Source organism: Ruegeria sp. HKCCSP351 (genome assembly GCF_017872535.1).
Lineage (GTDB): Bacteria > Pseudomonadota > Alphaproteobacteria > Rhodobacterales > Rhodobacteraceae > Ruegeria.
Genome location: NZ_JAEDOV010000007.1, coordinates 53,644 through 164,935 on the forward strand (window position 1 = coordinate 53,644; position 111,292 = coordinate 164,935).

Genomic DNA, 111,292 nt, shown 5'->3' on the forward strand with positions numbered 1-111,292 from the left:
ACGCGTTTCGGCTGGCCCCGTCGGTGGGGTTAAGCGAACCCTGGCGCGTGATCCGCGTCGAAAGCGCAGCGGCCCGGGCTGCGGCGCTAAGGAATTTCCAAACCGCCAACGATGACGCCCTGGCGGGCTATTCCGGCGACAGGGCGCAGCTTTACAGCCGCCTGAAACTGTCGGGGATGCAGGAAGCGCCGGTGCAACTGGCCGTCTTCTGCGACGACAGCACCGACAAGGGATTGGGTCTTGGCGCGGGCTCGATGCCCGAGATGCGGCGCTATTCCGTGGTCTCTGCGATCACCCTGTTCTGGCTGGCCCTACGGGCCGAGGGGCTGGGGATGGGCTGGGTATCCATTCTGGACCCCGAGCAGATGGCGCGCGATCTGGATGTGCCGGACAACTGGCGTCTGATCGGGTATTTCTGTGTCGGGTGGCCAGAACAGGTGTCCGACACCCCCGAACTTGAGCAGGTTGGCTGGGAAAACCGGGCCGACAGCCTGAAGATCGAAACAAGGTAGGGCCGCATGTTCGGATTGATACGCCTTCCCATTCTACTGCTGATCGCCTTTATTGTGGGCGTGTTCTTTGAGCGCAACAATCAGCGCGAAGCCTGCGAAGGGCTAGGCGAATGGAGAAACGGGATCTGTTTGACGAAGGGGGCTGCCAATGAATGATCTGATCTGCGTCGGCAGCGTCGCGGGGTCTTATGGTGTACGTGGTGAAGTGCGCCTGAAAAGCTTCTGCGCCGTTCCCGAAGATATCGAGGCGTATTCGCCACTGACGGATGAAACCGGCAAGGAACGCTATCCGGTGGTTCTGACGCGTACGATCAAGAACGGTTTTGCCGCCCGTCTCGGCGGGGTTGAAACCAAGGAACAGGCGGATGCCCTGAACGGTTTGCGCCTGTTTGCGCGGCGCGATCAGTTGCCCTCGTTGCCCGATGACGAGTTCTACCACACAGACCTGATCGGGCTTGAGGTCTATGACACCGGCGGCACCCTGCTGGGCAAGGTCAAATCCGTGCAGAACCACGGGGCCACGGACCTGTTGGAACTACACGGGCCGGGCCTGAAAGCGACGGTTCTGCTGCCGTTCACGATGCAGGTGGTGCCAACCGTCGATCTGGAACAGGGCCGCATTGTGGCCGACCCGCCCGAAGGCCTGATCTGATGCGACGTGTTCTGCTGCATCTGGGTTTTCACAAGACCGGCATGACGGCAGCACAGTCCTTTCTGCATGAAAACCGCGAGCTGATCTGGCCTCATTTCGCTCTGGTCCTTCCGTATAAGACCCGCAAGGCCGGTTTGAGCGAAGCGGCCACGCGCCATTCGATCTATCGACTGGATGACACGCTGGCAGGGTTTGGCGGTCAGCTGCACGCGTTTTTCGACGGTCTGGATTTCGGAGCACGCCGGGGATTGATCCTGAGCGAAGAGAATTTTCTGGGCCTGCGCCCCAGCAGGAACAAAATCGAAGGATACGGGGCCGCACCCGAACTGGCGGAAACGGTCGTCAGCGTGCTGCGCCGCCGTCTGGTGGGCGAAGAAACCGACATCACCGTCTACCTGTCGTTACGCAATCGCGATGTGTGGTTGCGCAGCCTTTGGGCCCACGATCTGCACCTGTCGCGCATGGTTCAGGACCTGGACGGCTTTTGCGCTGATCTTGCGCATCTGCCATCGCTACAGGACACGGCAGACCGGATCAGGGACCGGTTGCCAACTGTCACGGTACGGACCGCGTGGATGGAAGCGCTGAAAGGCCACCACCTTGGACTGGGCGCACCATTTGCCGAATTTCTCGACCTGCCACCCGGGAAATCTGCGCAGCTTGTGAAGCCCGCGCATGAAAGCCCTCAGCTTTCCGACGACGTCCTGAGAGAACTGCTGGCTCTGAATCGATCATCGCTGGACGAAGCGGCATTGATCACTCAGAAAAAGGCCCTGATTCGAACCGCCCAACATGAACTGGCCCGCCAGAAATGACTGACAAACCCGGCAAATCCCATGGTCGCAAGGCGATCCGGGCCACGCTGAAACCGCGTGAGCTGATGACACCCACCCCGGACCTGCACGGCGTCTGGAAGGCGAAGATCATCACCCTGTTTCCAACCGCCTTTCCGGGCGTTCTGGGAGAAAGCCTGACCGGCAAGGCGCTGCAGGAAGGGTTGTGGCAGCTGGAAACCGTGGACTTGCGGCAATTCGGCGTCGGCAGGCATCGCAACGTGGATGACACGCCTGCCGGGGGCGGCGCGGGTATGGTTTTGCGGCCCGATGTGTTGGGCGAAGCCATTGAGCACACCATGGCGGGCATTCAGGGCAACTGGCCACTGATTTACCTCAGCCCGCGCGGGCGGCGCATGGACCAGCGCATGATGCAGACCCTTGCGCGCTGCGATGGCATGACCCTGTTGTGTGGCCGGTTCGAAGGCGTGGATGAGCGCGTGCTGGAGCATTACGGTGTGCAGGAGGTCTCGTTAGGGGATTTCGTGATGACCGGAGGTGAGATTGCGGCACAGGCCCTGATCGATGCCACGGTGCGCCTGATCCCCGGCGTTCTGGGCAATCAGGCCTCGACCGAAGAGGAAAGCTTTTCCTCGGGCCTGCTGGAACATCCGCAATACACTCGCCCGGCAGATTGGAAAGGCCGCCCGATACCCGAGGTTCTGATGTCGGGCCACCATGGCCGCATCGCCGAATGGCGCCACAAGATGGCCGAGGACATTACCCGCAAGCGCCGCCCGGATATCTGGGCCGACTATGAAAAATCCCGGTCGGATTCGTCTGAGTGATAGGCCGGATTGTTGCGCACTTGCCGCAGGTTCCGTGTATGCAACGCCTTTGGGAAGCAGCGTGAACGCCGGTTGGACCATCTGGTTGGCGGCGATACAAGGGAAACCTATGGTACTCCTAAGACCTAACCCCCGGCCTTCCATCTGGCCCAGACGTCTGGCGTGCCGTTGAAAGTGTTGATGTCTACCCGGCCCTGAACGCCCGGCACCAGACCGGTGCCGGTATATTGCCAGAACCGCCAGACTGTGCGGGGATAGACTTTGCGGGGGTGGCCTGCAACCGACCTCAGCCAGAACTCGGTCTTGGGCAGGCGCCCGATATCGGTGTCTTCAAAGAAATCCACCGTGGTATAGACGATCGGGCGGCGGCCATAGTGTCGTTCGAGAATGTCCAGAAAACGCTGCGCCTCGGCCCGGACGGTTCTGCCATCGGGGCGCAGCGTGCAGGTCTTGGAATGCGGTGTCCATTCCATATCCAGCACATGCGGCAGGTCTGCCCCTTTGGGCACGTTCTGGATGAACCAGCGGGCCTGTTCCCGGGCCGAACGGCAGAAATAATAATAGTGATAGGCGCCCCAAGGCACACCCGCCGACTGCGCGCCGCGGCGATGATCGTCGAACAGGGGATCGGCCACGTCACCGCCTTCGGTCGCTTTCAGAAACACAAAGCTGACACCTGATGCCCGGGCCGTGCGCCAGTCAATCGGCCCCTGCCAGCGTGACACGTCAAGGCCATGGATCGGGTATTGTCCGGGGTGGCTCCCTTCCCAGTCATGGGGATCCGCGTCGCCGAAATCGGGGTAGATCACAAGCGGTGCTGTCCTGTCCACACCCGGAACGGGTTCAACGGCCTGAGGTTTTGGGCCGCCGCGCCCGCAAGACATCAGCGCAACGGCCGTTATGGCCAGCATGAATGCCAATCGCATTATAGGGTCCTGTCTGAAATATCTGCTCATGTTATTTGCCTCAGAATGCCTGATCTGGGCCGCTTGGCAACGCCTTAGTTTAAGGCTGGCGGATTCCTACCGGCCCGTTGGGCAAGACAGGGCGTTTTTCCCTTGATCCCTGCCTGCAATACCCTTAAACGACCGCAATCCGGTGCCGCGTTCTGCGACTCCGGTATTTTGGTTTGCACCATGGCGTGACGTCCCGTTTTCTTCGGCAGGGATGCGCCGGGTCAGGCCAGACCAAAGGAACATTCGATCTGACCTCTGGCGGGCTGTACGCAGGACCCGGTGAAGACCAAGAGCTCTCAGGCCGTGCCCAACTTCGTGGACCAACCACGAGCAGATAGGAGAAACTGCGATGGACCTGATCGCACAGCTTGAGGCGGAACAGATTGCCGCCCTGGGGAAAGACATCCCCGATTTCAAAGCCGGTGACACTATCCGTGTCGGCTATAAGGTGACCGAAGGGTCGCGCACCCGTGTGCAGAACTACGAAGGCGTCTGCATCGCGCGCAACAACGGCAATGGCATTGCCGGTTCGTTCACCGTTCGCAAGATTTCGTTCGGCGAAGGCGTGGAGCGTGTGTTCCCGTTGTACTCGACCAATATCGACAGCATCACCGTTGTCCGCCGCGGCCGCGTTCGTCGCGCCAAACTGTACTATCTGCGCACACGTCGCGGTAAATCCGCACGTATCGCAGAGGTTTCCAACTACAAGCCCAAAGCTGGCGCCGAAGCGTAAGGAGCGGAAAGATGAAAAAAGACATCCATCCCGATTATCACGTCATCGACGTCAAGATGACCGATGGCACCGTGGTTCAGATGAAATCCACCTGGGGCAGCGAAGGCGACCAGCTGGCACTGGAAATCGACCCCTCGGTACACCCTGCATGGACCGGTGGTTCGTCGCGCCTGATGGACGCTGGCGGCCGTGTGTCGAAGTTCAAGAAGAAATACGAAGGCCTGGGCTTCTAAACCTTTGCCAAAGTCTTTCAAAGGAAGGTCGCCAACGGGCGGCCTTCTTTCGTTTCAGGCCCCTGTTTTCTCCGGTTTCTGATCCTTGGGTTTTGTAAGTTCAGCCGCGTCGTGCAATGGCGGAACCGGACCGCGCAGCAGCAGCAGCGCGATCACCAGCCCGATACACGCCGCAATAGCGGCCATGAGCATCGCCGCATCAAAGGCATTGTCCCGCAGGTCCCGCAACGCCCCGGCCAGTGCCGAACCTGTTGACGGGTCAAGCCCGGCAATCAGCTGTTCCACCTGTGTTGCCGTGCCATGTGTCAGGGCGCGCGCAAGGTCGTCGCGCTGCGTCGACCCGGCGGGCAGTGCGGTGATGACTTCTGACAGGCCCGAGCGGATGGTCAGAGCTTCGGCCAGACCGCCGACAACCGATCCCATCGTGGCCCCGAAATACAGGAATGCGTTGATCACCCCGGACCCTTGCCCGACATGTTCGTCGGGCAGCAACCGAAGCCCAAGACGGGGCAGCAACGAAAAACAGATGCCGATGCCAACCCCAACAATGATCAGCTTCCACCAGATTTCAGCATAGCTGTCGATATTCGAGGTTGTTGTCAAAAGCAGGAAGCCGCAGGCCATCAACCCCATTGCAGCGCTCACCGGCCATTGGAAACTGTAAGGTGCAAGCAAGCGCGGCGCGGTGACGGAAATGACAAACATGCTCAGGCTCAGCGGCAGAATTGCCACGCCCGCCTCAACCGGTGAATAGCCGAACGCGTCCGGGGATTGGACGAACACGTTGAAGTAGACAAAGAAGCAGAACAACGCGAACCCGGCAAAGAACATCCCCGTTGCCGCCATAAGATAGCGCGGGTGCCGGAAGTACCGGAACTCGACCAGCGGATCGTCGCTGCGCCGCGAGGTATAGACCAGACCGACAGCCGCCAAAGCGGCGACACCCAAAGGCACGATGGTCAGGGCGTTGCCCCATCCGTGTGCCTCACCGTTGCTGAGTGCGAAAGACAATGGGCCCAGCAGCAAGACAATGGCAATCGCACCTGCGGTATCGAATTTCGCACCCTGAAGGCGCGTATCCGGGACATAGTTCTTCCTGCTGACCTGCAGGCCGATCGCAAACGCAATGGCAAGCAACACAAGGTCTGTGGCGAATACCCCGCGCCAGCTTAGGAAATTGGCAAAGCTTCCTCCGACTATGGGCCCGACGCCTATCGCAAGGCCCACGATCGCGCCCCACACACCGGTCACGCTGGCCCGTTCTTCCTCGGGTGTTGCGGCGGTCAGCAGGGATAATGAGGTGCCGAACAGGGCCGCAGCCCCTGCCCCCTGCGCGCCACGCCCGATCAGCAGCATCGACGCGTTCTGTGAAAACAGCACAGAAGCCGAGCCACAAGCAAACACGATCATGCCAAAGAAAAAGACACCCATCTTGCCCGTGATATCCCCAAGCCGACTTACAATCGTCACAAGGGCCGCACTGGCCACCGTATAGATCGCCATCACCCATTGCAGACCCGAAGGCGTCAGATCGAACTCGGCCTTCAAATACGGAAGGATGGTCGCAACAGCGGTTGTGTTGAAGCCAACAACCATCATGCAAATGGCCGTCATTGCAAGAACGACGCGTGAACCGCCTGAATTGTCCGCAGCAGTGTCCGGCATGCCTATGCCCCTTTCACCTGCTTTGAAGATGAACCGAAGAAGACCCGTGCAGAACCTACAAGGCTACCCGGTGTAAATCTGTTTGGTATTTAACCAAATTTTCCGCCCCCCGCATAGTTTTCACGATCCGGCCCAACCGGCGCCACCGCGTAAGGACCCATTGGGCGGGCGATCTGTGCGTGTATGAATCAGGCTAAAGGCGCGATTGATTCCGACGCGGATCGTTGCAGGCAGCGGTTGGTGTATGCGTTCGGAAACAGGCACTGACGCGGCGATTTCGCCGCCAAAACCGCGATCAGATGGCAGATCATGGCAGATCACCAGACAGGCACCTTCGCGTAACCCGCGCACGGCGCTGTGTTTTCCAAAATAGAGTCCGATAATGCCAAAAAGCGCCGCTTGAGGTTCTTTTCATCGCAGGCGACACAACATATAGTGGGTGCCAACAACGTGTAGTCAAACACGGCAAGACTTGGGAATACAAGCATGGCACATATCATTGTGGTCGGGAACGAAAAAGGCGGCGCTGGCAAATCGACCGTGTCGATGCATGTGGCAACCGCACTGGCCCGATTGGGGCACAAGGTCAGCACGCTTGATCTGGACCTGCGGCAACGCAGCCTTGGACGGTATTTCGAGAACCGGAACAACTTTCTGAAAAGCGCGGACCTGACACTGCCCAGCCCACGCCATCACGACCTGCCCGAGATCGATGCCAGCACGTTGAAACCGGGCGAAAACATCTATGACCACCGCCTGTCTGCTGCCGTGTCGCAACTGGAAAGCGACAGCGACTTTATCCTGATCGACTGCCCCGGCTCTCATACCCGGCTGAGCCAGGTGGCCCATTCGCTGGCCGACACGCTGATCACGCCTTTGAACGACAGTTTCATCGATTTTGACCTGCTGGCGCGGATTGATTCAAAGGGTGAGAAAATCCTCGGCCCGTCCGTCTATTCCGAGATGGTCTGGAACGCCCGGCAATTGCGGGCACAGGCCGGGCTTAAGCCCATCGACTGGGTCGTTGTGCGCAACCGCGTCGGTACCCAGCGCATGGTCAACAAGGAAAAGATGCAGCGCGCGATCGAAATGCTGTCTCAGCGTATCGGCTTCCGCGTCGCCGCGGGCTTTTCCGAACGGGTGATCTTTCGCGAACTGTTTCCGCGCGGCCTGACCCTGCTGGACCTCAAGGATATTGGCGTCAAACAGCTGAACATCTCGAACATCGCGGCACGGCAGGAACTGCGCGACATGATGCGAGAGCTGAACCTGCCGGGTGTCGAAGTCGATTTCTGATCAGTTGTATTGGAGGCTGGGACGCGGGGCAACTGGGCCATTCAAAACGCGAAACTCTCGGCCCCAAGGCCAGTCAGTGCTGGGTAATGTCGGGGCCATAACTGACTGATTGATCCGAAAAGACGACGTGACCACGTCTTTTCAACTCATCAACCAGCCTTTCCAGCTCTTCCTGCTCCAAGGTCTTTAGAAAAAGGGCGTTCATCGTTCCCTTAAGGGTTTTGATCTTCCTAGGACGTGAAGTTCCTCTAGACTTCAAGCTGTCAACAATCGCATCAATTTTTTGATCCAGCGAGCTTGCATTCGAGATTTTGACGAATGGGATCTCGGATAGGTCTGCATGACGGAAAGCTGGGAGCTTCCTTTGTCGCAGATGTGCAATCAATGGGTCGAAGCCTTTGTCACGAGAAATAACATGAAAACACGCATTGGCGTCTTTGGTAGCGAGTTCGCCTAAGTAGAACGCGATATGAAAGTCCAAGGCGTTCGAACCATTCCCTGCTATCTTCTGATAAACAGCGTTTTCTCCCAAGCTTTGCAGTGCTTGTGCAAAGTCATAGGGTATGCTTTTTTGATTGGCTCCTACGAAAACAATCAAGGTGCAAATATGTCCCCGAAGGAGTTCGAGGTTCTTGGGTTGAACATTTTCAAAGTCGATTAGTATGTAGTTGTTTTTCAAAGGCCGCACTCCAATTCGAGCTCAATGCAAATACAGGACGCCGGATCAGGTCAATACGAAGGTTTCCCTGATTACCCTGCGTAAAACCGCATTGTCGGCAATGGCCTCTAAACCAGCCATTCGTTCAAACCCTCACTGCCCTCGAACATCCGCTCCAACCCGCCGCTCGCACCCAGCTAAACAAAGGTGCTCCCTCGCGGCTTTCAGCTTTGGAACCGCTGAATGGAACAGCCTCGGTTTCACCCGGTAACTGATGGCCCGCCGGGACTGTATACTGTGAACAGCTCTTTGGGTTCGTTCACCCCGCGCAGCATGTAGCGCCCGACCGAGATGAGGTCTTGTGCGCAGGGGCGCGCCGCGACCGCGACGTCGTCCGAGATCAGGATTCTCTGACCCAGCGACCGGTGCATTCCCGCGATTCGGGCGGCCTGATTGACGGCGGGGCCGATCACTGTGAAATCCAGCCGTGTTTCGGACCCGATATTGCCATACAGAATTTCGCCGGAATGCAGGGCTAGCGTGAAATTCGCAACCGGCAGCCCCTGCGCCTGACGTCGGGCGTTCAATTCATCCATACGGGCTTGCAGCAAGGGCACCGCGCTGAGCGCGGCACGGGCGTCCTCGTCGATTTCGCCGACATCGAACATGGCCATCAGCCCATCGCCCATGAATTTCAGAATATTCCCACCCTTGTCGTGCACAACGCCCACGGCGACGGCCAGGTAATCATTGAGCATGTCGATGATCTCGTGACCCGGCAGGTCTTCCGACAGGTTGGTGAACCCTTCCAGATCGAAATTCCAGATCACCGCATCGATTTGCTGCAATGATCCGCGACGAATCTCACCCGACAGGACGCGGCGCCCGGCATCACGACCCAGATAGACCCGCATCAGATCTTCGGTCAGGTTCTGGTTCTTGGCGGATTTGAGCGCCAGCCCAAGATGCGGCAACACCGCGTGAATGTTCCTGAGATCGCTGTCATCAAACCCGGACGGTGCATCGCTGGCCCAAGACATCAGAACGCCATCACTGACCTTTTTGGTACCGTCGGGGCGCATCTTTCCCGACCCCTCATACGAGATGCCGGTGGCATAATAATCGGTCGCCCCAACCTCTCTCAGGTCGTTCAGCAACGGAAATCGACTGGGTTCGTTTTGGTCGACCAGTTTGACCCGGATTTCATCCAGATCCTCGTTCAGCAGCGCATAAAGCGGGCTTTGTTGCCACATCTCGCTGGGCGTATCCGTGTTTTCAAACTTCTCGGATTCACCGCCGGTGCTTTTGTACCAGCTATATCCGGTTCCACCATAAACCGGGTGCAAGGCCGACTGCGCCGCATGAAACCGCATCAGCGGAATGCCCATATCGACCAGACTTGTGCAGAACCCTTCCAGCAACTCTTCCTGCCCGGCACCCTCAAGCCCCTTTTGGACCAACCAGTCGATCAGGGTGTGTGTGGATACCTTGGCAGGTTCGAATGACGTCATTTCAAATTCCGTATCAAGCATGACACACATCTGGGGGCGGCAGGCGGCAATTACCAGTGGTCAGTCCACACCAGCCAACCGTCGCAACATCCGGCGCAGCAAGGCGGCCTCTTTTTCACTGAACAGACCCGACAGTCTGGCGTCATAGCTTGCGGCCACCCCGTACAAGTCGCGATACACGGCTTGCCCGGCGGGTGTCAGTGTCAGCCATTCCGCCCGCCGATCAGCCTCGTCCCGTGTGCGTTTCAGGTACCGTCGCTCCTCAAGCTTGGCAACTGCACGGCTGATCTTGGTCTTGTGCATTCTGGCCCGTTCACCAATTTCCTTGGCGGTCATTTCGCCAAACAGCCCCAGATGGAACAGCACTCGCCATTCGGTTCTGAGCATTCCGTACCGCCCCTTGTAGACAGCCTGAAATTCCAACGAGGCGCGCTCGGCCGCCTGGTTCAGCAGGAACGGCAGAAAATTTTGCAGGAAAAAGTCATCATTTTTTTCAGATTCGTCATGTGTCATGCTTGTTAGTTACAAAATCAACTATTAACCGACAAGCAGTAAACGGAGGAATACGTAATGAACCGTCCGACGGATCCGCATTCATTGACGCAAGCAGCAACGCCTGTTGGTACCCATGCCGGCTACATGCCCGGCTTTGGCAACGACTTTGAAACCGAAGCGCTGCCCGATGCGCTGCCGCAGGGGATGAACAGCCCGCAAAGGTGCAACTACGGACTTTACGGTGAACAGCTGAGCGGCACGGCCTTTACCGCCAACCCGCCTGAACGCACCTGGTGCTATCGTATTCGCCCGTCGGTAAAGCATTCGCACCGTTACGAAAAAATCGACCTGCCCTATTGGAAATCGGCCCCCTGCATCGACCCGGATGTGATCAGCCTGGGCCAGTATCGCTGGGACCCGGTGCCGCATTCCGATGAAGGTCTGAACTGGATGACCGGGATGCGGACCATGACTACTGCGGGGGATGTGAACACCCAGGTTGGCATGGCCTGCCACATCTATCTGGTCACCGAATCCATGGTCGACGACTATTTCTTCTCGGCTGATTCCGAGTTGCTGGTGGTGCCACAGGAAGGGCGCCTGCGCTTTGCGACTGAACTGGGAATCATTGACCTTGAGCCCAAAGAAATCGCGATCATCCCGCGTGGACTGCTGTACCGGGTTGAAGTTCTCGAAGGCCCTGCACGTGGCTTTGTGTGCGAGAATTACGGCCAGAAATTCGAACTGCCGGGTCGTGGTCCGATCGGGGCCAACTGCATGGCCAACCCGCGCGATTTCAAGGCTCCGGTCGCTGCCTATGAGGATCGTGAAACCCCGTCGACCGTGACGATCAAATGGTGTGGGCAGTTCCACACCACCAAGATCGGACACAGCCCGCTGGATGTGGTGGCGTGGCATGGCAATTATGCGCCCTACAAATACGACCTGCGCAACTATTGCCCGGTTGGCGCGATCCTGTTTGACCATCCAGACCCGTCGATCTTTACCGTTCTGACGGCGCCCTCGGGCCAGCCCGGCACCGCAAATATCGACTTTGTCCTGTTCCGCGAACGCTGGATGGTGATGGAGGATACGTTCCGCCCGCCCTGGTATCACAAGAACATCATGTCGGAACTGATGGGCAACATCTATGGCCAATACGATGCGAAACCGCAGGGCTTCGTTCCCGGTGGCACCAGCCTGCACAACATGATGATTCCGCATGGTCCCGACAGGGAAGCCTTTGACAAGGCATCCTATTCCAATCTGGGGCCGGAAAAGCTGGACAAGACGATGTCGTTCATGTTCGAAACCCGGTTCCCCCAGCACCTGACGCCGTTTGCCGCCAATGAGGCACCGTTGCAGGACGACTATATCGACTGCTGGACATCGCTTGAGAAGAAGTTCGACGGCACACCGGGCAAGAAATGACCCTCAGACTGGGTTACCCAGACGGCACTCGTCCTGATGGCGAGGAACATTCCCATTCCGGTTGCAGGCGTACTGCCGCCGCAACCGGAAAACAAAGACGGGGCCTTAGCAGCCAACCTGCTGCAACCGCGCCTGCTCTGGGCTTTGGCGCCTGTCTATTCGGGGTTATGATCGTTTCGAACCACGCACCAAATACAACAAAATAGGGGCAAAATATGCCTTTGATGAAATCCTGGGTGGCCTCGGCCAATGACGCGGCGCATCCGTTTCCGCTGAACAACTTGCCTTACGGTGTCTTTTCGACCGAAGGCAATGATCCGCGCTGCGGCGTAGCCATCGGCGACATGATCCTCGACGTCACCACCGCCGAAGCCGAAGGGTTGATCACCCTGAGCGATGAGCCGCTGTTCGATCTGCCGTTCTGGAACCCTTTGATGGAAGAAGGCCCCGCCGTCTGGGCAGCCCTGCGTGAGCGGCTGATCAGCCTTCTGGCCGATGGCTCTGACGAGCAAAGCAAGGTCGAACCGCTGCTTGTACCACAGGCCGAAGCCGAGATGCACTTGCCTTTCGCAGTCAGCGAATACACCGATTTCTATGCCGGGCGGAACCATGCCTTCAACGTTGGCACTATGTTCCGTGGTCCGGAAAACGCGCTGCCGCCGAACTGGTTGCACATTCCGATTGGCTATAACGGACGGGCGTCCTCGGTCGTGGTGTCCGGCACGGATATCCGCCGCCCTTGGGGACAGCTGAAATCCCCCGATCAGGACCTGCCCGCCTTCCTGCCCAGCCGCCGCTTTGATATCGAGTTGGAGATGGGTGCGATTGTCGGCACGCCCTCGTATGGCCCGATCACGGTACAGGAAGCTGACGACCACATCTTCGGCTACGTTCTGCTGAACGACTGGTCGGCACGTGATATTCAAGCCTGGGAATACCAGCCGCTGGGCCCGTTTCAGGCCAAGGCAACCGCAACCTCGATCAGCCCCTGGATTGTGACCAAGGCAGCCCTCGAGCCGTTCCGCTGTGACACGCCAGCTCGCGAGTTCGCGCTGCTGGACCACCTCAAGGATTGCGGCCCGATGTTGTATGACATCGATCTGGCCGTCACCATGGCACCCGAAGGCAAAGACGCCACGACCATCGCGCGGACCAACTACAACCAGATGTACTATTCCGCCGCGCAACAACTGGCCCACCACACCACATCTGGATGCCCGATGAACACGGGAGACCTGCTGGGATCGGGCACGATTTCCGGGCCAACCAAGCCCGAACGCGGATCATTGCTGGAACTCAGCTGGGGCGGGAAAGAGCCGCTGAAGCTGGACACAGGTGAAACCCGCAGCTTCATCGAAGACGGCGACACGATGACCCTGACCGGCGCTGCCAGGGGCGATGGCTATACGATCGGGTTCGGCGACTGCACCGGCACCGTTCTGCCTGCACTCAATTCCCCATTCGGGCGATGACGCACTGAGCTTCATCTTTTTCCAAATACTCCCGCCGGAGGCATCCAACCTCTGCCTTCCGCGCAACCGCAAAAGGACAAAACCAAGATGGCCAAAGCATTCGCGTCCCAGGGGGACATGTCGGAAAAGAAAATCTCGTTCACTGAAGTGGGCGAAGGGCTTTATGCTTTTACCGCCGAGGGCGACCCGAACTCGGGCGTGATCATCGGCGATGACAGCGTGATGATCGTCGAGGCGCAGGCGACCCCGCGCCTGGCCAACAAGGTGATCGAATGCGTCCGGTCTGTGACCGACAAGCCGATCACCCACGTGGCGCTGACCCATTACCACGCTGTGCGGGTTTTGGGTGCCAGCGCTTTTGGCGCGCAACAGATTCTGATGTCCGACATGGCCCGCGCCATGGTGGTTGAACGCGGTCAGGAAGACTGGGACAGCGAGTTCCAGCGCTTCCCGCGCCTGTTCGAAGGGCATGAAAGCATTCCTGGCCTGACCTGGCCCACCACCACCTTCAGCGACACGATGACCGTTTATCTGGGCAATCGCCGGATCGACCTGATGCATCTGGGGCGCGCCCATACCGCCGGTGACATCGTCATCCACGTGCCAGACCAGAACGTGATGTTCACCGGCGACATCGTCGAATATCACTCGGCCTGCTATTGCGGCGACGGGCATTTCAGCGACTGGGGCGACACACTGGACGAGATCAAGTGGTTCGATGTCGACGCCATCGCACCGGGTCGCGGCGATGCGCTGGTTGGCAAGGACATGGTCAATGCCGCCATCGAAAACACCCGCGATTTCGTCGAAAGCACCTACCGCCCGGCAGCCAAGGTTGCGGCGCGCGGTGGCAGCCTGAAAGAGGCATGGGATGCAGTCCGCGCCGAATGTGACCCGAAATTCGCCAGTTACGCGATCTACGAACACTGCCTGCCGTTCAACGTCGCCCGCGCCTATGACGAAGCCCGCGGTATCGACACGCCTCGCATCTGGACCGCCCAACGCGATCTTGAGATGTGGGAGGCCCTGCAAGGGTAAGGAAAAACGGCCCAGTTTGATCCAGATCGTTTTAGGCGGCGGGATTCAGTGAAACCATATGCCAAAGGCTTCGGCACGCGCTGCCGGGGCACAGGACACGCAGCACTTTGGCGCATCTGCTTGGGGGGAAGCCCATGAACAAGATCTTTGAAACTCCGCTTTACGGCTATGAACGCAGCCCCGATCAGGACAGCCCGACGCCGGTTCGGCACAAGGTTATCGTGATCGGCGCGGGCCCGGTTGGTCTTGCCGCCGCGATTGATCTGGCACAACAAGGGGTCGACGTCTTGGTTCTGGACGAGAACGACAAGGTCAGTTTCGGCAGCCGCGCCATCTGTTTCTCGCAACGCACGCTGGAAATTGCCGACCGGCTGGGATGCGGGCGCCGACTGGTCGACAAGGGCGTCCTGTGGGATCGGGGCAAGGTGTTCTTCGATGATCGACAGGTCTATGATTTCAACCTGCAACCGGATGAAGGTTATGCCAACCCTGCCTTCATCAACCTGCAGCAATACCATTTCGAGAACTACTTTGTTGAACGGGTCCGCGAGTTGCAGGCAGAAGGCGCACCGATTGAGATACGCGGGCGCAACAAGGTCGAGGCGATTGGAACGCATGAAGATCACGTGCGGCTGGAGGTCGAGACGCCCGAAGGACCTTACACAATCGAAGCCGATTGGCTGATTGCCTGTGATGGCGCGACATCCCCTGCCCGGCGGATGTTGGGCATTGATTTCGAAGGACGGATTTTCGAAGACAACTTCCTGATTGCAGACGTGATCATGGATGCGGATTTTCCGTCTGAACGCTGGTTCTGGTTCGATCCGCCGTTCAATCGCGGGCAATCCGCGTTGTTGCACAAACAGCCCGACAATGTGTGGCGCATCGACTTGCAGCTGGGTTGGGATATCGACAAGGAACGCGAAAAGCGCCCAGAGAACGTGATCCCCCGCCTCAAGGCGATGCTGGGCGATGATGTCGAGTTTCAGCTTGAATGGGTCTCGATCTATACGTTCCAGTGCCGTCGCATGGAAAGCTTCCGCAAGGGCCGTGTTCTGTTTGCGGGTGACAGCGCGCATCAGGTCAGCCCCTTTGGCGCGCGCGGGGCCAATTCCGGCCTTCAGGACACCGACAACCTGTGCTGGAAACTGAAGCTGGTTCTGGATGGGAAAGCACCTGAAACTCTGCTGGACAGCTACAACGCCGAACGCGTGTACGGGGCGGACGAGAACATCCTGAATTCCAGCCGGTCGACCGATTTCATCACCCCGAAATCCGAGATGTCGCGGATCCTGCGTGATGCGGTACTGGATCTGAGCGAACATTACGACTTCGCCCGCCCACTGGTGAATTCGGGTCGCCTGAGCCAGCCCTGCACCTATGACGGGTCTTCGCTGAATTCTGCGGACGCGCTGAACGGCCCCACCGGAACGCGACCGGGTTCGGCCTGCCCCGACGCTCCGCTTGGTGACGAATTTCTGCTGCCCAAGCTTGCAGGCAAGTTCACGCTTCTGACCATCGATGCAGACGCCCCTGATACCCTGGAAGAAGATGGGATCGAAGTCACGCGACTGGCGCTGTCGGTCAAGGATGATATGACGCTGGCCCTCAAACGCCGCTATCTGGGTGACGCGACCAGCGCTGTCTACCTGATCCGGCCGGACCAACATGTGGCGGCCCGCCGAGACAGTTACGAAGAAAACACCTTCCGGCACGCGATCCGCAGAGCCTGCGGTAAGGAGTAAGCCCCATGTCAGACCTGATCCTAACCCCGAACATCAAAAACGCCGATGACTTCTATGCCGAACTTCTGGCCGCGCATGAGGGCCTGGAAAAAGCAGACAGCGACGCGCTGAATGCGCGGCTGGTACTGGTGCTGGCCAACCACATCGGTGACAGTACGGTGCTGACGGACGCCCTTCGCGCTGCCGCTTTGACCGACAGTTGACAGGCCCGGACGTGAGCGACGTCGTCCTTTATGACTATTGGCGGTCCTCGGCCAGTTACCGGGTGCGGATCACCCTGAATCTGGCCGGAATCGCGTATCGCCCGGTTGTTGTCGATCTGGTGGGCGGCGCACAAAAGAGCGATGAACATATCGCTCGGAACCCGCAGGGCTTTGTGCCGGTTCTGGATATAGACGGGCTGCGGTTGACGCAATCGCTGGCCATCCTCGACTATCTGGACCGGACCCGGCAGTTGAACCTTCTGCCTGATGATCCGGCGGAACGCGCGCGTGTTCAGGCGCTGGCTTATGCGATTGCGGTCGACATCCATCCGGTCTGCAACCTGTCGGTTGCGCGCTTTGCCACCACCCTGAGCCAAAACGCCCCGGACATGCCTGGCGACTGGATGCGGCATTTCATCAAACCCGGATTGCAGGCGTTTGAAGCCATGCTGGGGGATTTTGAACAAGCCCCCTACTGTGTTGGGTCAAAGCCCGGTCTCGCCGACCTCTGCCTGATCCCGCAAATCTATAACGCGCGCCGGTGGCAGGTTGATCTGTCGGATATGCCCCGTCTGCTGCGGGTTGAAGAGGCCTGCGCAGATCACCCGGCCTTTGTCGCGGCGCATCCCGACGCACATGCGCCGGGTTAACATTGCACAGACCCTGTGTGCATGCGCAGCTAGGTTTTCTTCCTTTTAGGCTTTAGCTTTGAGCCGACAAAGCAGATGAGGTTCCTATGCCCGAGATCACCGGCTATCACGCCCATGTCTATTTCGATGCCGACACGCAGGACACCGCGCGACAGGTCTGTGAAGAGGCGGCCCGCCTGTTCCCTGTTCAAATGGGCCGGTTGCACGCCCGAAACGTCGGCCCGCATCCCCGCTGGAGCTGCCAGCTGGGCTTTGCTGCCAGCGCATTTGATCAGGTCATCCCATGGCTGATGCTGAACCGGCAAGGCCTGACGGTCTTCACGCACCCGGAAACCGGTGAACACCTGGAGGATCACCGCGACCGCGCGATCTGGATGGGTAAGATGCTGGCGTTGGACCTGTCGATCTTCGACAATCTTTAACCCAGCGCCCGCGCCTGATCCCGCAGAACGAATTTCTGTACCTTGCCGGTTGATGTCTTGGGCAGAGTGCCGAACACAACCGTTTTGGGTGCCTTGAAATGGGCCATCCGGTCGCGACAGAAGGCGATAAGCTCTGCCTCAGTTACGGCCGCGCCGGGTTTCAACTCGACAAAGGCGCAGGGCGTTTCGCCCCATTTCTCATCGGGACGGGCCACCACGGCAGCCTCCATCACCGCCGGATGCTTGTAGAGGATGCCTTCGACCTCGACAGATGAAATATTCTCGCCGCCCGAGATGATGATGTCCTTTGAACGATCCTTGAGCGCGATATAGCCATCGGGGTGCATGACACCCAGATCACCGGACGCGAACCAGCCACCGTGAAAGGCTTTGTTGGTGGCCTCGGGATTCTTGAGGTATCCTTTCATCACCACGTTGCCCTGCATGAATATCTCACCCATGGTTTCGCCATCCGCCGGAACCGGTTCCAGAGTTTCCGGGTCGGCCACCATAAGGCCGGACAACGCGGTATAGCGCACGCCTTGCCGCACCTTAAGCGCGGCGCGGTCTTCAGGTCCTTTGCTGTTCCATTCGTCTTTCCATGCGCAGACAACCGAAGGCCCATAGGTTTCGGTCAGGCCATAGACATGCGTGACCTCGACACCCATCGCCTCCATCGCTTCTATCACAGCCGCAGGCGGCGGGGCACCTGCCGTCATCACCTTGATCTGGTGGTCAAAGTCCTTCAGCTCATCCGGCGCATGGGCCAGCATATTCAGAACGATCGGCGCACCGCAGAAGTGTGTCACTTTCTCGTCCCGGAAGGCGGCATAGATCGGTTCGGCCCGCACCGCGCGCAGACAAACGGAAACACCTGCATTGGCTGCCATGGCCCAAGGGAAGCACCAGCCGTTGCAGTGGAACATCGGCAGGGTCCACAGATAGACCGAATGCTTGGGCATATCCCAGTCCAGCAAATCCGACTGTGCGTTCAGGGTCGCGCCGCGATGGTGGTAGACCACACCCTTGGGGTTGCCCGTGGTGCCCGAGGTATAATTCAACGTGATCGCGTCCCATTCGTCCGCTGGCAGTGACCAGTTAAACGCGGGGTCACCTTCGGCCAGCAGGGCATCATAGGTCTGGTGGCCCAGCTTTTCGCCATCGTCGAAGGTGGGGTCTTCGATATCGATGACCAGAATGTCATGATCGACCTGTTGCAGCGCATCTTTCACCACATCCGAAAACTCGGGGTCAACTAGCAGCGCCTTGGCTTCGGCATGGTTCAGGATGAATGCGACAATCGGCGCATCCAGCCGCGTGTTGATTGCGTTCAGAACAGCGCCCGTCATGGGTACGCCAAAATGCGCCTCGTACATTTCCGGGATGTTGGCCGCGATAATCGACACGGTGTCACCCCGTCCAATACCGCGCGCAGTCAGTGCGCTGGCCAGACGCCGGCAGCGGGCATAGGTTTCGGCCCAGGTATACCGGCGATCTCCATAAACCACGGATGGGTAATCCGGGTAGACCTGCGCCGTCCGTTCAATGAACGTAAGAGGCGACAGAGGTGTGTAATTTGCCCGGCATTTGTCCAAATGACGCTCGTAGATATGTGTCGCTGCCATCCGCTGTCCTCCCGAAACGCAGTTTGGGCGAATTGAGCACAAAGTTCGCGTTCTGACAAACCCGTAGAAATACGGCGGCAAAATCGACTGGCAATACGGGATGATACGATCTGGCCCTATCTACAGCAGGGCTTTCGCGGTGATCTGAAGCATCTTAAACACATGCTGGGATGTGGTATTCCCATATCCCGCGCACCGCTTCCTCACTGAAAGGACATGTCATGGACGGCACGTTCAACGAAAACGATCTTTCCCGCGTAGTCGAGGCTGACCGCGCCCATATCTGGCACCATCTGATCCAGCATAAACCCTTTGAAACCAATGACCCACGCATCATTGTCGAGGGCAAGGGCATGCGTGTCTGGGACCAGAAAGGCAAAGAGCATCTGGATGCGGTTTCCGGCGGCGTCTGGACCGTCAATGTCGGCTATGGCCGCGAATCGATCTGCAAGGCGGTTTACGACCAGTTGATGAAGCTGTGCTACTTCGCCAATTCGGCGGGTTCGATCCCGGGTGCGCTGTTTGCCGAACAACTGATCGACAAGATGCCGGGCATGAGCCGCGTCTATTACACCAATTCAGGTTCCGAAGCGAACGAGAAGGCGTTCAAGATGGTGCGCCAGATCGCGCACAAGAAATATGGCGGCAAGAAAACCAAGATCCTGTACCGCGACCGGGACTATCACGGCTCGACGCTGGCGACCATGTCGGCAGGCGGTCAGGACGAGCGCACAGCGCAATACGGCCCCTTCGCACCTGATTTCGTCCGCGTGCCGCATTGCATGGAATATCGCAAGCACGAGCTGGACGGCGCACCCGAAGAGAATTTCGGCGAATGGGCCGCAGATCAGATTGAAGCCGTCATCCTGCGTGAAGGCCCCGACACCGTTGGCGCCCTGTGCCTTGAGCCGGTGACAGCGGGCGGCGGTGTGATCGAAGCGCCTGAAGGATACTGGCAGCGCGTGCAGGAGATCTGCAAGAAATACGACGTGCTGCTGCATATCGACGAGGTTGTCTGTGGCGTGGGCCGCACTGGCACGTGGTTCGGGTACCAGCAATACGGTATCAAGCCCGATTTCGTGACCATGGCCAAGGGCGTTGCGTCAGGCTATGCCGCGATTGCCTGCATGGTCACCACCGAGGAAGTCTTTGACATGTTCAAAGACGATGCCGCGGACCCGATGAACTATTTCCGCGATATCTCGACCTTTGGTGGGTGCACCGCTGGTCCGGCAGCGGCCATCGAGAACATGCGCATCATTCAGGATGAAAACCTGTTGCAGAACTGCACGGATATGGGCGCGCGTATGACGAACAACCTTCTGGCGCTGATGGACAAGCACAAGGTCATCGGCGATGTGCGCGGCAAGGGCCTGTTCCTGGGGGCCGAACTGGTTGTGGATCGCGGCACCAAAGAGCCGGTGGACGAGAAACTGGCGCAGGCCGTTACTGCCGACTGTATGGCACAGGGCGTGATCATCGGCGTGACCAACCGCTCGATCCCCGGTCGCAACAACACGCTGTGCTTCTCGCCTGCGCTGATTGCTACGGCCGATGACATCGACCAGATCACCGACGCGGTTGACGGCGCGCTGGGGCGTGTGTTCGGGTAAGATCAACGATATCGGTAAAAAAGAAACCGGCGCGTGTTGCGCCGGTTTTTTTGTCGGGATGCTGGTCGTGAATGTGTACGTTCAGCCGTGATTATTCGGCCGCAACACCAACCTTTTCGCCGGTTGCGATCAGGCTGTCCGGAAGAACGAAAGCAACCAGAACAAAGACGGCACCCAGTGCGATACCGAGAATATCGCCGGACATTAACAAAACACCCTCGTAAGCGGATCCCGGAACTGTACCCAGGGTGACTTTGCCGCCAGCAATTCCATCGAGCAGACCCGTGGCCTTCCAGGCCGGATATGTCGCCATGTAGGCCGCAGCACCCAACAAACCACCGACGATGAAGAACAAGGCGTCACGGCGACCGGACGCAGCGGCGCAGACCCCTGTTCCCGGACAGTAGCCCGATGCAGCCCAGCCCGCACCCAGTAACAATCCGCCAATGAAGACACCGACATAGGCCGATTTTACCGACATATGGCCGACATCCACAAACCCCAGCATCTGCCCGCCAAACATGAGGATCGAACCGGTTCCGATTGCCAGGAGGATCGTTTTCATCAGGTGGAGTCGACGCAGTGTCAACATGCCCACAATCCAATTTGGATTCGCCGCGCCAATCCGGTCAAGTACGGCTCCGAAAGCGGCGCCAATGATGATCGCAAGAATGATTTCCATCGCCTTATCCTTTCCGGTAGATCAGCATTGCTGTAGGAATTGCCGCTGCAAATGCTCCGGCTGCAAAGATATAGCCTGACAGGGCTGTCTGCATCATACCGGACATCATGTGACCGGATGTGCACCCACCCGCCAACCTGGCCCCATAGAGGACGACAAAGCCGCCCAGTAGCGCGACCAGGTTTCGGGCCCAGGGCGTGTCGCCATAGTTTTCGCGCCAGATCATGGGCAGCTTGCCCTCGCCGCGTTCCAGACTGCCGCGCGCCTTGACCGACAAGAACGCCCCTGCGGCCATAGCCAAAACGAAGACAAAGCTGTAATTCAACGGATTGGATACGTATTTGGCGTATTTGCCATTGGATTTCGCCATGTATGCGTTGCTTGAACTGTAACCGTCATCCGTCTGTGTTACGAATTCTGAATTGACGGTGTCCGCAATAATTCCGTCAAGGATGACGAATTGGGTCGAAACACCGATCGGCTTCACCAGAAGAACTGCCCCGAAGAACACGAGCCCTAGCAGAACACCTCCAACTTTCCAGTTTAGTGTCATGATTTCACCCTTCTCACTTATATTCATAAAATCATATATAATATGATCCGAGGGCTGTTACATGATCTAGATCAAACCGGTCATGCCTGAAACAGGTTGGCGTCATCCCAATGCAGAAGGGGTGGATGTCCTGATCCAAGAAGCGCTTGGAATGCGCCGCATGTTGCAACAAAAAAGACCGCCCCAAGGGGACGGCCTTTCTTTCACTGTCTCTTTTCAGAGGTTCAGGCAGCCAGAGCAGCCTGAGCTTTGGCGACGATCGCGCCGAACGCTTCCGGTTCGTGCACGGCCAGGTCGGCCAGAACTTTGCGGTCCACTTCGATACCGGCCAGGTTCAGACCGTTGATGAAGCGGGAATATGTCAGAGCCTCGTCATGGCTGCGCACAGCAGCGTTGATCCGCTGGATCCACAGCGCGCGGAAGTTGCGCTTGCGGTTCTTGCGGTCGCGAGTCGCGTACTGGTTGGCCTTGTCGACGGCCTGAGTTGCGACTTTGAAGTTGCTCTTGCGACGACCATAATAGCCTTTTGCGGCCTTGATGATCTTCTTGTGACGGGCGTGAGTTACGGTTCCACCTTTAACGCGGGACATCTCTTACATCTCCTCTTAGCGGTCGTAGGGCATGTAGCCCTTGACGATCTTTGCGTCGGGGGCGGACAGGGTGGTGTTGCCACGGGCATCGCGGATGAATTTCTTGGTCCGCTTGATCATGCCGTGCCGTTTGCCGGCCTGGCCAGCAAGGACCTTACCGGTCGCAGTCACCTTGAAGCGCTTCTTGGCGCTTGATTTAGTCTTCATCTTAGGCATTTCCGTCTCCTTTTTCGGGTTCGGTTTCAGACGCGACTCGGCATGCCATCTCGGCCGGTCACGCGATCAGAAGCGCCGTTTACGCAAGTTCGGTCATACTGGCAAGGGGGTTTGGACCAGAATCTACGCTTTTTGCAGGCTGGTCAGGCACCGGGGCGACACAGGCCGCCCCGGTGATTGGATTTAGTGTTCGAATTTGCGGATTTCACCGCTTTTCAGCCTTGCGGAGTAGGACGCCAGTTCCTGCCGCACCACTTTCATCAGGAAGTAGAGGGCAAAGACGTTCACAACCGCCATCGCAAAGATCGCCGCATCCGAGAAGTCGATAACCGGGCCGAGGTTGGCCGCAGCGCCGATCACCACGAAGACGCAGAAGATGACCTTGAAGATCAGCTCTTTTGTGTGTCCTTCTCCGAACAGGTAGGTCCAGGCCTTGAGGCCATAATAGGACCAGCTGATCATGGTCGAGAAGGCAAACAGGATCACCGCGATCGCAAGGATGTACGGGAACCAGCTGAACGCGCTGCCAAACGCGGCAGAGGTCAGGCTGACGCCGGAATTGCCATCCACCGTTGCGATGGCGGAACCCGCCTCGTTCAGCATGTAGTTTCCGGTTTCGGGATCGATGATCAGCTGTTGCGTGATGATGATCACCAGTGCCGTCATGGTACAGATCACGACGGTATCGATGAACGGTTCAAGCAGCGATACAAACCCCTCGGTGATCGGTTCCTTGGTCCGAACCGCCGAGTGCGCAATCGCCGCCGAACCCACGCCCGCCTCGTTCGAGAATGCCGCGCGCTTGAAGCCTTGGATCAGCGCGCCGACCATGCCCCCAGCAACACCCAGCCCCGTGAAGGCACCGGCAAAGATTTGACCAAAGGCCCAGCCGATCATGTCCGCATTCATCGCGATGATGACCAGTGCGGTTGCGACATACAGCACACCCATGAACGGCACGACCTTTTCAGTCACCCGAGCGATGGATTTCAGACCGCCAACAATGACCATGAACACGACCGCAGCAAAAACAATGCCAGTAATCCAGCCCGGATAGTCGCCAACGATACCCGCGATTTGCTGATGTGCCTGGTTGGCCTGGAACATGTTCCCGCCGCCCAACGCGCCCAGAATACAGAAGATCGAGAACAGCACCGCCAGGATCTTGCCGCCCGGCAGGCCCAACTCGTCAAAGCCCTTGGACATGTAATACATCGGGCCACCTGAAACGGTGCCATCTTCGTATTCGTTGCGGTATTTCACGCCCAGCGTACATTCGGTGAACTTTGATGCCATGCCCAGAAGACCCGCAAGGATCATCCAGAAGGTTGCGCCCGGGCCGCCGATGCCAACGGCAACGGCCACGCCCGCGATATTCCCCAGACCGACAGTTCCGGACAGCGCCGTGGCCAGAGCCTGAAAGTGGCTGACCTCGCCCGCATCGTTGGGATCGGAGTAATCACCTTTGACAAGGCTGATCGCGTGGCTGAAGAACCGCATCTGCACAAAGGCAAAATACAGCGTGAAAACCGTTGCCGCGATCACCAGCCACATAACGATCCACGGAAAGCTGGTTCCGGGCAGCGGCGCAAAGATGAAGCTGACAAACGGTCCGGTCAGGTTCGCAAAGGCCTGATTGATTTTCTCATCCAGTCCCGGCGCCTCTTGTGCAAGGGCAGGGCTGGCGGCAATGGTGGCGGCCGTTACGGCGCCAAGTGTTTTTAGCGTTCTCATTTTTGGCCCTCCCTTCAGTTCACGACCGTAACCGGAACGTCGGCATGCATTACCAGGTATTGCGTCGAACTTCCGAACAGACGTTTCTTGATCCCGTCCGCGGACGCCCGGCCCACGACGATTTGCGAACCTCCGTTTTCGACCGTGATGGCGTTCAGCGTTTCCGCTACATCGCCATGGCGCACAATGCCCTGCGCCTCGAAACCCGCAGCCCTGAGGGCCTCAACAGCAGGTGTCACGACACGCGACATCGCCAGATCAACCTCTTCTTCGCGGCGCTTGTGGCGCTGGGCGTTTTCTTCAGGTGTCTGGAATGTGTAAGGTGACCATTCGATCACATAAGCGACCAGCAAATCGCACGTTCCGATCAGCTTTGCCAAATCCTTGGCAAAGGCAATCGCACGCTCGCCGGTCTCAGTCCCGTCGAGTCCTATGACAATCTTTGTTGTCATTTCGTTCCTCCGTTTTTTGTTGTTAAGGCCGGGGCCCACGCCCCCGGCAGGGCGGCCGGAACTTGGAACTTTTCAACAAGACCGCCCTTTGATAAGTATTAGGAAATTTCACTAGGAATTGGAGATTTTTTTGGGCCAATTTCAGTGTAATTTGTCGTACTACGCCAAAAATACAGGGAATTTTACTGATTAGCAGAGATTTAGACAATATCGACCAACGCATCCTGCACGAGCTGGAGGCCAATGGACGGCTCTCGATAGTTGAGTTGGCAGCGCGCGTGAACCTGACCAATACGCCCTGTTCCGAGCGTGTAAAACGACTTGAGAAGAATGGCTATATCAAAGGGTACAGAGCCGTCGTCGACAAGGAAAGGATGGGGCTGGCGCTGTTGACCGTGGTGCAGGTATCCCTGGTCGCGACGGCGGAACAATCCCTGGTAAGGTTCAACGACGCTGTTCGGAATGTGTCGGAAATCGAAAGCTGCCTGATGGTGGCGGGCTCGTTTGATTATCTTTTGACTGTTCGAACGCGCGATATTGCGCATTTCAGGCTGGTACTGGGCGAGAAGATCAACAAGCTGCCGGGAATACACCAGACCAGCTCTTTTACAGTTATGGAAATTGTAAAAGAGCCGGTTGGCTGACATGACACTCGGGCCCGAGTGTCAGGGCGCGGTTATTCCGGATCCGTGCTGTAGATCAGCCGTTCATCACAAGGGGCCACCCGCAGAATGTTGGTAGTACCGGGAACGTTGAAGGGGACACCGGCCGTAACCACGATCTGATCGGTTTCGGTTGCGAACCCCCCTGCCCGCGCCGCGCGGGCCGCGTTGACAACGGCGCTTTTGAACCGCTGAAGTTCGGGCGTCATGACGCAATTGCATCCCCAGCTCAGGCAAAGCCTGCGCGCAGTCCCCATCAACGATGTCATCGCGATGATCGGAACACCGGGACGTTCGCGGGCTGTCAATGAGGCGGTCGTTCCGCTTTGCGTAAAGCAGCAGATGGCTTTGATATCGGTCTTTTCAGCAATCTCTCGGGCGGCTGCGACGATGGCATCGGCCACAGTGCTTCCTTTTGCCGTCCGGGACGCGGCGATGATCTGGGAATAGGTCGGGTCGGCCTCGACCTCGATGGCGACCTTATTCATGGTCTGCACGGCCTCAACCGGATAAGCACCTGCCGCCGATTCCGCGCTGAGCATAATGGCGTCCGTGCCCTCATAGATCGCGGTGGCCACATCCGACACTTCGGCGCGGGTGGGCATCGGGCTTTCGATCATGCTTTCCAGCATCTGGGTGGCGACAATAACCGGCTTGGCGGCACTACGGCACTTGCGAACCAGCCTCTTCTGAATGGGCGGCACCGCAGATACCGGCAGCTCCACCCCCAGATCGCCCCGCGCCACCATGATACCGTCCGAGGCATCGAGGATGTCGTCGAACGCCTCGACCGCCGCCGGCTTTTCGATCTTCGACAGGATCGCGGCGCGTCCATCAGCCAGCGCGCGGGCCTCGAACACATCCTTGGCGCGTTGCACGAAACTCAGCGCCAGCCAGTCAACGCCCAACTGGCAGACGAACTCCAGATCACCACGGTCCTTTTCCGACAAGGCCGCCAGCGGCAGCACCACATCCGGGACGTTCACACCTTTGCGGTTCGAGATCGTACCGCCGACCTCAACTGTGCAATTGGCAAAGTCCTGACCACAATCCTCAACGATCAGACGGATCTTGCCGTCATTGACCAGAAGGCGCGCGCCCGGTTCAAGGGCCGCGAAAATCTCGGGGTGCGGCAGGCACACGCGGGTGGTGTCGCCGGGGGCTGGATCAAGGTCCAGACGGAACGCCGCGCCCTCTTCCAGTTCCTCAGCATCATTTGCAAAAACACCAACCCGCAGCTTGGGGCCCTGAAGATCAGCCAGAATGGCAATCGGGCTGTCCAGATCCTTTTCAATCTGCCGAATGATCTTGTGGCGTTCGCGAATCTCATCATGGCTGCCGTGGCTCATGTTCAGACGGAACACATCTGCCCCGGCCTCGTGCAGGGCGCGAATGGTGTCATAATCACTGGACGCCGGTCCCAGCGTCGCCACGATTTTTACATTTCTCAGGCGTCGCATTGGTCTTGACCTCCTCATGCCGGCTCAGATTGCACAGATCAGCTTTTGCAAAATGTTACCGCAAACACTGCTATGGCGCTTATTGCGCAATTCCCTTTTTAAAGCAACTGCCCTACACCTGCGACAAACTAGATGACAGGCTTATGACTTACACCCCGTTTTTCGTTCACGGCGCGGATCGCCCGTCCCGATGGCTGATCACATGCGACCACGCAACCAACACTGTCCCCCCCGAGGTCAATGACGGCGACCTTGGCCTGCCGCGCGAGGACATGGAGCGCCATATCGCCTATGATGTCGGCGCGTATGAGGTATCAAAACATCTGGGCGAGATTCTGAACGCGCCGGTGATTGCCGCCAATTTCTCGCGCCTCGTAATCGACCCGAACCGAGGGGAAGATGACCCCACGCTGTTGATGAAACTGTATGACGGGTCGATCATTCCCGGCAACCGCAATGCCGATGCCGCCGAACGCGAACGCCGCCTGAACATGTGCTATCGCCCCTACCACACAGCGTTGGCCGAGTTGGCGGCACTGCCACATGCGGTAATTGTGTCGATGCATTCCTTCACGCGCCAGTTGCGTGGACGTGACCCCCGACCATGGCACATTGGCGTTTTGCACACCCCGGACGAGCGGTTTTCGCACCCTTTGATCGACCGGCTGCAACAGGAAGATGACCTGTGCGTTGGTGTCAATGAACCCTATACCGGCGTTTTGCCTGGTGATGCGATTGACAAGCACTGCACCGCTTTTGGCCGTCCCAATGCATTGATCGAGCTGCGCAACGACCTGATCGCCGACCATGCCGGGCAACGGCATTGGGCCGAGCGGCTGGCGATAATCCTGCAAGATGCGTTGGGCGCCAGCGACCTTTGACCGCAAGGTTTGCTGGGGCGTTCCTTCCCTCACGCCATTGTGAGCAAAGTCCCTGATCCCCATATAATGCGGGAAAGGGGATCGTCATGACACTTGAGTTTCTGACAACGTTTTTCGGCTGGATGGCCGCGCTTAATATCGCGGTTTTGCTGTTCACCACAGTCATGATTCTTCTTTTTCAGGACTGGATCGCTGGCATTCACGGCAGGATGTTTCAGATGGATCGCGCCGACGTGAAACGCGCCTATTTCAGATACCTTGCCAACTACAAGATCCTGACACTGATCTTTTGCATCATGCCCTGGCTGGCTTTGAAGCTGATGTAGATGGCACCGACCACAAGCGCCGTTGTTGTAACGACACGGCAGGATTGTTAGGTCAGACGCAACACACACTGCCTTTCGGAGCCACACTATGGACAAGCAAACCGAAATCGAACTTCAGGCTGCGGCCTTCCGCCGGCTGCAAAAGCACCTGATGGAAGACCGCACCGATGTGCAGAATATCGACATGATGAACCTTGCTGGATTCTGCCGAAACTGCCTGTCGCGCTGGTATCAGGAAGCGGCCAATGAAAAAGGCATCGAGATGGGCAAGGAAGAAGCCCGCGAAGTTTTTTACGGCATGACCATGGATGAGTGGAAGACCAACTACCAGACCGAAGCCAGCCCCGAGAAACAAGCCGCCTTCAAGGTTGCCTTCGAAGAAAATGTCACCAAAAAAGGCTGACGCCTGAGAAAAGGCCCGCCGCTGCAGCGGGCCTTTTTCTTCAAATCGCCGCCTTGCGGCTTTCGTCCAGATAAATCTCGCGCAAACGCTTGGCAATCGGACCCGGTATTCCGTCGCCCAGCGCCACACCGTCGATCTCGACCACCGGCATCACAAAGGCACTGGCCGAGGTTGTGAATGCCTCGTCCGCCTCTTTGGCCTCGTCGATGGTGAACAGTCGCTCTTCCACCACCATCTGCGCCTCAGCCGCCATCCGCAGCACGGCCTTTCGGGTAATACCGTGCAGGATATCGTTGGACAGAGGGCGGGTAACAATCTTGCCGTTCTTGACGAAATAGGCGTTGTTGCTGGTGCCCTCGGTCACAAAGCCGTCCTCGACCAGCCATGCGTCGTCGCACCCCGCTTTCTTGGCCATCATCTTGCCCATCGACGGGTAAAGCAATTGCACCGTTTTGATGTCACGGCGGCCCCAGCGGATGTCTTCGATCGAGATGATCTTGGCACCTTTCCTTGCCGCCGGGCTGTCAGCCAGCCCGGGCTTGTTCTGCGTGAACAGAACGAGGCTGGGCTTGGTATCTGCCGACGGAAACACGAAATCCCGGTCGCCATCGCTGCCGCGCGAGACCTGCAAATAGACCAGACCTTCCTCGATGCCGTTCAGCTCGATCAGCTTGCGGTGGATTTCCAGCAGTTCATCCTTGGTGCAGGGCTCGGCCATCTCAAGCTCGTCCAGCGAACGCTTCAGACGGACTGAGTGACCTTCGAAGTCGATCAGCTTGCCGTCCAGCACACTTGTGACTTCGTAAACCGCGTCCGCAAACAGGAAGCCACGGTCAAAAATTGAAACCTTGGCCTCAGTCTCGGGCAGGTATTCGCCATTTACGTAAACGGTACGTGTCATGTTCTTCTCCTCAGCCCCAAAGTGCGGCCGCAGGCGGGTGCACTCCGGCGTCGTCAAAATTCAGCGGGGTGTCGCGGTCTTCGGCCAATAGAAGCGGGCCGTCAAGGTCCGTTACCATCGCACCCTGTGCCAGCAATGTCGCAGGCGCCATGGCAAGCGAGCTGCCAACCATGCATCCCACCATTATGTCATAGCCTTCGGCAACTGCCGCCGTGCGCAACTCCAGCGCCTCGGTCAAGCCCCCGGTCTTGTCGAGCTTGATGTTGATGACATCATATTTACCCCTCAGTTTGGGCAGGCTGGCGCGGTCATGGCAGGATTCGTCAGCGCAGACTGGCACCGGGCGCTTCATTCCGATCAATGCGTCGTCATCTCCCGCGGGCAAGGGCTGTTCCACCAACGCCACGCCCAGCCGCACCAGATGCGGGGCGAGGTCGGCGTAAACCTCGGCCGACCAGCCTTCGTTCGCATCCACAATGATCTTGGACTTCGGAGCACCGGCGCGCACAGCTTCAAGCCGGGGCATGTCATCGGGCGTGCCCAGCTTGATCTTCAGAAGCGGGCGATGCGCGTTCCCGGCGGCCTGCGCCTGCATTGCCTCGGGGGTGTCCAGCGACAATGTATAGGCGGTGATCTCGGGGCCGGGCTTGGGCAGACCTGCCAGGTCCCAGACGCGTTTGCCGGTTCGTTTGCACTCCAGATCCCACAAGGCGCAATCCACGGCGTTCCGCGCGGCGCCTGCGGGCAGCAGATCCATCAGTGACTGGCGGGTGACATCCGCGGGCAGACCGGCAATCTCGCCCTCAACAGACTCGAGCGTTTCGTCATAACGCGCATAAGGAACGCATTCGCCCCAGCCCTGATGAGTTCCGTCCGAAACCCGAACCGTCAGCACCTTTGCTTCGGTCCGCGACCCGCGCGAGATGGTGAAGACCTGCGCCAGCCGGAACACATCGCGAGAAACCTCAATATGCACGCACCCGTTCCTTCATCTTTTCCCAAATACTCACGCCGGAGGCGGAACAGCCCCGCCACCGGCGCGTTGTTCAGATCACATTGCGGCCAGCGCGTCCACCAGCTTACCGGCACCGAAGCGGAACGGGTCGGTTGCGGGCAGACCCAACTCTTCCTCGACCTTGGCCAGATAAGCCTTGGCGTCGTCTTCGCTCAGGTTCTGCGTGTTGACCGACACACCCGCAACCTGACAGGCTGGATTTGCAATCCGCGCCAGCGGCAGGGCCGTGTCACGCAATTGCGCCAGTGTCGGCAGGGAATACTCGGGCAAACCACGCATATGGGTCCGGGTCGGTTCGTGGCACAGGATCAGTGCGTCGGGCTGCCCGCCATGGATCAGCGCCATGGTCACGCCCGAGTAAGAGACATGGAACAGCGACCCCTGCCCTTCAATGTGGTCCCAGTGATCCTCGTCATTGTCCGGCGTCAGATATTCGACCGAGCCAGCCATGAAGTCTGCAATGACCGCGTCCAGCGGAACACCCTGCCCAGTGATCAGGATGCCTGTCTGACCCGTGGCACGGAAGGTGGATTTCATGCCGCGCTTGCTCATCTCGGCATCCATCGACATCGCCGTGTACATCTTGCCCGCCGAGCAATCGGTTCCGACCGCGAGGCAACGCTTGCCTGTGCGCTTGCGGCCATTTGCGATCGGGTATCCGACAGTCGGCACACGCACGTCATGCAAGGTGCAGCCATGCGTTTGTGCCGCGGCAACAAGATCGCCTTCATCGCGCAGCAGGTTGTGCAAGCCCGACGCCAGATCAAAGCCCATTTCCAGCGCTTCTATCAGAACTTCTTTCCAGGCCTTGCTGATCACACCGCCGCGGTTCGCTACGCCAATCACCAGCGTCTTGGCACCGGCTTCTTTCGCTTCGGTCAGGGTCATGTCAGTCAAGCCCAGATCGGCCTTGCAGCTATCCATTCGATACTGGCCCACGGCGTTTTCCGGACGCCAGTCCTTGATCCCAACAGCCACTTTGGCCGCCAATTGGTCGGGCGCATCGCCCAGAAACAGCAGGTACGGTGTCTCGATCATCGCGGTCACTCCTTTGATTCCGGGGCAGGCTAGAGAAGCGGTAACACGAGCGCTTCGCGTTCTAGTCCGTCAACTACGACCTATGCGCGAGATTCTTGCGCAGTGTTATCAATGTGCGCAAAAATCTTCGAAGTTTTCAAAATGATTAAACTTTAGTCACCCCACTCGGGTTGTTTGAAGCTTCTTTCTGCGACCGCATTGCCGCAGATGCACAATCACCCTTGCACCACGACACGCAATTTAATACCTCATTGAGCAGAAAAATCGCAATTTCATTACTCAGACGAGGTCCTGATGAGCTTTCGCATCCAACCTGCCGCACCGGCGCGTCCCAATCGCTGTCAGCTGTTTGGCCCGGGGTCGAACACCAAACTGTTCCCGAAGATGGCAGCATCCGCTGCGGATGTGATCAACCTCGATCTTGAAGACTCAGTTGCGCCTTCTGACAAGGATGCGGCCCGCGCCAATGTCATCGAAGCGCTGAACACCGTGGACTGGGGCAACAAATACATGTCCGTTCGCATCAACGGATTGGACACCCCGTATTGGTATCGCGACGTTGTCGATGTACTGGAACAGGCGGGCGACCGTCTGGATCAGATCATGATTCCCAAGGTCGGCTGTGCGGCAGATGTCTATGCGGTGGACGCACTGGTCACTGCTATTGAACGCGCCAAAGGTCGCGCCAAACCGATCAGCTTCGAAGTTATCATCGAATCCGCGGCTGGCATCGCCCATGTCGAAGAAATCGCGGCCTCCTCGCCCCGTTTGCAGGCTATAAGCCTGGGAGCTGCGGATTTTGCTGCCTCGATGGGGATGCAAACCACCGGCATCGGTGGCACGCAGGAAAACTATTACATGCTGCACGAGGGTGCGAAACACTGGTCCGATCCATGGCACTGGGCGCAGGCCGCCATCGTTGCCGCGTGCCGCACCCATGGCGTGCTGCCGGTCGACGGGCCCTTCGGTGACTTCAGCGATGACGAGGGGTACATTGCACAGGCCAAACGCTCGGCCACACTGGGCATGGTCGGTAAATGGGCGATCCACCCCAAGCAGATTGCGCTGGCCAATCAGGTCTTCACCCCGTCGGAGGAAGCCGTGTCAGAGGCCCGCGAAATCCTCGCAGCGATGGAGCAGGCCAAAGCCAATGGCGAAGGAGCGACAGTTTACAAAGGACGTCTGGTCGACATCGCGTCGATCAAGCAGGCCGAGGTGATCGTGGCACAGGCCGAACTGATCGCGGCCAACAGCTGAGAAATAAAAAAGGCGCCCGACCCGGCGCCTTTTTCAATTGTTTTCTGGCGTCACCGCCCAAAGACAGCATTCGGTGTCCAGGTGAACCTTTCGCCCTTTTTACCCGACTTCATCATCAGGCAGGATGTTCCAAGCTTCTGGAAATAGATGATCTTGAGCGGGTACCACCCGGCCCTGGGCACTTCGACTTCGGTCCGCTGGTTGGCCTCGCACCCCTGAATGCCCGTGACATAGCCGATATTCTGGCCTCCGACGAATGCTTCTATCCCGTCATTCGACCAGGTTTCCAACTCGTAAATCCCCGGCGAATCGAACCGCATGTACCCCGTAATTTCGGCAGCAACATTATAAGCGCTGTCGAATGTCATAACATCGTCACCCTGACTGGTGTCCCTGTAATCCAAACCCCGCAGCGGTTGCCCAGGCTGTGCTTTGGACAACATGCTTTTTGCCTGACTCAGATCGCGGATCTTCTTGTGTTGATTACCTGTACCAACATATTTCACATTCAGCCCCGCCTTCGGAGAAGGCTGCGGGTTGGCAGGTTGCAGTTTAAGCGGGGCAGACAAGGCGGCCCCGGCAACCATTGACAAGGCAACTGCGGTCACCACTGTTCGAACGCGTTTCATCGTATTCTCCCTGTTAGCGTGCCGTTATGGCTGTGCATATCCCCTGGCAACGTCATTTCCACGACATTAGGCCGTGAATTTTCGCCCTGCAAGAGAGTGTGCCTTCACAATTCAAGACGTCACGCCCGAAAATTCTTGGGGGAATCCATGACCACATAGGATGTGATCGAGGTGACATGCGGCAGCGTCCCCAGCACCTCGGTATGGAAGGTCTTGTAAGACGGCAGGTCTGCACATTCGACCCGCAGCAGGTATTCGATTGTTCCCGTGATGTTGTGACACTCGACAACTTCCGGGGCTTGTTGGATCGCACGTTCAAACCCCTCCTGCGCGGCCTTCGTATGCTCGCCCAGCCCTACACCAATATAAGCGACAAAGCCGATACCCATCGCCGCCGGGTCCAGCACCGCGCGGTACCCCGTGATCACCCCGGCCCGCTCAAGTTCTTGCACGCGGCGCAGGCAGGCCGAAGGGGAAAGGCCTACACGCTCGGCTAGGTCGAGATTGCTGATCCGTCCGTCACGGGTCAGTTCCTGCAATATATGGCGGTTTATTCTGTCATTTTTCATCATTAATTGCACAAATACAGGAAACACGCACATAAAAGCAATTTCATTTGCCGCAGAGCCGACAATACTTCGCTCCATGACTTATGACATCCTTATGGCCCTGATCGCTTTTGCCTTCGTAACCTCGATCACACCGGGGCCGAACAACCTGATGCTGATGGCTTCGGGGGCGAATTTCGGCTTTCGACGCTCGATCCCGCATATGTTGGGCATTGGGCTCGGCTTTACCTTCATGGTATTGCTTGTCGGAGCCGGTCTGGTGCAGGTTTTCGACCGGTATCCCGTCAGCTATACAGTGCTGAAAATCCTGTCGGTTATCTATCTGCTCTATCTGGCCTGGAAGATTGCACATGCCGCGCCGGCAAACAGCGCCGAGGCGACCGGCGTGCCGATGACATTCTTGCAAGCCGCAGCGTTTCAATGGGTAAATCCAAAAGCCTGGGCCATGGCCCTGACCGCCACCACGGCCTATACGCCTGATCGGACGATGTATGCGATTGCCATCGTTGCGTTTGTCTTCGGAGCCGTCAACTTACCATCGGTCAGCACATGGACCGTTTTAGGACAGCAGATGGCACGAATGCTAACGAACCCGCGCAGATTGGTCATATTCAACTGGACAATGGCTGTGCTGCTTGTGGTTTCGCTCTATCCCGTGCTTTGGCAGGGGTGAATTTCCTCAAAGGTCGATATCAGCGATTGTTTTGCTGGGCATGTCGGGACTGTGCTGGCAAGCAAATGAATCTCTCAATCTGATCAACGGCTTTTGACATGAACGATGCCGCTTTAGTCTCATCTAGTTGCATCTGAGGCCAGCCAGCGGCATATAGCTAGGAAATTTCACGCAGATGAGGCGTCATGACCCAGTATCTGGATTTCGAAAAACCGCTGGCCGAGATTGAAGGCAAAGCTGAAGAACTGCGCGCGTTGGCTCGTGCCAACGAAGAAATGGATGTGGCCGAAGAAGCCGCCGCGCTGGATGCCAAAGCCTCCAAGCTGCTGGATGAACTCTATCGCGACCTGACACCCTGGCGGAAGTGCCAGGTGGCGCGTCACCCGGAGCGCCCGCATTGCAAGGATTACGTGGACGCACTGTTCACCGAATTCACCCCTCTGGCCGGTGACCGGAACTTTGCCGATGATTTGGCCGTTATCGGTGGTCTTGCGCGCTTTAACGATAAGCCGGTGATGGTGATCGGCCACGAGAAAGGCAGCGATACCAAGTCGCGTATCGAACGTAATTTCGGGATGGCCAGGCCTGAAGGGTATCGCAAGGCCGTGCGTCTTATGGAGATGGCGGGGCGTTTTGGACTGCCTGTCATTACCCTGATCGACACCGCTGGCGCCTATCCCGGCAAAGGGGCCGAGGAACGCGGACAATCCGAGGCGATTGCCCGGTCGACTGAGATGTGCCTAAAAATCGGCGTGCCGCTGGTTTCGGTCATCATCGGTGAAGGCGGCTCGGGCGGCGCTGTGGCGTTTGCGACCGCGAACCGCGTGGCGATGCTGGAGCATTCGGTCTATTCGGTGATTTCGCCGGAAGGCTGCGCATCGATCCTGTGGAAAGATGCCGAAAAGATGCGCGAAGCGGCCGAGGCACTGCGTTTGACGGCACAGGATTTGCACAAGCTGGGCGTATGTGACCGGATCATCCCGGAACCCAAGGGTGGTGCACATCGCGATCGTCCGGCAACGGTTGAGGCAGTGCGCAAGGCCATCACCGCCATGTTGACTGAACTGGACGGCAAGGATGGGGCGGCCCTGATAAAGGACCGCCGTCAGAAATTCCTTGATATCGGATCTAAAGGGCTGGCGGCGTAACCGTCAGCCACCCAACCTGCGCAACAACGCAACCGAAGGCTCACCTGTCACGGGCAGACCATTGGCGCTCTGATACGCGCTGATGGCTGTGGTGGTGTTGTTTCCGATCACGCCATCTGCACCTTGCGTGTCATACCCCGCAGATGTCAGGCGGCGCTGCAATTCCTTGCGGTCGTCCAGTGTCAGCCCGTTTGCATCCGGCCCGAACGAGGCCTGAAACGGCGCGCCGCCCGCGATCCTGTCCGCCAGATGACCGACACCAATCGCGTAGCTGTCCGAGTTGTTGTAGCGTTTGATCACCTGGAAATTGCGGAACACGGCGATGCGGGGGCCAGGTTTTTGCGGCTGCAATACGGCCACCGGAGTACCGGAAACGGTTCCGGCCTCTCCGCCCCAGGGTTGACCACGCACCCAACCTGCACGCGAAAGATAAGCAGCGGTCGAAGCCAGCGAATCTGTCGGGTCGTCTGACCAGATGTCGCGCCGCCCGTCGCCGGTGAAATCCACGGCATAGGCAAGATACGAGGTCGGAATGAACTGCGTGTGCCCCATCGCCCCAGCCCAACTGCCAGTCATGTTAGCGGGCGTGGTATCGCCGTTCTGAAGGATTTTCATCGCCGCGATCAGCTGGCTTTCAAAGAACTGCCCGCGTCGGCCATCATAAGCCAGCGTAGACAGCGCCGATACAACGGGCACATCACCGCGGCGCGCACCATAGCGGCTTTCCAGCCCCCAGACGGCCACCACGATTTCCTTATCCACGCCATATTGCGCCTCGATCCGCGACAGGGTGCCGTTATGTTGCCGCAGCATCTGCTGCCCGGTGCTGATCCGCTCGTCCGACGCCGCGATGGCAAGGTAATCTTCAAGGCTGCGCTTAAATTCGACCTGATTTCGGTCGCGTTCTATTACGTCGGGCAAATAACCGGCCCCCTGAAAGGCGCGGTCAACGGTTGTCCGGGAAATTCCCTGCGTCGTTGCCCTGCCCTTGAAACCGGCAACCCAGGCATCCCACCCGGCATTGGGAACTGCCCGCATCCGGGATGCAGGCGTGCTGGACGGAGCGGTGCCACCCGTGCAGGCGGCCAAAAGCGTCGATCCGAGGCAAATGGAAAAGGTCCGGCGAGTAATCATGGTTTGGGTCTGCTCTTGTTTGTGATTTGCCGCAAGAATAACCCAGCCGGGTTGCGCAGGCCAGAACCGTGACACCTTGGAAAGGCGCTGTGTCGATGTCGGCAGGAAGCCGCTCAGCTGACCAGCAAACGCAGCCCTTGCGTCACATCCGAACGCACTGCCAGCCGCAAGCCTGGCTCGTCGCCTGCCTTGAGCGCGGCGATTATCAGCTTGTGATTGTGTGGCGGCTCTGCGCGTCTGAGACGCCCATAAAGCGCCCGCATCGTCGGCCCAAGCTGTAGCCAGACGGTTTCGGCAATGGCCAGCATCGCAGGGGCCTGAGCGCGCAGATACAGGGTTCGGTGAAATTCCAGGTTCGAGCGGATATAGCCAACTGCATCCCGTTTGGTCACCATCTCGGCAACCGTCATGTTGATGCTCTGCAACCGGTCTATCAGGGCCATGTGTGCCCTGGGCAAGGCCCGGCTTGCCAGTTCGACCTCAAGCAATGCGCGCAAGGCAGCCAATTCCTCAATCCGGTCATTCGTCAACTCCGGGGTCGAAACCCGGCCCGATGTGGACAGGAACAATGCCCCTTCTGCGGCCAGGCGGCGCACCGCCTCTCTCGCCGGGGTCATTGAAACACCGAATTCCTTGCCGATGCCCCGAAGGGTCAGGGCCTGCCCCGGTGCCATCTCACCATGCATGATCCGGGATCGCAGCGCCCGGTACACCCGGTCATGTGTTGCGGTCTGGGTTTCGGAAGGGCGCGCGTTCAACATTTGCTCATGTGATCACAAAAAAACGCCACGTCAACTCGGCTCTGTGTCAAATCTGTAGCGATGCAACTCGGCCCCGTTGTCACGCAACCAGCGGCGGGGCGACTGATACGGGCCAAAGATCTTTTCAACCTGCGCCCAGAAGGCGGGCGAGTGGTTCATCTCGGCAAGATGTGCCACCTCATGCGCAGCGACATAGTGCAACACGTCAGGAGGCGCCAGAATAAGGCGCCACGAAAACATCAAACCGCCATGCGAACTGCATGATCCCCATCGCGACCGCGTGTCACGCAGGCTGAGTGTCGTATACGAACGCCCTAAGATAGCTGCATAATCATCGCAGGCTCCGGTCAACCGGTCCCGCGCCAATTCCTTGAGATAACGGGCCAGCCTGCGGGCCTCGGCCCCTTTGGGCACGGCAACCTCATCTGCATCCAGCAAAACCCGCCGCCCGGTTGCAGGGACGATTCGGCGCGTTTTACCCTCGATCGGGATCACCTGCCCAAACTGCACGGTGGCCATATCCGGCCGACCCTGCAGATGCTGCCGGATCCACCCTTCCTTGGTCCGGGCGAAGCTCAATGCCTCGGATTCCGGCACACCGGTCGGGTAAGTCAGCGTGACGCGCCCATCCAGCTGGGAGATTCGTAGACTGATGCGCCGTGCCCGGGCCGATTTGCGCAATCTCAGCGGCACTGGCGGTGTCCCTGGCAATGCGTGCTCTCCCATATCGCGACCTCTCTTGCGCAAAGACTTTGACAGTGCCCTCTGCCTGTGGCAGGTGAGCTGAATCATTTAGACGACTCACCTGATATCAAGGGGATTTGACATGCCCAAGGAAGAATGGGGCGTAAAGCGTGTTTGCCCGACAACCGGTAAGCGGTTTTACGACCTGAACAAGGACCCGATCATCAGCCCCTACACTGGCGAGATCGTGGAGCTTGAAACATCCAAAAGCCGTATGATCTCGGCGGATGCAGAAGACGCAGCTTCGGTCAAAGCGCGTGAAAACGCATCTGAGGACGATCTGGTTCTGGACGACGAAGACAATGTCGACGTGGATTTGGATGACGATCTGCTGGACGATGATGACGATGACAATGATGATGTTTCTCTGGACGACATCACCGACATGTCATCAGAAGACGATAACTGACCAAGTAAAAGGCGATCCCCTGGGGTCGCCTTTTTCACCTGAGGGGCAGCTCGGGTGGAATTTCGCGCCCAATTCAAATTTTGGACTTGCACTCACTGCCGCTGTCTCCTAAACGTCCGTCCACCGTACCGATGGTACCGTGATGGGGCCTTAGCTCAGTTGGGAGAGCGCTTGCATGGCATGCAAGAGGTCAGGGGTTCGACTCCCCTAGGCTCCACCAAAACCTAACAATACAACTAGATAGCAAGCATTAGAGCGGTGTGACACACAGGTGTGACACAAAATGAAGCTGCATGCGTATCTCTCACGGTCCAGACACGGCATATATTACTTCCGTTGGCCACTGCCCGACACAAGCCCAAAGTCCCACACTAGACCAAGCACCACACGTCGGACCCTTCGGGTAAAGGACAGACTGACGGCATTGGCCTGGTGACTAATGAACATCATCTAGTCAGACCGGTTGCCTGCGGGTGCCTACGTGCAGAATAACTTACTCAGATGTCCCACAATGAGCCTCATGAACGACGTCATTGTGTGGTCCATAACACTCTTCTGCCACGTGGCCATGCCAGTCACCGTGGTGATGCCTGCCCGTACAACCGGCAATAGCTACTAGTACGGCCAAAAGCGTAACCGCTATCCGGGGTGTATTTATGCTATGGCTCTCATCCATTTGCGAAGCACCTTTCTAACAATTTGGCAATCGACGCTATGACACAGGTCAACGCACAACCACAGCGTCGCCCACATCACTGCAGTTAGGGAGTTATTAAGACGGCCCTTCTCGTATTGCTGTCTAGGAAAAAGGGGAAGCTTCAATCAATTGACCGAACAAAAGCTGGTCGTGATCCGAAAAACCAAAGGGCTGGCGTTGTCATACTTATTCTCGTGCGGTAGCGTCCCAAACCATGGTCATCCGACGATACTCACTTTTGCTACTCGCTGGCATTCTGGTCATCCTGTCCGGGCTTGGTGGCGTGGCTCATGCGCGATCGGATGGCTGCATCGGTCTTGGCTGTGAAAGCCACATGCAATTAACGGAACACGCTTCCGTGGCGAATAATAGCATCGATAAATCGACCCTACACAGCCACCATGACCCGGACAGTTCAGGAACCAGCGAGTGTAATCCCTCAATCTGCCAAGCAGTTATTTTGCTTGCCCAGAACAAAGAAGCCGCGCAGGACCAACGTGAAATTGATCCAGAGTTCCAGATTGGAGCCCAAGCCAAACCGATTGAACCAGATAACCCATACAAGCCCCCTGACCTTTGAAGCAGCGTAGATCCTTGCGAACATCTGCGACCTGCGCGTGCCGCTGTTCGCAATGAACCGCAGCACTATCAGCTTCAAAAAGTCAGGATTACTCCATGAAAAAAAGTTACTTACTCATCGGCGTTTGCACTGTCGCTGCCGTCGCCGCTTTCATAACGCTTCGGCCCGGTTCAATCGAAGAGACCGCGCCGCAGGAGGCACTTGAAGGCGATGCTATGGTCGCAATTCAAATGCCGCCAATCGAGGGCAATGCCGTAATCGGTCAGCGTGTCTTTGATGCCTCCTGCGCTACTTGCCACGGCGTCAACGCGGTCGGAGTAGATGGCGCAGGACCGCCTCTGATCCACAAGATATACGAGCCCAGCCACCACGCTGACGAAGCCTTTCAGAGGGCGGTTTCACAAGGTGTAAGAAGCCATCATTGGCAGTTTGGTGACATGCCGCCGGTCGAGGGATTGACGCGAGGTGACGTTGCCATGGTGATCGCGTACATTCGTGAAATTCAACGTGCCAACGGAATAAATTGAGGACAGGACCATGAAAAAGATCATAACGCTCGTAATCATGGCTGCTATTCCCAGCGGGGTACTGGCGCATTCCAAGGCCGAAGAAACGACACCTGCCAACGGGGCTACTGTAACCTCTGTGCCCGCCGAAATCGGCCTCAGCTTCACCAAGGACATCCGGTTGACACGGATTGAGATGGCCCATGAAGAGCACGCGGCGGTACGCTTAGATTTGGGGGACCAAACAAGTTTCCGTCAGGTATTCACGATCCCATTGCCAAGCAATGGAACCGGCACCTATGTCATCGAATGGCGTGGCTTAGGCAAAGACGGCCATGCGATGCAGGGCGAATTTTCCTTTTCCGTGGAATGAGCATGCCAGACATTTGGGGAGTTGTCGCAATCCTCGCAAAGCTGGTGCTCTACATCGGCTTTGCCGGGTCCACCGGGCTTGTCGTCGTTAAATGCCTCTATTCCGAACTAGTCGCGCCGGTAAGCCTTGCGATGAAGCGCCAAGCCTTGGTCTTGGCGTGGCTTTCCCTCGCAGCAACAGTATTTGGCTTCATGCTCCGAGGAGCCGCCTTAACGGGCGGCGTTGACGGCATGGTCGATCCAGAGATGCTTGGCTTGCTTTGGCAGACCTCCGTGGGCGACGTATTTGTTTATCGCCTTGCAGGCGCAGTGTTGATCCTTGTGGGGCTGTCTGTTCCTCGCTTTGGTCTTTGGATCGCGCTGTTGGGTGGCACATTGGCAATGTGGTCCTTCGCACAGATCGGACATGTGCTGGAACTGGAGAGTTTTGGTGTCCAACTCTTGCTGCTGTTGCACCTTCTATGTGTAGCTTTCTGGGTGGGCATCTTTAGCCCGCTGCGAGGTATGGCTCTCATGTCTGAACACCTGACAGATGCCGCTGAACTTGGTCATAGGTTTGGGCAAACTGCTGCATTGGTGGTACCGGCCTTAATCGGTGCGGGCCTATGGATGGCCTGGTTGCTTGTCGGCAATCTCCAAGGGCTCTTGTTCACGGGTTACGGGCAAACGTTAATGCTCAAAGTATTCCTTGTGGCGTTATTGATGGTCCTCGCCGCTGCCAACAAGCTCCGATTTGTTCCGGCCATGCAAAGCGGAGAGGCAATAGCAGCGCAACGCCTCGCCCGATCCATCGAGGTTGAGGCAATAGTCGTATTAGCGGTTCTGGCGACGACGGCGGCACTCACGAGAGTACTAACGCTTCCGAGTTATGGGTAGGTAGAGATGAACAAACACCTGTGTGCACTCGCCATATGCGGCATTGGTACTAGCGTTGCTGCAGATCATGAGTTGTTGGACAGAGACTTAGCGAATGGGCAGAAACTCTATGCAGAGTACTGTGCCTCATGCCATGGAGTTAATCTGGAAGGCCAACCCGACTGGCAAACACCCGACGATAACGGAGTGTTACCTGCACCACCACATGACGTGACAGGGCACACATGGCACCATGATAACAAGCTACTGTTCGAGTATACCAAGCTAGGTGGGGCTGACGCGTTGGCAGTACGCGGTATAAAAGACTTCAACAGTGGCATGCCGGGCTTTGACGGCACCCTGACTAACGACGACATATGGGACGTGCTGGCCTACATACGCTCCACTTGGCCCGACGATGTTCAGCACATGCAGGCCAGCCGCAACCTGCCCCACCAATAGAAGGCAGTAGTCCGGTGTAGGTTTGGGCATGCACAGTTCGACGTAGCCGGTTGTGGACGTATCGCGATTTGATGCCACTCTCTCAGCCAAGCGTCCCTAGCGAAATCTTCAAATATTGATGGCCTGGGAGCGTGTTTCAGGGCGCTTTGTAGCAAGCCCGCCCCACCCGCATCGGGCTTGAGAGCAATCGGATTGCACATCACCAAACGTTTCCATCGCAAGTTATGCCGGGATAGCCCTAGTTTGGAACTTTTGTAGAAGCGAGAAATACATGGGACTCCAACCCATTTGAACTTTCACCGATTAGGGCAACCTGCCTTCCAGAACAACTGAGCGTGCAAAGCGTCCCGACCCGTCGAACCATTGTGTAGGCACGATCTCACTCAGGTCTCGGCGTCCGGTCCGTTCATACTGAAACTGAGCGAAAGCCTTGTCGCCTTTCCCATGGGTCTTGTTTGGTTTCGATGGCAACCAATTCGTGTACTTGACCGGCTCTCCGGTGTACCACCGCCAGCCTTTCACGGCATTTTCTTCCTTTGGGTCCTTCCGGAAACCGAAATAGGGGCCAGCCTTGTAACTGGTGTTGGTTCGACTGTCATAGCCTTGTTCAAACAAGGCCGGATCATGGGCGATCATGCGCACCACGAATGCGTTCTCGTCAGCCGATGTCAGGGATGCAAGATCGATGCCACAGCTCTCGGCGAGGCGGCGCGCGTCGTCGATCGAGCCGGAATAAATCATGGCGATGTAGAAGCTGCCCCGGTACTTGCCGTAGATGCTTTTCCGCAGCCCAAGGCACCTGAGCACCGTTATAATCTCTTCAATCTCACCCAGCATTTCAAGGTCATCCGGCATTTGACGCACGGCAAATGGATTGCTGACAAAACTATCGTCGGCACCGTCCTGCCATTCCATTCGCAAGCTTGCCAGAACGGCCGCATCGACATAGCCCGTCGGATCAAGTCCACTGGCCTCCTGCAAAGCCTTTAGTCCCGCCCGCGTCTTCGGTCCGAATGCGCCGTCCGGCACACCGACCTCGAAACCGGCGGTATTGAGCGCCTCTTGCAGTTGCTGTTTCCGTTCGCGGCCCGGTAAAAGGAAATCCTCCATTGTGGACAGATGGCCCTGTTTCTTCAGCCACTCCGGCGTGATCTCGGCCATGCGCCCCAGAATCTTAGGCTCGACGATGGTGGCCGCCCGGTACTTGCCAGCGACCAGCGACCAGCCACGCATGGTGTTCACTTTCATCGCGGCGCTGATTGCAGTGTCACGGGTCGCAAGGGGGCGCACGGCGGAGGGCATGGCCGTCTGGTCCGCAGGTGCCACCATTGCCACCTGTTCGACCTGTGGCACAAGGTAAATGTCTTCGCCAGGCAGTGAGCCATATGTAAATGGCTCCTGGAATCCATCCGTAAGCTCCACCACCCGATCGCGCACCCGGCGAAACATTTTCCCAAGCTCCAACCCCGGCTGTTCGATATGTTCCAAAAGTGCCGTCGCATAGGGGCTGTTCCGACCGCCCCCGTCCTGCGCCAGCGTTCCGCCACGCGCGGCATAGCCCACGACAACCCCACCGGGTTCCACTGCGGCCAGCCCACGCCCGATCGACCGAGTGGCCGACGCGCGCGACATCTGCGCAACGAAAGGATTGTTGCGGCAGGCATCGACCAGAACCAGCTTCAGCCCCGGCGTATCGGCAATCGAATTCACGATTGCATCCAGACGGATGGCCTCGAAGTCGACGTCGCGGTCGCTTTTCAGGGCCGCACTCACCGGGATCAGGTAGTTGGTGTTCTCGATCTCAATTCCGTGGCCCGCGAAATAGACAAGCGCCACATCGGCCCCTGCGGCGGTTTCGGTAAAGTCCCGAAGTGTGATGCGCATACCGTTGTAATCCAGGTCCAGACCCGTGGTGACCTCGAACCCTATACGTGCCAGCGATATCGAGATGTCCTGAGCATCATTGACCGGGTTCTCCAGACTCGAGACATGCTGATAAGCGGAATTGCCAATAACCAGAGCCACGCGTCTTTCCGTCGCCGCAGAGGCTGCCGCTGTCAGGGTGCAGATCAGCGCAAGGACCAGCAGAACGCAGCGCAGAGCCAGACCTGAAAAAGACCAGTTTATCATCAAGCGTCCCCCGCGTGTCGGCCGAGGGGCTGGAGCGTGTCCTATGGCAGCGAAATGCCAGCAGACCGGACAAGGCTCGCAAACCCCGCATTCCGGTTGACCCGTACTTTACCCGACAACTCGATTTCGACAAAGGGTCGCAGGGCATCGAACCATAATCCCTCGGCGGCCAAGGCAGACACATCCTCTGCGGCGGGCTCTGGGGCGGTGACCCGTTCCACGTAAGTCGTTACCGTCGCGATAACGGTCCCCGCCTCAGGTTCCGCCAAAACGACTGTCCAGACATAGATACTCCCCGGCTCCAGCACGAATTCTGAGCGCGACAGGTCAAGCGCGTAGAACCCTTTTCTGAACCGACCTTTGCCGGAAATACCGACCCCGTTCTGCGGCGCTCCGATCGGGGCCAGCTGTGCGGTCATCTGACCTGAAAAGTTTTCAGCCAAGTGCCAGATCAGTGGGGGTTTACCTAATGTAGTCACACCGCCGCCAGCCGGTGCCAGCACGGCCAGCACACCAGCCTCTTGCCCGACATCGCGGGTGGCAGCGCCGACGCGGTCCGCCGGGGCACCGATGGTGGGCGGAATGAAGATGACCTCGTCTGGATCAGCCTGCTGACTGCCTTCGCTTTCTTGCGCCGACAGATCAATGGTCGAGCCCAGAAGCAGCAGCAAACCGGTTATCAAAGCGCCAAGAGTGTTTCCCGAACATGCCGGTGTCATCATTACGATGCCCCCTTCTGTGCAGATCCTGTGAGCAAGAATAACCCAATTTCCCGCGACTTGTCGTCGTGTATGAGGTGTCCGACCGGCTGAAACATGAAATCGCCTCCGACGAGTTCCCGAAGATCAGCACTGGCACAGATCGTGGTTGCCGACGTTCCTCTGTCTTGCAACGCCTTTCCGAATGCCTCGATACGGGCTGCGACGTTCACTGTGTCGCCCATGATGTTGTATTGAAGGCTGCCCGCGCTGCCCAACGTGCCGCCCAAAACCACACCACTATGGAGCCCGATCCGCAGACCATAAGGTGCCAACAGACCACCTTCTGCATTCAGTCTGTCAATCCGGTAAGAAATTTGCAGTGCCGTCCGGCAGGCCGCGACAGCGTCCTTTTGGATGTCCTCTTCGGCTGTTCGAGGCAGCGGCGCACCGAACACCACCAGGATTCCGTCACCGGTGAACTTCTCAATGAACCCGCCGTTTTCGCGCGCGACCTGGCTCATCACATCCAGAATTCGGCTTGTCCAATCCATGAAGGCTCCCGGCTCGGCCGAGCCGCCGACGGTCGTCGAGCCTTCCAGATCAGCAAGAAGGACACTGACGCGCAAGCGACGGGGGCGCGGTTTACCGCCAGCAAAAAGGATATCACGCGCGTTCCATATCTCGGCTGTGAGCTCCGGGGACAGATGATCCGAGAACAGTTTGGCGATGGCCTGGCGTTGCCGACGCGAGATGATCCCGACGGTGAGAAGAGCTAAGAGAAAGGCGGCAAACCAAGCAACCGATGTCGGAACGACCGGCAACCATATTCCACGAGACAACAGGGTTGAAAGCGCTGCTCCAATAGCGATGGCAAGGCCTGGTCCAAGTAGTATGACGGTCAGCACAGTGCGCGACAGAACCCCAGCTAATGCCCCGAACAATGCGCCGGCGAAGATTATCGCCAGGTGCGCACTTTGCCCGGGGCTGCGCATCGGTTGGCTGCGGCCCACGGCATAATCGATCAATTGCTGGGTGGTAGCTGCATGCACCAATACGCCATAGCTGAATGGCATCTGTGGCGGGTTGTTCAGCGGTGTGCGAAAATCGTCTTTGATCGACTTGCTGGTAACCCCGATCAGGGCGACCTTTCCTTCGATCATGTCCGCGTCTGCTTGTCCGAAGAGCAGGTCGCGGGCCAGTACGATTGGGGCCATCGGCAGTGCATTGGTGTAGTCCAGCAGCAACTGATAGCCTGTATCATCCAGCCCGCGATAACTGCCGAACCCGTCTTCCAGCCGTCGCACCGGTGTCTGACCAAACAACAGGGTCCGGGGGTCGTCCGGCCAGGCTTTCAGGCTGTTTTGACCCGTGGCGCGCAGGGCCAACTGTGTGCTGAACGCCAAAGAAATGCGATCGGTGCCGCTGACCAGCAGAATACCGCGCCGGGCGACACCATCCGCGTCGACGGGGATATCAGCAAACCCCACGCTGCCGTCGTTTTGCGCGAAATCCGGCGCCTCGATACTCAGCCCGCCTCGATCGTTCAGTTTCACAACCCAGATCGCATTGGTCTTCAGGAACGCCGCTTCGAGTTGCTGCCGCCCCTCGATCACCTCGTTGTCGCGATAGATGTCGATACCGATTACAGCGGCGCCCGCCGACGACAGTGCGTCGATAATGTTCGCAACCTGACCATCTGAGAGGGGCCAGCCCCAGCTGCGCAAATCCTCGTCATCGACCGCGACCACGACAACATCCTGTGCCAAGGCATCGCTGGCCCTGCGGGCCAAAACCCAATCGTAATGTGCAAGCTCGGGCCGCTGCAGATATCCTTCAGAACGAAGGCCTGCGAGGATCGTGAAAACTCCAAGCGCGGCAAGACCCGCCACGAAAAGCGCCTGCACCGGACTAAGAAGCCTTCTGTTCATCTTACAAGTTTGCAGTTGTTCGAAGGTAAATAGCAACTTACGTTCGTTGTTTTCTCAAAACCAGCCGAGAGATTGGAGGGCTGAACGCCGCTCAACCCGTGTCTTTGAGGGTGAACTTCACAAGGCGGACTTTTGAGGAACCTGCTAAAGCTATCGGTTCAGGGGCGAGAAATTGACTCTGAAATCGGCTGCCACTCGATTACGGTTCAGCTTGCAGGTCAACGCGGTGCGCATTGCCTAGGCGCAGGAACTCAGGATTGGTTTGCATGCCATGTTGTTTCTCTTTTGTGGTAAAATTTCAGGTCACTAAGGCTGAACATGTCCGCGACAGGCGCGCAGAGTCTTTCTTTGCCCTGACGTCGTTGGCTTGATCCAAAGCAAAGCCCACGGTTCAGCAGCAGTATAGAGGAATACCCGCAGCGAGTTTTCAGGCGGTGAATAATGAAGAAAAACTCATTGATTTTTCTTGCTTTGGCTGCGCTCGCGATGGTGGGCGTGGTGGTCTATTCCCTGGTCTCTGAAAATGGAAGCCAGTTGCCTGATGGATTTGCGCAGGGGAATGGTCGGATCGAGGCCGAGCAGATTGAAATTGCGCCAACCTTAGCCGGACGTGTCGAAAGCGTCATGGCGGTTGAAGGCGGTATGGTCGCCACCGGTGACGTGCTGGCCGAAATGGACAGTGATGAGTTGTCCGCAACGCTGGATCGTGCCAAGGCCGAAGTGGCGCTGGCGCATCAGACCAAAGTGGAAGCAGAGGCACTTGTTGTGCAGCGGAAAAGCGAACTGCGCCGGGCCGCGCAGGAGCTTCAGCGCGCAACGGCGCTTCTGACTGGGCAGAATATCTCTGAAACGGTTTTCGAAGAACGCGAAACCATACATCAGGTTGCTGCGGCGGTTCTGGGTGCCGCGCAGGCGCGCGTTGCCACCGCAGAAAGTCAGATTGCGGCCGCAGAGGCCGAAATGCGCCGTATTGAGGCGCTGATCGAAGACAGCTCGCTTTTGGCTCCGACGCGCGGGCGTGTGCTTTACCGGCTGGCGGAACCCGGCGAGGTCGTTGCCGCAGGTGAACCAATCCTGACCCTGCTCAGCCTTGAGAATGTGTATATGGAGGTGTTCCTGCCAGCGCGCGTAGCCGGATTGCTGCCTATTGGCGCCGAAGCTCGCATCGTTCTTGACGCCCTGCCGGACTATTCCATTCCAGCCTTTGTAACCTTTGTCTCTCCTGAAGCACAGTTCACGCCCAAGCAGGTCGAGACATTGGATGAACGCGAACAACTGGTGTTCCGCGTCCGTGTGCGCATCCCCGAGGATCTGATCCAAAGCCGGATTGAGCACGTCAAAACCGGGCTTCGCGGTGTTGCCGTGATCCGGATCGATCCAAACCTTGCGTGGCCAGCCGCGTTGGAACAGGGTATCCCGCCCGAGCTGTTCGAATGACGCCAGAGGCCGACATTGAGATTCGCATTACGGGTGTCACGCACCGGTATCGCAGCAATGTCGCATTGGAGTCTATTTCGCTTGATCTTCCCAAAGGCCAGCTGGTCGGCTTCATCGGACCGGATGGGGTTGGAAAGTCGACACTGCTTGGGTTGATCACCGGTGCAAAGAAACTGCAAACCGGATCGATCAGTGTTTTAGGTGGCTCGATCGACGACGCAGCGTACCGACGCCTTATCTGCCCGGCCATTGCCTTCATGCCACAGGGCTTGGGTCGAAACCTTTATTCTGAGTTGTCAGTACGCGAGAACCTTGAATTCTTTTCAGGGCTTTTTGGCCAAGGGCAAGAAGAATGTGACATCCGGATCAATGCGCTGTTGTCGGCAACGGGGTTGGCACCGTTTGAAGACCGGCTTATGGGCAAGCTTTCGGGCGGGATGAAGCAAAAGCTCGGCCTGTGCTGTGCTCTCATACATGATCCGAAGCTGCTGGTTTTGGACGAACCGACAACTGGTGTCGACCCACTCTCACGCCGTCAATTCTGGGCATTGATTAATGCCATTCGGGCAGAGCATCCCCGACTGTCTGTCCTTGTATCCACTGCTTACATGGAGGAGGCGGAAAGCTTTGACCAAATTGTTGCAATGGACGGCGGTCACGTCATCTTTCAAGGCAAACCTGCTGAACTGAAAGGGCAGGACCGGGATCTCGAAACAGCATATCGGCGCTTGCGGGCACACGATGGTTTTAGGTTGGCGTCGGATCAAGCACCTGTACGGCAGATCAACCCGAACCCTGTGATTTCTGCCCGAGGGCTGACACGTCGGTTCGGTGATTTTACCGCTGTCGACAATGTCGATTTCTCGATCCATCGCGGAGAGATATTCGGTTTTCTTGGGTCAAACGGCTGTGGCAAATCCACTACTATGAAGATGCTGACCGGCCTGTTGCCAGTCAGTTCCGGCGAGGCATTATTGTTTGGCAACCCGGTTGATGCGCGTGATCGCAGGATGCGCCGCGACATCGGATACATGAGCCAGGCTTTTTCGCTTTATGGCGAGTTATCCGTCCATCAAAATCTACAGCTTCATGCCCGAATATTTGCAATCCCTGATCGAGAGGAGCGGATAGCGGAATTGACCGAACGTTTTGGCCTGGCGGCCCATCGCGATACACTGGCTGCCGCGCTGCCACTTGGGATCAAACAACGTTTGTCATTGGCGGTGGCTGTTATCCATCGTCCCCGTGTTCTTATTCTTGATGAGCCAACTTCGGGTGTAGACCCCGAAGCACGCGATGTCTTTTGGGCTTTGTTGGTCGAACTATCGCACAAAGACTTGGTGACGATCTTTGTCTCTACCCATTTCATGGCCGAGGCAGAGCGCTGCGACCGCGTGTCGTTCATGCATGCAGGCCGTGTTCTGGCGGAAGGTGCGCCCGCAGACCTGATCGCCGCAGAAGGCACCGGCAGCCTTGAGGAAGCATTCATTTCAGTTTTGGAGACCGCAGAAAAACCAGCACCTGTCGTGGCACCCAAAGTTGACTTTGCCACCAAGACCAAGGTCACCGGACAAGGTATCGGTCGTGCCCTGACTTACACACGACGCGAAGCGGTTGAAGTGGTCCGTGATCCCGTTCGTCTGGCATTTGCATTTCTAGGCTCGGCGATTTTGATGCTGGTGTTCTGCTTTGGCATATCCCTCGACATAGAAGATCTTGAGTTTGCCGTTCTGGACTTGTCTCAAAGCCCGGAAAGCAGGGCTTACACGGAAGAAATATCGGGATCGCCTTATTTCAAGCAGACGCCACCTTTGATCAGCGCCACAGACGGGCGCAGACGGTTGCAGGCCGGGGACGTTTCGATGGTGATCGAGTTGCCACCTGATTTCGGGCGCAAGCTGCGCACAGGTGAACCTACCCAAGTGCTGGCAACCGTAGATGGAGCGATCCCCTTCAAGGGGGAAACAGTCGAGGGGTATGTCGCAGGGTTGCACCAGTCGTTTCTCGACGGGCAGTCGAGGACCAAAGGCGAACACGCGGTTGAGATCGCCCGTATTGAGCCCCGGTTTCGCTATAACCAGAGCTTTGAGAGCATTGCAGCGATGGCCCCGGCCATGCCCGCCATCCTGCTGATCATGCTGCCTGCCGTGTTGGCTGCGGTCAGCGTCGCACGAGAGCGCGAGCTGGGCTCGGTCGTCAATTTCTACGTGACACCGACAACGCGGCTCGAGTTCCTGATCGGCAAACAGATACCCTATATCATGATTGCCTACGTGAATTTCCTGTTGCTGGCGGCAATGATTATTTTCGTCTTCGATGTGCCGCTTAAGGGCGATCCTCTGCCTTTGGCATTGGGTGCGTTTTTGTACGTTTGGGCGACGACATCTTATGGGTTGCTGATCGCAACCATGACATCCAGCCAGGTGGCAGCGACTTTTGCCACTGCTATCGCTTCGGTCGTGCCCACCATTCAGTTCTCGGGCCTCTTGCAGCCCGTATCAACGCTTGAGGATGGTGCGCAGCTTATCGGCTCTCTCTGGCCCTCATCCTACTTTCTGCACCTCAATGTCGGGGCTTTCACCAAAGGGCTGGGATGGGAGGCGCTCGCACCGGACATTTTGGCACTTGCCTGCTTCGGGCCGGCATTGACACTGATCGCCGCGCTTTGCCTTCGCGCGCAGGAGAAATGAATGCAGCGATTGTCCTGCATATTCTGGCTTGGCCTGAAAGAAGTGATGAGCCTGCGCCGGGACTGGGTGATGATGGCGCTGTTGGTCTGGTCTTTCACGCTGGCGCCCATGATGGAGGCAACCGGCGTAGCGACCTCGGTCAATAACGCGTCGATTGCATTCTCTGATGAGGACAATTCTCCACTGTCCCGAGCGCTTGCCACAGCATTTTTTCCGCCCGAGTTCCAGCCGGTCGTACAAATCGAACCAGGTAGCGGTCCAGCGCAAATGGACGCCGGAGAATTCATCTTCATAGTTGTTGTTCCACCGGGATTCGAAAAAGACCTGAGGGCAAGGCGCAAGCCTGAAATCCAAGTTCTGATCGACGCCACGGCGATGGAGCAGGCCGGGATCGGTGCCAGCTATATCACCAATATTTTGGGCGCGGAAATTCGCCGCTTTGCAATCGGTGTCGATCTTGTCGATCCACCTCTGGTCGATGTCATCCTAAGAAGCGCTTTCAACCCCAACCGTGATACCGTGCGTTTTGCCGGGATCGTTGCCCTGATCGGACAGATCATGTGGCTTACCACCATTCTGACCGGCGCTGCCATGATCCGAGAAAGAGAGCACGGGACGATTGAGCATCTGCTGGCAATGCCACTGACCCCGTTTGACATTGCAGCAGCCAAGATCTGGGCCAATGCAGCAATTGTCCTGATTGCTGCCAGCCTGTCGCTAACCTTTGTCATGCAGGGTGCGCTGGGAATTGAAATCTCGGGATCAAAAGGACTGTTCCTGTTTGGCACCGCCCTGTTTCTGTTCACCGCGACCGCACTCGGGGTTTTTCTGGCAACGATTGCGCGTTCGATGGCGCAGTTTGCGCTTTTGGTCATGCTAATCGTCCTTCCCATGCTGATGCTGTCCGGCGGAGAGACGCCGGTTGAAGGGCAGCCAGACTGGTTGCAGGTCGGGACGCTACTATTACCATCTCGTCACTATATGGCCGCCAGTCAGGCGATTGTTTTCAAGGGCGCCGGTCTCGAAACAGTTTGGCCAGAGTTCATCTGGATGGCTTTGCTGGGCGCTGTCCTTCTGGCAACAAGTCTGGTCCTCTTTCGGAGGTCTGTTGAGTAATTGAGCCAAACCGGTTCTGATTAATACTCAAGGGCGATTTCACAATGTCGCTGGGATGAGTGATTTATTCATGTGTGACCGGATGCACGGCCTCCGATCATATATAGAACACAAATTTGGATAAGAACGACAATTTTGTGCAGGCCATCAAATCTCCATTCCGGACTCTCGGAAAGATGGGGTTACTCGACCCGAGAAAGCAGCAGAAAAACAGGTAAGAGGTCCTCGAACAATTCTATAGTTCGTTCAATGAGGTTTGGTTCGATAGCAAAGGCAGAGTTGCCCAAATCCGTCCAGACGGTAAAGCCTTTGCGGCGCAATGCCTCTTCGTTTGGATGATCTTTGTTATAACCGGAGGGAACACGTTTCAATTCAGGATCCCCGACCCGGAATCCACGCTTTCGCATCTCAGCGGTTAGCTTGGTCAACTCAGCCCCTTTTGGGCCTTCCATCTCAGTTCGGAAGGCAGCCAACGCTTCCTTTTCATACTGAAACACCCCGCAGCCAAGCGCCAGATCGTCGGGCGAGAGCCCAAAGAACCACATCGGCCGCTGATCCGCTTTCCCGTCCGGACTAAACGCAATATGCAGGTGCGCGTTATAAGGTGTTTTGTCCTTGGAAAAACGGACATCCCGATGAATGCGAAAAACCTTGCTGCTGTGGGTCTGGCCGGTCAGAACACGCAAGGCAGTCGCCATGTCATCCGTGAACTGCCTGCTGGCCTCCTTCAAATGGGTTTCGTAAATTGCCTTGTTGGCTGCAAACCATTCCTTCGTGTTATTGGCTCGCAAATCCCTGAGAAAACCAAGCGCTTCGGGTGAGAAACTTTCAAATTTGGCCATTGCTTTTTCCGTTCAGTCTTTCGCGGGAAGGGCTGCCGCGTGTTCGAGACAAAGGTGCAACCAGCGCAACAAAGCGGCGTCATCGCAATCACTCTCGTCCACGCGGATAAAGCCACCCAGTTTGCGTGAACCGTGAATCACTGCTTGCGCCGTGGGGTCCGCCAGCGCCATGCTTTCGTTTTGCTTGCCCACCCGGAACATGAAACGGCCCAGCCCGTCGTTATGCCGCCGCGCCCCACACAGCATGTTGCCGTTCAAGAAAAAGCAATTGCCACCCATCATACGCTTTTCGGATATGCCCACATGCGCGGCCAAAGCGTCGCGGATGCGGGCGTTGAGGGTCTCATCCACCGGCATCAGCTGGATGCCTCAAGCTGACGGTGGATCGAAGGCGCGAACGGAACATAATCGACGAAGTTTCCGTGGGGCCACATCACGCGCAAGAGCCTGTCGCCCCCATCCCATAGCGGATGGGCACCCGCCCTGAATCGACGCAGGTCAAAAGCAATCGCCAGTGGAATGCACACCCAGACCAATAACGCTGCAAAAACCTGCACGATGTGCGAATATTGTTCCATCTGCGCCCTCCTTTCAGGCAGTTCTCAGGGTCTCATGCTTTCGTAGGTGATCAATGCAAAGCGGGCACCTTGCGGGTCGTTCAGCGTGGCCATGCGCCCGACCCCCGGCATATCCATCGCGGGTTGAAGTACTGTGGCGCCTTTGGCTTCGGCCTTTGCAACACTGGCATCCACATCGGGTACTGTGAAGAAGATCGTCCAGCTTCCACGCTCCTCCGGCATTGGTGAAAAGCCTCCGATAGCGGTCTCGCCCACAACTGCGGCTGAATAACTGGACCCATCCTGCATCGGCATATCGCTGATCGTCCAGCCCAGCACATCCTGATAAAAGGATTTGGCCTTGCTCTGATCCGGCCCGGAATGCCCGATCCATCCTGAATTTCCGACAGCCGTCATCTCAAGTATACTCATAGGTACCTCCGTTGGTTACGCCCGCCACATGCGGGTCTGACCCAAGGACGTACGAGGAGTGTGTGCTCCTACAGGCCCTCTAATTCTTTTTGACTGATTTTGATTTTTTCGTTGATCACGTCGCATTCCAACGTGGTGGGGGAAAGCGCCAATACGGTTTCAAAGGCGGAAATGGCGGCTGTATGATCCCCCGCTTCTTGCAAAAGGCCACCTCGCATCGCGTGAAACCAACGATAGTTGGACAACTCCTGTGACAGCGGGTCCATCGCCTGTAGAGCGTATTGTGGACCGTATAGCTTGGCCTGTGCGGCAATCTGGTTGAGCCGGATCACGGGTGTCGGCTGTAATGCGTAAAGGGCGGCGTAGTGGCTTTCTATTAACGCCCAGTTGGTTTCTTTGGATGAGGCAGAACAGGCATGAGCCGCTGCGATTGCAGCCTGGATGATATAGACCCCGCGGTGGCCAATTCGTTGGGCTTTTTGCAACAGCGATGTAGCCTCGGCGATATTCGAACGATCCCAAAGGTCACGGTTCTGATCGTCGAGAGCGACAAGCTTGCCTTCCTCGTCAATACGGGCCCGGCGCCGGGCGTGTTGAAACAACAATAACGCCAGCAGTGCGGCCTGCTCGCCCATTGCAGGGAACAATGCAACTAGAAGACGGGCAAGCCGGATCGCTTCTCTGCACAGCGTGAGCTTGATTTGCTGCGGCCCGGCCGAGGTCGACCACCCTTCGCTGAACATCAGGTAAACCATTGTCGAGACTTCGCCCAACCGGGCTTGCCTTTCAGCCGGGCTTGGCGCTTCAAAGGCGACCGGGTTATTTGCTATCTTCTTTTTGGCGCGAGTAATACGCTGCTCCATGGTCTTGGATTTGACCAGAAATCCGCTGGCAATCTCATCGACGCTCAGCCCCACGACCACCCGCAAGGCGATGGCGATCTGATCCCGCCGATCCAGTTCCGGGTGACAGCAGATGAACAGCAAGCGCAGGACATCGTCCCGCATCTCGTCAGGGTCGGGTGTTTCCGCCGGCATCGGTTGAAACTCTTCTGCGTGGCGCGACAGGATTGCCACGCGCCGCCGGGATTTGCGTAAATCATCCAGACCCGCATTCCGGGCCGTTGCCAGAAGCCATGCCAATGGATCACGAGGTGCCCCGTCCTGGGGCCAAACCGCCAAGGCTTTCAGGCAGGCGTCGGCAAAGGCCTCCTCTGCAGTGTCCAGATCCCGAAAAACCCGCGTCAGAGCAGCAATGGCGCGCGGGCGTTGTTCAGCGAATGTGGCCTCCAGCCAGTCTGACATGATCTATTCCGACGATATGGCTCCGCCGGCCCAGGCCACAGGCCGAACTTCCAGCCGCGCGACCGGTGAAGAGATCAGTTTTGCATGTTCCAATGCTTCTTCAAGGTCTTTGAAATCAGCGGCGTAAAACCCAAGGAAGTTTTCCTTGGTCTCGGAAAACGGGCCATCGGTGATCAGGGGTGCAGCGCCCTCAGACGCGGCTGGTTCGACCATTACCGCTGACGTTGGCGGCATCAGTTTTATCGACACGAACTCTCCGCGTTCCGACAATACCGTTTGCAGGGCGCGATGGCCCGACATCACTTCGTCCTGGCGATCTTTCGGCAATGCCTCGAACACGCCCGGTTCCCCATAAATTGTAATCGCGTAGATCATTTTCGCCTCCATGCGTTGGTCGCATTGTGCAAGGACGCGCGAGGCCATGCAAATCCGACAACGACCAGAACCGACAAATTGCCCAGATCGCTTTTGTCTGAAAACCCAGCAGTCCGGGCTTCCATTGCCATCCAGTTAACAGGTCGGGGATTTCAAAAAACGGAGCAAAACCGGCACCTTGAAAACCGGTTCCCAGAAAAATGTCCAAATGGTAGGCTGCGAAACTATGGAAAGCCGGCCAAATCGTCGATTAGCAGCCATCTTAGCCGCCGATATCGCAGGCTATTCAAGATTGGTTGGCTTGGATGAAGAAGGCACAATCGACAAGCTGCGCCGGATCCGCGCTGAAGTCATCGAGCCATTGATCGCCGGGTATTCAGGGCGCATTGCGAACACAGCGGGTGACAGTTTTCTGATCGAATTCCCCAGCGCAGTCGATGCGGTTCGCGCCGCCGTCGAGATACAGACCGAACTGTTGAAAAGAAACTCGGATACCGAACCCGACCGCGCAATCGTTTTTCGGATCGGTTTGAATGTTGGCGATGTCGTCTCGAACGCCGACGACATCCTGGGTGATGGTGTCAACGTGGCCGCACGGCTTGAGGCGCTGGCAGAACCAGGTGGGATTATCGCCTCGCAGGCGATTGTCGGATACGCGCGCAACAAGGTGCCCTTCGCCTTTACGCCAATTGGTCCGCAATCGGTCAAGAATATTGCGGACCCTATCGAGGCGTTCCGCGTCGAAACAGATGCGTTGACCCCGGCAGTAAAGCAGAAAACGAAGAAAGCACTGCATTTAATGAAGCTGGCTGCAATCCTGATCGTGTTGGGCGCCGCCGGGTATATCGGGACAAAGACATGGGAAAAGGGTCAGCTGCGCGCTTCTGAGGCGCAGATGGCCTACCCTCTGCCGGATCTGCCCTCGATCGCCGTGCTTCCCTTGACGAATTTCACCAGCGACGCGTCCAACAAGATGTTGATAGATGGCGTTTCCGAGGATCTGATAACGGATTTGTCCCGCATATCTGGGTTATTTGTCATCGCCGGAAACACTTCCTTTGCATTTCGGGACCGCGACATTGATGTGGCAGGTTTTGCCGAGAAACTGGGCGTTCGCTATGTCGTCGATGGAAGTCTTAGACGTAGCGGAGAAGGTTTTCGGGTCAACATCCGCCTGACGGACACATTGAACGGCAGGTTAATCTGGGCGGAACGTTTCGACGGTGAAATCGATGAGATCTTTGATCTGCAAAACAACATTGTACTGGCGATTGCGCACGAGTTGGATGTTCCACTGGACACGGAAAGCCGGATTGCTATCGAAAACATAGAAACTGAAAAGATCGAGGCGCGCGAAGCGTTCCAGCGCGGGTGGGAGCTTTATTCACGCTTCAATGAACAGGACAATCAGGCTGCAATTCCGCATTTTGAGCGCGCGGTCGAACTGGATCCGAATTACGCGCGCGCCTGGGCGATGTTAGCTATGGTGCATTTGCGACCGCACATCTTCCACCACTGGTCAGGCTTTGCGAATGCTGACGAACAGATGCATATTGGGCTGTTCTATAAATACTACCGTGAACTGACGCATCAGGACACCTCGCTCATCCACGTCATCAGGGCAATTGTCGCTCTCAACCTTCCGGATTGGGACAGTGCCGAGGGTGTAAGTCGGGGAACGGAAGAAGCGAGACAAGAAGCCGCAAAGGCCATCGCCCTGCAACCAAGCGACCCAGAATCGCATTTGACAATGGGATGGGCTTTGATCGCGGGTGGCGAGCCAGAGGAAGGGCTGGCGTTTGTGCAGGCTGCGATGCGCCTCGACCCGGAATACCCCAGTCACTATGCGTTATTTCAAGGTGCCGCGCTGTTTGCCATGAATGATCTGACAGGCTCAGAGGCGGTCATTATGTCTGAGCTGGATAGAAACCCGCAGGCAGTTGAGTTGATGCCATTTGCGGCCTCGATCTTGGCCTTAAACGGCGACCGAAATGCCGCAAGGGCAATGATCGAACGATGGCAGAAAGGAGAGAATGAGAGTGTTCTGGATGAAGTTGTACGAGAGTATTTCTTTATCGTGCGATGGATCGGCGAGCATCAGCATTTGAACACCCGCTTGAAAAACGGCCTTCAATTGGCCGCGCTTCCGCCGAGCACCACAGTTGCAAGCCTCAAAGCTGATCTGATGCGCGGAGATGCCAAGGAACAACGTGACGCGGCTCAGTCTTTGGCGCTCTTTGGGGCCGATGCAGCCCCAGCCGTTCCGGAACTGATCATGCTGTTGGGCAGCCCTTCGGTTTTTGTCAGAAAAGAAGCGGCCATCGCCTTGGGTGAAATCGGAGAACAAGCATCCCCCGCATTGCCTGCATTGGAAGCAAACGCAGACGGGTCTTTGTCGGGAAGATTTGCCGCCCGAGCCATTGAACAGATACGCGGAGCCTCACAATAACGACGACTTTGGGCGCTATCGACCACTTGGCTCCTGCTTTTCTGGAGACTGTCGGCTAGAAACACAGGCAGATATCCTTCGTCCCGGTGACCGCAGCCTCACGCAAGTGTTCTGAACGCATTCAGACTTTCGCTGAAATGCTCGATGAACTCCAGTGTTATCAAAGACGGCTGCTTCAGAACCGGGCGTACCAGCGAAAGTGTATGCGGCAAAAACGGCTTGAATGGCCTGTAGCTTAGCCCCCGGTCTGTGTAATGGACAGCGTCCAGTTCGCTGACGATTGAGACACCAACGCCTTTTATGGCCAATTCACATGCCGCCGTGAATTGCCGGACTTCGATATGAGAGTTGAGTGTAACATTGGCCTGCTGAAATGCCTTCGAAAGCCGTCCGAAAAAGTCGCTGTCGCGCCGCGTATGTATGATGTTCTCATCTGCAAGATCGGATGGCGTCACCTCCGAGAGGTTCTCAAGCGCGTGATTTTTCGGGAATACGCAAACCGTGCGCACATCTACATTTCTGCTTTCGACCCCCGGATGACCGTTAAAACCATCGGTGATTCCAAAGTCATATTGTTCGCCAACCATCCATTCCAATATCCGTTCCGGCCTGTCCGGTTCGATCGTCATGGTGACACCTGGCCGGTCTTTCAGAAAACTTGCCACAACATCCGGCAGATGGCTGGTGGCAAAACCGGGAAGGCAGGCGACGCGGATATGCCCGGCTTTTCGCTGCGTGATATTCTGACTGGCGTCTGATATCTGCTTCATCAATTCCAGAACTCGGTCCACGCTGGGTTGCAGATAGCGAACTTCCTGTGTCGGAACCAATCGGCCCTTGCGGCGATCAAAAAGTTGAAAGCCAAACGATTTTTCAAGATCCGACAGCAACCTGCTGACAGCTGGTTGGCTCACCCCCAAATCGGCGGCCGCTGCTGTGACCGAACCATTGGTGGTCACCGCCATAAGCGCTTCCAGTTGCCGAATTCTCAAAGTTTGTCTCATTGCAGACCCAGTTCCGCTTTTTCATTCACGTCTATAACATTGCATTATGTTTTTTGCCAATAAGTAGGGCTTGAATTATATTTCTGTAACGGTAACGTCGTGAAATCGTCATGTGTGTCGAATACGCGTTGCGGTCGTCACTCAACGAAGCATCAAACCTGATGCATGGGAGGAATCATGAAAAAGAATTTGCTTGGCGCTCTTGCCGTTACAACTGCCTTGTCACCCTTGGCGGCAATGGCGCAAACCGAAGTTCAATTCTGGCATGCCTTCACCGGCCGCCTTGGCGAACTTGTCAAAGCGCAGGTTGAAGAGTTCAACGCCAGTCAGGATGAGTTTGTCGTGGTCGAAAGCCACAAGGGCAACTATTCGGAAACCCTGAACGCTGGCATTGCCGCGTTCCGTGCTGGCGAACAGCCACACATCCTGATGGTTTTCGAAGTTGGCACCGCAACGATGATGTCGGCGAAAGGCGCGATCAAGCCGGTCTACGAAGTCATGGCTGAAAGTGGCGCGTCTTTTGATCCCGACGCCTATATCGGTGCGGTGAAAGGTTACTACACCACCACCGACGGAGATATGTTGTCGCTGCCGTTCAACTCTTCCACGCCGGTCTTGTGGGTCAACCGAGATGCCATGCAGGCAGCAGGCGTTGATCCCGACACCGACCTGTCGACTTGGGAAAAGGTTGGCGACGTTCTGGAGCAACTCAAAGCCGGAGGCGAGGACTGCCCGCTGGTGACGGCATGGCAAAGCTGGATCCACCTGGAAAACCTGTCTGCGTACCACAACGTTCCGTTTGCATCGCAGGACAATGGTTTTGCCGGTCTGGACACAGAACTGATGCTGAACGGCCCGGTACAGGTCGCGCACCTAAGCGCCATGGGCGACTGGGCCAAGGATGGTAAATTCATCTATACCGGTCGCAGAAATGAAGGCGGCGCAAACTTCCGGGCGGGTGAGTGTGCCTTGTTCACCGAAAGCTCGGCCGGGTATGCCGGGATCAAAGCCGAGGCCGAGTTCGACTTTGATGTGCGTCCGCTGCCGTATTGGGAAGCGGTCACAAGCGAGCCTCAAAACACCATCATCGGCGGTGCATCGCTTTGGGTGATGGAAGGTCATGATCCCGAAGAATATAAAGGCGTTGGTGAGTTCCTGAGCTTCTTGTCCTCGTCCGACGTTCAGGCGGCATGGCACCAGAATACCGGCTATCTTCCGATTACCGCAGAAGCCGGTGAAGCGACCCGTGCAGCCGGTTTCTATGATGAAAACCCGGGCACCGATATCGCTGTGATCCAGATGACCGCGAAAGAGCCGACAGCAAACTCGAAAGGTCTGCGTCTGGGATCGTTCGATCAAATCCGCGGTATCATCGATGAGGAGCTTGAGGCCATCTGGTCCGGCGAGAAATCCGCCCAGGAAGCCATGGACAGCGCAAAAGAACGCGGTGACGCGCTTCTGCGCAGGTTCGAATCGGCAAATCAATAAACCTCTGAAATCCGGTGCGGGCTCGGCAGAGCCCGCATCCACTTTTCTCGGCGAGTCATCAGGATGGAAAAACGCGTCACATTTCGCGGCTGGCTGTTGCCATTGGCGCTGATCGCCCCACAGGTCGTCATTTCTGCCGTATTCTTCTTCTATCCCGCTGCACAAGCTGTATGGCAGTCGCTGTTCATCCCAGATCCGTTCGGGTTGTCGTCCAAGTTCGTCGGTCTGGGCAATTTTGAATTTCTGCTAAGCGACAAGTTTTATCGCGCATCCTTCGTAACCACGGCGGTGTTTTCGACGCTTGTTACGCTCTGCTCCATGATCCCGGCCCTGTTTCTGGCAGTCATTGCAGATCGGCTGATCAAAGGATCCGGAGCTTATCGGACGCTGCTGATTTGGCCTTATGCAGTCGCTCCGGCGGTTGCAGGTGTGCTCTGGCTGTTCATGTTCAACACGCGCGTCGGTGTCGTGTCGTGGTATCTTGGACAGCTGGGCTATGACTGGAACCACGTCTTGAATGGCACCGAGGCGATGGGGCTTGTGGTTGTCGCTTCGGCCTGGGGGCGCATCAGTTATAACTTTTTGTTCTTCTTCGCCGCACTCCAGTCGGTTCCGCGGTCGGTCATCGAGGCCGCCGCGATCGATGGCGCACGGTTCTGGCGCAGGTTTTTCACGATTGTCCTGCCGTTGCTGTCACCGACAGCGTTTTTCCTGCTTGTTGTGAATGTGGTCTATGCGTTCTTTGAAACTTTTGGCGTGATCCACACAATCACCGGCGGCGGGCCGCAGCAGGCCACGACCATTCTGGTCTACAAGGTGTTTTCAGACGGGTTCGTCGGTCAGGATCTGGGTTCGTCTTCGGCGCAATCGGTCATCTTGCTGATTGTCGTCGGCCTGCTGACCGTCATTCAGTTCAAGTACGTGGAAAAGAGGGTGCATTACTGATGGCAGCCCAACAGCACGGAATGGTCGAAAAGCGCGGAGCGGGTATCTGGCTGACACATGCCCTGATGATCCTAGGCGTTCTGGTCATCTTCTTCCCGATCTGGCTGGCATTTGTTGCCTCAACCGTTACCCAGCCGGAAGTTGTATCACCGCCCATGCCGCTTTTGCCGGGCGATCAGTTCTGGGAAAACTACAAGGCAGCGCTGTTTTCCGGCGTGAATGTCCCCGTCGCAACGATGCTGTTCAACAGCCTTGTGATGGCTATCGGGATTGCAGTTGGAAAGATCATCATTTCACTGCTTTCGGCTTTTGCAATCGTCTATTTCCGATTTCCCGGTCGAACAACGTTCTTTTGGCTGATCTTCCTGACCCTGATGCTGCCGGTTGAAGTGCGAATCGTTCCGACGTTCGAAGTTGTCGCCGGGTTCGGCATGCTCAACAGCTATTACGGACTGATCTTTCCGCTGATCGCCTCGGCCACGGCGACCTTCCTGTTCCGTCAGTTCTTTCTGACAATCCCGGACGAGCTGGCCGAAGCTGCGCGTGTGGATGGTGCCCGGCCGATGCGGTTTTTCATCGACATCGTCGTACCGATGAGCCGGACAAACATCGCGGCACTGTTCGTCATCCTGTTTATCTATGGGTGGAACCAGTATCTGTGGCCGCTGCTTATCACCACCGACCCTGAAATGAACACCATTGTGATGGGCATCAAGCAGATGTTCCCGTCTGGCGATGATGTGGCTGATTGGCCCGTCATTATGGCGACGTCCATTCTGGCGATGATCCCACCGGTCATCGTGGTGGTGTCGATGCAAAAGCTTTTTGTCCGCGGCCTTGTCGATAGCGAGAAATAACAAATGGCAACAGTAACCCTGGAGAATGTCAAAAAGAGTTTTGGCCCGACAGATGTCATACATGGCATCGACATCCACATTGAAGATGGCGAGTTCATTGTCATCGTCGGCCCTTCGGGCTGCGGAAAATCCACTCTGTTGCGGATGGTGGCAGGGCTTGAGACCGTGACTTCGGGTGAAATCCGGATTGGTGAGGAACGGGCCAACGAAAAAGAGCCGATGGATCGCGACATTGCCATGGTGTTCCAGAACTATGCGCTCTACCCGCATATGTCGGTCCGGCAGAACATGGGCTATGGCCTGAAGATCGCAGGGTTGCCCAAAGCCCAGATTGATCAAAAAGTGACCGAGGCGGCCAGGCTATTGCAGCTTGAACCATTGCTGGATCGCAAACCCAGACAATTGTCAGGCGGCCAACGTCAGAGAGTGGCTATGGGTCGCGCGATTGTCCGCGAACCTGCGGTTTTCCTGTTTGACGAGCCTCTTTCGAACCTGGATGCCAAGCTTCGCGTGCAGATGCGGCTTGAGATTCGTGAGCTTCAGGAAAAACTGGGGATCACGTCGCTTTATGTAACCCACGATCAGGTTGAAGCCATGACAATGGCCGACAGGATGATCGTCATGAACGGCGGTATCGCCGAACAGGTAGGCACACCGCTAGAGGTATACGAAACACCAAGAACCCTGTTTGCGGCGCAGTTCATCGGCAGCCCCGCGATGAATGTCTTTGAGGCCCGACGTGAAAACGGAACCGTCATGATTGGTGAGGTCGCGGTTGGTTCGTCACAGGGCCCTGATACTGCCTTCAAGCTGGGGGTACGACCCGAACATCTTTTGCTGGATGACAATGGCCCGATTGAGGCCACGATTCAGATGGCCGAGCCACTGGGGGCAAACACGCTGTTGCACGGTCAACTGACCGGCTCGGGCGATTCGATCACGATCAGCCTTCCGGGTGTGCATCCGATCGAAGGACGGCATCCGAACATGCGGTTTTCTGTGTCCTCAAACCATATGCATCTGTTTGACCGCTCCACCGGTGAAAGGCTGGAAGGCTGATGGCATTTCCTCAGGTCGAGGCTTTCCGGGGGGGCGACAACCTGATCCGCATCGTAGGCCACCGGGGTGCGCGAGGCGTTCTGCCTGAAAACAGCATGATTGGCTTCGACTTTTCGCTGTCCATTGGTGTGCCGCTTCTGGAGTTTGATGTTGTCCTCTCGGCTGACGACATCCCTGTCATTACCCATAATCACCGGCTGCACGCCCCCAGTTTTCGCGATGCTGACGGCCCGTTTCTGACCGGGGAAGAGCCAAAGGTTTCTACCCTGACGTTTGAGCAGATTCAGAAGTTCGATATCGGGCGATTGGATGGGAATACTGCCTATGGTCGGCGTTTTCCTGATCAGGCACAAATGGATGGCGTTCGCGTTCCAAGGCTGCTTGACCTGCTGGACCTGGTAAGTGATCCCCAACATAGCGATGCCTGTCTGATGCTCGAGCTCAAATCGGACCCCGATTTGGCCCATGACGCGTGCTACAGAGAGACGTTTGTCAGTCTTGTCCTGCAAGAAGTTCGTTCCAAGGCCCTGTCGTCACGCGCGGTGCTTCACAGTTTCGACTGGAATCTGTTGGAAGAATGTCAGCGGCAAGCACCGGATATGCCTTCTTCTTATCTGACCCAACTTCCCGAAAACGCCGAGGATGTTGGGGAGGATTCTTCCAAAGCAGTCTGCCCGGATTTTCGCAGCTGCGAGGGCGATATTCCGCGATTGGTCAAGCAAGCGGGCGGCTCACTGTGGTGCCCGTATTATGCGGATGTAACTGCCGAAAACGTCGAACTGGCCAAAGATTTGGGCCTTTGCGTCGCGGTTTGGACGGTCAATGACCCTGATGACATTGCCAGAATGATCGACCTGCGTGTGGATGCCATTGTTTCTGATTATCCGGGTCGGGTTCAAAGGCACTTGTCTGACCGGGGTATGAGGTGGCGCTAAATCGTCCTGAAGGCCGGGGCTGAATGCCTCGCCCTTCAGTTTATTAAATTTCCTTCGTAAGGGCAGAGAATCGTTAGAACAGTTGCAAATCCTTCGCGCCGCTTTGGATTTCAGCAAAATTCGGCATGTTCTGGATCGAAACAGGTGCAGGCTTCGTGCCCGGCATCGCAACTGTCGGCTTCGCCACGTTCGCCATTCCAAAGACCGGTTTTTCCAGCTCACCCCGGATATCGCGCAGCAGCGTTTTATGATCCGGCATCGCTTTGATTATCTGCGCAAGGTCCTCTTTTGCGCGCTTCATGCCCTGGAACCAAATCACTTTCTTCAACGGCCGCAAACGATCACGAATGCCGGTGCCGTAACCCGTATCATAGACCTGTTTACCCAACAGAACCGTCTGATAAACGCGATGGTCGAACAGCGTGGCAAATTCCACATCGTGATCCATCGGCAGACGGTGCTGCCACAACTCCAGATTCTCGGCCAGCCGATCCGGTATCTTCATCTCTGTCCGCGCGTCGATCCAATAGGGATCATCCTTTCGGTTGCCCAATCGGTAGTGCAGGCAGATGAATTCCAGAACCTCGTTATAAAGCTTGTCCATCTGCCGGTTGTATCTTGCCCGCAGTGACGGGGCGACGTCGCGCGTCGGCAAGTGTTCTGCAAACCAGCGTACTGCGTGGTCGATCATGTGGATCGCGGTACTTTCCAACGGCTCGATAAACCCACCGGACAGACCAATTGCCACGCAATTCTTGACCCAGGCATTGCGCACGCGCCCGACGCGCATCGGGATTACACGCGGCGTCAAACCCTTGCCGCTGTCACCCAGCCATTCAAGATATTCGTCGGCCGCCTGATCATCCGTTCGATGCGCCGAGGAGAACACATAGCCCGTACCCACTCGATTGTAGAGCGGCACCCGCCACGTCCACCCCGCGCCCAGCGCGGTCGACCGCGTGAGGCTTTCGATTTTATTGGGATTGCGGTGTTCAACCTGCAACGCCATGGCGCGGTCATTGGGCAAATAGTCCGAATAATCCAAAAACGGCTCGCCCAGTGCCTGATTGATGATCAGGCCGCGGAACCCGGTACAATCGATGACCATTTCGATGTCATGACGGCCCGCGCGCTCAAGCATCAGATGGCTGACGTTGCCTTGTTCATCCAGCTCGACCTTCTGTACCTCGTCCTGGATATGCTCGACGCCGCGCTTTGTGCAGACCGTGGTAAGCATACCCGCAAACTTCACCGCATCCAGATGATAGGCATAGCCAAAACGCTGTTCAAACTCGGGCTGACCCAGCTGCCGCGCGCCTTTGCACAGACGTCCCAGATGATCGTGGGGCGAGATGGACTGTGTAAAGTCCCGCTCTCCGTTGCCAAAGCGCAGGAAATACTCGGCGGCGTCCAACCCTTCCAGCATCTGGCCATGGGCAAAGGGGTTCACGTAATCGATGCGTTTTCCTTTGGGGTCTTTGTTCCAGTTGCAGAACTTCACACCCAGCTTGAAGGACGCGTTTGTCTCGCGGAAAAAATCCCGTTCGGAAATGCCCGCCTGACGCAGCGTGACCGGCATGCGCGGCACCGTAGCCTCACCAACACCCACGGTCGAGATATTGGGGCTTTCGATCAGGCAGATATGTGGTCGGTCTTTTGTTGCTGAAGTGCGTGAAAACACCATGTCCAGGATCAACGCGGTCATCCAGCCTGCCGTGCCGCCACCTACGATGGTGATTTTGCGCAAACGATTGTTCATATTCTTCTGTCCCCATTGGTTTTGAGGACTATATCAAGTTTCCGACGCTTATCTAGGCTCTGCCATTATGTGCTTTTGACCCAGCTTTGAACATATCCCTGTACTGATCGCGCAAAATGTTCTTTTGGACTTTACCCATCGTATTGCGGGGCAATTCATCCAGTTGAATAAGCATTCGGGGATGCTTGAACCGCGCCAGGCTGTCGCGCACTGCGCCCATGATCGCGTCGAGATCCGGAGACTGCCCGGGTTCCGCTACAATCAGGCCCAGCACGGTTTCACCGAAGTCGGGATGCGGCACGCCGATCACTGCGCTCTCGAGAACACCGGTCTGGCCGTCCAGAACCAGTTCAATTTCCTTGGGGTAGATATTATAGCCACCCGAGATGATCAGGTCCTTGTTGCGCCCGACGATATGGACATACCCATCTTCGTCGATACGCCCAAGATCACCGGTGATAAAGAACCCGTTTTCGCGCAGCTCGGCAGCCGTCTTTTCCGGCATCTGCCAATATCCCTTGAATACGTTCGGGCCACGCACTTCGATCTCGCCGATTTCACCCTGCGGCAAAGGGTTACCATCTGCATCGCATATCTTCAGTTCGACCCCCGGCAAAGGAAACCCGACCGTGCCCGCGCGACGTTCGCCGTCATAGGGGTTCGAGGTGTTCATATTGGTTTCAGTCATGCCATAGCGTTCTAGGATACGATGCCCGGTACGCTCTTGAAATTGTGCATGGGTATCCGCCAGCAATGGGGCCGAACCCGATACGAACAAGCGCATATGTTTGGTCAGCTCGCTGGTAAAACGCGCGTCTGCCAACAGGCGCGTGTAGAAGGTCGGCACGCCCATCATCGACGTGGCGTCGGGCATCCTGTCAATGATCTGATCAGGGTCGAATTTTGGCAGCCAGATCATGCTTCCGCCGACAGCCAGAATGATATTGGTGGCCACAAACAGCCCATGCGTGTGAAAGATCGGCAGCGCGTGCAACAGAACGTCTTCCGACGTAAACCGCCACTCTTTGACCAGTGTCCGCGCATTGGACAACAGGTTGTTCTGGGTCAGCATCGCGCCCTTTGAACGTCCGGTGGTGCCCGACGTATAAAGAAACGCTGCCAGATCCTCACCATCCCGATCCACAGTCGCAAAGCTGTCTGGCATTGCTGCCGCCAGATCCATCAGCGAGCCCGAGCCATCCGCATTCAGCGTTTCCACCCTGCCCCCAAAACGCTCGGCAATCGGGGTCAGTTGGTCTTTGCTTCGGCCATCGCAGACAACAAGTGACGCGCCGCTGTTTTCGATGAAATACGTCAGCTCGTCCACGGTATAGGCGGTGTTCAGCGGCAGGAAAACCAGACCGGCCTGCGCACATGCCGCGTAAAGCGCCAGCGCCTCAGGCGATTTTTCGACCTGAGCCGCAACGCGGTCCCCGGGTCTTAGACCCAGTTGCGTGGCCACATGGGCGATCCGGGCGGCTGTGCTCAGAAAGTTTCGATAGGTGATGGTCGTCCCGTCTGTCAGGTTCAGGAAAGCCGTATCTTTGCCGGCGTGAATGCCAAACAGATCATCATAGAGAGGGTTAGCCATGTTCGATCCTCCGTTTCCCCAGCCATAACGGCGAAGCGCTTCTCAGGGGAAGGTTCAACTATGTCACACTGCGCTTTTGCTTGCAGTTCAATGTCTGGGCGCGTCGCTTTTACTGCACGGCGCGAGTTGCAGCTCGGAACCCGTGGTGTGTAAAGCCTTTCAACGCCTCTGCACATTTTCTGCTCGAAAACCCTATGAAGGCTGCGGATACGTCGCGCCAAAGATGCAAGCGCCGCAGGCAATCTGCCGGGAAAGGAAACCTGTAAGCAGGAGACGGGACATGAGGCAGAAACTGACAATTCGCGGCGTGCCGGACAGCATCGTGCTGGACGCGTGGTGGCTGGGAAAGATGGACGAAGTCCCCCGATGGAGAGGCAACAGACGACAGCAGAGTGGTTCTCTGATGTCTACTCTGAAAATGCGCCATGCAATCCCGCTTCTTGCATCGCTGGTGGCGCTTGCTGATTGGTTGTTTTGGGAACAGCCGCTAGGCATTTCTGTCTCAGTCTTCGCGCTGGTCTTGTCCGCCGCGATCATGGCGATGAAACCCCGGCGTGCGACTGCAAAGGAGTGGTCAATAGCCGCCGCATTTGCCTTGATCACCAACCTGCCGGTGGCCATCGATTTGCAGCTTCTATCATTATTGTTCAGCCTCGCAGGTTTAGTCAGTCTGGCCACCTGGGCGCTATTCGGTCAGGCTGTAAACGAACGTCTGCTGCTGCGAACCGCCCTGCGACTGCCTTCCATCGGTGCGACGCTTTTGCTGCGCGACACATGTCGCACCGCGGTGGCCGCCGATCTTGGGTCCGACAGACGCCGCCACGCAGCATCGCTGGCCTTGCCCCTGCTATTGGGTGCGGTCTTCCTTGCGTTGCTGGCCGCCGCCAATCCGGTGCTGGAAGACCTTCTGGCCGAGCTGGACCCAAGTCTCCTGTTCGAAGGGTACTTCTGGCTGCGACTTCTGTTCTGGAGCGTGATGGCCTCGCTGCTGTGGCCGTTCCTAAACCTCAGCGAACCATGGCTGGGCGGCATTGCCCGCCCCGCCACCATGCCAAAGACAGGCCCAAGCCGGGCCGCATTTCTGATCAATCCAATCTCGGTGCGCAATTCGCTGTTACTGTTCAACCTGATGTTCCTTGTACAAACCGTGATGGACCTTGGTATCCTGACCGGGGGTGTATCCCTGCCTCAAGGGATGAGCTATGCCGCTTATGCCCATCGGGGCGCTTATCCGCTGGTGGTTACGGCCCTGTTGGCGGGCGTATTCACTCTGGTCACTCACAGCATGATCGGTGCGGACCGGACGTTGCGCATTCTGATCTACACGTGGTTGGCGCAGAACGTGTTCCTGGTGATGACAGCTGCTATCAGGCTGCATCATTACGTCGACGCCTATGCGCTTACCTATTTGCGGGTGGCCGCCTTTATCTGGATGGCACTGGTTCTCACCGGATTGCTGCTGACCGTGGTGCAAATCCATCGCGGCTTCGATACAATCTGGCTTCTGCGGCGTTGTTTTGCAGCGCTTCTGGTAGTCTTGTATACTTGCAACTTTGTGAATTTCGCATCAGTCATTGCCAGCTATAATCTGAGCCACGGCAGCGCTCTGATGCAACAGGACACTGGTTACATATGCAGCCTTGGTGCTGATGCTTACCCAGCAATCCGTGATCATGAAACCAGAACCGGACAGCAAGTCTGTGACGCGTGGATGCGATATGATCTGAAAAAGGATGCAATCACCAACTGGCGCGAATGGGGCTTTCGGAGATGGCGGATACAAGCCTATTATCGGCAGCAGAGTTGAAGGACCCCATTTGATGCCTGCACGCATTCTTGTTGTCGACGATGATCCGGATATCCTTGAGGTAACAAGGTTCGCGATTGAAAAGGCAGGCTATGCGCCACTTCTGGCCAGCGACGGCCTGACCGCGCTTGATACAAACCGCCAGGAAAGCCCCGATCTGATCGTGCTGGATATCGGGCTGCCCGAAAAGGATGGTCTGGAAGTATGCAGGGAAATCCGCAAATCCTCGGACGTGCCGATCCTGTTCCTGACCGCCCGCGATGACGAGGTCGACCGTATCGTCGGGCTGGAGCTGGGCGCCGATGATTATCTGACGAAACCCTTTTCCCCACGCGAATTGGTGGCCCGGATCAAGGCCATTCTGAAACGCAGCGCTCCGACACCTGCCCAGCCCGATCCGGTGTTGTCGCAAGGCAGCCTGCACCTGGATGCAGAGCGTCACCTGTGCAGGTTCGCTTCAACGCCCGTGACGCTGACCGGTTCGGAATTTCGGCTGCTGGCAACTCTGATGGCCCGTCCCGACCGTGTTCTGTCAAGGGCGCAGCTGATCGATGCGCTTTACGGCTACAACATCCACGTCTCGGACCGCACCATTGACAGCCATATACGCAATGTCCGTGCCAAGCTGGCCCAGGCCGGCTGTGCCGAAGGGATCGTGACCATTCACGGTGTCGGCCTCAGGATGGGTGCATGCACGCCCGGCTGAACCGCAAATGGCGCCCCAGATTGTGGACCATCGTTCTGCTGGTGCTGGGCATTGTCCTGTGCCTGCCCTTTGCCGGGCTGATCCTGTTCCGTTTTTACGACAGTCAACTGGTGCAACAGACCGAAGAAAGCCTGCTGACACAGGCTGCGGTCATGTCAGCGGCGTATGCCGAGCTTTATGCAGATGCAGCCGGGATCAAGCCGCCCCGCCCGAGTGCAATCTCAACCGAGCACGCGGTGTTCCCATCGCTGTCGGTCAATCGCGAAACGGTTCTGCCGCCGCGCCCGGACGCGCGACCGGCAACCGTTCGACCCGGTTCGGTTTATCAGGCCATCGCCGCCCCACTTAGCCGCATCGCCAACGCTGCCCAGGCGCAAACCCTTGCGGGTTACCGGATGCTGGACGTCGATGGGAACGTGTTTGCCGGTACTGCGGAAATCGGCCAAAAGCTGGGCCATGTTGACGAGGTTCGCGAGGCCCTTTCAGGGAAAACCGTCTCGGTCGCGCGCACCCGCGTGCGAGAGGATGCAACGCCTGCGCTTTATACCCTCAGCCGCGGTGCCCGCGTGCGCGTTTTCGTGGCGATGCCAGTGTTCGTGGATCAGACCCTTATCGGGGCGGTTTACCTAAGCCGTACCCCGAACCATATTTTCCGCTTTCTGTACGGCGAACGTTTCAACCTTGCCAAAGCCGCGGCATTTGTTGCTTTGTCCACGGCGCTAATCGGGTACGTGTTCTGGCGGTTCATCACCCGGCCGATCCACCTGTTGATCCAGCGCAGCCAGATGGCGGGCCACGGTGGTCAGGCATGGGAACCACCAGACCAGCTTGGCACGCGGGAAATTGCGGATCTGAGCCAGAGTTTTCAATCGCTGACGGAACGCTTGCAGGACAAGCAGGACGGATTGAAAACGTACACCGCCCATGTCACCCACGAGCTGAAGTCACCCCTCACCGCCTTGAAAGGCGCGGCAGAGCTGCTGCGCGACGATGATTTGTCACCAGCGCAGAAACACCGCCTGCTGGACACTGTAGAAAAGGGCGGAAAGCGGATGGAGGATCTGCTGGCCAACATGCGCGCCTTCAGTCTGGCCGATCAGAGCGCCATTAACGGTACATGCTGTCTGAACGACATCACTGAACAGGTCTTCCAGACTTTCCCCGCGCTTGCGATCAAGACTGAGAACGATCACCTGCCCTTGCCCGTCGCGGCACCCACCTTGCACATCATATTGACACATATGCTCGAGAACGCTCAGCAACACGGCGCGCAGAATGCCGTGCTGACAGCCTATCAAAACGACGGTGTCGTCTGTCTAAGAATTGCGGATAATGGCCCCGGTATCAGTGAAGGGAACAAGGACAAGATTATGCAGCCCTTCTTTACAACAAAAAGAGAGGCCGGTGGCACGGGTATGGGCCTGAATATTGTCAAAGCGACCATGGAAGCAATCGGTGGGCAACTCAGTGTTGTACCAAGCAATCAAGGCGCTTGTTTTCTTCTCACCTTCAACTAGCTGGGCGAGATGCAAACTTAATAAACGGGAGGGAACTCAACATGCGCAAGTTGCAGGCACAGGGCATTCACCACATCACCCTGACTGGTGCAGACCGGCAAACGTCAATAGACTTCTGGGAGGGTCTTCTCGGGTTTTCGCTTATCTTCGATCAACCCAACCTGGACGATCATTCACAGGGTCACCTGTACTTTGCCGCGGGTAACGGTCAGACGATCACGGTGTTCACCAATGAAGATCGGAAACCGTCCGGCAGTTTGCTCAGGGATCAGGTTGGCGCGGTTCATCATCTGGCCTTCGCGGTGTCCCGTTCAGTTCTCATGCAGGTCGAGGAACGGCTCGACGAGAGGGGTATCAAGCATACACCAATCAAAGATCGGGGATTCATGAACTCGATCTATTTCCACGACCCCTTGGGATTGAGGATCGAACTTGCGAGTTACCGCTTTGAGCCACCTGAAGGTGCGACTCACGGTGACGTTCTGGCCGAAGCGCACAGGCTACGCGTTGAACGCGGTGATCTTGCGATTGCTGACGTCCACCTTGCCGATGCGATCGAGAATATCGTCTCGGAGCGTACTCCACGGATGTAGCCTTCTTGTCGTTTACCCTGAGCGGTGGGCATCGCGACCCCTACAATCGAAACCGGCAAAGTCGATTGATTGATCTAACACCTCTTCAGGGGTCTTCTTCACGCAAAAGACCTAATCGGGAAGCGTGGCCGCCGTGAGTGACCGCAGGAATTCGGCAATGTCAGACACCTCTTGTCGGCTTACCGCGCGATTGGTGAACATGTCAGTATTCCGCCCTGGAATCGTGCCTTCAACGCTCGCGGCTACAATGCGAATGTCTGCCAAAGGGTCATCGCTCAGGGTGCGTCCCAACTGAGATACGGCCATAACTCTGATCGCCTCTTCCAGATCGCTTACCGAGCCATTGTGGAAATAGGGCGCGGTCAGCGCGACATTGCGCAGGGAGGGCACGCGAAACCTGCCGGGACGCTCATCAAGAACCAGATCGTATTTATCCAGATAGGGATTGCCGTCCCAAAACACCGGGAATGCTCGGTAAATCCCAAGTGGCTTTTCAGTGCCCGCCGCAGAGAACATGGGATCGACATGACAATTTCGGCAACCGATCTTGTCGAAAAGCACCAGACCACGCAAAGCTGCCTGGGAGAGCGCCTCATCCTCGCCTTTCACAAAGCGATCATAAGGCGTATCGGGCGTGACAAGTGTACGTTCGTAAGCCGCGATCGCGCGGGTGATATTGCGGATGGTAATCGAGCTTTCGCTCGCAAATGCTGCGTCAAAAAGCGGTCCGTAACGTGGGTCCTCTTTGACCCGCTCTTCAACTGCGCTGAGGGTGGGCATCGACATCTCGACCGGGTTGACGAATGGGCCTTCGGCCTGATCTTCGAGCGAGGATGCGCGCCCGTCCCAGAACAGGCGGCTCAGAAACGCGGCGTTGTAAACCGTAGGCGCATTCCGATCCCCGGTTTGACCAAGATGCCCCGTCGAATAAGGGGCATTGTCGTCGCCGCCATCTGCGAGCGAGTGGCAAGAGGCGCAAGACAGATCGCGCGCAAGCGACAGGTTCGTGTCATTGAACAGGATACGGCCAAGCGCGACTTTCTCAGGGGTTGTCCGGTTCCCCGATGGATCATGTGGTTTTTCGGGCAGCGCACGCCAAGCGCGAAAACCTGATGGGTTTGCCGGGACGGCAAGTTTATCCGAGGCATCTCCTGAAAAGGTGAAGAACTCCTTGGTTGTATCACGCATGGCGTTTCCGGTAGCAGCCATCGCGTGGGTGTCCGTGAGCGAAAGCACCGTCATGATAACGACCTTGATGCCGATGGCGAGTACACCCATCCCTAGCCCGCCTGAAAGCAGCAAGCGGGACGGGATCGTCAGGTTGGCGCGTTTGCCAAGCTCATTGGCAACAAGCCCAAGGGCTGCAACCCCTAACAGAAACCCGACGATAAGGGTCGGCAGGGTAACACTGGATGTAAGGGTCATGGTCGCACTCCTTCCTTGATGAAATAAATAGGAGGGATTATATTTATTTTGAAATAAGTATCGCAAATGACACTGATAAAGTATTGGAATAACCAGTGAAGCTGCGCCATCTAGAGTTTGCCCGCGAGATTGCCAGAACAAAGTCCTTCAGCCATGCGGCTGAAATCTGTAATGCAACGCAACCCACTTTATCGAACGCACTTGTGCAGCTTGAAGAAGAGCTCGGGGCGAAGATTTTCCACCGGACAACCCGGGCCGTCGACCTGACCCCTTTTGGCGCCTATATCCTTCCCTATCTCGAGGCGATCCTCGACGCCCGTGACGAGATGAGCAAGGTTTGCGAAAGCTATCTCTACCCTGAGCACAAAGTTTTGCGCATCGGTTTGTCACCCCTGGTCGATATGAAGCTGCTGAACGACGTGATCCAACCCTACCGCGCAGAGAATCCCGAAGTGACCATCTACTTCAAGGAGTGCCTTCTGGATGATCTGTCGGGCAGGCTTTCGAATGGATCGGTCGATATCGCCATCGTTCCCCGCGACATGATCGAGCCAGGGTGGAGCCATCTGAAATTGTACAGCGATCCTCTTTACTACATCCCGAGCGATGGGGTTGATCTACCCGAGAAAGGTGCAATCGAGATTTCGATGCTGCCAGAGAGCCCAATCATCATGACTGGCGGCGGTTGCGGGTTGAACCGGTCATTGGAAATACTCTTTGCCCAGAACGCCGAGAATTTCACACATTATCCAGGTGCAGCGATCAGCTATCCCGTGATCGAGCAATGGGCCAGTATCGGGATCGGCGCTGGCGTTTTGCCGCGCGCCAAGCTGACCACCTCGGTCGAGCATGCACATCGTTTGATCGCGCATGACGGATCATCGGCAGTATTCGAGTTTCACTGGGTTTGGAAACCAGACCTGGCGCTTACTCCACATATCTCAAAGTTTCATGACCATATGCAGCGACGTGTACCGCACCTGGTGAAGGGCCGTATTTAACGGGCACTGGCAGAGGTTCGGGAAGCCTTCATAAGGTCAGTTCGTCAGGCTGATTGCGTGTTTTCCGAAAAGCATCTGAAAAGGTTGCAGCCAGAGAATGGTCCTTTTCCCGTACTTGGTTCGACAACCAAGCGCGAAAAACTGAATACGGTCTGGCAACGGCGCATTTTGCGGGTCTTGTGGTCAACGGCAGTCAGTTCACCCTATATATTTGAGTTATACATGTATCTCATTTTTTAATCTGATTTCTGTATTTATGCGAGCGATGCTAGCCCTAGATCATCCTTTGGTTCCAAACAGGAGAAATCAAAAATGGCCTTTGGAAGATTGAAAGCCCCCTTGATCGTAACTGCCTTGGCGATCAGTTCCACGAATGCCCTCGCAGGTGGATTGAGCGATGCCGAAGTCATCGGCATTTACGCGCAGGTGAACAGCTTTGACATAGAAACGGCCCTATTGGGTGAGTTGCGCGGACAGTCCGAAGAGGTTCGCGCGCTTGGCAGGATGGTATCGGGTGATCATTCGGGCGTGCGTGCGACAGTCCATGAAATTGCCTCGAACCTGGGAATTGTCCCGGTTCTTCCGCCATCCCGGATCCAAGCCGCAATGGATCACGACAAGGTCACAACAGCCCTGCGGGCAGCCGACCCAGCCGAATTCGACGCTCTTTACCTCAAGCATGAAATCGCGTTTCACCGCGCCGCAATTGATGCTGTGAATGGCGCGCTGATCCCAGAGACCGATGCGCCCGAATTGAAGGCTCACTTCGAAGCGGTATTGCCGGCATTCGAACATCACCTGAATGCAAACATCGAAGCAGCTAAGAAGTTAGGCGTGGCTGTAGAGTAATATATGTTGCCAGTCGGCAGGCTGAGCGATGCGTTCAGCCTGACACACTGGAAAGCCCAACCAAGCTCAACTCACAAAAGCTCGCCTGGCCCTCAACCAGCAGCTTTTCACCATTCAAACTTAGGCTGGGCCCTGAGGCAAATAGGGCCCAGTACATTTTTGCACTTGCCAGTTGAGATTCAACAGCGTGTCAAAACGGACCACTAAAGCCCAAGTGAAGCAGTTGGTTTGACAACAACATCGCCCAACAACTCCATCTATGCTATATTAGATCCGGTTTCAGTGGACGATTTTGCCATGTTAACGCGCCAATTACGCCAAGGCTTCTTTGGATCGTGGGTATGTCTGAGCTTCGTTATGATGTTCGGACTGAATGCTGTATTGGCGGAAACACCTCATGCAAAACGTGTGGCTTTGGTAATTGGCAATGCACGATATGAGCATGTGTCAAATATCCCAAACTCAGCCAATGACGCCCAGGATATCTCTGCCGCCCTAAAGAGGATTGGCTTTCATGTCACCTCAAAACAAAACCTCGACTACCGCGAATTGCGCCTGACCTTAAGAGACTTCTCTGAGGATGTGGTCGATGCCGACATGGTGTTAGTCTATTTTGCAGGTCACGGGATCGAAATCGACAATACAAATTACCTGATACCGACCAATGCCGAACTCAGAAGTGACAAGGACGTAGAATTCGAGGCAATCCGCCTGGAGACGGTGCTCAACGCCGTTTCGACTGCGAAAGGTTTGAAGCTAGTCATTGTGGATGCCTGTCGGAACAACCCGTTTGTGAGCGATATGGTTCGAACCACTGCAACCCGATCAATCGGTCAAGGGTTGGGCCGCATCGACCCCAGTGGGGTTCTTGTCGGGTATTCAGCGCGAGGCGGGACGTTGGCGCTTGATGGGGACGGTCGCAACAGCCCGTATGCAGAGGCCTTTCTTGAACATATCGAGGTACCCGGGCTGGAGCTTGGGAAAATGTTTCGGAAGGTGCGGGATACGGTTTACGAACTGACAGATGGGTATCAGGAGCCATTCACCTATGGGTCTCTGCCCGGTCATGACATTTTCCTTGTCCCAGCAGCACTCAAAGAGCCAATCTATAGTGACGATGCCACTATAGATGCTGCCAAGGCCGTTCGCCCTGTCGATGAGCGCGAGCGGTCGGCGCAACGTCTTCTGGGCGAGGCCATGCAGCTGGAAGACGAAAGTGCAAAGCAGGGCGCTTTGAAGCTGATCGCGCAGCTTTATTCAGACACCCGCGCGGGGCAATATTCTCAACAGGTTACGGATGTGGTCGGACGCACAAATCGGAAGATTGCCACACTCGTCACCCCGAAAACGACGATTTCACCCTCTGGAACCGAAAGCCGCTTTGACGCACCTAAACCGTTGCCACGCTCGAATTCGGACATCGAGGCCAGTCTGAATCTGAACCGAAACGATTACCGGAGCATTCAACGCGGCCTGAATGCGCTTGGATTTTCAGTTGGGCCGGTGGATGGGATCTTCGGGCCTCGGTCCCGTGAAGCTCTGAAAAAGTTTCAGGGGCAAAATGGCGCGGAAAGAACCGGATACCTCACAGCGCAAAGTTTTGCGGTTCTGAAAAATGTAGCAAAACCATAACCATCCGCGCAGAGCGACCAACAAACAGATCCCCAGATACTGGTGGCAGTGCCCAAGTCGCCCCCAAACGAGAACCCCCAAAACGCCATCCATGGTGACTATGTTATCGAACTCAAAAGACGACCGGACCCACGTTACAATGGCGGCGAACTTGCCGACGAAAAGCCTAAAACAACGCTGCGAGTGGTGTACCGCAATTCAGCCGCCGGGTTTCAACTTATTAGCGCTCAAGACAATACTGGAACCGGTGCGTCGCGTCCGCAAAAGTTTCGCGCATCGCTGTCTGACAGCGGAAAACTGCGGATCTCAGGAAACGTGGGATACCTGTTTGAAAAAACCAGAGTTGAACCATTCTCGGTCACTCAGAACTTTTCGCAGGAATTCACCAGTGGTGAAACCGTACATTCCAATCAGGGTCGGTTTGATGCTGCATTTTTCTTTGATACGACAATTTCACGGCGCTGAGTAAAGTCGGAATCGGTCTAGGTGCTGGATCAAGGACGCGAGGCGAAATTGGAAAAGTTCTGTCGCCAGTGCAGAACCAATGTCGCCTTTTAGGGAAACCAGTGGCGGACCGAGGAGGATTCGAACCCCCGACCCCTTGATTCGTAGTCAAGTACTCTATCCAGCTGAGCTATCGGTCCGCGTTGGTGAGGCGCTGTTTAGACCTGTGGTCAAAGACGTGCAAGCCGATTCTTCAAAAAAAATTAAAAAGTCATGTCACCGCGCGGAAGCCTGATTTCAAAGATCGTTCCTTCGGGTCCGGTCTCTTTCAGTGTCAGGTTACCGCCATGCCCGCGCACCAGTTCCTGAGAGATTGCAAGACCCAGGCCAGAGCCTCCTTTGCGGACCCCACCCTGAAACGGTGTGAACAGGTTTTCACGTGCTTTTGGCGGAAGACCCGGCCCGGTGTCGCGAATTTCAAGACACCAGGCATCCTGATATTCACACCCGACGATGGTGATTTGACCCGGCTTACCCGAGGCTTCCAACGCCTGTCTTGCGTTGCGCACAAGATTCATGATGACGCGAAACAACTGCTCGGGGTCGGCGCGGGCGATCAGGTCTTCGGGCACTTCGTTCATGATCTCGACGCTGCCCTCCGTTACTGCCAACTGCTCGCTGGTGGCGACGTCAGCCGCAATTGTCCGTAGGGGCACCATCGTCAAGGTGGGCGCAGGTTCTTCTGCACGGCCGAATGCCAATGTGCTTTCACACAACGATACAGCACGGGTGATCGAATTCACCAGCTTTGGAGCCATTCGCCGGACCAGCGGATCATCACTGGATTCGATCCTGTCCGTGAACAGCTGCGCCGATGTCAGAATGTTGCGCAGGTCATGGCTGACCTTTGCAACCGCCCCGCCCAGTTGCGCCAGCCGCTCGCGCTGTTTGAGCGCCTGCGTCAGTTCCGTTTGCAGCATCTTCAGCGCTTCTTCAGCCTCGCGCAATTCCGTCACTCTGGAATTCGGCGAGATGATGCCGCGCGCGTCCTCGGGTGCGCTGGCATAGCGCTGCATATATCCAACAACGCTTTTGATGGGCCGGACAAGAACCACGCGCACCGCCAGGAACAGTAAAGACGCTGTGATGATCGAGATGACAAAGGAAAGTCCCAGAATGCGCAGGCCGTAATCAACCATCGCCATACGTAAGGGCGCGCTGTCGATCGTGACCTCGATCAGCAACCCTGCACCCTTGACCGGCTCGCCAATGATACGGATGATTTCGTTTTCAGGTATGAAAATCCGGCTCACCGCATCCCGGATCAAAATCCATGGACCGGCATCCCGTAGATCAAATGTTTTGGTGACTGCCTCGGGAATCGGTGACGACAGCATGAGTTGGCGGACTTCATCCCGACGCAACACAACGTTGTAGACACCGGCATTCGCCAGCAATTCAGCCTCAAGATCTTCGGCCAGCATATCGTCAGCCAGCAACGCCAGCGATGCGATCTGGGCGCGTTCCAAACGGTTCAGCAGGAAATCCTCGCGGAACCGGGCAATCGACGGGACAAAGATCAGGACTTCGGCCAACATGACGAAGACCGTCGTCAGGATCAGAAATCGGCCCGACAGCGAGTTCAATCTACGCTCCTCTACAGGTCAGGGAATCCAGCGCTGAACGAACCTGACCACACGTTTAACTGTCTGATTCTCAAACAGCCTTGGAGAGAAATAAGCGCCGGCAACGCGTTTGTTAAGCTCTCCGATTGTCGGATAGGGTGAAACCATAGCAGCGATCTGCCCCATCTTCAGGTTATTGGCCAAGGCCAGTGACCACGTGTTGATCAACTCGCCCGCCTGATGGCCCACAATCGTGGCACCGACGGGCCTGCCCTTCACCACCATAACCTTGATGAACCCTTTGGTTTTGCGCTCGGCCAATGCGCGGTCATTGTGGTGATAATCAAAGCGCGCAACCTCCACCCTGTCGCCATGCCGGTCGCGGGCCTGAGTTTCGGTCAGACCGACCTGCGCCAGTTCAGGATCGGTGAACGTTGCCCATGGGATATGCGCCGTTTTCGCTCTAGCAGGCAGGCCGAACAAGGCGGATCGAATGATGATACCCGCATGATACCCGGCTACATGGGTGAATTGCAGCCCCCCCACGACATCGCCAATCGCATAGACCCGGCGGTTTGACGTTCGTAGGCTGTCATCCGTCTTGATTCCGGTTCGGGTGCGGTCAATTCCCGCTGCGGCCAGGTTCAGACGCTCAATATTGGCTTTGCGACCCGCGGCGATCAAAAGGTGAGAGCCCCGGTGAATATCGCCATTCTCGGTCACGATTTCCACAGCACCTTCTCTTCCGCGAACCTGGGCCACCACGGCATTTTCGTGGATATCGACACCTTCACTGCGCAAAGCCTCCAGCACCACGGACGCCGCCTCGGGATCGTCTTTGCCCAAAGCCTTCTGCCCTTCAACGACTGTCACCTTGCTGCCCAACCGGACATGAGCCTGCGCCATTTCCATGCCAACCGGACCACCGCCAATGATCAGCAGATGCTCCGGACGCTCGCGCAGGTCGAAGATGGTTTCGTTTGTTTGATAGTGCACTGTGTCCAGACCAGGGATTGGCGGAACCAATGGCGACGACCCGGTGGCAATCACGATCCGGCGCGCGGTGATGACATGATCTCCGGCCTGCACCTCGGTCGGGGTGATAAAGCTGCCATATTCGCGGATCACCATGACACCCAAAGCTTCGAAGCGTTCCTGGCTGTCCATCGGTTCGATCTGGGCAATCACATCCCGCACATGATCCTTCGCCGCGGCATAGTCGATCTGAGGGTTTACATCGGCCACACCAAACGCGGCGGAATGCGCCTGACCAAAGGCCGCTTTGCCGCTTGCAATCAGCGCTTTCGACGGGACACAACCGAAGTTCAGACAGTCGCCGCCCATCTTGTGCCCTTCCAGAAGGATCACCTTCGCACCCATCTGGCTGGCACCGGCCGCAACCGATAACCCACCGGACCCGGCCCCAATGACCAGGATATCTGTCTTGTGGTGTTGCATGGTTCAGGCGTCCTTTCCGCCACGCAGGGACTTGATGACAATCGGTAAAGCAGCCAGCGCACACAAGCCGACAATGGGGCCAATGACGAAGGGCTCCCACAACAAAGAAACGTCCGGTGTTTCGCCACGGTCGAACACACCGCCCAACCCAACACCGATCCAGGTGTAAACGATACCCCCCGGAATAATGCCCAGCGCCGTCGTGATCAGAAAATTGCGAAATTTGACGCCCACCAGTGCGGGCACCAGATTGGCCACAAAGAACGGCACAACCGGCACAAGCCGCAGCAGGAACAGCACCGAGATTTCGTTCTGGCGCAAGCTGTCTTTCAGCTTTCCAATCGTCCCCTTTGAGGCATCCAGCCGGGCCGTCAAAGCATTGCCCAACCCCCAGCGGGCGGCCAAAAAGATGACCGATGCGCCAATAGTGGCCGAAAATACATTGAAAACCGTTCCGGCAAACAGTCCAAACAGGAACCCACCGGTCATCGAGGCGACGGCTGCTCCGGGCAGTGAAAACGCGACGATCACGATATACACAGTGACAAACCCGGCCACCATGGCCCAATAGTTTGCGTCCCGCCACGCCAGCAACGCTTCGCGGTTGTCGCGCAGGGTTTCGAAAGTCAGGTAATCACCCAGCGTGAAAAACCCCACCGCAGCGACACCGAGAATCACCAGCAACGGGATATGACGCGCCAACCCGTTTCGTGGAGCGTGGCTTGTTTCGGACATCTGGCCTTCCGGTTCTTCTTGCTTCATCTTACGCCCAACATGCGCTGCTTGCGCTTTTGGCAACAGGGGGTTCACGGGGCCTTGATCTATGTGGCCGCGAACGTGACAGTTTCAGACGATAATCGACCGATTTGAAATCTTTTCTGCATCCGGTTTACAGAATTGTTGCAAAAGCCGCGAAAACCGGACCGTTGGGGTTTGACTTACACTTCGCTTGGCAGTAGAGGACGGGCTTCGAACACTAGGGCCAGGCGAATCCGCGCCGCACCCGACCGCTATAGATTGGAGACGGAGCGATGAAACGCACCTATCAGCCTTCGAACCTGGTTCGCAAACGCCGCCACGGTTTCCGCGCGCGCATGGCCACCAAAGCCGGCCGCAAGATCCTGAACGCACGCCGCGCCCGCGGCCGCAAATCGCTGAGCGCGTAAAACCGCCCACCGATCAGGGTATGAACATGACGCCGCCGGAGGCCCCTGAGGATGGTAAGAACCACCCCGGGAATACGCCCCCGGCGGCTTCTGTTTGTCTACCCACATCCCTGACGATCCTGAAAAAAAGAGCCGATTTCCTGAAAGCCGCGCGCGCGCGCAGGCAGGGAACGTCTTCGATGATGGTGCAGGCCCGCAGACGCGCTCCGGATGAAGCGGTGGGGCTGCGCGTTGGCTTTACCTGCTCAAAGAAAGTCGGCAACGCCGTGGCCCGCAATCGTGCCAAGCGCCGCCTGAGAGAAGTCGCACGGGCCGTCTTGCCTGTGTATGGTCTTGAAGGTTGGGACTATGTGCTGATCGGGCGGGCTGATGTAACCGCCGATCTTCCTTATGACGTCCTGCTGAGCGACTTGCGGTATGCGCTTCGCAAAGTGCATGCGGATCGCAAATGACCTTTCTGTCCCATATCGTCGCCCTGCCCGTTCGCGCGTACCGGCTGATTTTCAGCCCCTGGGTTGGTTTCAACTGCCGCTATCAGCCCACATGCTCGGCCTATGCACTGGAAGCATTGGAAAAACATGGCGCGATCCGGGGATCGTGGCTGGCTGCGCACCGGATTTGCCGGTGCCACCCCTGGGGCGGTGACGGTTACGATCCGGTGCCCGACAATGCCGACCCTTAAGTCAACGCCAGGTTGCCGCGGTCGGTGAAGCTGCGGGTCGGAATGACCTCTCGGTCCAGTTTCCCCATCAACGTATGGTGCAGGTCTTCGAAAAACCGGGGCGAATCAAAATACCAATTGTGTGTCGCCGAAGGCCCATCCCCGTATTCATCGCGGGTATTCTTGAAATGGGACCCGCAATACAGATTAACCGCTTTCTCAGGCCGGTCGTTTGGCATTCCGACACGGCCCAGTCGGCGCGATACTCCGACACGCTTGACCTCTGAAATCGACAAAACCTCGTCAAAGGGGCTGTAATAGCATGTCAGCCTGGTACAACGTCGCATCAGAGAGGAGGTCTTGGAACTGCCGTCGCGGAACGATTTCGCGGACACATCCGCCGCGACAAACGCGATCTGGCTGGTCATCCAGCTGTGTTGCGCGGTTTCGTGGTCGTCATCTGCATAATCCATGGCTTCGCGCACCAAGAACGTGCCCATGGAATGCGCCAGAACATGGACGTTATACCGGCAATCCGCGGTCTGCATCCGGGACAGCCGCGTGATCCCGTGACTGAACAATTTTTCTGCCGCACGCCGCGCGTCAGCCCGGTCAACGTTATAGCCCAGAACCGATCCATCGCTTGGCCAGTCATAGCTGATGACCACACCGTTAAAGCCATGCATCTCAAGACCGGTGCGAATTTTGCGGTGACGTTCCAGCATCTGATATTGCTCGGTATTGAACCCGTGCACGAAGACGACAATATGCCCATTCTCGGTAGCCGTCGCCCCGGCTTCGGCCTGAATCCGGCTTATCCATTGAGATTGAGGTATTTCATGCTGCCGCGCCGGTTGCCCGACATTTCCTGGAATAGCCAGATATCGCGCGGCACCCATCTTGTTTGAATAGTGATCGCCGCTGCGGGCGCGGACCGAAAAGAAGTAGTCCATAATATACCTCCTGAAAAATGCGCGCAGGGTAACACGGGTGTAACTACTCTCCAAATGCGTTTGATCCTGCGTCTACGCCTTGCCCGGGCCTTCGGTCCGCTGTAACCACGGCGCATGTTTGATGATGCAGACGATATCCACCCGCTGTTTGCCGGCGCGCCCTCGACAACCGAGTTCAAGAAGCTGCGCAAACGAATTGTGCGCCAGACCCGTGAAGCGATCGAGCAATACGGGATGGTGGATCCGTCCGCCCACGACAAGGATGGCAAGCCACCCCGCTGGCTGGTCTGTCTTTCGGGTGGCAAGGACAGCTATACATTGCTGGCCGTTCTCTACGAGCTCAAGTGGCGGGGCCTGTTGCCTGTCGATCTGCTGGCCTGCAATCTGGATCAGGGCCAGCCGGGCTTTCCGGCAACGGTCCTGCCCGAGTTTCTGGGTCGAATGGACGTACCGCATCGGATCGAATATCAGGACACATATTCCGTTGTGATGGACAAGATCCCACAGGGCCGGACCTATTGCGCCCTGTGTTCCCGTTTGCGCCGTGGCAACCTCTATCGCATCGCGCGCGAGGAGGGATGCTCGGCGGTTGTTCTGGGCCATCACCGCGACGATATCCTTGAGACGTTTTTCATGAACCTGTTCCACGGCGGCCGCCTGGCCACGATGCCGCCGAAACTGGTGAACGAAGAAGGCGATCTTTTTGTATTCCGACCGCTCGCCCATGTCGCCGAAGCCGATTGCGAGAAATTTGCCAAGGCAATGCAATACCCGATCATTCCCTGTGACCTGTGCGGCAGTCAGGATGGGTTGCAGCGCCAGCAGGTCAAACAGATTCTGGATCAATGGGAAAAGAACAGTCCGGGTCGGAGACAGGTGATGTTCCGAGCGTTAACAAATGCGCGGCCATCGCACCTTCTAGATGGAAAGCTGTTTGATTTCATTAACCTTTCACTAAACTCCGACGGAAAATCCGGAGATTTGGATGAGATTCCGCTTCTGCGTTAACGACTGACTCAGACTGGTTTCATAGGCTTTGCCTTGTGCAGATCATGCCCAAGGCCAGAAAGCTGATGCGGAACCATCCCCTTACCGACCGTTTTGTCCATTCGTTCAAAACCGTTCTGGACGGCCCAGCCGCGCTGGCCTTTGTTCCGGCGCTTTGCCTGAGTGCATTCTGGATTGGGGGCGAGCAGGCCCTGGTCGCACTGGCCCTGTTTCTGCCTCTGATCGTCGCAGGCATCAATGCGTTCGCAGCCAATCCGTCGCGTAAAGGGCTTTGGCGTCCCGGCGGTCTGCTGTCAAAGGACCAGTTCGAAACAGTTTTGGAAGAGGTATTCGCGGATGCCCGCCTGAAGGGGGAAAACTCTGCCTGTTTTGCGGTGGTTCTGGATGACTTTACGCAATTGCTTGATCTGCACGGACAGGCGGCGGCGAACCACGTTGCACAGCAGTTCTGCTCACGCGTTTTGTCCATGATCCGCTCAAATGATTGCGCAACCCGGATGGGCGGAAACAGGATGATGGTTGTTCTGCACCCGGCACGGCAACTGGATCTTGAAGCTTGTATTCAAATGTCGGGCCGTATGCAAAACGCCGTTGAAGACCCCATCATGTTGAATAGCACCAGCGTGCATATGTCCTGTTCGATCGGCTTTTGCTTGAGCAGCAGTATCACTGACGGCTCTGCGGTCGATTGGCAGGAAGCCGCAAACAACGCCCTTTTGGAGGCGCAACAAAACGGGCCTTCCACGATTCGCGCTTTTTCCTCACAGACGCGCAGACGGGCGCAGGTCAGGATCAACTTGCGCAAAGAATTCGAAGCGGCGCTGGACAGCGGTGAGATCCGCCCATGGTTTCAACCCCAGATCTCAACCGATAACGGGCGTATCAGCGGGTTTGAGGCTCTGGCCCGCTGGGAACATCCGAAGAAAGGGGTTCTTGCCCCCAATGTGTTCCTGCCCTTTGCCGAACAGGCTGAACTGATGGATCGGCTGGGGCAGGCCATGCGGCATCATTCCTTCTCTGCAATGCGCGATTGGGATCGGTCCATGCTGTCTGTGCCGCGCATTGGGATAAACTTTTCATCTGACGAACTGCGCAATCCGGGTCTGATCGACCGTCTGAAATGGGAACTGGATCAATTCGATCTGACCCCCGACAGGCTGGCGGTCGAGGTGTTGGAAACCGTGTTCTCCAGACGGCCCGACGATGTCATCACCCGCAATGTCACCGGGCTTGCCGCAATGGGGTGCTGTATTGATCTGGACGATTTCGGGACAGGACATGCCTCGATCGGTTCTATCAAACGGTTCAACGTATCCCGCATCAAGATCGACAGGTCATTTGTTGCCAAAGCGGATCTGGACCCAAGCCAGCAACAGCTTGCCAGCGCCATTCTGATGATGGCGGAACGTTTGCATCTGGAAACTTTGGCCGAAGGTGTCGAAACGCCGGGTGAACACGCTCTGATGGCCCAACTGGGTTGCGATCATGTTCAGGGGTTTGGCATCGGCAAGCCCATGCCATTCGAGAAGACCAAGGATTGGATCACGTCTTACCGCAACAAGATCGACGGTGTTCCCAAAATCGGGCGGCAAACGCGGTAGGGAACCGGGAATCGTGACAAAGAAGACCCCTCCGTGACGAAATGACGGGCGATTCCGCTTGACCTTTGGGTCTGCACTCTGTTGAACCCTGCGGGTGTCTTTCACTGCTCAAGGTGGCTGTCCCCGATGGACGATCAGAACAAGAACCTCATCCTCGCAACCGCGCTCAGCTTTCTCGTGATCCTGGTCTGGTTCGTGCTGTTCCCCCCTCCGGAACAGACGACAACGCCGGATCAGGCTGAAATAACCAGCGTCGAAGGCAGTGAGGTTCAGACGCCCAGCGCAGCGGACACCAGCACTGTCGGAGAGGCAACTGCGGCCGCCACCGAAGCTGAACCCGATGCCGAAGCGCCCCGCATCAATATCGACACGCCCCGCCTGACCGGCAGCCTGTCCCTTGCTGGCGGTCGGATCGACGAGCTGTCTTTGAAAGATTACAAGGTCTCGCTGGCCGAGGATTCTCCGATTGTCGAGTTGCTGTCGCCAGTCGGATCGCAATCCGCCTATTACGCCCTCTATGGCTGGGCCCCCGGCGCGGGCCTGACCGGTACCGATGTTCCAGGGCCAAATACGATCTGGGCGCTTGAGCAGGGTGAAACCCTGGGTGTTGACACACCTGTGACACTGGTCTGGGAAAACGGCAACGGACTGACGTTCCGCCGCACCATCGCGGTGGACGACAACTACATGTTCACGGTAACGCAATCTGTCGAAAACGCCACCAGAACCGAAGTTGGATTGGCCCCTTACGGCATTCTTGCGCGCCACGGCATCGGCGAAGACGGTGACCTGCCCGGCCTGAAAAACTTCTTCATTCTGCACGAGGGTGTGATCGGTATGGCCGATGGCACTCTGACCGAAGTGGATTATGGCGACGTTCGTGATTTTGATATCGATCCGGACGAGCGCGCGCAGGCCGAGGTATACCAGGTCAAGGACAACGGCTGGATCGGTTTCACCGATCACTTCTGGATGACCACGCTGATTCCGGAACCCGGTTCTGCGTTCAAGGCGGCTGCCAAATACGACTCGCGTCGTAAGATTTACCAGACAGAAACGGTGTTGCCGACGCTGACTGTAGCACCGGGTGCGACCGAGCAGGTGACAACCCAGCTGTTTGCCGGAGCAAAAGAGTGGGAAACCATCCGGGAATACCAGGCTGACGGTGTGCAGAAATTCATCGACAGCATCGACTGGGGCTGGTTCTTTTTCCTGACCAAGCCGATTTTCTGGCTGCTACACAACATTCATGCGCTGATCGGCAATATGGGTTGGTCCATTATCGGCCTGACACTGATCATCAAGGCAATCCTGTTCCCGCTGGCCTTCAAGTCCTACGTCTCGATGGCGAAGATGAAGGAACTGCAACCGCAGATGGAGGCTCTGAAGGAAGCTGCAGGCGACGACCGCCAAAAGATGCAGCAGGGCATGATGGAGCTGTACAAGAAGGAAAAGGTGAACCCCGCTGCCGGTTGTTTGCCGATCCTGTTGCAGATCCCGATCTTCTTTTCACTGTACAAGGTGATCTTCGTCACAATCGAACTGCGTCAGGCGCCGTGGTTTGGCCCGTTCAGGGACCTGAGCGCACCTGACCCGACCTCGATCATGAACCTCTTTGGCTTGCTGCCCTGGGCTGGCCCGCAGCCGGACACCCTGATGGCGCTGATCTTTATCGGTATTCTGCCGCTGCTGCTGGGGATCTCGATGTGGCTGCAACAGAAACTGAACCCGGCACCAACCGATGCCACACAAGCGATGATCTTCGCGTGGATGCCCTGGGTCTTCATGTTCATGCTGGGCGGTTTTGCCAGCGGTCTGGTCGTGTACTGGATTGCGAACAACACGATCACCTTTACGCAGCAATATCTGATCATGCGCAGTCAGGGCTATACGCCGGATGTGTTCGGAAACATCAAATCCGGCTTTAAGCGATTGCCGAACACGGACAAGAAATGAGCGGAACAGTTTCAGGCCTTTGGCGTCACCCGATCAAAAGCCATGGGCGTGAAGCCCTGAGCCTGATTACCCTCAACCCCGGGCAGACCATGCCCGGGGATCGCGTTTGGGCGGTTGCCCATGAAGCGGCCAAGACCGACGGGACGGAATGGGCCCCGTGTGTGAATTTCAGCCGCGGTTCAAAAGCCCCCAAGCTGATGGCGATCTGGGCGAAACTGGACGGCGAGCAGGTCACTTTGCGCCACCCGGACCGCCCGGATCTGAGCTTTCACCCCGACACGGAGCAATCGGTTTTCCTGGATTGGGTAAAGCCGCTTATGCCCACAAACCGCGCTGCGTCTGCCCGAATTGTCCGGGTGCCCGGGCGCGGCATGACCGATACCGATTTTCCGTCAATCAGCCTGTGCAACATGGCGTCTCATCGCGCTGTGGAACAAAAGCTGGGCCAGTCTCTGTCTGCAGCACGGTGGCGCGGGAACATCTGGTTCGAAGGTCTGCCTGAGTGGGATGAATTCGACTGGCTGGGCTGTGACCTTCGCATTGGCGAAACCGTGCTCCGGGTTCGCGAGCGTATCGTTCGCTGTCTGGCCACCACCGCAAATCCGGAAACCGGCGAACGCGACGCGGATACTCTGGGCGCGCTGAACAGCTGGGATCATCAGGATTTCGGCGTCTATGCCGAGGTTGTTCAGGGTGGTGAAATCCGCCTGAATGATACCCTGGAGGTGTTATGACCACGCTTCCGTTTCCGCTGGCCGAAGAGCCGGATGACTTCGCAAAAGAACGCGGTCGCAAACTGTTTGCCGGCCCGTCTGAATTTGTCAAAGGCGTAGTCGCCATGACGGGCCTGCCCACCCCTGACCGGCTGGAGGTTTGCTTTGCCGGTCGCTCGAATGTCGGCAAATCCAGCCTGATCAATGCGCTAACCGGAACAAAGGGTCTGGCGCGTGCCTCGAACACACCTGGCCGCACGCAAGAAATCAACTTTTTCACGCAAGGCCCGGACCTCTATCTGGTGGACCTGCCGGGCTATGGGTATGCCAATGCACCGGTTAACGTGGTTGAAAAATGGCAGAAGCTTCTCAAGCAATACCTGAGCGGCCGTCAGACACTGCGCCGTGCCTTTGTCCTGATCGATGCGCGCCACGGGGTAAAACCGGTCGACGCTGAAATCATGAAGTTGCTGGATACCAGTGCCGTGACCTTTCAATGCGTTCTCACCAAGGCCGACAAGGTCAAGGCCAACGAGCGCGAGAAGGTTCTGGAACAAACCCGTGCGGCTTTGTCCAAACATCCTGCCGCATTCCCGGAAATCGTCCTGACTTCGTCCGAAAAAGGCGACGGGATTCCGACCCTGCGCTCGATCATTGCACATCTGGAATAGCTTCGCCCTTGGCAGCGCGGTGCAAAGGCCCTAACACGGACGGTCAGAGGGACCTTAGCAATGAAGACACGTGACATGAACCGGGACTGGATCGCCACCGCAGCAACCCTGAACAGCGCATTGCCCTATCTACAACGCTATGATGGGGCCATCGTCGTCATCAAGCTGGGCGGGCATGCCATGGGCAGCGACGAGGCTATGGAGAGCTTTGCGCGCGATGTCGTCTTGATGCGTCAGGTGGGCGTGAACCCGGTTGTTGTGCATGGTGGTGGTCCAATGATCAACGCAATGCTGGACAAGCTGGATATCAAGTCCGACTTTGTGAACGGCAAGCGCGTGACCGACACGGCAACCGTCGAGGTGGTCGAGATGGTTCTGTCTGGCTTGGTGAACAAGCGCATCGTTCAGGCAATCAATGGTCAGGGTGGTTCGGCCGTGGGTTTGTCGGGCAAAGATGCAAACCTGATGATCTGTGACCAGACGGATGCGTCGCTGGGATATGTCGGCACCCCTTCCGAGATGAACCCGAAAATCCTGCATGATCTGTTCTCACATGATGTGATCCCGGTTATCGCACCTCTGGGCGCGGGCCGTGAGGGCGAAACGTTCAACGTGAACGGCGATACGGCGGCCGGGGCGATAGCCTCGGCACTAAAAGCAGACCGCCTTCTGCTGCTGACAGATGTCTCGGGCGTCAAGAACGCGGCGGGCGATGTGGTGACCGAGCTGAAAGCCGGCCAGATCCGCGAGATGACCCGCGAAGGCACCATCGCAGGTGGCATGATCCCCAAGACCGAAACTGCCCTCGATGCCCTGCACAGCGGGGTTCGGGCCGTCGTGATACTTGACGGGCGCGCGCCCAATGCGGTTCTGCTTGAACTGTTCACGGAACATGGCGCCGGGTCGCTGATACGGCCAGACTGATCGCAGCAACAGCCGAGGAAAGATGACAGAGCTTGCGCAACCTTCCTCTGTTCCAGATGCGGAAACCTATGGCCGCGTAGAACATGCGGCGCGTCAGGCGGGGTTGATTGTCATGGGCGCGCTGCATCCTCATCGCGTGGCAGCCCGGCAACTTGACACTGGCACTCTGATCTTGCTGGGCGCGGGTCCTGATTTCTGGCCTGCTCTGAAAGCCTCGCCGGAATGGCGGGGGCCTGATCCAGTGGACCGCTGGTCAACCAGAACCGTCGGCCAGATGGCGCATGCGTTCGGTGCACAGGCCTATTTCCCCTTTGGTGGTCCGCCCTATGCGCCATTCATCGACTGGGCCCTGAAATCGGGACGCACTTTCAGCAGCCCGGTGGGGGCCTTGGTACATGATACGGTCGGCATGATGATCTCATATCGCGGCGCACTGCATTTCGCCCATGAGCTTGCCATCCCCGAGGCGTCCGGCGTTTCCCCCTGTGACACCTGCGCCGCACCGTGCACGACGGCCTGCCCTGTCGGCGCGCTGAACGCGCAAAACTTCTATGACATCGCAGCCTGCCACAACCATCTTGATACCGCTAAGGGGCAATCCTGCATGACAGGCGGCTGTCTGGCCCGCCTCGCTTGCCCGCTCAGCGCTGGCGCAGGGCGCGATCCCGAACAATCAGCCCATCATATGATGGCTTTTCACCCGTCATGACCCGCACCCTGATCCTGACGCGTCACGCCAAATCCAGCTGGGACAATCCGGGACTTGGCGACCATGAACGCCCCCTGAACAAGCGTGGGCGCAGGTCTGCCCCCGCCATTGGTGCATGGCTGCGCGATAACGGCTGGCTGCCGGAAGAAGTGCTAAGCTCGACGTCAACCCGCACCCGCGAGACATGGGCCCGGATGGGGTTAAAGGCCGATAAGGTCCGCTTTCACAAATCGCTCTACCACGCCGACGCGGACGGCATGTTGCGCGAGTTAGCAAGCGCCACGGAACCGACTGTGTTGATGTTGGGCCATAATCCCGGAATCGCCGAATTCGCCAACCGCCTTGTGCAACGGCCGCCGGATCACATGCGCTTTTTCGACTATCCGACTTGTGCAACCACTGTGCTGAAATTCGACGCCGACAGCTGGTCAGACGTGCGCTGGCATAAGGGCACCGTGCTGGGCTTCACCACTGCGCGTGAGTTGCTGGAACAGAAAAAGGCGGGGCAAAACCCCGCCTTTCCACCATCTTGATACGTTCAGTGTCCCAGAATCTGGCTGAGGAACAGTTTGGTCCGCTCACTTTTCGGATTATTGAAGAACTCTTCCGGTTCGTTCTGTTCCACGATCTGGCCCGCATCCATAAAGATCACGCGGTTGGCGACCTGACGGGCAAAGCCCATCTCGTGCGTCACGCACAGCATGGTCATGCCTTCCTCGGCAAGCTCGATCATGGTGTCGAGCACCTCTTTGATCATCTCGGGGTCCAACGCCGATGTCGGTTCATCGAACAACATGATCCGCGGCATCATGCACAGCGAGCGGGCGATCGCCACACGCTGCTGCTGACCACCGGACAGCTGTCCGGGGTATTTCAGCGCCTGATCCGGGATTTTCACCTTTTCCAGGAAATGCATCGCGCGCTCTTCGGCCTCTTTCTTGGGCGTCTTGCGCACCCAGATCGGGGCCAGCGTGCAGTTCTCCAGAATGGTCAGGTGCGGGAACAGGTTGAAGTGCTGGAACACCATCCCAACCTCGGACCGGATCTTGTCGATGTTCTTGAGGTCATTCGACAGCTCGGTCCCATCCACGATGATCGTGCCCTGCTGGTGTTCCTCCAACGCGTTCAGGCAGCGGATCAGGGTAGATTTCCCCGACCCGGACGGACCCGCGATAACAATCCGCTCGCCCTGATTGACGGTCAGATTGATGTCGCGCAGCACGTGAAAGGACCCGTACCACTTGTTCATGTTGGTGATTTCGATGGCGACCTCGTCGCTCACCTGCATTTTGGAACGGTCGATTTCGCGGTCAATTGCAAGTTCAGACATGTGTTGAACTCCTTAACGGTGGCCAGTCTGAAGCTTGCGCTCCAGATACATGGAATAACGGGACATAGAGAAGCAGACGATGAAGAACAGGAACGCGATGAACGCGAACAGTTCCCAATAGATGCCGTTCCAGGCCGTGTCGGCGCGGATAGCAGAAGCCAATCCGATCACGTCGAACAACCCGATAATCGACACCAGCGTCGTATCCTTGAAGATCCCGATGAATGTGCTCACGATGCCCGGAATTGAGATCTTCAGGGCTTGCGGCATGATGATCAGCCTCTGCGCCTGCCAGTAGTTCAGGCCCAAACTGTCGGCGCCTTCGTACTGACCTCGTGGCAGGGCAGCCAGACCACCCCGGATCACCTCGGCCATGTAGGCCGCCGAGAACAGGGTCATCATGATCATCACCCGCAGGATGATGTCAAAGTTGGTGCCCGGTGGCAGGAACAGGTTCAGAAGCAGCGACGCCACGAACAGCAAAGTGATCAGCGGCACACCGCGAATGAACTCGATAAAGCCCACGCACAGGTATTTGACGATCAGCAGGTCGGACTGACGCCCCAGCGCCAGAACGATTCCGATCGGAAGTGAGACACCAATGGCCACAACGCCCAGCAGGATCGCCAGCATGAAACCACCGAACTGACGGCTTTCAACCGCTTCGATGCCAATCGGCAGAACCGAGCTCATCGCGCCCGTGAAGTAGCTGGACAGCACCAGCCACCAGATCACTGCGGCAACAACCGCACCGATCATACCCACCAGTTCGCTCACCTGTTTGCTGAGAACCGAGTATACGAACCAACCGGCGACAAACCCAAGCGCGGCCGAGATTGGCCCCCAGATGGTTCCGCCCCACATCAGGAAAGGCATCAGGAACGGATAGATTGCTGAAAAGATCAGCATCTTGGTTGGGACGCGATCCGAATACAGAACCGGCGCCAATGCGACCAGCAACAGAACCAGCGCAAGGATCGGTCTCCAGTACAGATGGCTTGGATAGAAGCCAAACAGCAACTGTAACCAGCGGTCATTGATAACCGCCCAGCAGGCGTGCCCATGGGTCGATCCCCAGGTGGCCATCATGATCTCGCGGCACTCGTTGAGAGAGTCTGCATTCCACACGGACTGGAAAAGCCATGGCAGAACACCTGACAACACGTAGTAGATCGCGTAGAGCGAAACCACCGTCAGGATCGTGTTGAACCAACTTGAGAACAGGTTGTGCTTGACCCATCCCAGCGCACCGACCTCGGAAGCAGGCGGTGCCTGCTCGGGCAGCATTTCCGTGCGGACAAATGAAACATCACTCATATTACCGCTCCACCAGTTTTACACGGTTGTTGTACCAGTTCATCACCGCCGAGATACTCAGCGAGATGGACAGATAGACCAGCATCAGCAGCAGAACACATTCCAGCTCGCGCCCGGTTTGGTTCATGGTGATGCCGCCAAGGGTCCCCGTGATGTCCATATATCCGACCGCAATCGCCAGTGACGAGTTCTTGGTCAGGTTCAGATAATTCGAGATCATGGGCGGAATGATCACCCGCAATGCCTGCGGCAGGATCACAAGGCGCATGGTCCGGCCCGGGCGCAGACCCAGCGCCGATGCGGCTTCGGTTTGGCCTTTCGAGATGGCCAGGATACCCGCACGAACGATCTCGGCGATGAAGGCCGCCGTGTAAAGCGACAAGGCCAGCCACAGCGCGATCAGCGAGTTACGCAAATGTGTGCCGCCGGTAAAGTTGAAGCCTTTCAGTTCAGGGAAACCAAGGTGGAACCCCAGGATGGTGAGAAGGACGATCATCGGCACAAACAGAATACCCAGCTGGATGTGCCAGATGGTCGGACGATCACCGGATGCCTCTTGCTTGGCTTGTGCCCAGGCGGAAACCTTGCGCATCGCAAAGATGCTGCCGCCGAGCACGATCAGAATGGCGATCAGGTCCAGCGAGATATCGAACCGTAAGCTCGACGTCCCGAATATATGGATATCACCCAGGCTGCGCGAAAACAGGAATTCCGGGACATAAATCCCGCGATTGGTCACCGCGACCGAATCGAACAGATTCATCGTGGCTTCTGGGTTTTCTCCGCGGAACGCCCTTGGTGCTGGCAGGCTTTCGATCAGAATGGCCATGGCCAGAACGATCCACAGCAACACAGGTACGTTGCGGAACATCTCGACATAGACGGTCATGATCCGCGCAACCAGCCAGTTGTTGGACAGGCGCAGAACACCAACCAAAACACCGACTATAGTTGCTGTGATACAACCAAGAACCGCCACAACCAGCGTGTTCAGCAAGCCGATAAAGGCGGCGCGCAAGTGACTGTCGCGCGAATCGTATTCAAGCAAGCGTTGGTTGATATCGTAACTGGCCGGTTCTGCGAAAAAGCCGAACTCAACCGGTTTCCCAAGGGCTTCGAGGTTTTGGATGGTATTGGAAATGATCCAGGCTGCCAGAAGCATAAAACCAATCATTGCGATAACTTGAATGGTCGCAGATCGGTACCGCGTATCATAAAGGAGCATGGACAGCCGGAACTGCTCCTTCGGCGGGTCAGTGAGAGTCGTCATGACCTATGTATATCCCCGTGCATCCCGTAAATATGTCGGCAGAGTTGATCCCTGCTCAAAACCGTACGGGCGTGATTCTTATGGATGGAAAAAGGGCGCAGGTTGCCCTGCGCCCTTCTCCGTCGATATTAGCGGAACGGCGGCGAGTACAGCAGGCCGCCTTCGGTCCACTGTGCGTTCAGGCCGCGTGCCAGACCAATCGGGGTTTCTTCACCGATGTTTTTGGCAAACACTTCGCCATAGTTGCCACCGGCTTTGATCGCCTTGGCTGCCCAGTCAGCGTCCAGACCCAGCATTTCGCCCAGGGTGCCTTCGGTACCCAGCAGGCGGTTGATTTCCGGGTTATCAGTTCCAGCGGCCAGTTCGTCGATATTGGCCGAGGTTACGCCCAGCTCTTCAGCCGAGATCAGCGCGTTCAGAGTCCAGCGCACAACGTCGCCCCACTCGTGGTCGCCGTGACGGACCAGCGGGCCCAGCGGCTCTTTCGAGATGATTTCGGGCAGCAGGATGTGATCACCGGGGTTTTCGAATGTGGCGCGGGTTGCCGCCAGACCCGAAGCGTCGGTGGTGTAAACGTCACATGCGCCAGCCAGATACTGCTGCTGTGCTTCGGCGTTGGTTTCGATCGGAACCGGTTCGTAGCTGATGTTGTTCGAACGGAAGAAGTCCGCCAGGTTCAGCTCGGTTGTTGTGCCGGTCTGGATACAAACGGTTGCGCCGTCCAGTTCCTTGGCCGAGCTTACGCCCAGTGCCTTGGGAACCATAAAGCCCTGACCGTCATAGTAGTTCACACCGGTGAATTCGAACTTCAGGTCGACGTCGCGGCTGAAGGTCCAGGTGGTGTTACGCGCCAGCATGTCGATCTCGCCCGAGGCCAGAGCGGTAAAACGCGTCTTACCGGTGGTCGGAACGAATTCTACCGCGCTTGCGTCGCCCAGAACGGCTGCGGCAACAGCGCGGCACAGCGATACGTCAAAGCCCTGCCATTCGCCGTTGGCGTCAGGAGCAGCAAAGCCAACCAGACCGGTGGTCACACCACAGTTCAGCTTGCCGCGCGCTTTAACGTCGTCAACGGTCCCTGCCACGGCTGCGCCAGCAGCAAGACCGGCAATCGTTGCCGCGCCCAAGATTACGGATTTTTTCATTTTTACCTCTTCCTGATTTCCCGCCCCATCAGAGGCGGCTCTGCCCGGCAAGTGGATGCCGGATAGGTTACTCCAAAGGTGTCTCCCCTTTAGTGGCACTGAGTTTGGGCGTATTCATAAACAAACGTCAAGGGTCGGATCATCGAAATCGATGGATCAGACCCCAACCAATTTGAACATTTGGCCAAAAATCGGAAAATAAGGATCAAACCGACATATCAAAGAAGCGTTTAGCATGCAGAAATGCGGCTTTCTTCGTTTCGGCAACCGCATGGGCCTCGTCATCGTGACCCCATTGTTCGACCTGCCAGGTTTCGTCCAGGCGCGAAATGCGCCAAATTTCGGCTGGTTCGCGCCAATCCATGGCCGCTGCAAACCCGAGAATCAATGACCCCGACAAGCTGACCAGATCGTGGAACGCCGCCAGTTGGAACGCGTCCAGCGCATGGACGCGAGCACGCAGCGCCGACAGGGCTGCGTCAGATTGCGGCTTGTGCAGCACACCGATAACTGGCCGCAAGCGAGCAGACAGTGCGACCTCGGCCCAATCCAGTGCCGGGTCCCATTCGGCGCTTTGACGTTCCAGCAACTCTGACGGGTGTGTCGCCCGATAACATAGCAGGTCGGAATCGCCGTAATCCGCAAGCATGTCGGCAACTTCCCTATGCTGGGACCGAACCTTGTCGATTGCCGCATTCGCCGATCGGGTGCATGGCATCGTCGACGGATCTACCTCACTCTGCTGGGCATCCCATTCCGCTGTAACCGCTTCGGCCATGGCGCGGGTCGGCAGGATCAACGCTGCTTTGGCAGGGGTCTTGACGCGGCGGCCATCCAGTTCAACCGTAAACCCACCTTCAACATCGATGGTCCGGCTTTCTTTCCAGAAGCGTTTCGGTTTCCAGTCACTCATGTTTCAGTTCCATATCCCGGCCAGCGCAGTGGGCAACTGGTCAAAGGTCTCAATCATGCAGGTGGCCGAGGTCAAAGCAGACCGATCATGGTACCCCCATGCCACGCCGATGCCGCGCACCCCGGCAGCTGCGGCCATGTCCATGTCATAGCTTGTATCACCAACCATCACCGCGCAGTCGGGTTCGACACCGGTCTCGGCCAACGCGGCCTGCACCATGGACGGATGCGGCTTCGACGGATGGTGGTCGGCGACCTGCCGGGTGACGAAGTAGCGCTCAAGCCCATGCACTTCGATCAACGCATCAAGCCCGCGCTGGGATTTGCCGGTTGCCACCCCAAGAAGCACTTCGGGCACGGCGTGCAAGGCTTCAATCGCCTCTCGCGCACCGGGATAGAGCGGAGAGCTGGCCGCGCCCAAATCCAAGCGATGCGCATGATAAGCTTCCTTGTACCCTTCAACGAGATCGTTCTGGACCGAGGAAGTTTGGTCCGGCACCAACCGTGCGATGGCATGTGGCAGGGACAGCCCGACGATGGACAGGATCACCTCTCGCGTCGGTACAGGGACCGAAGCGGCCTGAAAGCTGGTGGTCATGGCGTGAACGATACTGCCCTGACTGTCGACCAGAGTGCCATCGACATCAAACAAAACCAGCCGCAGCGGTGCGCTCATTGCAGCGCCTCAAACGGGTCGTCGGCGGCCAGATCCTCGGTCCAGCCGAAGGTGTCCCAGCTGTGTTTCATATGTTCCGGCAAGGGCGCAGTCACCGTTACCGGTTTGCGCGTTATCGGATGCAGGAATGACAGTCGCCGCGCGTGCAGATGCAGCTTTTTGCTGATGATCCCACCCAGTTGCGCGCCCCAGCCATCACCCAGGTTTTCCTGCCCCGAGCCACCGTATTTGCCGTCGCCGATGATCGGATGACCGATCGCTGCCATATGCGCGCGCAGTTGGTGGGTGCGGCCCGTGATTGGCTCCATCGCGACCCAAGCGGCGCGTCCGGCCACGCGGTAGAGGGTCGCATAATGTGTATGTGCCCGTTTCGCACCGGGGGTGCTGTCGATCTCGTTCATATGGACGGGGATCATCTTTTCACCCTCGCCATGCGCGCCATGACCAGCTGCTTTCACAAGACCCGTCTTGATTTCACCCAGATATGGCGTGGGGACACCTGCAACCAGCGCCCAGTAAATCTTGCGTGTATCGCGGTGGCGGAAAGCGGCTGCCAGCCCCTTTGCGGCTTCGCGCGTGCGGGCCAGCAGCAGAACTCCTGACGTGTCCTTGTCCAGGCGGTGAACCAGACGCGGGTTTTCGTCATACCCAAACCGCAACGCCTCGGACAGGCTGTCGACATGCCGGGTCTGCCCGCTGCCGCCCTGTACCGGCAGGCCCTGCGGTTTGTTCAGGGCCAGAATGTGATCATCACGGTAGATCACGCAGGACTGGATCATCTTGGCATCCGCATCCGAGATACGATGCTTAACCTCAACCGGTTTGTGATCAGGCCCCGGCAATGGCGGTACACGAACCACCTGCCCGACCTCCAATCGGGTCGAGGCCTTGGCCCGGCTGCCATCCACACGCAGTTCTCCCTTGCGGCACATCTTTTCGATGCGGCCCTGGCTGACATGCGGGAACAGGCGGCGCAACCAGCGGTCCACACGCTGATCGCCGTCCCCTTCAGCGACTGTAATCATCTTTACGCCACTCATGCCATTGCCCCTTGCGCCGCGCGGGTGATCCGCCCGGATTGTGTCTTTGTCCGTGTCCCAGAAATCATGGGGGTCTCTCGCGCGCAACGCGGCAAGAGTCAAGGTATCAGACAGGAACCTTTGGCGTTCGAGGGGGCTCAGCACCGCCCGCCACTTCTCGGCACGATCAATACATTCCCAGCCAGCCTAGCTGTTGCGCTGGGTCCGAAGCTTGGCGAAGTAATCGAGGCGCTTTTTCAGCTCACGCTCGAACCCACGCTCGACCGGTTGATACAGAACCGGGCGTTTCATCGTTTCAGGGAAATAGTTCTGACCGGAAAACCCGTCTTCGGCGTCATGGTCATACGCATAGCCGGCACCATATCCCTGATCCTTCATCATTGATGTAGGGGCATTCAGGATATGTTTGGGCGGTGGCTCGCTGCCCGATTGCTTGGCCAGCCGCATCGCTGCCTTATAGCCGACATAAGCACCGTTGGATTTCGGGGCCAGGGCCAGATAGACCAGCGCCTGCGCCAGCGCCAGCTCACCTTCGGGAGAGCCGAGCCGCTCATACGTTTCCCAGGATTGTAGGCAAATGGCCTGTGCCTGCGGATCGGCCAGGCCGATATCCTCGACCGCCATCCGTGTGATCCGACGCGCCAGATAGCGCGGGTCTTCGCCCCCTGTCAGCATTCGCGTGAACCAGTACAGCGCCGCGTCCGGGTCGGACCCGCGTACCGATTTGTGCAGGGCTGAAATCAAGTTGTAATGTTCATCGCCCGACTTGTCATATTTCGCCGCCCGCCGCATCAGACGCGTCGACAGCGCGTCCGTGTCCAACGGCGCTTCAACCTTCCAAGCCGAAACCTGTTCAATCAGGTTCAGCAAAGCCCGTCCGTCCCCATCGGCCATTTCCTGCAACGCATCGCGGGCTGCGGGTGTCAACGGCAACGCGCGGCCCAGCTCTTTTTCGGCACGCTGGGTCAGGCGTTCAAGATCGGAAAGGCCCAGCCGTTCCAGCACCAGAACCTGCGACCGGCTGAGAACGGCAGCGTTCAGCTCAAAGGACGGGTTCTCGGTCGTGGCCCCGACCAGAAGGATCGTGCCGTCCTCCATATGCGGCAGAAACCCGTCCTGCTGCGCTTTGTTGAAGCGGTGGATCTCGTCCACGAACAGCAAGGTCCCCTGCCCGTTCTGACGCCTGATCTTGGCCGCTTCAAAAACCTTCTTCAAATCCGGCACACCAGTGAAAATCGCACTGATCTGAACGAAATGCAGATCGGTTTCCTGCGCCAGCAACCGTGCGATCGTCGTCTTGCCGACACCGGGCGGCCCCCAGAAGATCAGGCTGGACAGACTGCCTGACGCCAGCATGACCCCCAGCGGCGCATCCGGGCCAAGAACCTGTTCCTGACCGATGACCTCGGCAAGAGTCTTCGGGCGCAACCGGTCCGCCAGGGGACGGTGCGGCGCAGCGGTGGGTTCCGTTGGCCCGGTATCGAACAGATCGCTCACGGGCTACAGCCGGAACCGCAATGAGACTGACCGGCCACCGCGCAGAAGACCCACCTGCACGCGACGACCCGGATCTGTCAGCGCATTCTCCACATCCCCAGGGCGTTCGATGTCATTGGAATTGATGCTTTCAAGAATATCCCCCGATCGCAAACCCGCGCGTCCACCATAAGGGCCGGGATCAACAACAACGACACCTGTCTGGGACAGTGGCAAGCCCATATCGGAAATCACCGCAGGGTTGACGCGGGACACCACCAACCCCGGCAGGACAGTGGCTTCATCCAATGTCGTCTCTTCAGCTGCCGGGACTTCGGGCGCTTTGATCAGCGCCACCTCAACCTCTTCGCTCTGGGTGCCGCGCAGCCGTGTCAGAACCGATGTTCCCCCCACCCCTGCAACGGACATGCGAAACTTCATCTCGGCGGGTGAGTTCACTTCGTCCCCGTCCACATGGGTCACGACGTCCCCCACCTTGAGCCCCGCCTCGCGCAGAGGGCTAAGGTCATGCAGGTCCGAGATGACAACGCCCAGCGGAATGGCAAGACCAAGGGATTCAGCAATATCCGCGCTCATATGTTGACCGGTCATGCCTGCCCAGGGGCTGACAAAACTGTCATTGCCCTGCTGCGCCTGTTTCAGAAACTCGGCCACAAGATTTGCGGGGATGGCAAAACCAATGCCATTCGACCCGCCCGAGCGTGTCAGAATAGACGTGTTGATCCCGATCAGGTCCCCGTTCACATCAATCAGTGCACCGCCGGAGTTGCCCGGGTTGATGGCCGCATCCGTCTGAATGAAATACCCGCGTGCATTGCCTGTCGCCGTACCTGTGCGCGCCAAGCCCGAAATAATACCAGAGGACACCGTCTGCCCCACCCCGAACGGGTTGCCGATGGCAAGGGTCAGTTCGCCAACCTCGACCTGATCGGAATCGCGCAGGGTCAGGTAGGGCAGGTCTTGCGCCTGTCCCAGACGCAGGATCGCTATATCGCTTTCTTCGTGCCCCAGTACGACCGAGGCAGAAAACTCGCGCCGGTCTGTTGTCACGACCCTGATCTCGGTCGCCGAGCCCACAACATGGTAGTTGGACACAACGTAGCCATCTTCAGACAGGATGACCCCGGAGCCCAACGAGTTCTGAACCCGCTGCTGCGGCGCTCCCAGGCTGCCGCCAAAGAAATCCCGAAAGAACGGGTCTGAGTAAAACGGGCTGGCCCGCCCCTGCCGCACGATCTTGGCGTAGATATTCACCACCGCAGGCGAGGCCTTTTTGACCACCGGAGCAAAGCCCAGAGAGATTTCGGACTGCGATTGCGGGACGCGGGTTTCGGCAAATGCTGGCAGGGCCATGACAAGCATAAGAGAGATAAAGGATGCGCGGATCATGGGGGCTCCGGATTAGATTATCCTTGGGATATGCGGGGCAAAGGCGACAAATGCAAGCCGCGCGCTCAGCTTCGGCGGCGCAGGAACTTGAGCCCGGACCAATCGGCATCAACCGCGCAAACCTTCACGTCGACCCAGCCCAGCGGCAGGATTTCAGTGCGCAGCATATCCTCGGTCACGCCAGCATGCAGGGGCGAAGATTTCTTGGCCCAGGAGACCCACAGCATTCCTCCGCTCCGTATGTGGGCGATTTGCTCAGCGGCCAATTCGGCGATCTGGCCCGGGTGGTTCAGGAACATGTGAACTGCATCCGCGGGATCGGCTGCAGGATCGAACAGAACACCGTCGGCACCTGCTGTCAGGTTGGGATAATGGGCAGGGGCGTTGAGCGTACGGACCGTGTATCCGGGTTTGAACCCCAGTTTCGCCCAGAGCGGTTTGCCCGAGTATCCAGTTGCAGGTTTCGTTGCCATAACGGTTTGAACTTAATGGACAAACCACATGATGACAATTGGCTGGCTGAGGCACAAAAAAGCCTGCCCGATTGCTCGGGCAGGCGCATCAGGTCGATGACCTTAGTGCTTATTCTTCGGCTTCGGCTTCTTCAGCAGCAGTACGGGCTTTGTCCGCGGCGCCTTTGGCATCAATGTCGCGATCGACGAATTCGATGATCGCCATCGGAGCCATGTCACCATAGCGGAAGCCTGCTTTCAGGATGCGGACATAACCGCCCTGACGCTCGGCATAGCGGGGGCCCAGAACTTCGAACAGCTTGGTGACATCTTTGTCTTCTTTCAGCTGTGCTGCGGCCTGTCGGCGGGCGTGCAGGTCGCCGCGCTTGCCCAGGGTGACCAGCTTTTCGATGATCGGGCGCAGTTCTTTTGCCTTGGGCAGAGTTGTCTTGATCTGCTCATGTTCGATGAGCGAGCCAGCCATGTTTGCAAACAGAGCCTTGCGGTGCTCATGAGTACGGTTCAGGCGGCGGTAACCACGTGCGTGACGCATTTTTCAATTCCTTCTTTCGCGTTTTGCTTTGTCCGGCCTCCGATGCGTGTCAGAGGCTCACCTTGGGGCGGAATTGCCCGGATTGTACGTTTTGTACCGGCTTTCAGACCCCATTGGTCCGAAATGTACAAAACCTGCGACGGCAGGTTGGCCCCGCCGCCGCAGCCGAAGATGCTTAGAACGCGTCTTCGAATTTCTTTGCCAGATCTTCGATGTTGTCGGGCGGCCAGTCCTCGACATCCATGCCGAGGTGCAGACCCATGCCGGACAGCACTTCCTTGATCTCGTTCAGCGACTTGCGGCCGAAGTTCGGGGTGCGCAGCATCTCGGCTTCGGTCTTCTGGATCAGGTCGCCGATATAGACGATGTTGTCGTTCTTCAAGCAGTTTGCCGAACGGACCGACAGTTCCAGCTCGTCCACTTTCTTGAGCAGCAGCGGGTTGAACTCCAGACCATCATCTTCGTCCTGGCGACCAGCCGATTCCGGCTCGTCGAAGTTCACGAAGATCGACAGCTGATCCTGCAGGATGCGCGCGGCGTAGGCCAGTGCGTCATCGGGGGTGATCGAACCGTCGGTGTCGATCTTCAGGGTCAGCTTGTCATAGTCCAGAACCTGGCCTTCGCGGGTCGGCTGAACGTCATAGGCGACTTTCTTGACCGGCGAATAGATCGCGTCGATCGGGATCAGACCGATGGGCGCATCTTCCGGCTTGTTCTTTTCAGCCGAAACGTAACCCTTGCCAGTGTTGACGGTCAGCTCCATGAACAGGTCGGCGCCGTCGTCCAGGTGACAGATGACGTGATCGCGGTTCAGAACCTCGATGCCTGCGCTTTCGCTGATGTCACCAGCCGTAACGATTGCCGGGCCTTTGGCATTGATCGACAGGCGCTTGGGGCCTTCGACTTCCATGCGCAGGGAAACCTGCTTGAGGTTCAGGATGATGTCGGTGACATCTTCACGCACACCCGCCACGCTCGAGAACTCGTGCAGGACGTTGTCGATCTGGACGCTGGTGATGGCCGCGCCTTGCAGCGAGCTCATCAAAACGCGACGCAGGGCGTTGCCCAGGGTCAGACCAAAACCACGTTCCAGCGGTTCGGCAACCAGGGTCGCCTGACGCGCAGGGTCGTTGCCCGGCTTGGCTTCCAGCTGGGTCGGCTTGATCAATTCTGCCCAATTCTTGTGGATCATGTAATCCCTCCATTCCTGCCCGCGCCCCATGACCAACAAGGTGCAGACGCCCGAGGTTCAAAATGACGTGCTGGGGCCGTGTAAACACACAGCCCCAGCTTAATTCCAGATCGCTTAGACGCGACGACGCTTCGGCGGACGGCAGCCGTTGTGAGCAATCGGTGTCACGTCGCGGATCGACGTGATGTTGAAGCCCACGGCAGCCAGCGCACGCAGAGCCGATTCACGGCCCGAACCGGGGCCCTGAACTTCGACTTCCAGCGTCTTGACGCCATGTTCCTGCGCTTTCTTGCCTGCGTCTTCCGCAGCCATCTGCGCGGCATACGGAGTAGATTTCCGCGATCCCTTGAAGCCCATGGTACCGGCAGACGACCACGAGATGGCGTTGCCCTGTACGTCCGAGATCAGGATCTTGGTGTTGTTGAAGGTCGAGTTCACATGGGCAACGCCCGATGCGATGTTCTTGCGCTCTTTGCGCTTGATGCGAGTCTTATCGCGTGCCATCGGTCAGACCCTCCCTTATTTCTTCTTACCGGCAATGGCCTTTGCGGGGCCTTTGCGGGTACGAGCGTTGGTGTGGGTACGCTGACCGCGAACCGGCAGGTTGCGGCGGTGACGCAGACCGCGATAGCAGCCCAGGTCCATCAGACGCTTGACGTTCATCTGAACTTCGCGACGCAGGTCACCTTCGACGGTGTAGTTGGCGTCGATATGTTCGCGGATGGCCAGAACTTCGGCATCCGACAGTTCATTGACGCGGCGGTGCGCTTCAATGCCCACGGCTTCGCAGATCGCTTTGGCCGAGGTGTTGCCGATACCGGTGATATATGTGAGGGCGATTGGAACCCGCTTTGCAGTCGGGATGTTTACGCCGGCAATACGTGCCACGTGTCACTTTCCTTTTTGTTGCGGTTCCGTAACTCCGGAACCTTTTTTCACAACACTTTACCGTGGCAGTGACGCCAGAGGGTCCAGTATTATTCGAGGTGGTCGGGGCAATTGGAACGAATCCCGCATGCGGTCTTGATTCCCTTTAGGGATGGGGGTCGATATGGGCTTTTGGTGGGGCCGTCAAGCCCCAACTTTCGGTCAACCCAGTATCGCCTCGATCGAGGCCGTCACTTCCTTGATATCCGCCAGCCCGTTCACGGGGCGCAGATCGCCCTTGGCGTAGTAATAGCCAATCAGCGGAGACGTCTTCTTGTAGTATTCCATCAGGCGCGTGCGCAGGCTGTCTTCGTTGTCATCGGCGCGGCGCTGGAAGTCATTTTCCTTGCCGCAATTGGTGCATTTGCCATCCGCCGGGATCGGCTTGGTGTTGTCGTTATAGACTTCACCACATCCGCCGCAGGTTGAGCGTGCGGTGATCCGGCCCACCAGCGCGTCGTCATCGACGCGCATCTCGATCACGGTGTGCAGCGACTGGCCCAGCTTGGTCAGCAGAGCGGCCAGCGCATCGGCCTGCGCCAGCGTTCGGGGAAAGCCGTCAAAGATGAAACCGGCGCCTGTTTCGGTGGTCAGTTTCTCTTCGATCAGGCCGATCACGATTTCATCGGTGACCAGCTTGCCCGCATCCATGATCGCCGCAACCTTCCGGCCCATCTCGGTGCCCGAGGTTTTGGCTTCGCGCAGCATGTCGCCCGTGCTGAGCTGCACCATGCCGCGTGTTTCAACCAGATGACGCGCCTGCGTTCCTTTCCCTGCCCCCGGGGGGCCCAACAGAATGATATTCATCGACGAGAGGGTCCCTTCCTGCCGCGTTTCTTGCTTTTGCCGCGCAGTTGAGACTTTTCGATAAGCCCTTCGTATTGGTGCGCCAGAAGATGGCTCTGAACCTGCTGGATCGTATCCATGGTCACGGAGACGATAATCAGAACCGAGGTGCCGCCGAAATAGAACGGGATGGCAAACTGGCCCCGCAGGATTTCAGGCAGCAGACAGACGGCGGCCAGATAGGCCGACCCCAGCACCAGCACGCGGTTGACCACGTATTCCAGATACTCGGCGGTTTTCTTGCCGGGGCGGATACCGGGCACGAACCCGTTCTGCTTTTTCAGGTTGTCCGCCACATCGTCCGGTTTGAACGACACGTTGAACGTGTAGAAATACGCAAAGAACACGATCATCGACGCGAAGAACAGCAGATACAGCGGCTGTCCGGGGCCGAAATTGGCCAGCAGCCACGACATGACCGGCCCGTTTGCAGCGCCCGACGAGAAGGTCGAGATCGTCACCGGCAGCAGCAGCAGCGAGCTGGCAAAGATCGCCGGGATCACGCCCGCGGGGTTGACCTTGACCGGCAGGTGGCTGGAGCCACCTTCGTAGATTTTCATCCCGGCCTGACGGCGCGGGTACTGGATATGGATCTTTCGCAGCGCCCGTTCCATGAAGACCACGAACATGATGACGGCAATCACCATCACGATCACGCCAACAATCACGGCGGGGCTGATTGCGCCCGAACGGCCCGACGCGAAGAACTGCGCCAGGGCGGCGGGGACCTCGGCGATGATGCCGACGAAAATGATCAGAGAAATACCGTTGCCGATGCCGCGCGCGGTGATCTGCTCACCCAGCCACATCAGGAACATGGTGCCGCCGACCAGCGTGATCATGGTCGACATGCGGAAGAACAGGCCCGGATCGGTCGCCAGATCGCCCGATTCCAGCGACACGGCCAGACCGTAGGCCTGCACGGTGGCCAGTGCCACGGTGCCGAAACGGGTGTATTGGTTAATCTTCTTGCGGCCCTGCTCGCCCTCTTTCTTGAGCTGTTCGAGCGCGGGGACCATCGATGTCAGCAGCTGCACGATGATCGAGGCCGAGATATAGGGCATGATGCCAAGGGCAAAGATGCCCATTCGGCCAAGCGCCCCGCCCGTAAACATCGAAACCATGCCGCCGATGCCCTGCCCCGCCTGTTCCATGAACTCGCGCAAGGCTGCTCCGTCGATCCCCGGCACCGGAATGAAGGTGCCCAGACGATAGACGATCAGCAAACCCAGCGTGAACAGGATGCGGTTGCGCAGATCGGTGGCCTTGCCAAGGGCAGCCCAGCTTGTGTTGGCTGCCATTTGTTCTGCTGCTGATACCATAAAGTCGGTCTCTCTTATGCAAACGCCGCCCGGAACCGTTTTCCGGCTCGGACGGCGTCTTGGAAAACTCTGAAGTCTATGTAAGCGGGTCTTTGCCCGCTCACAAGCGCTTACTCTGCCGCAGCGGCTTTTGTGACTTTCAGTGAACCGCCCGCTTTTTCAACTGCCTCGACGGCAGCTTTCGACGCACCGGTCACTTCCAGATTCACCTTGGCGCTGATCTCGCCTTTGGCCAGAACGCGGATACCGTCCAGCTTGCGGCGGACCAGACCGGACGCAACCAGAGCGTCTTCGGTGATCGCAGCCTTGGCGTCCAGCTTGCCGGCTTCGACGAATTTCTGGATCAGGCCCAGGTTGATGACGGCGAATGCCTTGCGGTTGGGCTTGTTGAAGCCACGCTTGGGCAGACGCTGGTACAAAGGCATCTGACCGCCTTCATAGCCATTGATGGCCACACCCGAGCGGGATTTCTGGCCTTTGATACCACGGCCACCCATTTTACCTTTGCCGGAACCCGGACCACGGCCAACGCGGGTGCGTTTCGGTGCGGCGCCAGGATTGTCGCGCAATTCGTTCAGTTTCATTTCGCTTCTCCTAAGCCGGATATGACCCCCGAAGCGTGATGGGCCAAACACGGCATTTCTTGGTTTTGATTCTCGCGGCCAAAAAGCCACCGCAGGCGTATAGGCCCGATGGCAGGGCTTGGCAAGCCTGCGATTTGGGATGGGATGGACCCGGCACAGAGGGCGTTTCCAACAGGTCAGCGCGCACGCCGCGCCGGTGACGGCCCGAGGGGTGGCGCAGTAACGGCTGATCCGCGCGCTTTGTGGTGCCCGATACTTGGGAAGTTTGAGCGAGGGGCAAAGGCCCCCAAAGCGGCGGCCTTCGGCCTTGTCCCGCGCTATTCAATAAGTGATTTCCATCATTCAGAGCCTAACAGTTGGCTTGCTACTGCGGGGTGATCGACTTCTAGCTCGACCCCATTTTGCTCTGCGCGCAGTCGCACATATCCACGTATCATAGTTTCGGTGAATTCGTACCAACCTTGACGTGTTCCTGTCAGAATATGAGCGTGGCTTTCGCGTTTCAGTGCGTTTATTCTCTGGTTGAACTTCGTCCTGTCGAGAGGATCATCCTCTCTAAGCTCCATTATTCTTTGATACGAAGAAAAGATGTCGGTGCTGCGTCTGCGTAATTCATGCCCATCGGCTGCCGCCCAAAGCACAGTTTCATAGTCGTTCTGATATTTTTGAGTCGCATCTTCATAGGGCTTGCGCAACTTCATATCCATGGCTTGTGAAGCGTCCTTCATTGCCACATCAAATAGTTCGGGTGTAACCATTCCGAGATTTTGTTCCTCGTACACGCGCCAAAAGAGTTTCTCGCACACAAAATGTACATAGTGAGGAAAGCCATCGCTAATCCGAGCTATTCTGATCACTGTATTTCGATCGATCTCGATACCTAGAGCTTCTGCCGCATTCTCAGCTATTTCAAACCTCGCTTCCCAAGGCAGTTGCTTAAGGGCTACGGTATGGAATAGCGATCTGCGCTTCCGTGCGCAGCCATCAGTGTTTCTACACTTTCACCGATTCCGCTAACAATAAAGACAGCATTCACATGCTGATCTGAGATTTGTTTGAGGAAGTTAGTGAATGCAACTTGCTCTCTGCGATCAAGTATCAAGTCAAACTCATCAACAACTACAACTAAACGTTTGTCGATATTCTCTGTTATGAAACGTATGAGGCGTACTGCTTCATTGACTGAACTAGGATCGGAAGGTCTTCCTTCTTCAATAGTTGTCTTGAGGTCACCGCTCAATCCAAAGCGCGCAAAGGTCAGCCCTGTTTCGCGGATCGCCTTTTCAAAATTTGGGCTTCTCCCATTCATTTGATCAAAAACTTCGCGAATAATTGTCGCAAAGGTGCTCGTTTCGTCGCATCCAATCAGTACTGGTGTTTCTGTTTCCGCCAAGGCGTAGGCGCTCGTTTGAGCTAGCGAGGACTTACCCACTCCTCGCAGCCCATGAACAAGCGCATGGCGACCGGGTTGTATGAGTGATCGCTTAATTCCGCTAAGTTGTTTCGAACGACCCTTGAGAAATTCCTCTGATTGTAGCGGTCGGGATGGCGAGAGAACTCGGGCCATGAGTTTCCCGAATTCATGTTCAGGTTGCGTCAGGACGGGGCGAAGTCCTTGTAGTTTTGTCATATTTTGCCAAATCCTATTTCGTTATGAAATTCGCCTAAAGCTTCGGGAACAAAATACAAAAAAGAGCGAATTACCTATGTAGTTATCTAAACTTCAGTTAACGAGGGGATCAAGGTCGCTGTTTTTCCAAAGAGCTATAGACACCCACCGCCAACACTGCTAAACGCTCCCAATCTTGCGGCCTCGGATTCGTTCCGGGGCCTTAGATATTTTGCAACCGGGGACCTTCGGGGCCCTATACCTTTGGCACCTACGGGGGCCTATCACATAGCGGGGGACCTCCCCTGCACTTGCTAAACGGAAGACAGAAAGCATGGCACTCAAGTCGTACAAGCCGACGACGCCGGGCCAGCGCGGGCTGGTGCTGATCGACCGTTCGGAGCTTTGGAAAGGACGTCCGGTCAAGTCTCTTACAGAGGGTTTGACCAAATCGGGCGGCCGGAACAACACCGGACGGATCACTTCACGCCGCCGCGGCGGTGGCGCAAAGCGTCTCTACCGGATCGTTGACTTCAAACGGAACAAATTTGATGTCGCGGCAACCGTCGAGCGGATCGAATATGACCCGAACCGGACCGCGTTCATCGCACTGGTAAAATACGAAGACGGCGAGCAGGCGTATATCCTGGCTCCGCAGCGTCTGGCTGTTGGTGACAAGGTCATCGCGTCGGCAAAGGCCGATATCAAGCCGGGCAACGCAATGCCGTTCTCGGGCATGCCCATCGGTACCATCGTCCACAACATCGAGATGAAGCCTGGCAAAGGCGGTCAGATCGCACGTGCGGCCGGTACTTACGCTCAGTTTGTTGGTCGCGATGGCGGCTACGCTCAGATCCGTCTGAGCTCGGGCGAGCTGCGCATGGTCCGTCAGGAATGCATGGCCACCATCGGTGCCGTGTCCAACCCCGACAACAGCAACCAGAACCTCGGTAAAGCCGGTCGTATGCGCCACAAGGGCGTTCGTCCGTCGGTTCGTGGTGTTGCAATGAACCCGATCGATCACCCGCATGGCGGTGGTGAGGGTCGTACCTCGGGTGGCCGTACGCCGGTTACTCCGTGGGGTAAGGACACCAAGGGTAAGCGTACCCGCAACAAGAACAAAGCGTCCCAGAAGCTGATCATCCGCTCGCGGCACGCCAAGAAGAAGGGACGTTAATCCATGTCTCGCTCTGTTTGGAAGGGTCCTTTCGTCGATGCTTACGTGCTTAAAAAAGCCGAAGCAGCGCGCGAGTCGGGCCGCAACGAAGTCATCAAGATCTGGTCGCGTCGTTCCACCATCCTGCCCCAATTCGTGGGTCTGACCTTTGGTGTGTACAACGGCCAGAAGCATATCCCGGTAAACGTCTCGGAAGACATGATCGGTCAGAAGTTCGGTGAATACTCGCCGACCCGGACCTATTATGGCCACGCCGCAGACAAAAAAGCGAAGCGGAAGTAAGTCATGGGCAAGGAAAAGAACCCCCGCCGCGTGGCTGAAAACGAAGCAATGGCGAAAACGCGCATGCTTCGCACCAGCCCGCAGAAACTGAACCTGGTAGCAGCTATGATCCGCGGCAAGAAAGTCGAGAAGGCCCTGACCGACCTGACTTTCTCGAACAAGCGTGTCGCGCAGGACGTCAAGAAGTGCCTGCAGTCCGCAATCGCGAATGCCGAAAACAACCACAACCTGGACGTTGACGAGCTGATCGTCGCCGAAGCCTGGGTTGGCAAGAACCTGGTCATGAAGCGCGGTCGCCCGCGGGCCCGTGGCCGTTTCGGCAAGATCATGAAGCCGTTCTCGGAGATCACCATCAAGGTGCGTCAAGTTGAGGAGCAAGCCTAATGGGACATAAAGTCAATCCGATCGGCATGCGCCTTCAGGTCAACCGCACCTGGGACAGCCGCTGGTACGCAGATACCAAGGACTACGGTGATCTTCTTCTGGAAGACCTCAAGATCCGTGAGTTCATTCA

The 111,292-nt window shown here is 57.2% G+C and carries 119 protein-coding genes and 2 tRNA genes (2 of these 121 running past the window's edge); 62 read left to right on the forward strand and 59 right to left on the reverse strand.

All coding sequences use genetic code 11. The annotated features are described in order from the left end of the window. The 5 genes in view from bluB to trmD are tightly spaced (at most 6 nt apart) and all read left to right on the forward strand, a layout consistent with a single transcriptional unit that may run on beyond the window. Positions 1-512, forward strand: partial view of a 5,6-dimethylbenzimidazole synthase gene (gene bluB, locus I9182_RS14900; RefSeq protein WP_209598803.1) — the 3' portion only. Its footprint begins 124 nt before the window's first position; the window shows 512 of its 636 coding nt (coding positions 125-636); its start codon lies off the left edge, out of view; the stop codon is at positions 510-512. 6 nt (positions 513-518) lie between these two features. After that, the gene (locus I9182_RS14905; protein ID WP_209598804.1) at positions 519-668 is read left to right on the forward strand and encodes a hypothetical protein; all 150 of its coding nucleotides are present in this window, start codon (positions 519-521) and stop codon (positions 666-668) included. Next, the gene (gene rimM, locus I9182_RS14910) at positions 661-1,164 is read left to right on the forward strand and encodes a ribosome maturation factor RimM (RefSeq protein ID WP_209506113.1); all 504 of its coding nucleotides are present in this window, start codon (positions 661-663) and stop codon (positions 1,162-1,164) included. Before I9182_RS14905 ends, rimM begins: the two co-directional genes overlap by 8 nt. Then, a complete protein-coding gene (locus I9182_RS14915; protein WP_209598805.1) occupies positions 1,164-1,979 on the forward strand; it encodes a hypothetical protein in 816 nt (271 codons plus the stop codon). The genes rimM and I9182_RS14915 overlap by 1 nt, the downstream gene beginning before the upstream one ends. Further along, a complete protein-coding gene (gene trmD, locus I9182_RS14920; protein ID WP_209598806.1) occupies positions 1,976-2,785 on the forward strand; it encodes a tRNA (guanosine(37)-N1)-methyltransferase TrmD in 810 nt (269 codons plus the stop codon). Before I9182_RS14915 ends, trmD begins: the two co-directional genes overlap by 4 nt. Positions 2,786-2,910: 125 nt before the next feature. Here the strand turns inward: trmD and I9182_RS14925 are convergent, their stop codons facing one another. After that, a complete protein-coding gene (locus I9182_RS14925; protein WP_209598807.1) occupies positions 2,911-3,711 on the reverse strand; it encodes a GH25 family lysozyme in 801 nt (266 codons plus the stop codon). Positions 3,712-4,090: 379 nt separating this feature from the next. Here I9182_RS14925 and rplS point away from each other — a divergent pair, with 379 nt between their 5' ends. Continuing rightward, positions 4,091-4,474 (forward strand): 50S ribosomal protein L19, encoded by a 384-nt coding sequence (gene rplS / locus I9182_RS14930; RefSeq protein ID WP_209506105.1) that lies wholly within the window; start codon positions 4,091-4,093, stop codon positions 4,472-4,474. Between the two features lie 11 nt (positions 4,475-4,485). Then, a complete protein-coding gene (rpmE, locus tag I9182_RS14935) occupies positions 4,486-4,707 on the forward strand; it encodes a 50S ribosomal protein L31 (protein WP_170380502.1) in 222 nt (73 codons plus the stop codon). Positions 4,708-4,761: 54 nt separating this feature from the next. Here rpmE and I9182_RS14940 read toward each other — a convergent pair whose 3' ends face one another. Together I9182_RS14940 and I9182_RS14945 are read right to left on the reverse strand one after the other, a co-directional pair. Continuing rightward, positions 4,762-6,372, reverse strand: coding sequence for an MFS transporter (locus tag I9182_RS14940; RefSeq protein WP_209598808.1), 1,611 nt, complete (start codon positions 6,370-6,372; stop codon positions 4,762-4,764). Between the two features lie 120 nt (positions 6,373-6,492). Further along, on the reverse strand, positions 6,493-6,723 hold the full coding sequence (locus I9182_RS14945) for a hypothetical protein (protein ID WP_209598809.1): 231 nt from the start codon (positions 6,721-6,723) through the stop codon (positions 6,493-6,495). A gap of 135 nt (positions 6,724-6,858) precedes the next feature. Here I9182_RS14945 and I9182_RS14950 point away from each other — a divergent pair, with 135 nt between their 5' ends. Further along, complete coding sequence (locus I9182_RS14950; protein WP_209598810.1) at positions 6,859-7,668, forward strand: division plane positioning ATPase MipZ; 810 nt, start codon at positions 6,859-6,861, stop codon at positions 7,666-7,668. A gap of 73 nt (positions 7,669-7,741) precedes the next feature. Here the strand turns inward: I9182_RS14950 and I9182_RS14955 are convergent, their stop codons facing one another. From I9182_RS14955 to I9182_RS14965, 3 genes are all read right to left on the reverse strand, one after another. Beyond that, entirely contained in the window at positions 7,742-8,347 is a 606-nt protein-coding gene (locus tag I9182_RS14955; RefSeq protein ID WP_209506097.1) for a PIN domain-containing protein, read from the reverse strand. A 239-nt stretch (positions 8,348-8,586) separates the two neighbouring features. After that, the gene (locus I9182_RS14960) at positions 8,587-9,858 is read right to left on the reverse strand and encodes an adenylate/guanylate cyclase domain-containing protein (RefSeq protein ID WP_245222664.1); all 1,272 of its coding nucleotides are present in this window, start codon (positions 9,856-9,858) and stop codon (positions 8,587-8,589) included. Positions 9,859-9,897: 39 nt separating this feature from the next. Next, positions 9,898-10,350 carry a MarR family transcriptional regulator gene (locus I9182_RS14965; RefSeq protein WP_209598811.1) on the reverse strand — a complete coding sequence of 151 codons (453 nt, stop codon included), beginning with the start codon at positions 10,348-10,350 and terminating at the stop codon, positions 9,898-9,900. Positions 10,351-10,407: 57 nt separating this feature from the next. Between I9182_RS14965 and hmgA the strand changes: the two genes are divergently transcribed. From hmgA to I9182_RS15000, 7 genes are all read left to right on the forward strand, one after another. Continuing rightward, a complete protein-coding gene (gene hmgA, locus I9182_RS14970; protein ID WP_209598812.1) occupies positions 10,408-11,763 on the forward strand; it encodes a homogentisate 1,2-dioxygenase in 1,356 nt (451 codons plus the stop codon). Positions 11,764-11,978: 215 nt separating this feature from the next. Further along, positions 11,979-13,235, forward strand: a complete 1,257-nt coding sequence (gene fahA, locus I9182_RS14975) for a fumarylacetoacetase (protein WP_209598813.1) — start codon at positions 11,979-11,981, stop codon at positions 13,233-13,235. Positions 13,236-13,322: 87 nt separating this feature from the next. After that, positions 13,323-14,273 (forward strand): MBL fold metallo-hydrolase, encoded by a 951-nt coding sequence (locus I9182_RS14980; protein ID WP_209598814.1) that lies wholly within the window; start codon positions 13,323-13,325, stop codon positions 14,271-14,273. A 134-nt stretch (positions 14,274-14,407) separates the two neighbouring features. After that, positions 14,408-16,018, forward strand: a complete 1,611-nt coding sequence (locus I9182_RS14985) for an FAD-dependent oxidoreductase (RefSeq protein ID WP_209598815.1) — start codon at positions 14,408-14,410, stop codon at positions 16,016-16,018. A 5-nt stretch (positions 16,019-16,023) separates the two neighbouring features. Then, positions 16,024-16,221 (forward strand): DUF2783 domain-containing protein, encoded by a 198-nt coding sequence (locus I9182_RS14990; RefSeq protein WP_209506076.1) that lies wholly within the window; start codon positions 16,024-16,026, stop codon positions 16,219-16,221. Between the two features lie 11 nt (positions 16,222-16,232). Beyond that, complete coding sequence (maiA, locus tag I9182_RS14995; RefSeq protein ID WP_209598816.1) at positions 16,233-16,871, forward strand: maleylacetoacetate isomerase; 639 nt, start codon at positions 16,233-16,235, stop codon at positions 16,869-16,871. A gap of 86 nt (positions 16,872-16,957) precedes the next feature. Next, positions 16,958-17,293, forward strand: coding sequence for a DOPA 4,5-dioxygenase family protein (locus I9182_RS15000; protein WP_209598817.1), 336 nt, complete (start codon positions 16,958-16,960; stop codon positions 17,291-17,293). On the opposite strand, the gene I9182_RS15005 is transcribed toward I9182_RS15000, so the two are convergent. Further along, entirely contained in the window at positions 17,290-18,918 is a 1,629-nt protein-coding gene (locus I9182_RS15005) for an acyl-CoA synthetase (protein ID WP_209598818.1), read from the reverse strand. The two genes, I9182_RS15000 and I9182_RS15005, sit on opposite strands and share 4 nt — an antisense overlap. A 221-nt stretch (positions 18,919-19,139) precedes the next feature. Between I9182_RS15005 and I9182_RS15010 the strand changes: the two genes are divergently transcribed. After that, on the forward strand, positions 19,140-20,531 hold the full coding sequence (locus tag I9182_RS15010) for an aminotransferase class III-fold pyridoxal phosphate-dependent enzyme (protein ID WP_209598819.1): 1,392 nt from the start codon (positions 19,140-19,142) through the stop codon (positions 20,529-20,531). Positions 20,532-20,622: 91 nt separating this feature from the next. Here I9182_RS15010 and I9182_RS15015 read toward each other — a convergent pair whose 3' ends face one another. The 6 genes from I9182_RS15015 to I9182_RS15040 all read right to left on the reverse strand — a co-directional run bounded on the left by I9182_RS15015 (position 20,623) and on the right by I9182_RS15040 (position 24,758). Further along, positions 20,623-21,213 (reverse strand): YeeE/YedE thiosulfate transporter family protein, encoded by a 591-nt coding sequence (locus I9182_RS15015; protein WP_209598820.1) that lies wholly within the window; start codon positions 21,211-21,213, stop codon positions 20,623-20,625. A gap of 4 nt (positions 21,214-21,217) precedes the next feature. After that, positions 21,218-21,766, reverse strand: coding sequence for a YeeE/YedE thiosulfate transporter family protein (locus tag I9182_RS15020; protein WP_209598821.1), 549 nt, complete (start codon positions 21,764-21,766; stop codon positions 21,218-21,220). 224 nt (positions 21,767-21,990) lie between these two features. Then, positions 21,991-22,356 (reverse strand): 50S ribosomal protein L20, encoded by a 366-nt coding sequence (gene rplT, locus I9182_RS15025; protein ID WP_039523695.1) that lies wholly within the window; start codon positions 22,354-22,356, stop codon positions 21,991-21,993. Between the two features lie 15 nt (positions 22,357-22,371). Then, the gene (rpmI, locus tag I9182_RS15030; protein ID WP_010443552.1) at positions 22,372-22,572 is read right to left on the reverse strand and encodes a 50S ribosomal protein L35; all 201 of its coding nucleotides are present in this window, start codon (positions 22,570-22,572) and stop codon (positions 22,372-22,374) included. A gap of 183 nt (positions 22,573-22,755) precedes the next feature. Beyond that, positions 22,756-24,306 carry an alanine/glycine:cation symporter family protein gene (locus tag I9182_RS15035; protein ID WP_209598822.1) on the reverse strand — a complete coding sequence of 517 codons (1,551 nt, stop codon included), beginning with the start codon at positions 24,304-24,306 and terminating at the stop codon, positions 22,756-22,758. A gap of 14 nt (positions 24,307-24,320) precedes the next feature. Continuing rightward, positions 24,321-24,758, reverse strand: coding sequence for a universal stress protein (locus I9182_RS15040; protein WP_209506060.1), 438 nt, complete (start codon positions 24,756-24,758; stop codon positions 24,321-24,323). 209 nt (positions 24,759-24,967) lie between these two features. Here I9182_RS15040 and I9182_RS15045 point away from each other — a divergent pair, with 209 nt between their 5' ends. Beyond that, a complete protein-coding gene (locus tag I9182_RS15045; protein WP_348540405.1) occupies positions 24,968-25,402 on the forward strand; it encodes an Lrp/AsnC ligand binding domain-containing protein in 435 nt (144 codons plus the stop codon). A gap of 32 nt (positions 25,403-25,434) precedes the next feature. On the opposite strand, the gene pyk is transcribed toward I9182_RS15045, so the two are convergent. Then, positions 25,435-26,880, reverse strand: a complete 1,446-nt coding sequence (gene pyk / locus I9182_RS15050) for a pyruvate kinase (RefSeq protein ID WP_209598823.1) — start codon at positions 26,878-26,880, stop codon at positions 25,435-25,437. Between the two features lie 143 nt (positions 26,881-27,023). On the opposite strand from pyk, the gene I9182_RS15055 reads away from it, so the two are divergent. The 3 genes from I9182_RS15055 (at position 27,024) to I9182_RS15065 (ending at position 28,490) form a co-directional block, all read left to right on the forward strand. Next, positions 27,024-27,761: an N-formylglutamate amidohydrolase gene (locus I9182_RS15055; RefSeq protein ID WP_209506056.1), complete on the forward strand. Its 738-nt coding sequence runs from the start codon at positions 27,024-27,026 to the stop codon at positions 27,759-27,761. 86 nt (positions 27,762-27,847) lie between these two features. Further along, a complete protein-coding gene (locus tag I9182_RS15060) occupies positions 27,848-28,087 on the forward strand; it encodes a DUF6868 family protein (RefSeq protein WP_209598824.1) in 240 nt (79 codons plus the stop codon). A gap of 88 nt (positions 28,088-28,175) precedes the next feature. Then, positions 28,176-28,490, forward strand: coding sequence for a DUF1244 domain-containing protein (locus tag I9182_RS15065; RefSeq protein WP_209598825.1), 315 nt, complete (start codon positions 28,176-28,178; stop codon positions 28,488-28,490). 40 nt (positions 28,491-28,530) lie between these two features. Here the strand turns inward: I9182_RS15065 and I9182_RS15070 are convergent, their stop codons facing one another. From I9182_RS15070 to dgcN, 3 genes are all read right to left on the reverse strand, one after another. Beyond that, positions 28,531-29,391 (reverse strand): D-amino-acid transaminase, encoded by an 861-nt coding sequence (locus I9182_RS15070; protein ID WP_209598826.1) that lies wholly within the window; start codon positions 29,389-29,391, stop codon positions 28,531-28,533. Positions 29,392-29,401: 10 nt separating this feature from the next. Then, positions 29,402-30,367 (reverse strand): N-acetyl-D-Glu racemase DgcA, encoded by a 966-nt coding sequence (gene dgcA, locus I9182_RS15075; RefSeq protein ID WP_209598827.1) that lies wholly within the window; start codon positions 30,365-30,367, stop codon positions 29,402-29,404. A gap of 75 nt (positions 30,368-30,442) precedes the next feature. Beyond that, complete coding sequence (gene dgcN, locus I9182_RS15080) at positions 30,443-31,444, reverse strand: N-acetyltransferase DgcN (RefSeq protein ID WP_209598828.1); 1,002 nt, start codon at positions 31,442-31,444, stop codon at positions 30,443-30,445. 294 nt (positions 31,445-31,738) lie between these two features. Between dgcN and I9182_RS15085 the strand changes: the two genes are divergently transcribed. Further along, complete coding sequence (locus tag I9182_RS15085) at positions 31,739-32,701, forward strand: L-malyl-CoA/beta-methylmalyl-CoA lyase (RefSeq protein WP_209598829.1); 963 nt, start codon at positions 31,739-31,741, stop codon at positions 32,699-32,701. A 50-nt stretch (positions 32,702-32,751) separates the two neighbouring features. On the opposite strand, the gene I9182_RS15090 is transcribed toward I9182_RS15085, so the two are convergent. After that, complete coding sequence (locus I9182_RS15090; protein ID WP_209598830.1) at positions 32,752-33,330, reverse strand: PA14 domain-containing protein; 579 nt, start codon at positions 33,328-33,330, stop codon at positions 32,752-32,754. 119 nt (positions 33,331-33,449) lie between these two features. Then, positions 33,450-33,902: an Lrp/AsnC family transcriptional regulator gene (locus tag I9182_RS15095; protein ID WP_209598831.1), complete on the reverse strand. Its 453-nt coding sequence runs from the start codon at positions 33,900-33,902 to the stop codon at positions 33,450-33,452. Positions 33,903-33,975: 73 nt separating this feature from the next. On the opposite strand from I9182_RS15095, the gene I9182_RS15100 reads away from it, so the two are divergent. Then, on the forward strand, positions 33,976-34,572 hold the full coding sequence (locus I9182_RS15100; protein WP_209598832.1) for a LysE family translocator: 597 nt from the start codon (positions 33,976-33,978) through the stop codon (positions 34,570-34,572). Between the two features lie 185 nt (positions 34,573-34,757). Next, entirely contained in the window at positions 34,758-35,720 is a 963-nt protein-coding gene (locus tag I9182_RS15105; RefSeq protein ID WP_209598833.1) for an acetyl-CoA carboxylase carboxyltransferase subunit alpha, read from the forward strand. 3 nt (positions 35,721-35,723) lie between these two features. On the opposite strand, the gene I9182_RS15110 is transcribed toward I9182_RS15105, so the two are convergent. The 3 genes from I9182_RS15110 to I9182_RS15120 form a co-directional block, all read right to left on the reverse strand. Beyond that, a complete protein-coding gene (locus tag I9182_RS15110) occupies positions 35,724-36,854 on the reverse strand; it encodes a lytic murein transglycosylase (protein ID WP_209598834.1) in 1,131 nt (376 codons plus the stop codon). Positions 36,855-36,967: 113 nt separating this feature from the next. After that, on the reverse strand, positions 36,968-37,615 hold the full coding sequence (locus tag I9182_RS15115; RefSeq protein WP_209506023.1) for a GntR family transcriptional regulator: 648 nt from the start codon (positions 37,613-37,615) through the stop codon (positions 36,968-36,970). A 30-nt stretch (positions 37,616-37,645) separates the two neighbouring features. Continuing rightward, on the reverse strand, positions 37,646-38,341 hold the full coding sequence (locus I9182_RS15120; RefSeq protein ID WP_245220556.1) for a SprT family zinc-dependent metalloprotease: 696 nt from the start codon (positions 38,339-38,341) through the stop codon (positions 37,646-37,648). A 100-nt stretch (positions 38,342-38,441) separates the two neighbouring features. Between I9182_RS15120 and I9182_RS15125 the strand changes: the two genes are divergently transcribed. The 7 genes from I9182_RS15125 (at position 38,442) to I9182_RS15155 (ending at position 42,240) form a co-directional block, all read left to right on the forward strand. After that, a complete protein-coding gene (locus I9182_RS15125; protein ID WP_209506019.1) occupies positions 38,442-38,768 on the forward strand; it encodes a TIGR02300 family protein in 327 nt (108 codons plus the stop codon). Positions 38,769-38,912: 144 nt separating this feature from the next. Continuing rightward, positions 38,913-38,988: transfer RNA gene (locus tag I9182_RS15130), tRNA-Ala, on the forward strand. A gap of 691 nt (positions 38,989-39,679) precedes the next feature. Beyond that, the gene (locus tag I9182_RS15135; protein WP_209598835.1) at positions 39,680-40,045 is read left to right on the forward strand and encodes a hypothetical protein; all 366 of its coding nucleotides are present in this window, start codon (positions 39,680-39,682) and stop codon (positions 40,043-40,045) included. 95 nt (positions 40,046-40,140) lie between these two features. After that, positions 40,141-40,572 carry a cytochrome c gene (locus I9182_RS15140; RefSeq protein WP_209506015.1) on the forward strand — a complete coding sequence of 144 codons (432 nt, stop codon included), beginning with the start codon at positions 40,141-40,143 and terminating at the stop codon, positions 40,570-40,572. Between the two features lie 10 nt (positions 40,573-40,582). Continuing rightward, on the forward strand, positions 40,583-40,924 hold the full coding sequence (locus tag I9182_RS15145) for a copper resistance CopC family protein (protein ID WP_209506013.1): 342 nt from the start codon (positions 40,583-40,585) through the stop codon (positions 40,922-40,924). A gap of 2 nt (positions 40,925-40,926) precedes the next feature. Next, entirely contained in the window at positions 40,927-41,799 is an 873-nt protein-coding gene (locus I9182_RS15150) for a CopD family protein (protein ID WP_209506011.1), read from the forward strand. 6 nt (positions 41,800-41,805) lie between these two features. After that, positions 41,806-42,240, forward strand: coding sequence for a cytochrome c (locus tag I9182_RS15155; RefSeq protein ID WP_209598836.1), 435 nt, complete (start codon positions 41,806-41,808; stop codon positions 42,238-42,240). A gap of 303 nt (positions 42,241-42,543) precedes the next feature. Here the strand turns inward: I9182_RS15155 and I9182_RS15160 are convergent, their stop codons facing one another. Genes I9182_RS15160 through I9182_RS15170 form a run of 3 tightly spaced genes read right to left on the reverse strand, consistent with a single transcriptional unit; the run spans position 42,544 to position 46,999 of the window. Further along, positions 42,544-44,370: a caspase family protein gene (locus I9182_RS15160; protein ID WP_209598837.1), complete on the reverse strand. Its 1,827-nt coding sequence runs from the start codon at positions 44,368-44,370 to the stop codon at positions 42,544-42,546. A 41-nt stretch (positions 44,371-44,411) separates the two neighbouring features. Then, on the reverse strand, positions 44,412-45,092 hold the full coding sequence (locus I9182_RS15165; RefSeq protein WP_209506004.1) for a DUF928 domain-containing protein: 681 nt from the start codon (positions 45,090-45,092) through the stop codon (positions 44,412-44,414). Beyond that, a complete protein-coding gene (locus I9182_RS15170; RefSeq protein ID WP_209598838.1) occupies positions 45,092-46,999 on the reverse strand; it encodes a CHASE2 domain-containing protein in 1,908 nt (635 codons plus the stop codon). Before I9182_RS15170 ends, I9182_RS15165 begins: the two co-directional genes overlap by 1 nt. A 441-nt stretch (positions 47,000-47,440) precedes the next feature. Here I9182_RS15170 and I9182_RS15175 point away from each other — a divergent pair, with 441 nt between their 5' ends. The 3 genes from I9182_RS15175 to I9182_RS15185 are packed head-to-tail and all read left to right on the forward strand — an operon-like array spanning position 47,441 to position 52,242. After that, on the forward strand, positions 47,441-48,436 hold the full coding sequence (locus I9182_RS15175) for an HlyD family efflux transporter periplasmic adaptor subunit (RefSeq protein WP_209598839.1): 996 nt from the start codon (positions 47,441-47,443) through the stop codon (positions 48,434-48,436). Beyond that, entirely contained in the window at positions 48,433-51,126 is a 2,694-nt protein-coding gene (gene rbbA / locus I9182_RS15180; RefSeq protein ID WP_209598840.1) for a ribosome-associated ATPase/putative transporter RbbA, read from the forward strand. Before I9182_RS15175 ends, rbbA begins: the two co-directional genes overlap by 4 nt. After that, entirely contained in the window at positions 51,127-52,242 is a 1,116-nt protein-coding gene (locus I9182_RS15185) for an ABC transporter permease (RefSeq protein WP_209598841.1), read from the forward strand. 182 nt (positions 52,243-52,424) lie between these two features. Here the strand turns inward: I9182_RS15185 and I9182_RS15190 are convergent, their stop codons facing one another. From I9182_RS15190 to I9182_RS15215, 6 genes are all read right to left on the reverse strand, one after another. Beyond that, the gene (locus I9182_RS15190) at positions 52,425-53,084 is read right to left on the reverse strand and encodes a DUF2461 domain-containing protein (RefSeq protein ID WP_209598842.1); all 660 of its coding nucleotides are present in this window, start codon (positions 53,082-53,084) and stop codon (positions 52,425-52,427) included. Positions 53,085-53,096: 12 nt separating this feature from the next. After that, positions 53,097-53,441: a TfoX/Sxy family protein gene (locus I9182_RS15195; protein ID WP_209505991.1), complete on the reverse strand. Its 345-nt coding sequence runs from the start codon at positions 53,439-53,441 to the stop codon at positions 53,097-53,099. Next, positions 53,441-53,662 (reverse strand): hypothetical protein, encoded by a 222-nt coding sequence (locus tag I9182_RS15200; RefSeq protein ID WP_209505989.1) that lies wholly within the window; start codon positions 53,660-53,662, stop codon positions 53,441-53,443. Before I9182_RS15200 ends, I9182_RS15195 begins: the two co-directional genes overlap by 1 nt. Positions 53,663-53,686: 24 nt before the next feature. Continuing rightward, on the reverse strand, positions 53,687-54,073 hold the full coding sequence (locus I9182_RS15205) for a VOC family protein (RefSeq protein WP_209598843.1): 387 nt from the start codon (positions 54,071-54,073) through the stop codon (positions 53,687-53,689). Between the two features lie 68 nt (positions 54,074-54,141). Then, a complete protein-coding gene (locus I9182_RS15210; RefSeq protein ID WP_209598844.1) occupies positions 54,142-55,377 on the reverse strand; it encodes a sigma-70 family RNA polymerase sigma factor in 1,236 nt (411 codons plus the stop codon). A gap of 3 nt (positions 55,378-55,380) precedes the next feature. Beyond that, positions 55,381-55,752 carry a YciI family protein gene (locus I9182_RS15215; RefSeq protein ID WP_209598845.1) on the reverse strand — a complete coding sequence of 124 codons (372 nt, stop codon included), beginning with the start codon at positions 55,750-55,752 and terminating at the stop codon, positions 55,381-55,383. Positions 55,753-55,978: 226 nt separating this feature from the next. Between I9182_RS15215 and I9182_RS15220 the strand changes: the two genes are divergently transcribed. Then, positions 55,979-58,201 (forward strand): adenylate/guanylate cyclase domain-containing protein, encoded by a 2,223-nt coding sequence (locus I9182_RS15220; protein ID WP_209598846.1) that lies wholly within the window; start codon positions 55,979-55,981, stop codon positions 58,199-58,201. A gap of 98 nt (positions 58,202-58,299) precedes the next feature. Here I9182_RS15220 and I9182_RS15225 read toward each other — a convergent pair whose 3' ends face one another. Next, positions 58,300-59,205 (reverse strand): LysR substrate-binding domain-containing protein, encoded by a 906-nt coding sequence (locus I9182_RS15225; RefSeq protein ID WP_209598847.1) that lies wholly within the window; start codon positions 59,203-59,205, stop codon positions 58,300-58,302. A 177-nt stretch (positions 59,206-59,382) separates the two neighbouring features. On the opposite strand from I9182_RS15225, the gene ugpB reads away from it, so the two are divergent. The 5 genes from ugpB (at position 59,383) to I9182_RS15250 (ending at position 64,489) form a co-directional block, all read left to right on the forward strand. Then, positions 59,383-60,693, forward strand: a complete 1,311-nt coding sequence (gene ugpB / locus I9182_RS15230) for a sn-glycerol-3-phosphate ABC transporter substrate-binding protein UgpB (RefSeq protein ID WP_209505977.1) — start codon at positions 59,383-59,385, stop codon at positions 60,691-60,693. Positions 60,694-60,756: 63 nt separating this feature from the next. Continuing rightward, positions 60,757-61,638: a sn-glycerol-3-phosphate ABC transporter permease UgpA gene (ugpA, locus tag I9182_RS15235; RefSeq protein WP_209505975.1), complete on the forward strand. Its 882-nt coding sequence runs from the start codon at positions 60,757-60,759 to the stop codon at positions 61,636-61,638. A 20-nt stretch (positions 61,639-61,658) separates the two neighbouring features. Beyond that, the gene (gene ugpE, locus I9182_RS15240) at positions 61,659-62,495 is read left to right on the forward strand and encodes a sn-glycerol-3-phosphate ABC transporter permease UgpE (RefSeq protein ID WP_209506351.1); all 837 of its coding nucleotides are present in this window, start codon (positions 61,659-61,661) and stop codon (positions 62,493-62,495) included. 3 nt (positions 62,496-62,498) lie between these two features. Then, positions 62,499-63,554, forward strand: coding sequence for a sn-glycerol-3-phosphate ABC transporter ATP-binding protein UgpC (gene ugpC / locus I9182_RS15245; RefSeq protein WP_209505973.1), 1,056 nt, complete (start codon positions 62,499-62,501; stop codon positions 63,552-63,554). Beyond that, on the forward strand, positions 63,554-64,489 hold the full coding sequence (locus tag I9182_RS15250) for a glycerophosphodiester phosphodiesterase family protein (RefSeq protein ID WP_245222667.1): 936 nt from the start codon (positions 63,554-63,556) through the stop codon (positions 64,487-64,489). Before ugpC ends, I9182_RS15250 begins: the two co-directional genes overlap by 1 nt. 73 nt (positions 64,490-64,562) lie before the next feature. Here I9182_RS15250 and I9182_RS15255 read toward each other — a convergent pair whose 3' ends face one another. Together I9182_RS15255 and I9182_RS15260 are read right to left on the reverse strand one after the other, a co-directional pair. Then, complete coding sequence (locus tag I9182_RS15255; protein WP_209598848.1) at positions 64,563-66,248, reverse strand: tryptophan halogenase family protein; 1,686 nt, start codon at positions 66,246-66,248, stop codon at positions 64,563-64,565. A gap of 52 nt (positions 66,249-66,300) precedes the next feature. Further along, on the reverse strand, positions 66,301-67,839 hold the full coding sequence (locus I9182_RS15260; protein ID WP_209598849.1) for a malonyl-CoA synthase: 1,539 nt from the start codon (positions 67,837-67,839) through the stop codon (positions 66,301-66,303). A gap of 280 nt (positions 67,840-68,119) precedes the next feature. Here I9182_RS15260 and I9182_RS15265 point away from each other — a divergent pair, with 280 nt between their 5' ends. The 4 genes from I9182_RS15265 to I9182_RS15280 are packed head-to-tail and all read left to right on the forward strand — an operon-like array spanning position 68,120 to position 72,462. Beyond that, positions 68,120-69,646: a DUF4173 domain-containing protein gene (locus tag I9182_RS15265; protein ID WP_209598850.1), complete on the forward strand. Its 1,527-nt coding sequence runs from the start codon at positions 68,120-68,122 to the stop codon at positions 69,644-69,646. Between the two features lie 13 nt (positions 69,647-69,659). Continuing rightward, the gene (locus I9182_RS15270) at positions 69,660-70,352 is read left to right on the forward strand and encodes a response regulator transcription factor (RefSeq protein WP_209505965.1); all 693 of its coding nucleotides are present in this window, start codon (positions 69,660-69,662) and stop codon (positions 70,350-70,352) included. Continuing rightward, the gene (locus I9182_RS15275) at positions 70,337-71,869 is read left to right on the forward strand and encodes a HAMP domain-containing sensor histidine kinase (RefSeq protein ID WP_209598851.1); all 1,533 of its coding nucleotides are present in this window, start codon (positions 70,337-70,339) and stop codon (positions 71,867-71,869) included. Before I9182_RS15270 ends, I9182_RS15275 begins: the two co-directional genes overlap by 16 nt. Positions 71,870-71,910: 41 nt before the next feature. Then, the gene (locus I9182_RS15280; RefSeq protein ID WP_209505961.1) at positions 71,911-72,462 is read left to right on the forward strand and encodes a VOC family protein; all 552 of its coding nucleotides are present in this window, start codon (positions 71,911-71,913) and stop codon (positions 72,460-72,462) included. A gap of 111 nt (positions 72,463-72,573) precedes the next feature. On the opposite strand, the gene I9182_RS15285 is transcribed toward I9182_RS15280, so the two are convergent. Continuing rightward, entirely contained in the window at positions 72,574-73,887 is a 1,314-nt protein-coding gene (locus I9182_RS15285; RefSeq protein WP_209598852.1) for a cytochrome c peroxidase, read from the reverse strand. Positions 73,888-73,982: 95 nt separating this feature from the next. Between I9182_RS15285 and I9182_RS15290 the strand changes: the two genes are divergently transcribed. From I9182_RS15290 to I9182_RS15305, 4 genes are all read left to right on the forward strand, one after another. Beyond that, on the forward strand, positions 73,983-74,888 hold the full coding sequence (locus I9182_RS15290) for a LysR family transcriptional regulator (protein WP_209598853.1): 906 nt from the start codon (positions 73,983-73,985) through the stop codon (positions 74,886-74,888). Positions 74,889-75,200: 312 nt separating this feature from the next. Beyond that, positions 75,201-75,737, forward strand: coding sequence for a DUF4142 domain-containing protein (locus I9182_RS15295; RefSeq protein ID WP_209598854.1), 537 nt, complete (start codon positions 75,201-75,203; stop codon positions 75,735-75,737). A gap of 357 nt (positions 75,738-76,094) precedes the next feature. Beyond that, on the forward strand, positions 76,095-77,369 hold the full coding sequence (locus I9182_RS15300) for a caspase family protein (protein WP_209598855.1): 1,275 nt from the start codon (positions 76,095-76,097) through the stop codon (positions 77,367-77,369). A 42-nt stretch (positions 77,370-77,411) separates the two neighbouring features. Then, the gene (locus tag I9182_RS15305; protein WP_209598856.1) at positions 77,412-77,834 is read left to right on the forward strand and encodes a hypothetical protein; all 423 of its coding nucleotides are present in this window, start codon (positions 77,412-77,414) and stop codon (positions 77,832-77,834) included. 102 nt (positions 77,835-77,936) lie between these two features. Here the strand turns inward: I9182_RS15305 and I9182_RS15310 are convergent. The 4 genes from I9182_RS15310 to I9182_RS15325 form a co-directional block, all read right to left on the reverse strand. Next, a tRNA-Arg gene (locus I9182_RS15310) sits at positions 77,937-78,013 on the reverse strand. Positions 78,014-78,076: 63 nt separating this feature from the next. Then, on the reverse strand, positions 78,077-79,459 hold the full coding sequence (locus tag I9182_RS15315; RefSeq protein ID WP_245222668.1) for an ATP-binding protein: 1,383 nt from the start codon (positions 79,457-79,459) through the stop codon (positions 78,077-78,079). Between the two features lie 18 nt (positions 79,460-79,477). Further along, complete coding sequence (locus I9182_RS15320; protein ID WP_209598857.1) at positions 79,478-80,896, reverse strand: FAD-dependent oxidoreductase; 1,419 nt, start codon at positions 80,894-80,896, stop codon at positions 79,478-79,480. A gap of 3 nt (positions 80,897-80,899) precedes the next feature. After that, on the reverse strand, positions 80,900-81,631 hold the full coding sequence (locus I9182_RS15325; RefSeq protein WP_209598896.1) for a TVP38/TMEM64 family protein: 732 nt from the start codon (positions 81,629-81,631) through the stop codon (positions 80,900-80,902). Between the two features lie 296 nt (positions 81,632-81,927). Between I9182_RS15325 and rpmH the strand changes: the two genes are divergently transcribed. The 3 genes from rpmH to yidD are packed head-to-tail and all read left to right on the forward strand — an operon-like array spanning position 81,928 to position 82,744. Beyond that, the gene (gene rpmH, locus I9182_RS15330) at positions 81,928-82,062 is read left to right on the forward strand and encodes a 50S ribosomal protein L34 (protein WP_005980833.1); all 135 of its coding nucleotides are present in this window, start codon (positions 81,928-81,930) and stop codon (positions 82,060-82,062) included. 26 nt (positions 82,063-82,088) lie between these two features. Beyond that, a complete protein-coding gene (rnpA, locus tag I9182_RS15335; protein WP_209598858.1) occupies positions 82,089-82,514 on the forward strand; it encodes a ribonuclease P protein component in 426 nt (141 codons plus the stop codon). Beyond that, positions 82,511-82,744: a membrane protein insertion efficiency factor YidD gene (yidD, locus tag I9182_RS15340; RefSeq protein WP_209598859.1), complete on the forward strand. Its 234-nt coding sequence runs from the start codon at positions 82,511-82,513 to the stop codon at positions 82,742-82,744. Before rnpA ends, yidD begins: the two co-directional genes overlap by 4 nt. Here the strand turns inward: yidD and I9182_RS15345 are convergent. Then, on the reverse strand, positions 82,741-83,676 hold the full coding sequence (locus I9182_RS15345; RefSeq protein WP_209598860.1) for an alpha/beta fold hydrolase: 936 nt from the start codon (positions 83,674-83,676) through the stop codon (positions 82,741-82,743). The two genes, yidD and I9182_RS15345, sit on opposite strands and share 4 nt — an antisense overlap. 114 nt (positions 83,677-83,790) lie before the next feature. Here I9182_RS15345 and ttcA point away from each other — a divergent pair, with 114 nt between their 5' ends. The 8 genes from ttcA to I9182_RS15385 all read left to right on the forward strand — a co-directional run bounded on the left by ttcA (position 83,791) and on the right by I9182_RS15385 (position 91,791). After that, positions 83,791-84,684 (forward strand): tRNA 2-thiocytidine(32) synthetase TtcA, encoded by an 894-nt coding sequence (gene ttcA, locus I9182_RS15350; protein WP_209598861.1) that lies wholly within the window; start codon positions 83,791-83,793, stop codon positions 84,682-84,684. Positions 84,685-84,749: 65 nt separating this feature from the next. Then, a complete protein-coding gene (locus I9182_RS15355; protein WP_209598862.1) occupies positions 84,750-86,285 on the forward strand; it encodes a bifunctional diguanylate cyclase/phosphodiesterase in 1,536 nt (511 codons plus the stop codon). 126 nt (positions 86,286-86,411) lie between these two features. Next, on the forward strand, positions 86,412-88,241 hold the full coding sequence (gene yidC / locus I9182_RS15360; protein ID WP_209598863.1) for a membrane protein insertase YidC: 1,830 nt from the start codon (positions 86,412-86,414) through the stop codon (positions 88,239-88,241). Beyond that, positions 88,238-88,975: an MOSC N-terminal beta barrel domain-containing protein gene (locus I9182_RS15365; protein WP_209598864.1), complete on the forward strand. Its 738-nt coding sequence runs from the start codon at positions 88,238-88,240 to the stop codon at positions 88,973-88,975. Before yidC ends, I9182_RS15365 begins: the two co-directional genes overlap by 4 nt. After that, positions 88,972-89,625: a ribosome biogenesis GTP-binding protein YihA/YsxC gene (yihA, locus tag I9182_RS15370; protein WP_209505886.1), complete on the forward strand. Its 654-nt coding sequence runs from the start codon at positions 88,972-88,974 to the stop codon at positions 89,623-89,625. Before I9182_RS15365 ends, yihA begins: the two co-directional genes overlap by 4 nt. Positions 89,626-89,685: 60 nt before the next feature. Beyond that, complete coding sequence (gene argB / locus I9182_RS15375) at positions 89,686-90,549, forward strand: acetylglutamate kinase (RefSeq protein ID WP_209505885.1); 864 nt, start codon at positions 89,686-89,688, stop codon at positions 90,547-90,549. 22 nt (positions 90,550-90,571) lie between these two features. After that, entirely contained in the window at positions 90,572-91,258 is a 687-nt protein-coding gene (locus I9182_RS15380; protein WP_209505884.1) for a ferredoxin, read from the forward strand. After that, the gene (locus tag I9182_RS15385; RefSeq protein ID WP_209505883.1) at positions 91,255-91,791 is read left to right on the forward strand and encodes a histidine phosphatase family protein; all 537 of its coding nucleotides are present in this window, start codon (positions 91,255-91,257) and stop codon (positions 91,789-91,791) included. The genes I9182_RS15380 and I9182_RS15385 overlap by 4 nt, the downstream gene beginning before the upstream one ends. A gap of 5 nt (positions 91,792-91,796) precedes the next feature. Here the strand turns inward: I9182_RS15385 and I9182_RS15390 are convergent, their stop codons facing one another. The 19 genes from I9182_RS15390 to I9182_RS15480 all read right to left on the reverse strand — a co-directional run bounded on the left by I9182_RS15390 (position 91,797) and on the right by I9182_RS15480 (position 109,340). Then, the gene (locus tag I9182_RS15390; RefSeq protein ID WP_280922443.1) at positions 91,797-92,588 is read right to left on the reverse strand and encodes an amino acid ABC transporter ATP-binding protein; all 792 of its coding nucleotides are present in this window, start codon (positions 92,586-92,588) and stop codon (positions 91,797-91,799) included. A gap of 12 nt (positions 92,589-92,600) precedes the next feature. Next, on the reverse strand, positions 92,601-93,905 hold the full coding sequence (locus tag I9182_RS15395; RefSeq protein ID WP_209598865.1) for an amino acid ABC transporter permease: 1,305 nt from the start codon (positions 93,903-93,905) through the stop codon (positions 92,601-92,603). 1 nt (position 93,906) lies between these two features. Further along, a complete protein-coding gene (locus tag I9182_RS15400; protein ID WP_209505881.1) occupies positions 93,907-95,175 on the reverse strand; it encodes an ABC transporter permease subunit in 1,269 nt (422 codons plus the stop codon). A gap of 128 nt (positions 95,176-95,303) precedes the next feature. Continuing rightward, entirely contained in the window at positions 95,304-96,320 is a 1,017-nt protein-coding gene (locus tag I9182_RS15405; RefSeq protein ID WP_209598866.1) for an amino acid ABC transporter substrate-binding protein, read from the reverse strand. Between the two features lie 205 nt (positions 96,321-96,525). Then, positions 96,526-97,233: an ATP12 family protein gene (locus I9182_RS15410; RefSeq protein WP_209598867.1), complete on the reverse strand. Its 708-nt coding sequence runs from the start codon at positions 97,231-97,233 to the stop codon at positions 96,526-96,528. Positions 97,234-97,236: 3 nt separating this feature from the next. Beyond that, complete coding sequence (locus I9182_RS15415; RefSeq protein WP_209598868.1) at positions 97,237-97,908, reverse strand: HAD-IA family hydrolase; 672 nt, start codon at positions 97,906-97,908, stop codon at positions 97,237-97,239. Then, positions 97,905-98,948 carry an RluA family pseudouridine synthase gene (locus I9182_RS15420; protein ID WP_209598869.1) on the reverse strand — a complete coding sequence of 348 codons (1,044 nt, stop codon included), beginning with the start codon at positions 98,946-98,948 and terminating at the stop codon, positions 97,905-97,907. Before I9182_RS15420 ends, I9182_RS15415 begins: the two co-directional genes overlap by 4 nt. A gap of 186 nt (positions 98,949-99,134) precedes the next feature. Next, a complete protein-coding gene (locus tag I9182_RS15425) occupies positions 99,135-100,445 on the reverse strand; it encodes a replication-associated recombination protein A (RefSeq protein ID WP_209598870.1) in 1,311 nt (436 codons plus the stop codon). A 3-nt stretch (positions 100,446-100,448) separates the two neighbouring features. After that, on the reverse strand, positions 100,449-101,834 hold the full coding sequence (locus I9182_RS15430; RefSeq protein WP_209598871.1) for a trypsin-like peptidase domain-containing protein: 1,386 nt from the start codon (positions 101,832-101,834) through the stop codon (positions 100,449-100,451). Between the two features lie 65 nt (positions 101,835-101,899). Further along, positions 101,900-102,307: a hypothetical protein gene (locus tag I9182_RS15435; protein ID WP_209598872.1), complete on the reverse strand. Its 408-nt coding sequence runs from the start codon at positions 102,305-102,307 to the stop codon at positions 101,900-101,902. A gap of 109 nt (positions 102,308-102,416) precedes the next feature. Continuing rightward, positions 102,417-102,839, reverse strand: coding sequence for a 50S ribosomal protein L17 (gene rplQ / locus I9182_RS15440; RefSeq protein WP_209598873.1), 423 nt, complete (start codon positions 102,837-102,839; stop codon positions 102,417-102,419). A gap of 175 nt (positions 102,840-103,014) precedes the next feature. Further along, entirely contained in the window at positions 103,015-104,031 is a 1,017-nt protein-coding gene (locus I9182_RS15445) for a DNA-directed RNA polymerase subunit alpha (protein WP_209598874.1), read from the reverse strand. Between the two features lie 114 nt (positions 104,032-104,145). Beyond that, positions 104,146-104,535, reverse strand: a complete 390-nt coding sequence (gene rpsK / locus I9182_RS15450; RefSeq protein ID WP_170462414.1) for a 30S ribosomal protein S11 — start codon at positions 104,533-104,535, stop codon at positions 104,146-104,148. 15 nt (positions 104,536-104,550) lie between these two features. After that, on the reverse strand, positions 104,551-104,919 hold the full coding sequence (gene rpsM, locus I9182_RS15455; RefSeq protein WP_170576075.1) for a 30S ribosomal protein S13: 369 nt from the start codon (positions 104,917-104,919) through the stop codon (positions 104,551-104,553). 201 nt (positions 104,920-105,120) lie between these two features. Then, positions 105,121-105,765, reverse strand: a complete 645-nt coding sequence (locus tag I9182_RS15460; RefSeq protein WP_209505861.1) for an adenylate kinase — start codon at positions 105,763-105,765, stop codon at positions 105,121-105,123. Further along, positions 105,762-107,126, reverse strand: a complete 1,365-nt coding sequence (secY, locus tag I9182_RS15465) for a preprotein translocase subunit SecY (protein WP_209505860.1) — start codon at positions 107,124-107,126, stop codon at positions 105,762-105,764. The genes I9182_RS15460 and secY overlap by 4 nt, the downstream gene beginning before the upstream one ends. 110 nt (positions 107,127-107,236) lie before the next feature. After that, entirely contained in the window at positions 107,237-107,710 is a 474-nt protein-coding gene (rplO, locus tag I9182_RS15470; protein WP_209598875.1) for a 50S ribosomal protein L15, read from the reverse strand. A 338-nt stretch (positions 107,711-108,048) separates the two neighbouring features. Then, positions 108,049-108,468, reverse strand: a complete 420-nt coding sequence (locus tag I9182_RS15475; protein ID WP_209598876.1) for a hypothetical protein — start codon at positions 108,466-108,468, stop codon at positions 108,049-108,051. A 185-nt stretch (positions 108,469-108,653) separates the two neighbouring features. Further along, positions 108,654-109,340, reverse strand: coding sequence for an ATP-binding protein (locus I9182_RS15480; RefSeq protein ID WP_209598877.1), 687 nt, complete (start codon positions 109,338-109,340; stop codon positions 108,654-108,656). A 313-nt stretch (positions 109,341-109,653) separates the two neighbouring features. Here I9182_RS15480 and rplB point away from each other — a divergent pair, with 313 nt between their 5' ends. The 4 genes in view from rplB to rpsC are tightly spaced (at most 3 nt apart) and all read left to right on the forward strand, a layout consistent with a single transcriptional unit that may run on beyond the window. Continuing rightward, entirely contained in the window at positions 109,654-110,496 is an 843-nt protein-coding gene (gene rplB, locus I9182_RS15485) for a 50S ribosomal protein L2 (RefSeq protein WP_170531634.1), read from the forward strand. A 3-nt stretch (positions 110,497-110,499) separates the two neighbouring features. After that, a complete protein-coding gene (gene rpsS, locus I9182_RS15490) occupies positions 110,500-110,778 on the forward strand; it encodes a 30S ribosomal protein S19 (RefSeq protein WP_005980699.1) in 279 nt (92 codons plus the stop codon). 3 nt (positions 110,779-110,781) lie between these two features. Continuing rightward, positions 110,782-111,162, forward strand: coding sequence for a 50S ribosomal protein L22 (gene rplV, locus I9182_RS15495; RefSeq protein WP_209505855.1), 381 nt, complete (start codon positions 110,782-110,784; stop codon positions 111,160-111,162). Then, a protein-coding gene (gene rpsC, locus I9182_RS15500) for a 30S ribosomal protein S3 (protein ID WP_209505853.1) crosses the window boundary here: on the forward strand, positions 111,162-111,292 show its 5' portion. It continues 580 nt past the right edge of the window; the window shows 131 of its 711 coding nt (coding positions 1-131); it begins with the start codon at positions 111,162-111,164; its stop codon lies beyond the right edge, outside the window. The genes rplV and rpsC overlap by 1 nt, the downstream gene beginning before the upstream one ends.

Coding starts and splice junctions, on each gene's coding strand:
- I9182_RS14925 (WP_209598807.1), bottom strand. CDS start 3,711: ATGCGATTGGCATTCATGCTGGCCATAACGGCCGTTGCGCTGATGTCT.
- rplS (WP_209506105.1), top strand. CDS start 4,091: ATGGACCTGATCGCACAGCTTGAGGCGGAACAGATTGCCGCCCTGGGG.
- I9182_RS15175 (WP_209598839.1), top strand. CDS start 47,441: ATGAAGAAAAACTCATTGATTTTTCTTGCTTTGGCTGCGCTCGCGATG.
- I9182_RS15120 (WP_245220556.1), bottom strand. CDS start 38,341: ATGGGAGAGCACGCATTGCCAGGGACACCGCCAGTGCCGCTGAGATTG.
- I9182_RS15170 (WP_209598838.1), bottom strand. CDS start 46,999: ATGAACAGAAGGCTTCTTAGTCCGGTGCAGGCGCTTTTCGTGGCGGGT.
- I9182_RS14905 (WP_209598804.1), top strand. CDS start 519: ATGTTCGGATTGATACGCCTTCCCATTCTACTGCTGATCGCCTTTATT.
- I9182_RS15005 (WP_209598818.1), bottom strand. CDS start 18,918: ATGGCAGCGACACATATCTACGAGCGTCATTTGGACAAATGCCGGGCA.
- I9182_RS15055 (WP_209506056.1), top strand. CDS start 27,024: ATGACTTACACCCCGTTTTTCGTTCACGGCGCGGATCGCCCGTCCCGA.
- I9182_RS14950 (WP_209598810.1), top strand. CDS start 6,859: ATGGCACATATCATTGTGGTCGGGAACGAAAAAGGCGGCGCTGGCAAA.
- ugpC (WP_209505973.1), top strand. CDS start 62,499: ATGGCAACAGTAACCCTGGAGAATGTCAAAAAGAGTTTTGGCCCGACA.
- rpmH (WP_005980833.1), top strand. CDS start 81,928: ATGAAACGCACCTATCAGCCTTCGAACCTGGTTCGCAAACGCCGCCAC.
- I9182_RS15090 (WP_209598830.1), bottom strand. CDS start 33,330: ATGAAACGCGTTCGAACAGTGGTGACCGCAGTTGCCTTGTCAATGGTT.
- I9182_RS15185 (WP_209598841.1), top strand. CDS start 51,127: ATGCAGCGATTGTCCTGCATATTCTGGCTTGGCCTGAAAGAAGTGATG.
- I9182_RS15255 (WP_209598848.1), bottom strand. CDS start 66,248: ATGAACAATCGTTTGCGCAAAATCACCATCGTAGGTGGCGGCACGGCA.
- I9182_RS15225 (WP_209598847.1), bottom strand. CDS start 59,205: ATGAGACAAACTTTGAGAATTCGGCAACTGGAAGCGCTTATGGCGGTG.
- yihA (WP_209505886.1), top strand. CDS start 88,972: ATGACCACGCTTCCGTTTCCGCTGGCCGAAGAGCCGGATGACTTCGCA.
- rplT (WP_039523695.1), bottom strand. CDS start 22,356: ATGTCCCGCGTTAAAGGTGGAACCGTAACTCACGCCCGTCACAAGAAG.
- I9182_RS15145 (WP_209506013.1), top strand. CDS start 40,583: ATGAAAAAGATCATAACGCTCGTAATCATGGCTGCTATTCCCAGCGGG.
- yidC (WP_209598863.1), top strand. CDS start 86,412: ATGGACGATCAGAACAAGAACCTCATCCTCGCAACCGCGCTCAGCTTT.
- I9182_RS15000 (WP_209598817.1), top strand. CDS start 16,958: ATGCCCGAGATCACCGGCTATCACGCCCATGTCTATTTCGATGCCGAC.
- I9182_RS15135 (WP_209598835.1), top strand. CDS start 39,680: ATGGTCATCCGACGATACTCACTTTTGCTACTCGCTGGCATTCTGGTC.
- I9182_RS15160 (WP_209598837.1), bottom strand. CDS start 44,370: ATGATAAACTGGTCTTTTTCAGGTCTGGCTCTGCGCTGCGTTCTGCTG.
- I9182_RS15040 (WP_209506060.1), bottom strand. CDS start 24,758: ATGACAACAAAGATTGTCATAGGACTCGACGGGACTGAGACCGGCGAG.
- I9182_RS15390 (WP_280922443.1), bottom strand. CDS start 92,588: ATGTCTGAACTTGCAATTGACCGCGAAATCGACCGTTCCAAAATGCAG.
- I9182_RS15220 (WP_209598846.1), top strand. CDS start 55,979: ATGGAAAGCCGGCCAAATCGTCGATTAGCAGCCATCTTAGCCGCCGAT.
- I9182_RS14960 (WP_245222664.1), bottom strand. CDS start 9,858: ATGCTTGATACGGAATTTGAAATGACGTCATTCGAACCTGCCAAGGTA.
- rplV (WP_209505855.1), top strand. CDS start 110,782: ATGGGCAAGGAAAAGAACCCCCGCCGCGTGGCTGAAAACGAAGCAATG.
- I9182_RS14965 (WP_209598811.1), bottom strand. CDS start 10,350: ATGACACATGACGAATCTGAAAAAAATGATGACTTTTTCCTGCAAAAT.
- ugpA (WP_209505975.1), top strand. CDS start 60,757: ATGGAAAAACGCGTCACATTTCGCGGCTGGCTGTTGCCATTGGCGCTG.
- I9182_RS15150 (WP_209506011.1), top strand. CDS start 40,927: ATGCCAGACATTTGGGGAGTTGTCGCAATCCTCGCAAAGCTGGTGCTC.
- I9182_RS15295 (WP_209598854.1), top strand. CDS start 75,201: ATGGCCTTTGGAAGATTGAAAGCCCCCTTGATCGTAACTGCCTTGGCG.
- I9182_RS15460 (WP_209505861.1), bottom strand. CDS start 105,765: ATGAATATCATTCTGTTGGGCCCCCCGGGGGCAGGGAAAGGAACGCAG.
- I9182_RS15410 (WP_209598867.1), bottom strand. CDS start 97,233: ATGAGTGACTGGAAACCGAAACGCTTCTGGAAAGAAAGCCGGACCATC.
- trmD (WP_209598806.1), top strand. CDS start 1,976: ATGACTGACAAACCCGGCAAATCCCATGGTCGCAAGGCGATCCGGGCC.
- I9182_RS15095 (WP_209598831.1), bottom strand. CDS start 33,902: ATGATGAAAAATGACAGAATAAACCGCCATATATTGCAGGAACTGACC.
- I9182_RS15445 (WP_209598874.1), bottom strand. CDS start 104,031: ATGATCCACAAGAATTGGGCAGAATTGATCAAGCCGACCCAGCTGGAA.
- I9182_RS15140 (WP_209506015.1), top strand. CDS start 40,141: ATGAAAAAAAGTTACTTACTCATCGGCGTTTGCACTGTCGCTGCCGTC.
- rplO (WP_209598875.1), bottom strand. CDS start 107,710: ATGAAACTGAACGAATTGCGCGACAATCCTGGCGCCGCACCGAAACGC.
- I9182_RS15325 (WP_209598896.1), bottom strand. CDS start 81,631: ATGTCCGAAACAAGCCACGCTCCACGAAACGGGTTGGCGCGTCATATC.
- I9182_RS15070 (WP_209598826.1), bottom strand. CDS start 29,391: ATGACACGTACCGTTTACGTAAATGGCGAATACCTGCCCGAGACTGAG.
- rimM (WP_209506113.1), top strand. CDS start 661: ATGAATGATCTGATCTGCGTCGGCAGCGTCGCGGGGTCTTATGGTGTA.
- rplB (WP_170531634.1), top strand. CDS start 109,654: ATGGCACTCAAGTCGTACAAGCCGACGACGCCGGGCCAGCGCGGGCTG.
- I9182_RS15015 (WP_209598820.1), bottom strand. CDS start 21,213: ATGGAAATCATTCTTGCGATCATCATTGGCGCCGCTTTCGGAGCCGTA.
- secY (WP_209505860.1), bottom strand. CDS start 107,126: ATGGTATCAGCAGCAGAACAAATGGCAGCCAACACAAGCTGGGCTGCC.
- I9182_RS15420 (WP_209598869.1), bottom strand. CDS start 98,948: ATGAGTGGCGTAAAGATGATTACAGTCGCTGAAGGGGACGGCGATCAG.
- rpmI (WP_010443552.1), bottom strand. CDS start 22,572: ATGCCTAAGATGAAGACTAAATCAAGCGCCAAGAAGCGCTTCAAGGTG.
- I9182_RS15065 (WP_209598825.1), top strand. CDS start 28,176: ATGGACAAGCAAACCGAAATCGAACTTCAGGCTGCGGCCTTCCGCCGG.
- I9182_RS15100 (WP_209598832.1), top strand. CDS start 33,976: ATGACTTATGACATCCTTATGGCCCTGATCGCTTTTGCCTTCGTAACC.
- I9182_RS15395 (WP_209598865.1), bottom strand. CDS start 93,905: ATGAGTGATGTTTCATTTGTCCGCACGGAAATGCTGCCCGAGCAGGCA.
- hmgA (WP_209598812.1), top strand. CDS start 10,408: ATGAACCGTCCGACGGATCCGCATTCATTGACGCAAGCAGCAACGCCT.
- I9182_RS15475 (WP_209598876.1), bottom strand. CDS start 108,468: ATGGTTACACCCGAACTATTTGATGTGGCAATGAAGGACGCTTCACAA.
- I9182_RS15380 (WP_209505884.1), top strand. CDS start 90,572: ATGACAGAGCTTGCGCAACCTTCCTCTGTTCCAGATGCGGAAACCTAT.
- I9182_RS15435 (WP_209598872.1), bottom strand. CDS start 102,307: ATGGCAACGAAACCTGCAACTGGATACTCGGGCAAACCGCTCTGGGCG.
- I9182_RS15165 (WP_209506004.1), bottom strand. CDS start 45,092: ATGATGACACCGGCATGTTCGGGAAACACTCTTGGCGCTTTGATAACC.
- I9182_RS15265 (WP_209598850.1), top strand. CDS start 68,120: ATGAGGCAGAAACTGACAATTCGCGGCGTGCCGGACAGCATCGTGCTG.
- I9182_RS15125 (WP_209506019.1), top strand. CDS start 38,442: ATGCCCAAGGAAGAATGGGGCGTAAAGCGTGTTTGCCCGACAACCGGT.
- I9182_RS15010 (WP_209598819.1), top strand. CDS start 19,140: ATGGACGGCACGTTCAACGAAAACGATCTTTCCCGCGTAGTCGAGGCT.
- I9182_RS15210 (WP_209598844.1), bottom strand. CDS start 55,377: ATGTCAGACTGGCTGGAGGCCACATTCGCTGAACAACGCCCGCGCGCC.
- I9182_RS14980 (WP_209598814.1), top strand. CDS start 13,323: ATGGCCAAAGCATTCGCGTCCCAGGGGGACATGTCGGAAAAGAAAATC.
- I9182_RS15430 (WP_209598871.1), bottom strand. CDS start 101,834: ATGATCCGCGCATCCTTTATCTCTCTTATGCTTGTCATGGCCCTGCCA.
- I9182_RS14940 (WP_209598808.1), bottom strand. CDS start 6,372: ATGCCGGACACTGCTGCGGACAATTCAGGCGGTTCACGCGTCGTTCTT.
- I9182_RS15110 (WP_209598834.1), bottom strand. CDS start 36,854: ATGATTACTCGCCGGACCTTTTCCATTTGCCTCGGATCGACGCTTTTG.
- I9182_RS15280 (WP_209505961.1), top strand. CDS start 71,911: ATGCGCAAGTTGCAGGCACAGGGCATTCACCACATCACCCTGACTGGT.
- ugpB (WP_209505977.1), top strand. CDS start 59,383: ATGAAAAAGAATTTGCTTGGCGCTCTTGCCGTTACAACTGCCTTGTCA.
- I9182_RS15250 (WP_245222667.1), top strand. CDS start 63,554: ATGGCATTTCCTCAGGTCGAGGCTTTCCGGGGGGGCGACAACCTGATC.
- I9182_RS15260 (WP_209598849.1), bottom strand. CDS start 67,839: ATGGCTAACCCTCTCTATGATGATCTGTTTGGCATTCACGCCGGCAAA.
- I9182_RS15195 (WP_209505991.1), bottom strand. CDS start 53,441: ATGCCGGTGGATGAGACCCTCAACGCCCGCATCCGCGACGCTTTGGCC.
- rpsS (WP_005980699.1), top strand. CDS start 110,500: ATGTCTCGCTCTGTTTGGAAGGGTCCTTTCGTCGATGCTTACGTGCTT.
- I9182_RS15205 (WP_209598843.1), bottom strand. CDS start 54,073: ATGAGTATACTTGAGATGACGGCTGTCGGAAATTCAGGATGGATCGGG.
- rpsK (WP_170462414.1), bottom strand. CDS start 104,535: ATGGCACGCGATAAGACTCGCATCAAGCGCAAAGAGCGCAAGAACATC.
- rplQ (WP_209598873.1), bottom strand. CDS start 102,839: ATGCGTCACGCACGTGGTTACCGCCGCCTGAACCGTACTCATGAGCAC.
- I9182_RS15085 (WP_209598829.1), top strand. CDS start 31,739: ATGAGCTTTCGCATCCAACCTGCCGCACCGGCGCGTCCCAATCGCTGT.
- rbbA (WP_209598840.1), top strand. CDS start 48,433: ATGACGCCAGAGGCCGACATTGAGATTCGCATTACGGGTGTCACGCAC.
- I9182_RS15105 (WP_209598833.1), top strand. CDS start 34,758: ATGACCCAGTATCTGGATTTCGAAAAACCGCTGGCCGAGATTGAAGGC.
- rpmE (WP_170380502.1), top strand. CDS start 4,486: ATGAAAAAAGACATCCATCCCGATTATCACGTCATCGACGTCAAGATG.
- ugpE (WP_209506351.1), top strand. CDS start 61,659: ATGGTCGAAAAGCGCGGAGCGGGTATCTGGCTGACACATGCCCTGATG.
- I9182_RS15320 (WP_209598857.1), bottom strand. CDS start 80,896: ATGCAACACCACAAGACAGATATCCTGGTCATTGGGGCCGGGTCCGGT.
- I9182_RS14915 (WP_209598805.1), top strand. CDS start 1,164: ATGCGACGTGTTCTGCTGCATCTGGGTTTTCACAAGACCGGCATGACG.
- I9182_RS15415 (WP_209598868.1), bottom strand. CDS start 97,908: ATGAGCGCACCGCTGCGGCTGGTTTTGTTTGATGTCGATGGCACTCTG.
- I9182_RS15270 (WP_209505965.1), top strand. CDS start 69,660: ATGCCTGCACGCATTCTTGTTGTCGACGATGATCCGGATATCCTTGAG.
- I9182_RS15155 (WP_209598836.1), top strand. CDS start 41,806: ATGAACAAACACCTGTGTGCACTCGCCATATGCGGCATTGGTACTAGC.
- I9182_RS15355 (WP_209598862.1), top strand. CDS start 84,750: ATGCGGAACCATCCCCTTACCGACCGTTTTGTCCATTCGTTCAAAACC.
- I9182_RS15020 (WP_209598821.1), bottom strand. CDS start 21,766: ATGACACTAAACTGGAAAGTTGGAGGTGTTCTGCTAGGGCTCGTGTTC.
- I9182_RS15405 (WP_209598866.1), bottom strand. CDS start 96,320: ATGAAAAAATCCGTAATCTTGGGCGCGGCAACGATTGCCGGTCTTGCT.
- I9182_RS14990 (WP_209506076.1), top strand. CDS start 16,024: ATGTCAGACCTGATCCTAACCCCGAACATCAAAAACGCCGATGACTTC.
- dgcN (WP_209598828.1), bottom strand. CDS start 31,444: ATGATCGAGACACCGTACCTGCTGTTTCTGGGCGATGCGCCCGACCAA.
- I9182_RS15215 (WP_209598845.1), bottom strand. CDS start 55,752: ATGATCTACGCGATTACAATTTATGGGGAACCGGGCGTGTTCGAGGCA.
- I9182_RS15275 (WP_209598851.1), top strand. CDS start 70,337: ATGCACGCCCGGCTGAACCGCAAATGGCGCCCCAGATTGTGGACCATC.
- I9182_RS14985 (WP_209598815.1), top strand. CDS start 14,408: ATGAACAAGATCTTTGAAACTCCGCTTTACGGCTATGAACGCAGCCCC.
- I9182_RS15480 (WP_209598877.1), bottom strand. CDS start 109,340: ATGACAAAACTACAAGGACTTCGCCCCGTCCTGACGCAACCTGAACAT.
- I9182_RS15345 (WP_209598860.1), bottom strand. CDS start 83,676: ATGGACTACTTCTTTTCGGTCCGCGCCCGCAGCGGCGATCACTATTCA.
- ttcA (WP_209598861.1), top strand. CDS start 83,791: ATGTTTGATGATGCAGACGATATCCACCCGCTGTTTGCCGGCGCGCCC.
- argB (WP_209505885.1), top strand. CDS start 89,686: ATGAAGACACGTGACATGAACCGGGACTGGATCGCCACCGCAGCAACC.
- rnpA (WP_209598858.1), top strand. CDS start 82,089: ATGACGCCGCCGGAGGCCCCTGAGGATGGTAAGAACCACCCCGGGAAT.
- I9182_RS15400 (WP_209505881.1), bottom strand. CDS start 95,175: ATGACGACTCTCACTGACCCGCCGAAGGAGCAGTTCCGGCTGTCCATG.
- I9182_RS15385 (WP_209505883.1), top strand. CDS start 91,255: ATGACCCGCACCCTGATCCTGACGCGTCACGCCAAATCCAGCTGGGAC.
- I9182_RS15365 (WP_209598864.1), top strand. CDS start 88,238: ATGAGCGGAACAGTTTCAGGCCTTTGGCGTCACCCGATCAAAAGCCAT.
- I9182_RS15200 (WP_209505989.1), bottom strand. CDS start 53,662: ATGGAACAATATTCGCACATCGTGCAGGTTTTTGCAGCGTTATTGGTC.
- I9182_RS15190 (WP_209598842.1), bottom strand. CDS start 53,084: ATGGCCAAATTTGAAAGTTTCTCACCCGAAGCGCTTGGTTTTCTCAGG.
- I9182_RS15060 (WP_209598824.1), top strand. CDS start 27,848: ATGACACTTGAGTTTCTGACAACGTTTTTCGGCTGGATGGCCGCGCTT.
- I9182_RS15115 (WP_209506023.1), bottom strand. CDS start 37,615: ATGTTGAACGCGCGCCCTTCCGAAACCCAGACCGCAACACATGACCGG.
- yidD (WP_209598859.1), top strand. CDS start 82,511: ATGACCTTTCTGTCCCATATCGTCGCCCTGCCCGTTCGCGCGTACCGG.
- I9182_RS15300 (WP_209598855.1), top strand. CDS start 76,095: ATGATGTTCGGACTGAATGCTGTATTGGCGGAAACACCTCATGCAAAA.
- fahA (WP_209598813.1), top strand. CDS start 11,979: ATGCCTTTGATGAAATCCTGGGTGGCCTCGGCCAATGACGCGGCGCAT.
- pyk (WP_209598823.1), bottom strand. CDS start 26,880: ATGCGACGCCTGAGAAATGTAAAAATCGTGGCGACGCTGGGACCGGCG.
- I9182_RS15285 (WP_209598852.1), bottom strand. CDS start 73,887: ATGACCCTTACATCCAGTGTTACCCTGCCGACCCTTATCGTCGGGTTT.
- I9182_RS15035 (WP_209598822.1), bottom strand. CDS start 24,306: ATGAGAACGCTAAAAACACTTGGCGCCGTAACGGCCGCCACCATTGCC.